This is a genomic window from Nonomuraea sp. NPDC050536 (assembly GCF_044457685.1).
Taxonomy (GTDB): domain Bacteria; phylum Actinomycetota; class Actinomycetes; order Streptosporangiales; family Streptosporangiaceae; genus Nonomuraea.
The window spans coordinates 170,550-282,589 of the sequence record NZ_JBITHD010000010.1 but is presented as its reverse complement, the minus strand read 5'-3'; the positions used below and the strand labels follow the sequence as shown (position 1 = coordinate 282,589).

The 112,040-nt window shown below is 71.4% G+C and carries 101 protein-coding genes (2 of these 101 cut by a window edge); 49 read left to right on the top strand and 52 right to left on the bottom strand.

Annotated elements, in window-relative coordinates; genetic code table 11:
- Together ACIBHX_RS27745 and ACIBHX_RS27740 are read right to left on the bottom strand one after the other, a co-directional pair.
- On the bottom strand, window positions 1-181 hold the start of the coding sequence (locus tag ACIBHX_RS27745) for a helix-turn-helix transcriptional regulator (RefSeq protein ID WP_397070195.1). Its footprint begins 239 nt before the window's first position; the window shows 181 of its 420 coding nt (coding positions 1-181); the start codon lies at window positions 179-181; its stop codon lies off the left edge, out of view.
- Window positions 178-1,041, bottom strand: a complete 864-nt coding sequence (locus tag ACIBHX_RS27740) for an NAD(P)H-binding protein (protein ID WP_397070193.1) — start codon at window positions 1,039-1,041, stop codon at window positions 178-180. The genes ACIBHX_RS27745 and ACIBHX_RS27740 overlap by 4 nt, the downstream gene beginning before the upstream one ends.
- An 86-nt stretch (window positions 1,042-1,127) precedes the next feature.
- On the opposite strand from ACIBHX_RS27740, the gene ACIBHX_RS27735 reads away from it, so the two are divergent.
- Entirely contained in the window at window positions 1,128-2,066 is a 939-nt protein-coding gene (locus ACIBHX_RS27735; protein ID WP_397070192.1) for an AsnC family transcriptional regulator, read from the top strand.
- On the opposite strand, the gene ACIBHX_RS27730 is transcribed toward ACIBHX_RS27735, so the two are convergent.
- Entirely contained in the window at window positions 2,055-2,456 is a 402-nt protein-coding gene (locus tag ACIBHX_RS27730) for a nuclear transport factor 2 family protein (RefSeq protein ID WP_397070191.1), read from the bottom strand. The two genes, ACIBHX_RS27735 and ACIBHX_RS27730, sit on opposite strands and share 12 nt — an antisense overlap.
- An 85-nt stretch (window positions 2,457-2,541) precedes the next feature.
- Here ACIBHX_RS27730 and ACIBHX_RS27725 point away from each other — a divergent pair, with 85 nt between their 5' ends.
- The 3 genes from ACIBHX_RS27725 to ACIBHX_RS27715 are packed head-to-tail and all read left to right on the top strand — an operon-like array spanning window position 2,542 to window position 3,931.
- On the top strand, window positions 2,542-2,886 hold the full coding sequence (locus ACIBHX_RS27725; protein ID WP_397070190.1) for an ArsR/SmtB family transcription factor: 345 nt from the start codon (window positions 2,542-2,544) through the stop codon (window positions 2,884-2,886).
- Window positions 2,883-3,332 (top strand): SRPBCC domain-containing protein, encoded by a 450-nt coding sequence (locus ACIBHX_RS27720; protein WP_397070189.1) that lies wholly within the window; start codon window positions 2,883-2,885, stop codon window positions 3,330-3,332. The genes ACIBHX_RS27725 and ACIBHX_RS27720 overlap by 4 nt, the downstream gene beginning before the upstream one ends.
- Window positions 3,329-3,931, top strand: coding sequence for a dihydrofolate reductase family protein (locus ACIBHX_RS27715; RefSeq protein ID WP_397070188.1), 603 nt, complete (start codon window positions 3,329-3,331; stop codon window positions 3,929-3,931). The genes ACIBHX_RS27720 and ACIBHX_RS27715 overlap by 4 nt, the downstream gene beginning before the upstream one ends.
- Here ACIBHX_RS27715 and ACIBHX_RS27710 read toward each other — a convergent pair.
- Window positions 3,898-4,779, bottom strand: coding sequence for an SMP-30/gluconolactonase/LRE family protein (locus tag ACIBHX_RS27710; protein ID WP_397070187.1), 882 nt, complete (start codon window positions 4,777-4,779; stop codon window positions 3,898-3,900). The genes ACIBHX_RS27715 and ACIBHX_RS27710 overlap by 34 nt on opposite strands.
- Window positions 4,780-4,834: 55 nt before the next feature.
- Here ACIBHX_RS27710 and ACIBHX_RS27705 point away from each other — a divergent pair, with 55 nt between their 5' ends.
- On the top strand, window positions 4,835-5,269 hold the full coding sequence (locus tag ACIBHX_RS27705; RefSeq protein WP_397070186.1) for an Lrp/AsnC family transcriptional regulator: 435 nt from the start codon (window positions 4,835-4,837) through the stop codon (window positions 5,267-5,269).
- A gap of 13 nt (window positions 5,270-5,282) precedes the next feature.
- Window positions 5,283-5,663 carry a VOC family protein gene (locus tag ACIBHX_RS27700; RefSeq protein WP_397070185.1) on the top strand — a complete coding sequence of 127 codons (381 nt, stop codon included), beginning with the start codon at window positions 5,283-5,285 and terminating at the stop codon, window positions 5,661-5,663.
- Between the two features lie 41 nt (window positions 5,664-5,704).
- Here the strand turns inward: ACIBHX_RS27700 and ACIBHX_RS27695 are convergent, their stop codons facing one another.
- Window positions 5,705-6,079 (bottom strand): DUF4267 domain-containing protein, encoded by a 375-nt coding sequence (locus ACIBHX_RS27695; protein ID WP_397070184.1) that lies wholly within the window; start codon window positions 6,077-6,079, stop codon window positions 5,705-5,707.
- Between the two features lie 92 nt (window positions 6,080-6,171).
- Between ACIBHX_RS27695 and ACIBHX_RS27690 the strand changes: the two genes are divergently transcribed.
- Window positions 6,172-6,741, top strand: coding sequence for a TetR/AcrR family transcriptional regulator (locus ACIBHX_RS27690; protein WP_397070183.1), 570 nt, complete (start codon window positions 6,172-6,174; stop codon window positions 6,739-6,741).
- Between the two features lie 7 nt (window positions 6,742-6,748).
- On the opposite strand, the gene ACIBHX_RS27685 is transcribed toward ACIBHX_RS27690, so the two are convergent.
- The gene (locus ACIBHX_RS27685) at window positions 6,749-7,312 is read right to left on the bottom strand and encodes a TetR/AcrR family transcriptional regulator (protein WP_397070182.1); all 564 of its coding nucleotides are present in this window, start codon (window positions 7,310-7,312) and stop codon (window positions 6,749-6,751) included.
- 132 nt (window positions 7,313-7,444) lie between these two features.
- On the opposite strand from ACIBHX_RS27685, the gene ACIBHX_RS27680 reads away from it, so the two are divergent.
- A complete protein-coding gene (locus ACIBHX_RS27680) occupies window positions 7,445-7,903 on the top strand; it encodes a VOC family protein (protein WP_397070181.1) in 459 nt (152 codons plus the stop codon).
- On the opposite strand, the gene ACIBHX_RS27675 is transcribed toward ACIBHX_RS27680, so the two are convergent.
- Both ACIBHX_RS27675 and ACIBHX_RS27670 read right to left on the bottom strand, forming a co-directional pair.
- Entirely contained in the window at window positions 7,904-9,166 is a 1,263-nt protein-coding gene (locus ACIBHX_RS27675) for a hydroxyacid-oxoacid transhydrogenase (RefSeq protein WP_397070180.1), read from the bottom strand.
- Window positions 9,167-9,201: 35 nt separating this feature from the next.
- Entirely contained in the window at window positions 9,202-11,022 is a 1,821-nt protein-coding gene (locus ACIBHX_RS27670) for a hypothetical protein (RefSeq protein ID WP_397070179.1), read from the bottom strand.
- Between the two features lie 202 nt (window positions 11,023-11,224).
- On the opposite strand from ACIBHX_RS27670, the gene ACIBHX_RS27665 reads away from it, so the two are divergent.
- A complete protein-coding gene (locus tag ACIBHX_RS27665) occupies window positions 11,225-12,535 on the top strand; it encodes a DUF4434 domain-containing protein (RefSeq protein ID WP_397070178.1) in 1,311 nt (436 codons plus the stop codon).
- Here the strand turns inward: ACIBHX_RS27665 and ACIBHX_RS27660 are convergent.
- On the bottom strand, window positions 12,510-13,391 hold the full coding sequence (locus ACIBHX_RS27660; protein WP_397070177.1) for an arginase family protein: 882 nt from the start codon (window positions 13,389-13,391) through the stop codon (window positions 12,510-12,512). The two genes, ACIBHX_RS27665 and ACIBHX_RS27660, sit on opposite strands and share 26 nt — an antisense overlap.
- A 29-nt stretch (window positions 13,392-13,420) precedes the next feature.
- Here ACIBHX_RS27660 and ACIBHX_RS27655 point away from each other — a divergent pair, with 29 nt between their 5' ends.
- Window positions 13,421-13,951, top strand: a complete 531-nt coding sequence (locus ACIBHX_RS27655; protein WP_397070176.1) for a CGNR zinc finger domain-containing protein — start codon at window positions 13,421-13,423, stop codon at window positions 13,949-13,951.
- On the opposite strand, the gene ACIBHX_RS27650 is transcribed toward ACIBHX_RS27655, so the two are convergent.
- The 3 genes from ACIBHX_RS27650 to ACIBHX_RS27640 are packed head-to-tail and all read right to left on the bottom strand — an operon-like array spanning window position 13,948 to window position 16,300.
- Window positions 13,948-15,141: an RNA polymerase sigma factor gene (locus ACIBHX_RS27650; protein ID WP_397070175.1), complete on the bottom strand. Its 1,194-nt coding sequence runs from the start codon at window positions 15,139-15,141 to the stop codon at window positions 13,948-13,950. The genes ACIBHX_RS27655 and ACIBHX_RS27650 overlap by 4 nt on opposite strands.
- Complete coding sequence (locus ACIBHX_RS27645; protein ID WP_397070268.1) at window positions 15,138-15,476, bottom strand: YciI family protein; 339 nt, start codon at window positions 15,474-15,476, stop codon at window positions 15,138-15,140. The genes ACIBHX_RS27650 and ACIBHX_RS27645 overlap by 4 nt, the downstream gene beginning before the upstream one ends.
- Window positions 15,477-15,520: 44 nt before the next feature.
- Window positions 15,521-16,300, bottom strand: a complete 780-nt coding sequence (locus ACIBHX_RS27640) for an SDR family oxidoreductase (protein WP_397070174.1) — start codon at window positions 16,298-16,300, stop codon at window positions 15,521-15,523.
- 83 nt (window positions 16,301-16,383) lie between these two features.
- On the opposite strand from ACIBHX_RS27640, the gene ACIBHX_RS27635 reads away from it, so the two are divergent.
- The 4 genes from ACIBHX_RS27635 (at window position 16,384) to ACIBHX_RS27620 (ending at window position 21,012) form a co-directional block, all read left to right on the top strand.
- A complete protein-coding gene (locus tag ACIBHX_RS27635; protein ID WP_397070173.1) occupies window positions 16,384-17,169 on the top strand; it encodes an alpha/beta fold hydrolase in 786 nt (261 codons plus the stop codon).
- 77 nt (window positions 17,170-17,246) lie between these two features.
- Entirely contained in the window at window positions 17,247-19,520 is a 2,274-nt protein-coding gene (locus tag ACIBHX_RS27630) for a CBM35 domain-containing protein (protein ID WP_397070172.1), read from the top strand.
- 64 nt (window positions 19,521-19,584) lie between these two features.
- On the top strand, window positions 19,585-20,352 hold the full coding sequence (locus ACIBHX_RS27625) for an SAM-dependent methyltransferase (RefSeq protein WP_397070171.1): 768 nt from the start codon (window positions 19,585-19,587) through the stop codon (window positions 20,350-20,352).
- Window positions 20,353-20,406: 54 nt separating this feature from the next.
- Window positions 20,407-21,012 (top strand): YitT family protein, encoded by a 606-nt coding sequence (locus ACIBHX_RS27620; RefSeq protein WP_397070170.1) that lies wholly within the window; start codon window positions 20,407-20,409, stop codon window positions 21,010-21,012.
- Here ACIBHX_RS27620 and ACIBHX_RS27615 read toward each other — a convergent pair.
- The 10 genes from ACIBHX_RS27615 to ACIBHX_RS27570 are packed head-to-tail and all read right to left on the bottom strand — an operon-like array spanning window position 21,009 to window position 32,161.
- Complete coding sequence (locus tag ACIBHX_RS27615; RefSeq protein ID WP_397070169.1) at window positions 21,009-22,205, bottom strand: amidohydrolase family protein; 1,197 nt, start codon at window positions 22,203-22,205, stop codon at window positions 21,009-21,011. The two genes, ACIBHX_RS27620 and ACIBHX_RS27615, sit on opposite strands and share 4 nt — an antisense overlap.
- The gene (locus tag ACIBHX_RS27610; protein ID WP_397070168.1) at window positions 22,202-23,011 is read right to left on the bottom strand and encodes a carbohydrate ABC transporter permease; all 810 of its coding nucleotides are present in this window, start codon (window positions 23,009-23,011) and stop codon (window positions 22,202-22,204) included. Before ACIBHX_RS27610 ends, ACIBHX_RS27615 begins: the two co-directional genes overlap by 4 nt.
- Entirely contained in the window at window positions 23,008-23,946 is a 939-nt protein-coding gene (locus ACIBHX_RS27605) for a carbohydrate ABC transporter permease (RefSeq protein ID WP_397070167.1), read from the bottom strand. The genes ACIBHX_RS27610 and ACIBHX_RS27605 overlap by 4 nt, the downstream gene beginning before the upstream one ends.
- 7 nt (window positions 23,947-23,953) lie before the next feature.
- Complete coding sequence (locus tag ACIBHX_RS27600) at window positions 23,954-25,204, bottom strand: ABC transporter substrate-binding protein (protein WP_397070166.1); 1,251 nt, start codon at window positions 25,202-25,204, stop codon at window positions 23,954-23,956.
- On the bottom strand, window positions 25,201-26,289 hold the full coding sequence (locus tag ACIBHX_RS27595; protein ID WP_397070165.1) for an amidohydrolase family protein: 1,089 nt from the start codon (window positions 26,287-26,289) through the stop codon (window positions 25,201-25,203). The genes ACIBHX_RS27600 and ACIBHX_RS27595 overlap by 4 nt, the downstream gene beginning before the upstream one ends.
- Window positions 26,290-26,312: 23 nt before the next feature.
- Window positions 26,313-27,413 (bottom strand): NAD/NADP octopine/nopaline dehydrogenase family protein, encoded by a 1,101-nt coding sequence (locus ACIBHX_RS27590; protein WP_397070164.1) that lies wholly within the window; start codon window positions 27,411-27,413, stop codon window positions 26,313-26,315.
- Window positions 27,410-28,384, bottom strand: a complete 975-nt coding sequence (locus ACIBHX_RS27585) for an LLM class flavin-dependent oxidoreductase (RefSeq protein WP_397070163.1) — start codon at window positions 28,382-28,384, stop codon at window positions 27,410-27,412. Before ACIBHX_RS27585 ends, ACIBHX_RS27590 begins: the two co-directional genes overlap by 4 nt.
- Window positions 28,381-29,301, bottom strand: coding sequence for an FAD binding domain-containing protein (locus ACIBHX_RS27580; RefSeq protein WP_397070162.1), 921 nt, complete (start codon window positions 29,299-29,301; stop codon window positions 28,381-28,383). The genes ACIBHX_RS27585 and ACIBHX_RS27580 overlap by 4 nt, the downstream gene beginning before the upstream one ends.
- Entirely contained in the window at window positions 29,301-29,912 is a 612-nt protein-coding gene (locus ACIBHX_RS27575) for a (2Fe-2S)-binding protein (RefSeq protein ID WP_397070161.1), read from the bottom strand. The genes ACIBHX_RS27580 and ACIBHX_RS27575 overlap by 1 nt, the downstream gene beginning before the upstream one ends.
- Window positions 29,909-32,161 (bottom strand): xanthine dehydrogenase family protein molybdopterin-binding subunit, encoded by a 2,253-nt coding sequence (locus ACIBHX_RS27570; RefSeq protein WP_397070160.1) that lies wholly within the window; start codon window positions 32,159-32,161, stop codon window positions 29,909-29,911. The genes ACIBHX_RS27575 and ACIBHX_RS27570 overlap by 4 nt, the downstream gene beginning before the upstream one ends.
- Window positions 32,162-32,260: 99 nt before the next feature.
- On the opposite strand from ACIBHX_RS27570, the gene ACIBHX_RS27565 reads away from it, so the two are divergent.
- Window positions 32,261-33,448: an enolase C-terminal domain-like protein gene (locus ACIBHX_RS27565; protein ID WP_397070159.1), complete on the top strand. Its 1,188-nt coding sequence runs from the start codon at window positions 32,261-32,263 to the stop codon at window positions 33,446-33,448.
- A 63-nt stretch (window positions 33,449-33,511) separates the two neighbouring features.
- Entirely contained in the window at window positions 33,512-34,414 is a 903-nt protein-coding gene (locus ACIBHX_RS27560) for an NAD(P)-dependent oxidoreductase (protein ID WP_397070158.1), read from the top strand.
- 47 nt (window positions 34,415-34,461) lie between these two features.
- Here the strand turns inward: ACIBHX_RS27560 and ACIBHX_RS27555 are convergent, their stop codons facing one another.
- A complete protein-coding gene (locus tag ACIBHX_RS27555; protein WP_397070157.1) occupies window positions 34,462-35,769 on the bottom strand; it encodes an MGH1-like glycoside hydrolase domain-containing protein in 1,308 nt (435 codons plus the stop codon).
- Window positions 35,770-35,900: 131 nt separating this feature from the next.
- On the opposite strand from ACIBHX_RS27555, the gene ACIBHX_RS27550 reads away from it, so the two are divergent.
- A complete protein-coding gene (locus ACIBHX_RS27550) occupies window positions 35,901-37,067 on the top strand; it encodes an ROK family protein (RefSeq protein ID WP_397070156.1) in 1,167 nt (388 codons plus the stop codon).
- Window positions 37,068-37,118: 51 nt separating this feature from the next.
- Window positions 37,119-38,801 (top strand): IlvD/Edd family dehydratase, encoded by a 1,683-nt coding sequence (locus ACIBHX_RS27545; RefSeq protein WP_397070155.1) that lies wholly within the window; start codon window positions 37,119-37,121, stop codon window positions 38,799-38,801.
- Here ACIBHX_RS27545 and ACIBHX_RS27540 read toward each other — a convergent pair.
- Window positions 38,798-39,745 carry an NADP-dependent oxidoreductase gene (locus ACIBHX_RS27540; RefSeq protein WP_397070154.1) on the bottom strand — a complete coding sequence of 316 codons (948 nt, stop codon included), beginning with the start codon at window positions 39,743-39,745 and terminating at the stop codon, window positions 38,798-38,800. The genes ACIBHX_RS27545 and ACIBHX_RS27540 overlap by 4 nt on opposite strands.
- Window positions 39,746-39,837: 92 nt before the next feature.
- Here ACIBHX_RS27540 and ACIBHX_RS27535 point away from each other — a divergent pair, with 92 nt between their 5' ends.
- Complete coding sequence (locus ACIBHX_RS27535) at window positions 39,838-40,518, top strand: helix-turn-helix domain-containing protein (protein ID WP_397070153.1); 681 nt, start codon at window positions 39,838-39,840, stop codon at window positions 40,516-40,518.
- On the opposite strand, the gene ACIBHX_RS27530 is transcribed toward ACIBHX_RS27535, so the two are convergent.
- On the bottom strand, window positions 40,519-41,904 hold the full coding sequence (locus ACIBHX_RS27530) for a hypothetical protein (protein ID WP_397070152.1): 1,386 nt from the start codon (window positions 41,902-41,904) through the stop codon (window positions 40,519-40,521).
- A 64-nt stretch (window positions 41,905-41,968) separates the two neighbouring features.
- On the opposite strand from ACIBHX_RS27530, the gene ACIBHX_RS27525 reads away from it, so the two are divergent.
- The 4 genes from ACIBHX_RS27525 to ACIBHX_RS27510 all read left to right on the top strand — a co-directional run bounded on the left by ACIBHX_RS27525 (window position 41,969) and on the right by ACIBHX_RS27510 (window position 46,069).
- Window positions 41,969-42,235: a YciI family protein gene (locus tag ACIBHX_RS27525; RefSeq protein WP_397070151.1), complete on the top strand. Its 267-nt coding sequence runs from the start codon at window positions 41,969-41,971 to the stop codon at window positions 42,233-42,235.
- Window positions 42,232-42,651 carry a DUF998 domain-containing protein gene (locus ACIBHX_RS27520; RefSeq protein WP_397070150.1) on the top strand — a complete coding sequence of 140 codons (420 nt, stop codon included), beginning with the start codon at window positions 42,232-42,234 and terminating at the stop codon, window positions 42,649-42,651. The genes ACIBHX_RS27525 and ACIBHX_RS27520 overlap by 4 nt, the downstream gene beginning before the upstream one ends.
- 61 nt (window positions 42,652-42,712) lie before the next feature.
- Complete coding sequence (locus ACIBHX_RS27515; RefSeq protein ID WP_397070149.1) at window positions 42,713-43,993, top strand: MFS transporter; 1,281 nt, start codon at window positions 42,713-42,715, stop codon at window positions 43,991-43,993.
- Window positions 43,994-44,059: 66 nt separating this feature from the next.
- Window positions 44,060-46,069, top strand: coding sequence for a M14 family zinc carboxypeptidase (locus ACIBHX_RS27510; RefSeq protein WP_397070148.1), 2,010 nt, complete (start codon window positions 44,060-44,062; stop codon window positions 46,067-46,069).
- Here the strand turns inward: ACIBHX_RS27510 and ACIBHX_RS27505 are convergent.
- Genes ACIBHX_RS27505 through ACIBHX_RS27490 form a run of 4 tightly spaced genes read right to left on the bottom strand, consistent with a single transcriptional unit; the run spans window position 46,032 to window position 48,506 of the window.
- Window positions 46,032-46,673, bottom strand: a complete 642-nt coding sequence (locus ACIBHX_RS27505; RefSeq protein WP_397070146.1) for an alpha-ketoglutarate-dependent dioxygenase AlkB family protein — start codon at window positions 46,671-46,673, stop codon at window positions 46,032-46,034. The genes ACIBHX_RS27510 and ACIBHX_RS27505 overlap by 38 nt on opposite strands.
- Window positions 46,670-47,341, bottom strand: coding sequence for an Ada metal-binding domain-containing protein (locus ACIBHX_RS27500; RefSeq protein ID WP_397070144.1), 672 nt, complete (start codon window positions 47,339-47,341; stop codon window positions 46,670-46,672). The genes ACIBHX_RS27505 and ACIBHX_RS27500 overlap by 4 nt, the downstream gene beginning before the upstream one ends.
- On the bottom strand, window positions 47,338-48,033 hold the full coding sequence (locus ACIBHX_RS27495; RefSeq protein WP_397070143.1) for a 2OG-Fe(II) oxygenase: 696 nt from the start codon (window positions 48,031-48,033) through the stop codon (window positions 47,338-47,340). Before ACIBHX_RS27495 ends, ACIBHX_RS27500 begins: the two co-directional genes overlap by 4 nt.
- Window positions 48,030-48,506, bottom strand: coding sequence for a methylated-DNA--[protein]-cysteine S-methyltransferase (locus ACIBHX_RS27490; protein ID WP_397070142.1), 477 nt, complete (start codon window positions 48,504-48,506; stop codon window positions 48,030-48,032). The genes ACIBHX_RS27495 and ACIBHX_RS27490 overlap by 4 nt, the downstream gene beginning before the upstream one ends.
- A gap of 104 nt (window positions 48,507-48,610) precedes the next feature.
- Here ACIBHX_RS27490 and ACIBHX_RS27485 point away from each other — a divergent pair, with 104 nt between their 5' ends.
- Window positions 48,611-51,919 carry a hypothetical protein gene (locus ACIBHX_RS27485; RefSeq protein WP_397070140.1) on the top strand — a complete coding sequence of 1,103 codons (3,309 nt, stop codon included), beginning with the start codon at window positions 48,611-48,613 and terminating at the stop codon, window positions 51,917-51,919.
- Here ACIBHX_RS27485 and ACIBHX_RS27480 read toward each other — a convergent pair.
- The gene (locus ACIBHX_RS27480; RefSeq protein WP_397070139.1) at window positions 51,916-52,914 is read right to left on the bottom strand and encodes a LacI family DNA-binding transcriptional regulator; all 999 of its coding nucleotides are present in this window, start codon (window positions 52,912-52,914) and stop codon (window positions 51,916-51,918) included. The two genes, ACIBHX_RS27485 and ACIBHX_RS27480, sit on opposite strands and share 4 nt — an antisense overlap.
- Before the next feature lie 178 nt (window positions 52,915-53,092).
- Between ACIBHX_RS27480 and ACIBHX_RS27475 the strand changes: the two genes are divergently transcribed.
- The 5 genes from ACIBHX_RS27475 to ACIBHX_RS27455 are packed head-to-tail and all read left to right on the top strand — an operon-like array spanning window position 53,093 to window position 59,604.
- The gene (locus tag ACIBHX_RS27475; RefSeq protein ID WP_397070138.1) at window positions 53,093-54,829 is read left to right on the top strand and encodes a glycoside hydrolase family 13 protein; all 1,737 of its coding nucleotides are present in this window, start codon (window positions 53,093-53,095) and stop codon (window positions 54,827-54,829) included.
- Window positions 54,826-56,202 carry an alpha/beta hydrolase-fold protein gene (locus tag ACIBHX_RS27470; RefSeq protein WP_397070137.1) on the top strand — a complete coding sequence of 459 codons (1,377 nt, stop codon included), beginning with the start codon at window positions 54,826-54,828 and terminating at the stop codon, window positions 56,200-56,202. The genes ACIBHX_RS27475 and ACIBHX_RS27470 overlap by 4 nt, the downstream gene beginning before the upstream one ends.
- A 1-nt stretch (window position 56,203) precedes the next feature.
- The gene (locus tag ACIBHX_RS27465; protein ID WP_397070136.1) at window positions 56,204-57,352 is read left to right on the top strand and encodes an extracellular solute-binding protein; all 1,149 of its coding nucleotides are present in this window, start codon (window positions 56,204-56,206) and stop codon (window positions 57,350-57,352) included.
- A 9-nt stretch (window positions 57,353-57,361) separates the two neighbouring features.
- Window positions 57,362-58,774 carry an ABC transporter permease subunit gene (locus ACIBHX_RS27460; RefSeq protein WP_397070134.1) on the top strand — a complete coding sequence of 471 codons (1,413 nt, stop codon included), beginning with the start codon at window positions 57,362-57,364 and terminating at the stop codon, window positions 58,772-58,774.
- Entirely contained in the window at window positions 58,771-59,604 is an 834-nt protein-coding gene (locus tag ACIBHX_RS27455) for a sugar ABC transporter permease (RefSeq protein WP_397070133.1), read from the top strand. The genes ACIBHX_RS27460 and ACIBHX_RS27455 overlap by 4 nt, the downstream gene beginning before the upstream one ends.
- Here the strand turns inward: ACIBHX_RS27455 and ACIBHX_RS27450 are convergent.
- Window positions 59,594-60,871 (bottom strand): DUF3488 domain-containing protein, encoded by a 1,278-nt coding sequence (locus tag ACIBHX_RS27450; RefSeq protein ID WP_397070132.1) that lies wholly within the window; start codon window positions 60,869-60,871, stop codon window positions 59,594-59,596. The two genes, ACIBHX_RS27455 and ACIBHX_RS27450, sit on opposite strands and share 11 nt — an antisense overlap.
- Before the next feature lie 81 nt (window positions 60,872-60,952).
- Between ACIBHX_RS27450 and ACIBHX_RS27445 the strand changes: the two genes are divergently transcribed.
- Genes ACIBHX_RS27445 through ACIBHX_RS27435 form a run of 3 tightly spaced genes read left to right on the top strand, consistent with a single transcriptional unit; the run spans window position 60,953 to window position 63,907 of the window.
- Window positions 60,953-61,831: a thiamine pyrophosphate-dependent dehydrogenase E1 component subunit alpha gene (locus ACIBHX_RS27445; protein ID WP_397070131.1), complete on the top strand. Its 879-nt coding sequence runs from the start codon at window positions 60,953-60,955 to the stop codon at window positions 61,829-61,831.
- Window positions 61,828-62,817: an alpha-ketoacid dehydrogenase subunit beta gene (locus ACIBHX_RS27440; RefSeq protein ID WP_397070130.1), complete on the top strand. Its 990-nt coding sequence runs from the start codon at window positions 61,828-61,830 to the stop codon at window positions 62,815-62,817. Before ACIBHX_RS27445 ends, ACIBHX_RS27440 begins: the two co-directional genes overlap by 4 nt.
- Window positions 62,810-63,907, top strand: a complete 1,098-nt coding sequence (locus tag ACIBHX_RS27435; protein ID WP_397070129.1) for a 2-oxo acid dehydrogenase subunit E2 — start codon at window positions 62,810-62,812, stop codon at window positions 63,905-63,907. The genes ACIBHX_RS27440 and ACIBHX_RS27435 overlap by 8 nt, the downstream gene beginning before the upstream one ends.
- Here ACIBHX_RS27435 and ACIBHX_RS27430 read toward each other — a convergent pair.
- From ACIBHX_RS27430 to ACIBHX_RS27415, 4 genes are read right to left on the bottom strand one after another with little or no spacing between them, the layout of a single operon-like run.
- Window positions 63,884-69,133, bottom strand: a complete 5,250-nt coding sequence (locus tag ACIBHX_RS27430) for an amino acid adenylation domain-containing protein (RefSeq protein ID WP_397070128.1) — start codon at window positions 69,131-69,133, stop codon at window positions 63,884-63,886. The two genes, ACIBHX_RS27435 and ACIBHX_RS27430, sit on opposite strands and share 24 nt — an antisense overlap.
- A gap of 45 nt (window positions 69,134-69,178) precedes the next feature.
- Window positions 69,179-75,136 (bottom strand): amino acid adenylation domain-containing protein, encoded by a 5,958-nt coding sequence (locus ACIBHX_RS27425; RefSeq protein ID WP_397070127.1) that lies wholly within the window; start codon window positions 75,134-75,136, stop codon window positions 69,179-69,181.
- Window positions 75,133-76,551, bottom strand: a complete 1,419-nt coding sequence (locus tag ACIBHX_RS27420; RefSeq protein ID WP_397070125.1) for a condensation domain-containing protein — start codon at window positions 76,549-76,551, stop codon at window positions 75,133-75,135. The genes ACIBHX_RS27425 and ACIBHX_RS27420 overlap by 4 nt, the downstream gene beginning before the upstream one ends.
- 2 nt (window positions 76,552-76,553) lie before the next feature.
- Window positions 76,554-77,930: a class I adenylate-forming enzyme family protein gene (locus ACIBHX_RS27415; RefSeq protein WP_397070124.1), complete on the bottom strand. Its 1,377-nt coding sequence runs from the start codon at window positions 77,928-77,930 to the stop codon at window positions 76,554-76,556.
- Window positions 77,931-78,074: 144 nt separating this feature from the next.
- Here ACIBHX_RS27415 and ACIBHX_RS27410 point away from each other — a divergent pair, with 144 nt between their 5' ends.
- The 3 genes from ACIBHX_RS27410 to ACIBHX_RS27400 are packed head-to-tail and all read left to right on the top strand — an operon-like array spanning window position 78,075 to window position 81,311.
- On the top strand, window positions 78,075-78,302 hold the full coding sequence (locus ACIBHX_RS27410) for an acyl carrier protein (RefSeq protein WP_397070122.1): 228 nt from the start codon (window positions 78,075-78,077) through the stop codon (window positions 78,300-78,302).
- Window positions 78,295-79,497 carry a condensation domain-containing protein gene (locus tag ACIBHX_RS27405; RefSeq protein WP_397070121.1) on the top strand — a complete coding sequence of 401 codons (1,203 nt, stop codon included), beginning with the start codon at window positions 78,295-78,297 and terminating at the stop codon, window positions 79,495-79,497. Before ACIBHX_RS27410 ends, ACIBHX_RS27405 begins: the two co-directional genes overlap by 8 nt.
- Complete coding sequence (locus ACIBHX_RS27400; RefSeq protein ID WP_397070120.1) at window positions 79,494-81,311, top strand: N,N-dimethylformamidase beta subunit family domain-containing protein; 1,818 nt, start codon at window positions 79,494-79,496, stop codon at window positions 81,309-81,311. The genes ACIBHX_RS27405 and ACIBHX_RS27400 overlap by 4 nt, the downstream gene beginning before the upstream one ends.
- Window positions 81,312-81,316: 5 nt before the next feature.
- On the opposite strand, the gene ACIBHX_RS27395 is transcribed toward ACIBHX_RS27400, so the two are convergent.
- Genes ACIBHX_RS27395 through ACIBHX_RS27380 form a run of 4 tightly spaced genes read right to left on the bottom strand, consistent with a single transcriptional unit; the run spans window position 81,317 to window position 85,488 of the window.
- Window positions 81,317-82,873, bottom strand: a complete 1,557-nt coding sequence (locus tag ACIBHX_RS27395) for an NAD-dependent epimerase/dehydratase family protein (protein WP_397070119.1) — start codon at window positions 82,871-82,873, stop codon at window positions 81,317-81,319.
- The gene (locus ACIBHX_RS27390; protein ID WP_397070118.1) at window positions 82,870-83,811 is read right to left on the bottom strand and encodes a methionyl-tRNA formyltransferase; all 942 of its coding nucleotides are present in this window, start codon (window positions 83,809-83,811) and stop codon (window positions 82,870-82,872) included. Before ACIBHX_RS27390 ends, ACIBHX_RS27395 begins: the two co-directional genes overlap by 4 nt.
- The gene (locus ACIBHX_RS27385; RefSeq protein WP_397070117.1) at window positions 83,808-84,497 is read right to left on the bottom strand and encodes a PIG-L deacetylase family protein; all 690 of its coding nucleotides are present in this window, start codon (window positions 84,495-84,497) and stop codon (window positions 83,808-83,810) included. Before ACIBHX_RS27385 ends, ACIBHX_RS27390 begins: the two co-directional genes overlap by 4 nt.
- On the bottom strand, window positions 84,484-85,488 hold the full coding sequence (locus ACIBHX_RS27380; protein ID WP_397070116.1) for an NAD-dependent epimerase/dehydratase family protein: 1,005 nt from the start codon (window positions 85,486-85,488) through the stop codon (window positions 84,484-84,486). Before ACIBHX_RS27380 ends, ACIBHX_RS27385 begins: the two co-directional genes overlap by 14 nt.
- A gap of 180 nt (window positions 85,489-85,668) precedes the next feature.
- Here ACIBHX_RS27380 and ACIBHX_RS27375 point away from each other — a divergent pair, with 180 nt between their 5' ends.
- Window positions 85,669-86,472, top strand: coding sequence for a lysophospholipase (locus ACIBHX_RS27375; protein ID WP_397070115.1), 804 nt, complete (start codon window positions 85,669-85,671; stop codon window positions 86,470-86,472).
- Here the strand turns inward: ACIBHX_RS27375 and ACIBHX_RS27370 are convergent.
- Window positions 86,458-86,754, bottom strand: a complete 297-nt coding sequence (locus ACIBHX_RS27370) for a hypothetical protein (RefSeq protein ID WP_397070114.1) — start codon at window positions 86,752-86,754, stop codon at window positions 86,458-86,460. The genes ACIBHX_RS27375 and ACIBHX_RS27370 overlap by 15 nt on opposite strands.
- 308 nt (window positions 86,755-87,062) lie before the next feature.
- The gene (locus ACIBHX_RS27365; protein ID WP_397070113.1) at window positions 87,063-87,971 is read right to left on the bottom strand and encodes a hypothetical protein; all 909 of its coding nucleotides are present in this window, start codon (window positions 87,969-87,971) and stop codon (window positions 87,063-87,065) included.
- Between the two features lie 158 nt (window positions 87,972-88,129).
- Between ACIBHX_RS27365 and ACIBHX_RS27360 the strand changes: the two genes are divergently transcribed.
- From ACIBHX_RS27360 to ACIBHX_RS27350, 3 genes are all read left to right on the top strand, one after another.
- Entirely contained in the window at window positions 88,130-88,684 is a 555-nt protein-coding gene (locus ACIBHX_RS27360) for a papain-like cysteine protease family protein (protein WP_397070112.1), read from the top strand.
- An 11-nt stretch (window positions 88,685-88,695) separates the two neighbouring features.
- Window positions 88,696-89,406, top strand: a complete 711-nt coding sequence (locus ACIBHX_RS27355) for a hypothetical protein (protein ID WP_397070111.1) — start codon at window positions 88,696-88,698, stop codon at window positions 89,404-89,406.
- A 150-nt stretch (window positions 89,407-89,556) separates the two neighbouring features.
- The gene (locus ACIBHX_RS27350) at window positions 89,557-90,171 is read left to right on the top strand and encodes a TIGR03086 family metal-binding protein (RefSeq protein ID WP_397070110.1); all 615 of its coding nucleotides are present in this window, start codon (window positions 89,557-89,559) and stop codon (window positions 90,169-90,171) included.
- Window positions 90,172-90,541: 370 nt separating this feature from the next.
- Here ACIBHX_RS27350 and ACIBHX_RS27345 read toward each other — a convergent pair whose 3' ends face one another.
- On the bottom strand, window positions 90,542-91,156 hold the full coding sequence (locus tag ACIBHX_RS27345) for a hypothetical protein (protein ID WP_397070109.1): 615 nt from the start codon (window positions 91,154-91,156) through the stop codon (window positions 90,542-90,544).
- A 630-nt stretch (window positions 91,157-91,786) separates the two neighbouring features.
- Window positions 91,787-92,533, bottom strand: a complete 747-nt coding sequence (locus tag ACIBHX_RS27340; protein ID WP_397070108.1) for a MerR family transcriptional regulator — start codon at window positions 92,531-92,533, stop codon at window positions 91,787-91,789.
- A 279-nt stretch (window positions 92,534-92,812) separates the two neighbouring features.
- On the opposite strand from ACIBHX_RS27340, the gene ACIBHX_RS27335 reads away from it, so the two are divergent.
- Window positions 92,813-93,634: an alpha/beta fold hydrolase gene (locus ACIBHX_RS27335; RefSeq protein WP_397070106.1), complete on the top strand. Its 822-nt coding sequence runs from the start codon at window positions 92,813-92,815 to the stop codon at window positions 93,632-93,634.
- 5 nt (window positions 93,635-93,639) lie between these two features.
- A complete protein-coding gene (locus ACIBHX_RS27330; RefSeq protein ID WP_397070104.1) occupies window positions 93,640-94,152 on the top strand; it encodes a MarR family winged helix-turn-helix transcriptional regulator in 513 nt (170 codons plus the stop codon).
- Between the two features lie 157 nt (window positions 94,153-94,309).
- Here ACIBHX_RS27330 and recQ read toward each other — a convergent pair whose 3' ends face one another.
- Window positions 94,310-96,130, bottom strand: coding sequence for a DNA helicase RecQ (gene recQ, locus ACIBHX_RS27325; RefSeq protein ID WP_397070103.1), 1,821 nt, complete (start codon window positions 96,128-96,130; stop codon window positions 94,310-94,312).
- A 9-nt stretch (window positions 96,131-96,139) separates the two neighbouring features.
- Entirely contained in the window at window positions 96,140-97,351 is a 1,212-nt protein-coding gene (locus tag ACIBHX_RS27320) for an MFS transporter (protein ID WP_397070102.1), read from the bottom strand.
- 50 nt (window positions 97,352-97,401) lie between these two features.
- Here ACIBHX_RS27320 and ACIBHX_RS27315 point away from each other — a divergent pair, with 50 nt between their 5' ends.
- A complete protein-coding gene (locus tag ACIBHX_RS27315) occupies window positions 97,402-98,133 on the top strand; it encodes an SDR family NAD(P)-dependent oxidoreductase (RefSeq protein ID WP_397070101.1) in 732 nt (243 codons plus the stop codon).
- Window positions 98,134-98,161: 28 nt separating this feature from the next.
- Complete coding sequence (locus ACIBHX_RS27310; protein WP_397070099.1) at window positions 98,162-98,407, top strand: type B 50S ribosomal protein L31; 246 nt, start codon at window positions 98,162-98,164, stop codon at window positions 98,405-98,407.
- Window positions 98,408-98,415: 8 nt separating this feature from the next.
- Here ACIBHX_RS27310 and ACIBHX_RS27305 read toward each other — a convergent pair whose 3' ends face one another.
- From ACIBHX_RS27305 to ACIBHX_RS27280, 6 genes are all read right to left on the bottom strand, one after another.
- Window positions 98,416-98,655, bottom strand: coding sequence for a DUF3040 domain-containing protein (locus ACIBHX_RS27305; RefSeq protein WP_397070098.1), 240 nt, complete (start codon window positions 98,653-98,655; stop codon window positions 98,416-98,418).
- A gap of 137 nt (window positions 98,656-98,792) precedes the next feature.
- On the bottom strand, window positions 98,793-99,041 hold the full coding sequence (locus tag ACIBHX_RS27300; RefSeq protein ID WP_397070097.1) for a DUF6343 family protein: 249 nt from the start codon (window positions 99,039-99,041) through the stop codon (window positions 98,793-98,795).
- Between the two features lie 39 nt (window positions 99,042-99,080).
- Entirely contained in the window at window positions 99,081-99,779 is a 699-nt protein-coding gene (locus ACIBHX_RS27295; RefSeq protein ID WP_397070096.1) for a maleylpyruvate isomerase N-terminal domain-containing protein, read from the bottom strand.
- A gap of 9 nt (window positions 99,780-99,788) precedes the next feature.
- The gene (acs, locus tag ACIBHX_RS27290) at window positions 99,789-101,672 is read right to left on the bottom strand and encodes an acetate--CoA ligase (protein WP_397070095.1); all 1,884 of its coding nucleotides are present in this window, start codon (window positions 101,670-101,672) and stop codon (window positions 99,789-99,791) included.
- A gap of 73 nt (window positions 101,673-101,745) precedes the next feature.
- Window positions 101,746-102,081, bottom strand: a complete 336-nt coding sequence (locus tag ACIBHX_RS27285) for a DUF4190 domain-containing protein (RefSeq protein WP_397070094.1) — start codon at window positions 102,079-102,081, stop codon at window positions 101,746-101,748.
- A gap of 138 nt (window positions 102,082-102,219) precedes the next feature.
- Window positions 102,220-102,948, bottom strand: coding sequence for a hypothetical protein (locus ACIBHX_RS27280; protein WP_397070093.1), 729 nt, complete (start codon window positions 102,946-102,948; stop codon window positions 102,220-102,222).
- Window positions 102,949-103,132: 184 nt separating this feature from the next.
- On the opposite strand from ACIBHX_RS27280, the gene ACIBHX_RS27275 reads away from it, so the two are divergent.
- The gene (locus ACIBHX_RS27275) at window positions 103,133-104,005 is read left to right on the top strand and encodes a sugar kinase (protein ID WP_397070092.1); all 873 of its coding nucleotides are present in this window, start codon (window positions 103,133-103,135) and stop codon (window positions 104,003-104,005) included.
- Window positions 104,006-104,052: 47 nt separating this feature from the next.
- Here ACIBHX_RS27275 and ACIBHX_RS27270 read toward each other — a convergent pair whose 3' ends face one another.
- Complete coding sequence (locus tag ACIBHX_RS27270; RefSeq protein ID WP_397070091.1) at window positions 104,053-106,971, bottom strand: discoidin domain-containing protein; 2,919 nt, start codon at window positions 106,969-106,971, stop codon at window positions 104,053-104,055.
- A 239-nt stretch (window positions 106,972-107,210) separates the two neighbouring features.
- Between ACIBHX_RS27270 and ACIBHX_RS27265 the strand changes: the two genes are divergently transcribed.
- From ACIBHX_RS27265 to ACIBHX_RS27245, 5 genes are all read left to right on the top strand, one after another.
- Complete coding sequence (locus tag ACIBHX_RS27265) at window positions 107,211-108,194, top strand: LacI family DNA-binding transcriptional regulator (RefSeq protein ID WP_397070090.1); 984 nt, start codon at window positions 107,211-107,213, stop codon at window positions 108,192-108,194.
- 94 nt (window positions 108,195-108,288) lie between these two features.
- Entirely contained in the window at window positions 108,289-109,623 is a 1,335-nt protein-coding gene (locus tag ACIBHX_RS27260; RefSeq protein WP_397070089.1) for an ABC transporter substrate-binding protein, read from the top strand.
- A 13-nt stretch (window positions 109,624-109,636) separates the two neighbouring features.
- Window positions 109,637-110,521, top strand: a complete 885-nt coding sequence (locus ACIBHX_RS27255) for a carbohydrate ABC transporter permease (protein WP_397070088.1) — start codon at window positions 109,637-109,639, stop codon at window positions 110,519-110,521.
- Complete coding sequence (locus ACIBHX_RS27250) at window positions 110,518-111,477, top strand: carbohydrate ABC transporter permease (RefSeq protein ID WP_397070087.1); 960 nt, start codon at window positions 110,518-110,520, stop codon at window positions 111,475-111,477. The genes ACIBHX_RS27255 and ACIBHX_RS27250 overlap by 4 nt, the downstream gene beginning before the upstream one ends.
- 2 nt (window positions 111,478-111,479) lie before the next feature.
- A protein-coding gene (locus ACIBHX_RS27245) for a glycoside hydrolase family 13 protein (RefSeq protein ID WP_397070086.1) crosses the window boundary here: on the top strand, window positions 111,480-112,040 show its start. Its footprint extends 948 nt past the window's final position; only the first 561 of its 1,509 coding nucleotides appear in the window; its start codon is at window positions 111,480-111,482; its stop codon lies off the right edge, out of view.

The following is a 112,040-nucleotide window of genomic DNA, read 5'->3' as shown; positions in this document are numbered from 1 at the left end:
TGCGCCGCGTCATCAGGTAGCTGTAGGGCGTCTCGTCGAAGGCGGCGCGGAAGCTGCGCGAGAAGTGGCCGGAGGACATGAGCGCGCCGCGCGCCAGCGCCGGCACGTCCAGCGGCTGGGCGTAGTCGCGGTCGATCTGGTCGCGGGCCTGCCGCAGCCTGACCAGATCATCGGGTGTCACCCGCCCAGCATCTCACGGGAGTGGTCGAGCACCCACTCGTGGAAGGTCCTCGCCGGCCTGCCGGTGACCCGCTCGACGGTGTCCGTGAGCTCGATGGGCGGCTCGTCCAGCATCTTCGCGTAGCCGTCGAGAAGCACGTCGACGAAGGAGCCGGGGAAGGAGTCGTCCGCAAGCAGCCGCTGCCTGGCTTCCTCGCGCGAGAGCTCCTGCCAGCGCAGCGGCCGCCCCAGCGCCTCGCCGATGACGCGCACCTGCTCGACCTGGGTCAGCACCTGCGGCCCTGTCAGCCGGTAGCGGGCCCGGTCGTGGCCTTCCTCGGTCAGCGCGCGCACGGCCACCGCGGCGATGTCCGCCTCGTGCAGCATCGCCATCGGCACCGCCCCGTACGGCCCGGCCACGGTGTCACCGGCGCGGATCTGGTCCGCCCACCACAGCGCGTTCGCGGCGAACGTGCTCGGCCGCAGCACGGTCCAGGCCAGGCCCGAGTCCCGCAGGAGCCGCTCGACCTCGGCGTGCGAGCGGCCCACGTGGTTGTCGTGCTGTGCCGGGGCCGGCCCGTCCTGGACGGCTCCCGACGACAGCAGCACCACCCGGCTGACGTGCTTCCGCAGTACTTCGCGGATCGCGGGCATCGGCTCGGCCGTGTGGAAGGGCCACATCAGGAAGACCGCGTCCATGCCGCGCGCGCAGTCCGCCAGGCTCTGCGGATCGGCCAGATCGCCGCGCACCACTTCGGCTCCGGCGGGGAAGTCCGCGGGCCCGCCCGTGCGGGTCATCGCGCGGGCGTGGATGCCGTCCTCCAGGAGCTGGGCCAGCACCTGGCCGCCGACGTTTCCGCTCGCACCCGTTACAAGAATCATGCGTCCGAGCCTCGCCGCTCAGGGCCGGGGCCCGCCAGCCAGAGCGGCACCGCTGGCGGATTCCTCCGCGGTTGTAGTCTCGCTTGATGGATTCCGTCGACCGTGGCATCGTGCACGCGCTGCAGCTGGACGGGCGGGCGTCCTTCAGCCGGATCGCCGCGGTGCTGGAGGTGTCGGAGCAGACCGTCGCGCGCCGCTACCGGAAGCTGCGCTCGGCCGGGGTCGTCAGGGTGGTGGGCGGCGTGGACGGGCTGCGCCTCGGTTACATCTCGTGGTCCATCCGGCTGCGCACGACGCCCGACGCCGCGCAGGCGCTCGGGCTCGCGCTGGCCCGCCGTACCGACACCTTCTACGTGCACTTGCTCTCCGGCGGCACCGAGATCTCCTGCTTCACCCAGGCCCGCCCCGACGACGGCGAGACGCCGCTGCTCGACCGGCTGCCGCGCACGGGCAAGGTGCTGGACCTGAGCGCGCACTCGCTGCTGCGCGGCTTCGCCGTCCCCGGCGGCTGGGCGGGGCTGGCGTGCCTGGAGGAGTCACGGGCCGCGGCGCTGCGCTTCACGCCGGTGCCCGAGGTCGAGATCACCACGGAGGCGGCCGACCGCGCGCTGCTCGACGCGCTGGCCACCGACGGGCGCACCGGCTACCCCGAGCTGGCCGCCTCCACCGGATGGTCGGAGTCGACGGTCAGGCGGCGGGTCGACCAGCTGCGACGCTCGGGCGCGCTGATGGTGCAGCTCGAGTTCGACCCGCGCGCGCTCGGTTTCCGCGCACAGGCCCGTCTGTGGATGTCGGTACGGCCGGCCCGGCTGACCGCCGTGGCGGCACGGCTGGCCACGCACCCGGAGGTGTCGTTCGTCGGCGTCACCACCGGAGCGACGAATCTCATGGCCGAGGTGATCTGCCGCGACACCGACGACCTCTACCGCTACCTCACCGAGCGGGTCGCCTCCCTCGAATCCGTCCAGACGATGGAGACCGCGCCGGTCATGCGCACGCTCAAGCGCATCGGGTCACTTCCCTAACGGCTTTCTGCGGGCCAGGATCTGGCGATGGGCGATGCGCCAGCCCTGGGAAAGGCGCACGACGGTGTCTTCGTAGATCACGCTTCCGCTCGAGCCGTCGGCCATGACGCCGATGCCCTTGGAACGGGCGCGCACCCGGTCTGCGGCGATGTCGGTGAGCACCACGTTCGTCACGTGGTGGCCGACAGGGTTCAGGTCGCCCAGCGCCCTGCCCGCCTCGGCCATGGCCGCCACGCCGTGCAGGGGCTCCTGCCCGAAATCGGAAATGTCGTAGACGACGTCGTCGGTGAATACCTCGTCCAGCCGGTCGAGCTCGCCGCTGTCGCACAGGTGCCCGTGCATCGAGATCACCTCGTGCACGGCGAAACGGTCCTCGATGGTGAATGCCACGCGCCACACGCTAACCGGCAGGACTGACAGAAAAAGCTCAACCGATCGGTTGACGATTCTCCCGAGTCGCGCAATGCTTAACCATATGGTTGAAGATGTGGCCATGGACGCGGTGTTCCACGCGCTGGCACACGGGGCGCGGCGGCAGATGGTGCACCGGCTCTCCTCCGGCGACCTGACCGTGGGGGAGCTGGCCGAGCCGCTGTCCATGTCATTGGCGGGCGCGTCCAAGCACCTGAAGGTGCTGGAGCGCGCGGGGCTGATCCAGCGGACCGTGACCGGCAGGCGGCACGTGTGTCGGCTGCTGCCCGCGCCGCTGGCCGCCGCCGAGGCATGGCTGCGGTTCTACGAGCGGTACTGGACCGAGCGCCTGGACGCTCTGGAGGCGTTCGTCGTGGCCGCGCCTACCCAGAATGAGGAGGAAACATGAGAAACGCGACAGTGGTCCGGCTCGAGCGCACGATCGCCGCGCCACCGGAGCGGGTGTACCGGGCCTGGCTCGACCCCGAGCTGGTGCGGCAGTGGCTGGCGCCCCAGGGGATGAGCGTCACGCGGGTGGAGATCGACCAGAGCCGCTACAGCATCTGGCACGGGGACGCGGGCGGGTTCGAGTGCGAGGTGCTCGAGCAGGAGCAGGATCGGCGGATCGTGTTCCGCTGGGGGTTCGTCGGGCCGGAGCGGGCCGAGGGGCCGGTCTTCGACTCGTTGCTGACGATCACGGTGAACCCGATGCCCGAGGGCGGCACCGAGCTCACCCTCGTCCACGAGCAGTTGGAGGAGCTGGCCGCCGCGATGCCCGAGATCGCGGCGAACGTCGGCGTCGGCTGGGCCGGCACGCTCGACAAGCTCGCGACGGTGGCGGAGGCGGGCGCATGACCACGATCACCGTGAGCGAGTGGATGAGCCTCGACGGCGTCATCCAGGGGCCCAGCTCTCCCGACGAGGATCCACGAGACGGCTTCACGGACGGCGGCTGGCACCCGCAGTACCTGGACGACCTCGTGCGCGAGCACACGGTCTCCGGTCTGAACCGCGCGAGCGGGTTCCTGTTCGGCCGGTGGACCTACGAGCTGTTCGCGGCGTACTGGCCGACGTCCGGGCCCGAGGTGCGCGACCTCTCCGAGCCGCTCAGCAGCAAGCCGAAGTACGTGGCCTCGCGCACGCTGACCGGGCCGCTGGAGTGGCAGAACTCCATGCTGCTCAAGGGGGACCTGGTCGAGGCCGTCACCGCGCTCAAGCGCGACGGCGACGGCGAGCTGTTCGTGATCGGCAGCACGGAGCTGGTGCGCCCGTTGCTCGCCCACGGGCTGGTCGACGAGCTGCGGCTGGTGATCGACCCGATCGTGCTCGGGCGCGGCAAGCGGCTCTTCGCCGATGCCGTGCCGGCCTCGCTGCGCCTGGTCGACAGCCAGGTGACAGGCACCGGCGCGATCCTGGCCACCTACGCGCCGGCGAACGTCACCCGGATCGAGTAGAGATCGCCGCCGGAGTTGGTGATGAACAGGTTGTTCCGCTTGGCGCCGCCGAAGGTCAGGTTGGACGCCGACTCCGGCAGCAGCAGCTTGGCGATCAGCGTGCCATCGGGGTCGTAGCAGTGCAGGCCGTCCAGCGCGGCGGCCCAGACCCGGCCGTAGCAGTCGAGCCTGATCCCGTCGAACCAGGCCTCGGCGAACACCTTCCCGCCGGACAGCGTGCCGTCGGCGGTCACGTCGAAGACCCGCAGGTGCCGGTTCCTGGTGTCGACGACGTACAGCTGCTTCTCGTCCCGTGAGAAGGCCAGCCCGTTGGGGCGGACGAAGTCGTCGGCGACGATCGCGAGCTCGCCCGTTGCGGGGTCGAACCGGTAGACGTGGTCGCCGCCGATCTCGCTCTCGGCCGGGCTGCCCTCGTAGTAGCCGGTGATCCCGTAACGCGGGTCGGTGAACCAGATCGTCCCGTCCGAGCGGACCACCACGTCATTGGGGCTGTTGAGCCGCTTGCCCTGGTAGTTGTCGGCCAGCACGGTGATGGAGCCGTCGTGCTCGGTCCGCGTCACCCGGCGGGCGCCCTGCTCGCAGGTGACCAGGCGGCCCTCGCGGTCTCGCGTGTTGCCGTTGGCGTTGCCGGACGGGCTGCGGAAGACGCCCACGGTGCCGGTCGTCTCGTCCCAGCGCAGCAACCGGTCGTTCGGGATGTCGCTCCAGACCAGGTAGCGGCCGGCGGGGAAGTAGACGGGCCCCTCGGTCTTACGGCTGCCGCGGTGCAGCACCTCCACGTAATCGTCGCCGCCGTCGTAGCCGAACCTGTCGTCCAGCACCTCGAACTCCGCCTTGAACCGATCCATGACTGAACCTCCTTCGGTATTATGTTAGCCGTGCCAAATGAGATTCGGTCAAATCATGGATGACATTGACAGGCTTCTGGTGGCCGAGCTGCAACGGGACGCCGCCCAGCCGTACGCCGCGCTCGGCCAGGCCGTGGGCCTGTCGGCCGGGGCGGCGCACGAGCGGGTCAGGAAGCTGCGCGAGCGCGGGGTCATCCGGGCCTCCACGGTAGACGTGGACCCCGCCCTGCTGGGCAAGGGGGTGCTGGCCTTCGTCCTGGTCAGCGCCGACTCGTGGATGGGGGACTCGGGGGCCGCCTTCTCGGGGATCCCGGAGATCATGGAGGCGCACGTCATCGCCGGGGCGGCCTCGGTGCTGGTCAAGGTGCGGACCTCGACCACGGAGCAGTTGCAGGACGTGTTGCGCCGGATCTACGACATCGCCGGGGTGACCGGGACCGAGGCCGTGGTGGTCCTCGAGACGTTCTTCGAGCGTCCCGTCCAACCTTGAGGGGATTTTCGGTATGCGCATCGATCGGCTCGACCACCTGGTCCTCACAGTCGCCGACCTGGAAGCCACGGTTGGCTTCTACACGCGGGTGCTGGGGATGACCGCGACGACCTTCCGTGGCGGGCGTACGGCGCTGGAGTTCGGCCACAGCAAGATCAATCTGCACGTGGCGGGCCACGAGTTCGATCCCAAGGCCCTGCGTCCCACGCCCGGCAGTGCCGACCTCTGTTTCATCGTCACCGAGCCCCTCGGTGACGTGATCGCCCAGCTGTCCCGCGTGGGCGTCCCGATCGAGGAGGGGCCGGTCGAGCGGACGGGCGCCACCGGCCCCATCACCAGCGTCTACATCCGGGACCCTGACGGCAACCTGATCGAGCTCAGTAGCTACACGTGAAGGCCCCGGCCGTGGATGGCCGGGGCCTCGAATTCGGGGTGTCAGACCAGGAAGAGCAGGGCGGCGCTGATCAGCACGGTCACGGCGGTGGCGAAGTGGATGCCGAAGGCGACGGCCTTGGCGCCGCCGTGGCGCAGCACGATGAAGGTGTCGAAGATCGGGTTCAGCGCCACGATCAGCATGAACCAGGCTGCGGCACTGGGGCCGGCGAAGGCGAGCAGCGCCAGGCCCAGCACGCCGTAGCTGGCGTCGCGCGACCCCTTGATCGTCAGGTACGCGCCGGCTTCCCCGTCCTTCTTGGCGGGCACACCGTACCCGGTGGCGGCGGCCTCGGGCGCCAGCAGGAAGCGCGCGCCGATGAACAGGACCAGGAGGTTCAGTACGACGGCGAGTCCATAGGCGATGACGGTCAACATGGCGGTCTCCTCAAGATTGCTAGCAGCGCTAGGAACGAGAACGACACTAACATAGCCGCGACAGGAGCACTAGCGGTGCTAGGATTTCAATCATGTCGATCCAGACGCGCAAGGAGCGCGAGCGAGCAGAGCGAGAGCGGTTGATCATCACGGCGGCCCGGGAGCTCGCCGAGGCCGAGGGGTGGGACGCCGTCACCACGCGCCGCCTCGCGGCCGAGATCGAGTACAGCCAGCCCGTCCTCTACAGCCATTTCTCGGGCAAGGACGCCATCATGGCCGCGGTCGCCCTCGAGGGCTTCGCCGACCTGGCGGACGCCCTGCGTACGGCACGTACCGCCGCGCCCGATCCGCGGCAGGCGCTGGCCGACGTGGGGGCGGCCTACGTCGAGTTCGCCGAGCGGCGGCCCGCGCTCTACGACGCCATGTTCATCCACGCCGTCGACCTGCCGTTCGCCAGCCCCGAGGCGCCGCCGGCGCTGCACGACGGGTTCGCCCAGCTGCGCGAGAGCCTGCGGCCGCTGGTGCGCGAGGAGCAGCTCGACCTGCTCACGGAGACGTACTGGGCGGGCCTGCACGGCCTGCTCGCCCTCACCCGCAGCGGCCGCCTGCGCCGCGAACACCACGACGACCGCGTCGCCCTCCTCGTCGAACGCTTTCTCTGACGCCCCTCTACGCGGTGGCGGCGTGGGTGACGGCTCGGGCCAGGGTGCGGGCGTAGGCGTCGTCGAGGGGGGCGTGCTCGAAGATCAGCCGGTACCACATGGGGCCGAAGACGAGGTCCGTGAGTGCGTCGTCGTCCACGTCCCGGGTGATCTCGCCGCGGCCGCGGGCGCGGGTGAGCAGATCGCGGACGAGGGCGCGGCGGTGAACGATGAGGCGGTCCCAGAGCTGCTTGGCGAAATCCGGGTCCTGCAGGGCCTCCGTCACCAGCGCCCGGTTCAGCATCCCTGTGACGTCGCGCTGGGCGGCGAAGGTGACCGTGAGCAGCTCCTCGAGGTCGCCCCGGAGCGTGCCCGTGTCGGGCACGGGCACGTGCCCGGCCGTGTCGATCAGGACGTCCAGGATGATCTCGCCCTTGGATCGGTAGCGCCGGTAGATGGCCTGCTTGGACACCCCGCTGCGGGCCGCGATGCCCTCCATCGACACGCCCCGGTAGCCGCATTCGCGGACCATCTCCAGCGCGGCCACCCGGATGGCCTCATCCACGGCCGGGTCTCGCGGGCGTCCCACCATGACCCGATCATACGCAACGGTGCGTCTCCAAATGCGAGCCCCGTACGGCAGAAAAATCTTGAAACTGGGTGTCGAACCGGTGTCGAGCCGTTCGACGCGTTAGCGAGACCACGATCCGACACGGAGGACGACATGCAGAAGATCACGACTTACCTGTGGTTCGACAACCAAGCCGAGGAGGCCGCCGCGCTCTACACCTCGCTGTTCGAGGACTCCAAGATCGTGGAGGTGCACCGGCAGGGCGAGGGCGGCCCCGCCATGATGGTCGCCTTCGAGCTGGCCGGGCAGCGCTACCTGGCGCTCAACGGCGGGCCCGGCCACGACTTCAGTGACGCGATCTCCCTCTTCGTGGACTGCGAGGACCAGGAGGAGGTCGACCGGCTCTGGGGAGCGCTGACCGCCGACGGAGGGAAGGAGGGCCCCTGCGGCTGGCTCACCGACAAGTACGGGGTGTCGTGGCAGATCATCCCGAAGGCGCTGCCCAGGCTGATGAGCGACCCCGACCCGGCCAGGGCACAGCGCGCGATGCAGGCCATGCACACCATGACCAAGATCGACGTGAAGGCGCTCGAGGACGCGGCGCGGGGCTGATCACCAGTTACGGAGGGAGCGGCGCAGGATGCCCGCCGCTTCCTCCTGGCCCACCGGCTTGGGCGCGGTGGCCAGCAGGCGCTGCTGCTTGAGCGTGCCCTCCACCAGGTCGGGGATGTCGGACTCGGTGTAGCCGACGCCGCCGATGCCGTTCGGCAGCCCGATGTCGCGCATCAGCCGGGTCAGCGCCGACGGCAGCCGCTCGGCCGGCTCGTCCTGCGCGGAGCCGGGATCCAGCAGTGCGGCCGCTCGCAGGTGCCGCTCGGGAGCGGCGTCGAAGGTGAAGCGGAACGACTCCGGCGCCGTGAGCGCCACCGCCATGCCGTGCGGCACCATCGGCTCGCCCGCCGGATAGCCGTCGGGATGGAAGTCGCGCACCCGCCCGGCGATCGGGTAGGCGTTCGCGTGCGGGATGTGCACGCCGGCGTTGCCGAAGCCGAGCCCGGCGAACGTGGCGGCCAGGGCCATGTTGCCGCGCGCCCGCACGTCGCTCCCGTCGCGCACCGCCTCCCTGAACGAGGTCGCCAGCAGTCCGAGCGCCCGCTCGGCCCACATGTCCGCGACCGGGTTGCTCCCGCAGTACGGCACGCGCTGCTCGGGCCGCTTGCGCTCGAACGCGGTGTACGGCTTGGCGGTGTAGCTCTCCAGCGCGTGGCACAGGATGTCCATCCCGGCGGCGGCCGTCACACCGGCGGGCTGGCTGAGTGTGAGGTCCGGGTCGACCACGGCCAGGACGGGGCGCAGCCGTACGTGGCTGATGCCCGACTTGACCTTGAGCGAGAGCACGTCGAGCACGCAGACCGTGGTGCTCTCGGCGCCGGTGCCCGTGGTGGTCGGGACCGCGACCAGCGGTTTGAGCGGCTCGGAAGGCGCGCGGCCGCCGCCGACGGGGACGTTGACGTAGTCGATCAGCTCGCCCGGGTTCGTGGTCAGCAGGTTCACGGCCTTGGCCGTGTCGATGCTGGACCCGCCGCCGACCGCCACGAAGGCGTCCCACGGGCTGGTGGCGCGGGCGTGCTCGATGGCCTCGCGCATGCTGTCGTCGGTGGGCTCGACGTGCACGCGGTCGAAGACGGCCGCCTCGATGCCGTACTCGGCCAGCTGACCGGCGATGCGCTGCGGGTGCCCGGTGGCGGCGACGCCGGGATCGGTGACGACGAGCGCGCGCCGCACGCCGTACTGGGACAGGTCGTAGCCCACCTCGGCCGAGGCGCCGGGGCCGAACTTGAGCGCAGGAGCCCCGTAGGTGAAGACGGATTCCACCTACACGGATCTATCACGTTGTACGGCGGCACGGGCTAGCCCGGGCCGTAGGAGCAGCGGACGCCGGTGTGGATCGTGGCGCGCAGGTGGTCGCCGATCGTCCGGTCGGCCGCGGCGATGCGGTCGACGGCACGCCTGATCGCCTTGCCGACCGCGATCCTGGCCCGCTCGTCGTTCCCGGCGAACTGCCTGTCCCGCCCGCCCAGCCCGGTCGCGGCGGCCAGCTCGGCGAGCAGCCAGTCGCGCTCCGCCTCCACCGCCTCCGAGCGCGGCAGCTCGTCCAGCTGCTCGAGCCGCCGCCGGTAGCTGCGCCGCGCCTCCTCGTCCAGCACGGGCTGCCGGGCCGGGTCCGCGTGCGGATTTCCCGCCAGCTCGGCCGCCGGGATCTCCTGTCCGGGGTTGGCAAGCAGCGTCGCCAGGTATCCCATGCCGACGCTGTGGTCGACCAGCGTGCCGCGCCCGTGCAGCTCGACCCGCCACTGGCGGCCGGCGCGCGCCATCGCCACCTGGCGGCTCGCGCACGGCAGCGTCATGCCGAGCGCGTCGGCGTCCCGCTCGGCCCTGGCCAGCTCGTGCCTGGCCCGGCCGTCGTGCGAGCCGTGCCGCAGCGCGTACGCCTCGGCCAGCCGGTAGCGCGACAGCACCACGGCGGGCCAGTGGCCGAACGCCAGGTTGTCGTGCACCGCGGCCTCCAGATGGCCGATGGCACGTTCCACGTCGCCCATCGTCAGCGCGGCCATGCCGAGGGTGTGCCAGGTCGAGCCGTAGCAGGCCGCGCCCAGGCTGGCGATGACCGGCATTCCCGCGTACGGCAGCAGCAGCCGGTACACCTGCTCCGCGGTCACCGCGTCGCCCAGCAGCGCGGCCGCCTCCGCGATCGCGTACATCGACATCAGCCAGCTGCTGGAGTGCGGCAGCTCCGCCAGGTCCCTGCCGCGTAACCGGGCCAGCATGCTCTCGGCGAGCCGCCGGTCGCCCGCCGTGGCCGCGGCCACCGCCAGCCCCGCGTACACCGAGTTGTCCACCGCGCTCAGCACCGGTGTGCCCGCCAGCTCGACCAGCGCCGGCGCCAGCTCGCCTATCCGTCCCTGGTACCAGCGGATCGTGGCGAGCTGCACCGCGTACCAGCCGGTCGCGTCGACGTCGCCGGCCGCGGTGCCGCGCTCGGCACAGTCGGCGGCCAGCGCCTCGGCCTCTTCGAAGCGGCCTGCCCTGATGCTGAGCATGACGTCGATCGCGCTCAGCACGAATCCGACCGCCAGGTGGTCGTGGCCCTTCAGCAGGCCGCGCAGCTCGCCCAGGCTCCGCTCGGCGTGCGGGTCGCCGACCAGGAAGAGGTCCACGGTGTTCCAGAGCAGGCCCATCAGCAGGTCGCTGCGCCGGCCGGTCCTGGACCCCTCCGCGATCAGCTCGGCGGCCAGCTCCAGCCTGAGCGCGCCGTGCTCGGGTCCGAGCACGCAGTGGTGCGCTAGGCTCAGCGCCTCGGCCAGCGCCACCGGGTCTCCGGCGTCTCGGGCCTTGCCGAGCAGGGCCAGCGACTGGTCGTACCCGCCCGTTCGGTAGTCGGCCTCGGCGGCCAGCCGTACCCGCAGCCTGAGAGCCAGCGGCGAGGCGGGATCGACGCGCGCCAAGGCCTCGCGCTGGCGCAGCCGGACCATGGCGGCCTCGGCCGCCGTGCGGTGCTCATGCACCCATAACCCGCCCAGCCCCAGCGCGGCCCGCGCCATCTCAGGCGCGTCACCGGAACGCTCCGCCTCGCGGTAGGCGCTGTCGAAGCAGCGCCTGCCGCTGTGTATGTCGCCGTCGACGTACAGCGCGCGTTCCCCGGACGCGATCGTGCTCGTGCTCGTGCTCACTCGGCATCTACCCCCGGCGGCCCCCGTTCGAGAATACGGATCTGTCCCCCTTACCGGTTCATTTCGTACGGCATGCGAAAAGACATCGGATGAGTCCCCGCCAACCTGACGCCCGGCGCCCTTTCCCGCCGTCGACGATCTCTACGCGGCCCGGCGCGAGCGGTTAGGGTGAGGGCAGTCACCAGACCTGGGGGGACACGGGTTGAAGGGCCTGCGGGTGGTCGCGGCTGCCGCGGCGTTGATCGTCGCCGCCGTTCCCGAGGCCGTGACGCGGCCCGCGGCGGGCGACGACGCTTGCGGACCCCGCGACACCCGGGTGGCCGTGCCGTACGCGATCACCGGCTACTGGCTGGTGCCGCGCTCCGACCGGTGCGTGACGCGGCGCACGGTCGAGGCGATCCACCGCATCGGCGGTGACACGCTCGTCACGTTCGGGGCGCGGCTGGCGCCCGGGCGCGATCCCGAGGTGGACTGCCCGGGGTGCTACCAGGTCGGGCGGAAGGTCCGGCGGGTCTACACCTACGTCACCAGCGAGCAGTTCGGGCCGGGGTTGCTGCGGTGCCCGGGGGAGCGGCGCTTCCAGACGGCCGGGCGGACCTACTACCAGTTGCTGCTCGGCCACTCGTGCACGAAGGGGCCTGTCGACCTGGTCCTGGTGGTCTCCGACGGCGACGGGCTCGGCAACCTGATGGCCGAGGCGGACGGCTACGGCATGAAGGTGTATCCGGGCCTGCCCGCGGCGCCGCAGGACCCGGCCAAGCCGTGGCTGCCCGATCCGCGCCACACCTCGGCCGTGGCGGCGTTCACCGGGCGGGTGCTGGCCGACTACCGGCAGCGCTTCGCCGGGGTGAAGGCGTTCGCGGGGGTGTACCAGTCCTTCGAGCTGACGGTGAAGGCGCGGCCGGCCAAGGACCCCACGATCGGGCTGTACCGGGCGCAGCACGCCCAGGTGGCCGCGGCGCTGCCCGGCACCAGGCTGCTGGTCAGCCCGTACATCGACGCGCGCAGGGGGCCCGGCTTCCCGCCCGAGCAGGTGGGCGAGGGGCTCGCCGAGCTCGCCGGCACCAGGGCCGGGCTGCCGATGGTCGTCGCGGTCCAGGACGGTCGCGGCACGGGCAAGGTCGGGGTGTACGGCCCCGCGGAAGCGGATGCCGGCGTCGATCCGCGCGTCGCCCCCATCGTGGGAAACGTCACGAACCGGCAGGCGTACTACGGCTCGACCGGTGACTACTACGCGGCCGCCGCCCGGGCGGTCCCGCCGGGAGTCGAGCTGTGGGCCAACATCGAGGCGTTCGAGCCCACCCCCGTGCCCGGCGACTGTGGCAGGGCCGACCCGTTGCCGCTGCGCGGGCGGCCGACGAAGGCGCGCCTGGACCGCCAGATCGAGGCGGCCAGGCCGTACGTCTCCAAGATCATCTCCTATGGCTGGGATCCGTTCATGACCTGCCAGCCGGGCGTCGGCAGGCCCTCGGTGGCCGACGACATCGTCAGCCGGTCAGCGCTGCCACGATGATGTCGGCGAGCACGGCCGCCTGGGAGCCGTCCTCATCCAGGTCCGGGTCGTAGATCGTCACCTCGATGCCGGCCGCGCCGGGCAGCGCCAGCAGGCCGCGCAGCACCTCGACCGCCTGTGCCCGGTCGAGGCCGCCCGGTGTGGGCGAGTCGACCGCGCTCAGCACGGAGGGGTCGAGGATGTCGGCGTCCATGTGGATCCAGAAGCCGTCGAGCCCGGCCATGACCTTCTCGGTGGCTTCCACCGCGCGGCCGATCTCGGCGCTGGTCACGTGGGTGAGCACGCCGTCGTGGTCGCCCAGGTCCTCCTCGTCGCGGACGCCGAGCAGGATCACGTCCTCGTCCTTGACGTACGGCTTGAGCCCGTCGATGTCCACCAGGTAGCCGTCGCCGCGCCCGGTGGCGAGCGCCACGTCCTCTCCGGCCGCCGAGCCGACGTGCGGCGAGTTGCCCAGGTGGCGGAAGTCGCTGTGCGCGTCCAGGTAGGCCAGCCCGAAGCGGCCCTGCTTGCGCAGCGCGAGCGCCGGGCCGAGCAGGATCGAGCAGTCGCCGCCGAGCAGCACGGGGAAGTCCCCCGCCGCCCTGAGCTCGGTCACCCGCTCCGCCAGCCTGCGCGCGTAGGCGGCGATCGCGGGACCGTTGCGCACCCCGTCACCCGGCTTCCAGGTGGCCACGTACCGCGGCGGCACCAGCGACCCCGCGTCCCTCGCGCCGAGCCTTTCGACCAGTCCCGCCTCCCGCAGCGCCCACGGCGCCTTGTAGCAGCCGGGCACCGTGTCGGGCGCGGGCGGCCGCAGGCCCAGGTTCGAGGGCGCGTCCAGGACCGCGTACTTCCTGTCAGGGGTTATAGTGCTCATAGTCGTGACGCTAGCAGGAGGGAGACGGGATGCGCCAATACGCGGACACGGGGTTGGTGGCGATCGACCTGGCCAACACCTGGGACCCGTTCCTGACCGAGCCCGAGCGGCTTGCCTCCCCGGAAGCGCTGCGCGCCTTCTGCGATGAGCTGGGGGAGCCGCCCGGCGGTCTCGATCTCGACGGCGTCAGGGAAGTGCGCTCGCGCCTGCGCGAGGTGCTCGCGTGCGCCCCTTCCGAGCGGACGGCGGCGCTGGCGTCCTGGACCGCCGCGCTGCCCGGGCAGGCGGCGGTGGTGGACGAGTCGGGCCTGCCCACGCTCCGCCTCGCCGCCCCCGCGGGGGCGGAGCTTCCGGTACGGCTGGCGGTCCGCGCCGTGGCCGAGCTGCTCGACCTGGCGGCGGCCGGCGACTGGGAACGCCTGCGCCTGTGCGCGGCCGACCCGTGCACGGACGCCTTCGTGGACCGCAGCCGCCCCGGCCTGCGCCAGTTCTGCTCGACCCGCTGCGCCAACCGCGCGCACGCCGCCGCCTCCCGCGCCCGCCACCGCACGGCCCACTAGGCGGTGAGCTCGGCTCTTCTGCGGCGCAGGAACGCCTGCTCGGCCGCGTTCTCCGTACGGGCCAGCGCCGCGTCGTAGGACCGGGCGGCCTCGGCATCCCTGCCCAGGCGGCGCAGCAGGTCGGCGCGGACGGCGTGGAAGAGGTGGTAGCGGTCGAGGTCGAGCCCGTCGACGAGCTCGAACGCCGCCGCCGGGCCGTCGACCTCCGCGACGGCGACCGCCCTGTTCAGCGCCACGATCGGGGTCGGGGTGAAGGCCATGAGCTGGTCGTAGAGCCGGACGATCTGCCGCCAGTCCGTCACGGGGTCGGTGTGCACCGCGTTGATCGCCGCCTGGATCTGGTACGGCCCGGGCGCGTCGCGCCGCAGGCACCGGCGCACCAGATCCCTGCCCTCGGCGACCAGAGCCGCGTCCCACAGCGCGCGGTCCTGGTCCGCCAGCAGCACCAGCTCGCCCCGGGCGTCCGTACGCGCGGCCCGGCGCGCCTCGACGAGCAGCATCAGCGCGAGCAGCCCCATGACCTCGGGCTCGTCTGGCATCAGCTCGGCGAGCAACCGGCCGAGCCTGACGGCCTCCACGCACAGGTTCTCGCGGGCCAGCCGGTCGCCCGAGCTGGCCGTGTAGCCCTCGTTGAAGATCAGGTAGACCACGGCCAGCACCGCCCGCAGGCGGTCGGGCAGGTCCGGCTCCCTCGGCACCCGGTACGGGATGCGCGCGTCGCGGATCTTGCCCTTGGCCCTGACCAGGCGCTGGGCCATGGTCGGCTCCGGCACCAGGAACGCCCGTGCGATCTCGGGCGTGCTCAGCCCGCCGAGCAGCCGCAGCGTCAGCGCGACCTGCGCGCTCATGGCCAGCGCCGGATGGCAGCAGGTGAAGATCAGGCGCAGCCGGTCGTCGCGCACGGGGCCCTCCTCGGGCGGGTCATCGGAGGCTTGCAGCAGGACGGCCTGGGCGTGCTTCTCCTCGCGCGCCGACTCGCGGCGCAGCCGGTCGATCCCGCGGTTCCTGGCCGTGGTGATGATCCAGCCCGCCGGGCTCGGCGGCATCCCGTCCTGCGGCCACTTCCTGACGGCCACGGCGAAGGCGTCCTGGACCGCCTCCTCGGCCACGTCGATGTCGCCGAAGTAGCGCACCAGGACCGCCACCGCCCTGCCGTACTCCTCGCGGAAGACCCGCTCGATGCCGGTCATGCGCAGGGACGCACCTCGACCGGCAGGCCGAGCAGCAGCGACAGGCGGCGGCCCCAGTCGAGCGCGGCGTCCAGATCCTCCACCCGGATGATCATGAAGCCGCCCAGGTGCTCCTTGCCCTCGGCGAACGGGCCGTCGGTGATCAGCACGTCACCGTCCTTCGGGCGCAGGAGGGTGGCCGTGCTGACGTCGTGCAGTCCGGCGCCGAACACCCACACGCCCCGGTCCCGCATCTCCTGGTTGAGCACCGCCAGGTCGCGCAGGATCGGGTCCAGTACCTCCGGCGGGGGCGGGTCGCCGTCGGGCTGGACGATGCTGAGCATGTAGTCCTTCATGTCCTTCACACGAACAGGATGCCCGCGGATCGACACTCAGCCCTTCATGACAGGCCTGCCACGAAGCGGGCCATGCCGGCCAGCCAGCGGTCGGGGTCCTCGGCCTTGCGCCGGGTGAACTCGGCCACCTCCGGGTGCGGGAAGATGTGGAAGCGCTCGGCGTCCAGGCCGTCGACCACGGCCTGCGCCACGGCCTCCGGCTCCAGGATCGCGCCCGACGCGCCCACCGCGCGGGCCGTCACGTGATCCTCCGCCAGGCCCTTGGCCAGCATGTTCGTGCGCACGCCCTGCGGGCACAGCACACTGACCTTGACGCCCTGGGGCGCGTAGTGGATCGAGAGCCACTCGGCGAAGGAGATGGCCGCCGCCTTGGTCACCGCGTACGGCGCGTCGCCGGGACAGCTGATCAGCCCGGCCGCCGAGCAGGTGTTGAGCAGGTAGCCGCCGCCGCGCGCGACCATGGAGGGCACGACCGCCCTGGCCGCGTACACGTGGGCCATCAGGTTGACGCCGAGGAGCCGGTCCCACTCCTCGGCGGGGGCGTCGAGCCCGTGCCCGCCGATCACCCCGGCGTTGGAGCAGAACAGGTCGACCGGCCCGAACGGCGTCTCGGCCAGCGCGGCGACCTCCTCCTCCCGCGACACGTCGGCCCGTACGGCTGCCGCGCGGTCACCGATCTCCTTGGCCACCGCCCTGGCGCCCGCCTCGTCCACGTCCGCGACGACCACCCCTGTGGCGCCCTCGGCGGCGAACCTGAGCGCCATGGCCCGCCCGATCCCGCCGGCCGCGCCCGTGACGACCACGACCTTGTCCCGCACCTGCATGCGACGCACCTCCAAATGTTCTAGAACGTCATTCTGTAGGGCCTCCGGCCGGGCAACAAGGTGCGTAAGGCAGCATTCTTGGCGTGCCACACGCCATCACCGCGGACTCGGTCGAGCTGTCCTACCAGGTCAAGGGCGCCGGGGAACCATTGCTTCTGCTGCCGGGCCAGGCCAACTCCCACCATTGGTGGGACGGGGTCAGGGACGAATTCGAGACCCGCTACCGGACGATCACCTTCGACTACCGGGGCACGGGCGACAGCGACAAGCCCGACGTGCCCTACAGCACCCGCGGGTTCGCCCAGGACGCGATCGCCGTGCTCGACGACCTGGGCGTGGAGCGGGCGCACGTCTACGGGACCTCCATGGGCGGCCGGGTCGCCCAGTGGCTGGCGGCCGACCATCCCGAGCGGGTCGGCGCCCTGGTCCTCGGCTGCACCTCGCCCGGCGGGCGGCACGGGGTCGAGCGGTCGCAGGAGATCAGGAAGGCTCTGGCGCAGCCGGACCGGGCCGCGGCGCAGCGGGTCCTGCTCGAGCTGATGTACACGCCGGACTGGCTGGCCACCCACCCCGGACCGCACAACACGGTCGGGGACCCCGGCATGCCGGCCTACGCCCGGGGGCGGCACCTGGCCGCCAGCGCCGGGCACGACAGCTGGGACGCGCTGCTCGGGATCAAGGCCCGGACGCTGGTCATCCACGGCGGTGACGACGTCTTCAACCCGGCGGCCAACGCGCCGCTGCTGGCCGAGCGGATCCAGAACGCCTCGCTGCGGCTCATCCCCGGGGCTCGGCACGCCTACTTCGAGGAGTTCCGTGCGGTCGCGGGGCCTGCCGTACTGGAATTCCTGAACCTCGGAGGTCTGTAGCGGGACCTGCGACTGCAACCGATATTAGCTGGTATTTGGGCCTTCTAACATCGGATCTCTCGGCTTAGCTTGAGTTCATGAGCGCCTTACGGAAGGCAGCCGCGTGCTTCGCTGCCGCCACACTGGTCGCCTTGTCCATGGCCGCGCCTCCAGCCGGCGCGGCGGCGACCTTCAACGTCAAGGACTACGGTGCGACCGGCAACGGGTCCTCCAACGACACAGCGGCGATCAACTCGGCGATCACCGCCGCCGCCAACGCGGGCGGCGGGATCGTGGAGTTCCCCGCGGGGACCTACAAGTCGGCCAACTCCATCCACATGAAGAGCAACGTCACCATCCAGCTCGACGCCGGCTCCACGATCATGGGCGCCTCCGGCAGCGGTTACGACGCTCCCGAGTCCAACCCCAACGACAACTACCAGGACTACGGCCACAGCCACTTCCACAACGCGATGATCTGGGGTGACCGGCTCACCAACATCGGCTTCGTCGGCTCGGGCACCATCGACGGCGGCGGGCACCTCATCACAGGCAACCCCAGCTCGGGACAGGCCGACAAGATCATCTCGCTGACGCGGTGCGACGGGCTCACGCTGAGCGGCATCACGCTGCGGCGCGGCGGCCACTTCGCCGCGCTGACCAACGCGTGCGACAACATCACCTCCGACCATCTGCGGATCGACACCGCCTCCGACCGCGACGGCTGGAACGTGATCAGCGCGCAGAACGTGACCGTCACCAACGCCGACATCGCCGGCAACGACGACGCGCTGGTGTTCAAGAGCGACTGGGCGCTCGGCCAGACCTACGGCAACGGCCACGTCAGGGTCTCGGACTCGCACCTGTCGGCGGGCTGCTGCAACGCTCTGATGTTCGGCTCGGAGACCTGCGGCAACTTCACCGACTACCAGTTCGACCGCATCACGATCACCGGGGCGAACAAGTCGGGGCTCGGCATGGTGTCCATGGACGGGTCGGTCATCACCGACATCCACTACCGCGACATCACGATGTCCAACGTGCGCAGCGCGATCATGGAGAAGATCGGCACCAGGCGAAGGTGCGGCAACAGCCCGGGCATCGGCCGGATCGAGAACATCACCTACGACAACGTCACCTCGACCGGCCAGAGCAGCGCCAACTTCACCGCCACGCTGTGGGGCGAGAGCGGCACCACCAACCGGATCCGCAACGTCACCTTCACCAACGTGGACCTGACCGTGCCCGGCGGCGGCGCCTGCATGGGCACCGGCGTGCCGAGCAACAACTCCACCGACTACAACCCCAACAGCATCGGCACCCGCCCGTCCTACGGCTGGTACCTCCACAACGCGCACGACGTGAAGTTCACCGGCAGCTCCGTGCGGTTCAACGCCAACGACTGCCGGCCCGCGGTGATCGCCAACACGGGCAGCACGGTCACCTTCGACCACTTCACCGCCGAGCGCGGCAGCAACAGCCCCAGCGACATGGTCTTCCAGTCGATCACCGGCTACTGCGTGGCCAACAGCCAGAACACCGCCGGCGGGGCCCTGCGGGTCAGCGCCACCGGCTCCACCCAGAGCTGCGGCGGCACCCCGTCGACGTTCCTGGAAGCGGAGGACGCCACCATCACCCAGGGCGTCGTCGAGTCCAACCACACCGGCTTCAGCGGCACCGGGTTCGTCAACGGCGACAACGTGGCCGGCTCCGGCGTGGAGTGGAACGCCAATCAGACCGCGGCCGGCAGCTACAAGCTGACCATCCGCTACGCCAACGGCACCACCGCCAACCGCCCGATGGCGCTGACCGTCAACGGGACCGCGGTCGGCGAACTCCCGTTCCCGCCCACGGCCAACTGGGACACCTGGGCAGGCGTCGACGTCACCGTGCCGCTCAACGCCGGGGCGAACTCGGTCAAGCTCGTCTCCACCACCGCGAACGGCGGGCCCAACCTGGACTACCTCGACGTCCAGCCGGCCGGTCCCGCGCCCGTCGACTACCAGGCGGAGAACGCCACGATCTCCCAGGGCGTCGTCGAGTCCAACCACACGGGCTTCACGGGCACCGGCTTCGTCAACTACGACAACGTGGCCGGCGGCTACGTGGAGTTCAACGTGACCGCGGCCCAGGCGGGCAACGCGTCGCTGACCCTGCGCTACGCCAACGGCACCACCACCGACAGGCCGATGGACATCGCGGTCAACGGCACGGTCGTCTCGGCCGGCCGCTCGTTCCCGCCGACGGCCAACTGGGACACCTGGGCCACCTCTACCCTGACGGTCCCGCTCAACGCCGGAACCAACACAATCCGGGCCACGGCCACCACCGCTAACGGGGGTCCCAACCTGGACCGGATCACTATCGGTTAACACTCATGTACGCGGCCTGCCGTACCTCTATCTGAGCCGGTACGGCAGGCCGTATCGTGCGCGCATGCACGGCGTCGACCCGAGCGTTCCGAGCGTGGCCCGTATCTACGACTACTTCCTGGGCGGGAAGGACAACTACGCGGCGGACCGGGTCGCGGCCGCCCGGATCCTCGAGGTGATCCCGAACGCGCCGGAGATGGCGCGCGCCAACAGGGCCTTCCTGGGCCGGGTGGTCCGCCACCTGACCGCGGCCGGGATCGACCAGTTCCTCGACCTCGGGACCGGGCTGCCGACACGGGAGAACGTGCACGAGGTCGCCACCGAGGCGCGGGTCGTCTATGTGGACAACGACCCGGTCGTGCTCGTGCACGGCAGGGCGCTGCTGGCCGACAGCCCGCGCACCGAGGTCGTCGAGGGGGATCTGCACGATCCCGAGCGGATCCTGGCCGACGCGGCGCAGTACCTGGACTTCGGGCGGCCCGTCGCGGTGCTGCTGATGGCGATCCTGCACTTCTTCCCCGACGACGCCGAGGTCGCCGGGATCGTGGCGGCGCTGCGGCGGCCGCTGGTGCCGGGGAGTTGCCTGGCGGTCTCGCACGGGAACGCGGGGGAGTTGGCCCCCGACGGGCGGCGGCGCGGGCGGGCGGTGTACGCCGGGACGTACGCGGGCGGGGCCGTGGGGCGGAGCGCGGAGCATCTGGCCGGATGGTTCGGCGGGCTCGAACTGGTGTCGCCGGGAATCGTGCCCGTACAGCGGTGGCATTCCACGGAGGAAATTCCCGACCCGGCAGCGGTCGGCGTTCTCGGCGCCGTGGGAACCGTCCCCCACTAAAACCGGATTTATGGTAATTTTTCCGGGAGCGTCCGGCTATGTGTGAGGTGTTTGATGGCGCGCCTGGAAATCGTCACCCGGCTTTCCACGGTCGTCGGCGGGCTGGCGTTGAACGGCGTGGGAATCGGCATGCTCATCCAGTCCGGCCTGGGATTAGGGGCCTGGGACGTGCTGCATCAGGGAATCGCCGACCACACGGGCCTGAGTTTCGGCGCCGTCGTCATTCTGGTGACCATTGTGGCGTTGATTCCGTGGTGGCCGCTCCGAGTGCGGCCCAATATCGGGACGATTCTCAATGTATTCGTCGCCGGAATTGTCATCGACTGGGTGCTCGCGCTCTCCTCTCCCGCGCACGAATGGTGGGCGCGCGGCCTTTTGATGGTCGGCGGAATTGTGATATTCGCGTTCGGGCAGGGGCTTTATCTCGCGCCGGATCTGGGGGCCGGGGCCCGTGAGGGGCTGATGACCGGGATCTCCGCCCGCTTCGGCATCTCGATCCGGCTGAGCAGGTTCCTCATCGAGGCCACCGTGCTGGTGCTCGGGATCCTGCTCGGCGGGTCGATCGGGCTGGGGACCGTGGTGTTCACCGTCGCGATCGGGCCGCTGGTGCAGGTGGCGATGCGCGTGTGCGCCCGGCGCCCGGCCCCGGTGCCGGACTAGATCGCGGTTTCACCTGACACCTCCGTGCGGGCGACGACGCGGCCCCGCCGCCAGACGATGCGATCCGCGCTCGCTGTGGCGATCGTGTCGTGCGGGCCGTCGGCGCGGATCGCCACGAGATCGGCCACCATGCCGGGCGCCAGGCCCGCAGGAGGGAGGCCGAGCAGGGCCCTGGCCTCGGCCGACACCATGGCCAGCGCGGTGGAAGGCTCCTGATGTCCGGCCGTGACCAGCAGCGAGGCGGTCTCCAGCGGGTCGCAGCGGCCCGTCGGGTTGAACGGGTCCTGGACGTTGTCCGAGCCCGCGGCGACCGTGACGCCTGCCTCGCGCAGCACGTCGATCACGGTCAGGCCGCGCCGCCGGTCCTCGCGGCCCTGCAGGTAGAGGTTGGTGGCGGGCAGCGTCACGACGCTGACCTCGGCCGCCGCGATGTCCCCGGCGATCTCCCTGGCGCGCTCGATCGGCTGGCTGCCCAGCGACACGCAGTGCGCGGCCGTGACGGGCCAGGGGTGCTCGCGGGCGTATTTCGCCACGTCGGGCAGGGTGAGCACGGACGGGTCCGTGGTCTCGTCCACGTGCAGGTCCACGCCCACGCCCAGGTCGGCGGCGACCTCGAAGCACGCCTCCAGAGCCGCCTCGGGCGACGCCTCCAGGAAGGGGTTCCCGCCGATCAGATCGGCCCCCGCGGTTACGGCCCGCCGCAGCAGTGCCCGGTGCGCTCGATCGTCCCCGCCCGCCCTTCCCGCACCCGATGGCGGGACCGCGGCGTGGGCCACGATCTGCAGGTCGACGACCCCGGCCACCTTCTCCCGGACCTCCACGAGCGCTTCGATCGCGGTGATCCCGGACAGCGGACCGCATCCGACCTGGCAGCGCACCGCCGTGGCGCCCGCGGACAGCAGCAGCCGGAGGGCGGCCAGCGCCCGGGTCCTGATGTCCTCCGGTGACGGGCTGGCCGCCACCCGGGAGTAGCCGGACATGGCGCCTGCCAGGTCGCCGCCGAGGTTGGCGGTGCGCGCCCAGGTGAAGGCCTTGTCCAGGTGGATGTGCGGCTCGGCGAAGGCGGGCAGCAGGAGCCGCCCGCCGAGATCCTCGACGGGCTCGCCCGGCCTCGCCGTGAGGGAGCCGACCTCGGTGACGATGCCGTCGACCACGCGCACGTCGCCGGTCACCGTACCGCGCAGCAGCGTCATCCCTTCACCCCGCCGCCCGCGATCTGGGTGAGGTAGCGCTGCAGGAAGGCGAAGATGAGCACCACGGGCAGCGTCATCAGCACGCCGCCCGCCAGCAGCTGGCCCCAGTCGGTGGTGTACTCGCCGATCAGCGAGTCGAGCCCCACCGACAGCGTGCGCCGCTCGTCGCTGTTGACGAACGTGTTGGCGTACAGGAACTCGTCCCAGACCAGGATGATGCTGAAGGCGCCCGCCGCGGTGACCCCGGGCAGCGCCGGCGGCAGCAGCACCCGCCACAGCGCCGTGAAGTGCCCGCACCCGTCGATGAGCGCCGCCTCCTCGATCTCCACAGGCACGGAGAGGAAGTAGTTGCGCATCATCCAGATGCAGAACGGCAGCGCGAACGTCACGTAGACGAGGATCAGCCCGCTACGGGCGTCCAGCATGCCCAGCGTCCGCAGGATCTTGTAGAGCGGGATCGCCATCAGCACCGCCGGGAACATCTGCATGGCCACCACCGCGAGCAGTAGCAGCCGCCGCCCGGCGAAGGAGAAGCGGGCCAGCGCGTATCCGGCCAGGATCGCCACGAACAGGGCCAGCAGCGTGGTCACCAGCGCCACGATCGCGCTGTTCAGGAAGTACAGCGGGAAGTTCCCCGAGCCGAACAGGTTGGTGTAGTTGCCGATGTGGGCCGACTGCGGCAGGAAGTCGTTGACCACGCCGTTCAGCTCCTGCGGCTGCTTGAACGACGAGATCACCATGAACAGGAACGGCCCGGCGAACAGCACCAGCGCCAGCAGCGCCCCCACGTAGCGGACTGTCCTCATCGCTTGCGCCCCTCCACGACGTAGAAGTAGACGGTGCTGAGCACCAGCAGGAACGCGAAGAGGATCATCGCGACCGCCGCCGCCCTGCCGAAGTCGAACTCGGTGAAGGCGAACTGGTAGGCCAGCGTGGTCAGCGTCTGCGTGGCCCCGGCCGGGCCGCCCCTGGTGAACATCCAGATGCCGTTGAAGTTGTTGACCGAGTAGCCCACTGTCAGCAGCGACGCCAGCGCGATCGAGGTCCTGATCCCGGGGATCACCACGTACCTCAGGCGCTGCACCCGGCCCGCGCCGTCCAGCATGGCCGCCTCGTGCAGCTCGCGCGGCACCGTCTGCAGCCCGGCCAGCAGGATGACCGCCACCAGCGGCGTCCACTTCCACGTGCTGAGCAGGATCAGCGTCGGCATCGCCAGCTTCTCGTCCGACAGCCACTGCGGCGACTGGTCGAACAGCCCGACCTTGATCAGCAGCTGGTTCAGCGGGCCTGACGTGGGATCCAGCAGGTACCGCCAGACCAGCGCCACCACGATCGACGGCACCACCCACGGGATGATCACCACGCTGCGGAACAAGGCGCGCCCGCGCAGCTTCTGGTGCATCAACAGCGCCAGCGCGAACCCGAGCACGAGCTGCAGCACCAGGTTGGCGGCACCCCAGAGCGCGGTGTGCCCGAGGGCCGTCAGCAGCTCGGGATCCGACAGCACCGCCCGGTAGTTGTCCAGGCCGGTGAACTCGTCCGCGCCCGGCTGCGTCATCACGCTGTGGTTGAAGCTGGTCCACAGCCCGTCGAGCACCGGGTAGCCGAGCACCCCCGCCAGCAGCACGAGGGCGGGGGTGAGGTAGGCCCACGGCCGCCACCCCCGCCGCGGCCCGCGCGGGGCGGGCCGGGCGGGAGCGGGGGCGGCGGTCGTGGGCTCCTTCGCGTGGGTGGTTGCCATGGGGCCTCTATCCCCGCGACAGCGCCTGGGTCGCGGCGGTCGCGGCATCGTTGAGTGCCTGCTGAGGGGACTTCTTCTTCTGGATCACGGTGTCCCAGGCGTCGGCCATCACCTGCCACTCGATGTCACCCCACGCGGTGACCGCGGGGCGCGGCCTGGCCTCCGCAGCCTGCTGGACGTAGATCTGGTGAGCCTCGTCCAGCCCGGTCAGCGCGGTGACGTCGGTACGGGCGGGGATGCGCTTGTAGCCGTCGACGAGGACCTTCTCCTGGTCCTTGCCGGTCAGCCAGGACACGAATCCCCAGGCGGCGTCCACGTTCTTGCACGCGTTGGTGACGCCGACCGCGTTGCCGCCCAGGACCGTCGCCGCCTGCTTGCCCTTGGGCAGGGCGGCCACGCCGTACTGCAGACCTGGATTGCCCTTGGCGATCGGGGCCAGGCCCCAGTCGCCGATGGCCAGCATCGCCACCTTCTCGGTGAGGAGCGGCTGGATGTACTGGTCCCAGGCCTGGGTGACGCCGAGGAACGTGGGTGGGACGACGCCGTGGGTCAGGTGCAGTCCGGCGTAGAAGTTCCACGCCTCCTGGCCCTCCGGGCTGTTGAACAGCGCCTTGGTGCCCGCGTCGTCGAGGATCTGGCCGCCGTTCTGCCACAGCCACGGCCAGAACAGGAACGAGCCGTAGCCCTTGGCGCCGAGCATGTAGCCGTACTGGCCGCCGCCGGTCAGCTCCTTGGCCGTCGACAGCAGCTCGTCCCAGGTGCCCGGCGCCTGCTTGATGCCCGCCTTGTCGAACAGCTTCTTGTTCCACAGCAGCGCGACGTTGGAGGTGTCGAGCGGCACCGCGTGGGTCGCACCCTTGAAGGTGGCGGCCGCGACGTTGCCGGGGAAGAACTCCGCCGCCGTCGGCTTGAGCCTGCTCGTCACGTCGACCAGCATCTTGGCCGCGCCCAGCTGCGGGATCGACGAGACGTCCGCGATGATCAGGTCGGGTCCGCCGCCGCCGGCCAGCGCCGTCATGATCTTCTTGGTCAGGTCGTTGGCGGGGAAGCCCTGGACGTTGATGGCGACGTTGTTCTTGCCGCCGTACTCGGTGGCCGCCTTGCGCAGCGCGTCGGTGGCGAACGTGGTGGACGACCACAGCGTCAGTGCGCTCTGGCCGGTCTTGGGGGCGCTGTTGTCACCGCAGGCGGTGAGTACGGCTGCCGCCGCCAAACCGCCGGTGGCCTTGAGCATCCCGCGACGGCTGATTGCGTTCATGGGAACCGCCTTCCTGTTCTCGTGGCCAGATCGCGTGTGACCTGCCACGCCCGTTCCCCGAGCTCCTCCTCGTCGGCGCGGGCGAGCCGTCCGCCGCGCACCACGAACTCCCCGTCGATCCGTACGTCCACCACCTGCGTGCCGTGCGCCCTGTGCACGACCGCCTGCAGCGGATCCACCAGCGGGCGCATCGCCACGCTCGGCCGCAGCGTCACCATGTCCGCGCGCGTGTCGGCCTGGACGGCGGCGGCCCCCTCCTCAGTCGCCATCAGGAACGCCTCCTCCGACGTCAGCGCGCCCGGCCTGCCCGCCGCCTGGCCCTGCGCGTACACCGCCTGGCGCATCTCGGTGAACAGGTCGGTCATCCCGTCGATCCCCAGCCCGACCCGCACCCCCGCCGCGCGCAGCTTCGTGATCGGGGCGAACCCCTTGGCCAGCTTGAGGTGGTTGGTCGGGCAGTAGGCCACCGCCGTGCCCGTCTCGGCGAGCAGCTCGATCTCCCGCTCCGACAGGTACACGCAGTGCACCAGCACGGTCCCCGGCCGCAGGAAGCCCAGGTCGTGCAGCAGCTCGACCGGCCGCTTCCCGTGCTCGGCCGCGCAGTTTCGCACCTCGTCCGCCGTCTCCGCGACGTGCGTGTACAGGCACAGGCCCGTCCTGTCGGCAGCCTGTACGGCGGCGCGGTACCCCTCCACGCCGGTCTGCCTGATGGAGACCGGGGCGAGGTAGATGTTCTTGATGTCCTGGGCGGCCGCCTCGGCACGGGCCACGTCTTCGGTCCTGACGATTCCGTAGGCGAGGCGGGCTCGGATGCCGACGTCCGCGTGCCCGGCCGCGACGGCGGCCAGCATGTCCGGGTCGTGCAGCGGATAGACGTGGTCGACGACCGTGGTGACGCCCGACAGGGCCATCCGGGCCGCCGCCAGCGCGGTCAGCGCCCGGTAGTCCGCCGCCGTGGCCGCCGCGCCCGCCTCCTGACCCGCTTTGATCATCTCCGCCAGCCCCGCCGTGTCGGCGCGCCTGGTCATCGGGAGCAGCGAGCGAAGGTGATCGTGGGTGTTGACCAGACCGGGAAGGGTGATCATCCCGGTGCTTCTGTCGTGATTTATCACCATCGGCCCTCCGCAGCGGCTGCGAGCAGCCCCTCGCGGCCGACCCCGGCGAGGTCGAGGTCGGCGAGCGTGCGACCCTGGGCGGCGAAGTCGGTGTCGGCCGCGATCGAGGCCAGATGGATCAGGCTGTCGATGGTCGGGGTCGGCACGCCCAGCTCGTCGCCGATCGAGGCCATCAGCACCAGCGCGTACGGCACGTCCTCGGTCAAGTAGCGGCTCTCCAGCGCCTTCGGCCCGCAGGCGAACGTGCTGGCGGCGAAGCTGGACGACTGCAGCGTCTCGTGCAGCGTCGGCTTCCGCTCCGGCGCGAAACCCTGGGCCACCAGGTAGTCGGCGTACCCCGCCGTGTTGGCCAGGCCCAGCTCCCCGCGCAGCGCGAGCAGCTCGCCGTCCACCCGCTCGATCATCCGCGACACGGCCGGGCTCGCGCCCTCGCCCCACAGCAGGAACGAGCCGGTACGGCCCTCGATCGCGCCCAGGTTGCACAGGATCGGCGGCACGTGGTCGATCGCGTTGAAGTTGAGCAGCGTGGTCTCCCACACGTTCTCGGCGGGGGAGAGCCACGGCCACACCTGGCAGGCCACCTCGACCAACCCGTTGCCCGCCGGGAGCCCGGCGACCAGCGTGCCGCCCGCCTTCCGTGAGGCCGTGATGAGCGCCGGGCCCCGGACCCGCGCGCCGTACGGGAGGCTGTTGGTCTCGGCGATGTCGACCTTGACGTCCCGGTGGCGGAGCGCCGCGGCCAGCGTGAGGGCGCCGCCGCCCTCGCCGACCCAGAGCACCTGCTGGCCGTCCTCCACGTTGTCGGCCAGCAGCCGGGCGAACGTGTCGTGGCCGAAGGCCGGCACCGACACCACGATCAGTCGCTCGCCCTTGATCGCCGTGGCCGGGTCCGTGCTGGTGGCGGCCACGGGGGCGCGGGTCTCGCCGTGCCACGGGCACTTGAGGCTGATCGCGCCCGCCGCGGCGACGGCCTCCACGTTGGCCGCGAAGCGCGGCAGGTCGGCCAGCGTCACGCGCCGCCCGGCCAGCGACAGCTCCACCGCGCAGGACAGCGCGCCCGCTCCGGAGCCGAGCACGAGGACGGAGTCGTTCATCGGATCACCGCTTTCGCCAGGTCGATCAGGTCTTCCTCGCCTCCGGCGACGGAGAGGATCACCTCGTCCACGCCCGCCTCGGCGAACTCCTCGAGCCGCTCGGCCACGTGCTCAGGGGGCCCTGCCAGGCAGAAGGCGTCCACCATCTGGTCGGTCACCAGCTCGGGCCTTCTGTCTTGTTGCCTCAGCGCCTGCCTCAGGAGGCCCACGTCGTCCGGGTCGAGGCCGTAGACCTCGATCAGCTCGTCGGCGTAGGCGCCGCCGGCCATGGCCATGCAGCGGGGTCGGAGGGCGTCCCTCGCCTTTTCCGGATTTGTGTCGATTTGGACGTCAAGCATGAGAACCACAGCCGGACCCTCGACGCGCTCCTGAGCAGGCCCGCTGGCCTGCCCCTCGGGGTGGCTCCTGACGTGATCTTTGACGTAGCGGATGTGGTCCCTGCTCAGGCCGTGGGTGATCACGCCGTCGGCGATCTCGCCCGCCAGCGCCAGCATCTTCGGGCCGCGCCCGGCCAGGTAGATCGGGCTCCTGCCTGCCGCGAAGCGGAGCGCGCCCCTGGTGGTGAAGGTCTCGCCCTCGACCTCGGCCCTGCCGTCCTGCAGGCCGCGGACGATCTCGACCGCCTCCCTGGTCAGGCCCAGCGGGCTGCGCGGGCGGATGGCCAGTTCGCTGGCGAACTCGTAGCCGCCCGCGCCCAGGCCCAGCACGAACCGGCCGCCCGAGACCTCGTTGAGCGTGGCCGTCGAGCTGGCCAGCAGGGCCGGATGGCGCAGCAGCGGGCTGACCACGGCGGTGCCCAGCGTGACGCGCTCCGTGGCGGCCGCCATCAGGGCCAGCGCCGGGGTGGCGTCGCGGTGGAAGTAGTGGTCGGCCACCCAGACGCCGTCGAAGCCCAGGTCCTCGGCGGTCTTCGCCAGGGTCGCCGCTGCTGTGATGGGGCGGTCCAGCCTTACGGTGGCTGTCCGTTTCACGGGTTCCTCCTCATGAGTGCCTCGCACAGGGCCCCGGCGAGCGCCGCCCGCCGGTAGGCCGCCGAGGCGCGCAGGTCGTCGATGGGTGCGATGTCTTCCTGGATCGCCTCGGCCAGGTCGGGGGTGGGGACGCGGCCCTCGAGGGCCCGCTCGGCGTTGCGGCACCGGATCACGGTCGGGGCGACGGCTCCGGCGGCCAGCCGTACATCCGACAGAGTCCCGTCGCTGTCAGCTGTCCACTGCCAGGCCAAACTCACCACAGAGATCGCCAACGCCCGCCGCCCGGCCACCTTCCTGAACCCACTCACCACCCTCAGCCCGCCACACACCTCATCGCCGCCGCCCGATCTACCGGGCGTCTCGCTTGGGCTGGGTGGGGGGCTCGCGGTGCTCAGGGTGTCGGTTGGCTCGATGGTGAGGGTTGGGATGTCGACCGTTTCGATCCATTCGGCTGGCTTCAGGACGGTACGGCCCGGGGCCGTCGCGAAGCGGTCCACGGGCACGACCCTCGATCCGTCGGGACCCCGCAGCCTGAGCATGGCGCTGGCGGCGACGAGCGGAGGAACGCAGTCGGCGGCGGGGGAGGCGTTCGCCAGGTTCCCGCCCAGCGTGGCCCGATTCCGGATCTGACCCGACGCGAACACCCGCATGGCCGCCCGTAACCCCGCCATGAGTGCGGCTGACCCGTCCAGCACGGCGAGGTGGTCCTCCAGGACGGACAGCGGAGCAACGGCCGAGAGGCGGATGAGGCCGTCCAGCACCTGGACCGGCGGGGGAGCGTCGCTCAGCCCCGAGATGTCGGCGATCGGCCCTCGCCGGGTGCCCGCACGACGCTGCACCAGCAGATCCGTGCCACCCGCCAGCAACGCGACCCCCGGATCCCTGCCATCCACGTCGCCCCTCGTCCGCAACCGCATCACGCCTCCTCCCACTCAGCCGCCCCGGACCCCGCCACCCCGGACCCCGCCGCACGCGAACCACCCGGCCCTTGCCTCGCCGCCTCCTGTCGTGCGCGTGCCTGTCCCCCTGCTGCCTGATGCGTGTCTGCATGCCTCGCCGGTCCCTGGGGGGTGGTTGGCTGGGTTGCTGGGTTGGGGTGGGTGGGTTGGCTTGCCGTACGGACTGCGCGGAGGATTGAGCTGTAGCCGGTGCAGCGGCAGAGGTTGCCCTCGAGGGCGGCGTGGATCTGGTCGTCGGTGGGGTCGGGGTGCCGGTCCAGGAGTGCGCACGCCGAGACGACCATGCCCGCGATGCAGAACCCGCACTGCACGGCCTGCCCGTCGACGAACGCGTCCTGGACGGGCGACGGTGGCAGCCCCTCGACGGTCGTCACCTCGGCGTCCTCCGCCTGGCACACCAGCACCAGGCACGAGCACACCGGGACGCCGTCGAGCAGTACGGTGCAACTGCCGCACTCACCCATGCCGCAGCCCTCCTTGGCCCCGGTCAGGCCGAGGTCGTCGCGGAGGTAGTCGAGCAGCCGCGCCTGCCCATCCGGCGGCGTGACAGGCGTCCCATTGACCTTCATCGCCCACCTCCGTTTCCCGTGCTTGAGGGCGGGGGCTTCTGTGGGGTGGTGCCGCGTGGACCCTGCGAGGAGCGGTTGGCGAGGTGGTGGAGGAGGCGTTCGGGAGTGATGGGGAGGCGGTCGGGGCGGACGCCGGTCGCGTCCGCTACGGCTGCCGCCACGGCGGGGCCCGTGGGGACGATCACGACCTCGGCCATGCCCTTGGCGCCCATCGGGCCGGTCGGCTCGTCGCCTGAGACCAGGTGGGTGCGGATCTCGGGGACGTCCCTGACGGTCGGGATCAGGTACGTCTCCAGGCTGCGCGTCACGGGCACGCCCTGGTCCAGCCGGTACTCCTCCATCAGCGCCAGCCCGAGCCCCTGCGCCACCCCGCCCTCGGCCTGCCCGATCACGGCGCCGGGGTTGATCGCGGTGCCGCAGTCGACGGCGCACACGACACCCTCGACGCGGATCTCGCCGGTCAGCTCGTTCACCTCGAGGCGGACGACCTGGGCCGAGCACCCGTACACCAGGTGCGGTGCGTACGTCCCCAGCCGCTCGGCCTCGATCATCCCCGGGTCGGCCACGTCGGGCAGTACGAACGTCGCTTCGAACTCCGCCTCCCCCCGAGCGACCAGCGCCGCCGCCCCCACACCGCCGTCCGCGGCGACGGCTTCCAGGTACTGGCGGCAGACGGCGGCTACCGCGGCTCCTCCGGCGTACATGCTGCGAGAAGCCGCCGTGGCGCCCGATTCGGGGACCAGTTGGGTGTCGCCGACCGTGACGGTGACGCGCGAGGGCGGGAGGCCGAGGATGTCGGCGGCGATCTGCTGGTAGGCGACGTCGATGGCCTGGCCCGTGTGGTTGGGGCCCGCCCAGATCCGGATATTTCCGTGAATGTCGACGATCAGGCGGGCGCGGGCCGCGTCTCCACGGCCGCTGCCGAGGCCGACGCCCTTGATCGCCAGGGCGATGCCTGTCCCGCGCCGCCATGGCCACCTCGCGCCGCGCTTCCACTCCTCGCGCGAGGTCCACCACTCGTCCGACGCGGCCGCCTCCAGCGTCTCGACCGCCCGCAGCCCGGCCGTCACCGCGTGGCCGTACAACCCGTGCCTGTCCCCGCCGCGCAGCAGGTTGCGCCGCCGTACCTCCACCGGGTCAAGGCCCAGTACGGCTGCCGCCTCGTCGATGGCCGTCTCGAGGGCGAAGGCGACCTGGGGCACGCCGTACCCGCGGAAAGCGCCGGCGTTGGCGTTGTTGGTGTAGACGACCTGGCCGTCGAAGCGGGCGACCGGCATCCGGTACGGGCCCACGGACATCTCGGCGGAGGTCTTGAGCACGTTGGGCCCGGAGGTGATGTACGGCCCGGTGTCCGCGAGCGCGCGCATGTCGCTGGCCGCGAAGGTGCCGTCGCGGTTGACGCCGAGCCGGATCCGCGTGTGGAACGGATGCCGCTTGGCGCCCGCGACCATCACCTCCTCGCGGGTCATGCGCAAGTGGACGGGTGCTCCGGCCGCCCTGGCGAGCAGGGCGAGGAACACCGGCATCGGGTCGTCGTTGCGCGCGCCGAACGCGCCCCCGACCGGGCCGGGGATCAGCCGCACGTCGTCGAGCTCGACGGCCAGGGCCCTGGCGACCTTGCGCCGGTGCAGGCCGGGGTTCTGCGAGCCGCACCAGATGGTCACCTGGCCGGACTCCCACCGGGCGACCCCGCCGGGCGGCTCGATCGCGACGTGCTCCTGGGCGCCGGTGCCGACGGCGCGCTCCACGACCAGGCCGGCGGCCCCGAGCGCCCGCTCGACGTCACCCGAGGCGAACCCGATGCTGCCCGCCACGTTGCCGCCGTCGTGCAGGCGGGGTGACCGCTCGTCCAAGGCCGCGTGCGGGTCGGCGACGAGGGGGAGCGGCTCGATGGTGACCTCGATGGCCTCGGCGGCGCGCTTGGCGGTGCCCGCGTCGACGGCCGCGACCAGCGCGATCGCCTCGCCGACCTGCCTGACCCGCTCGTCGGCCAGCACCGGGCCGTCGGCCTCCGTGGGGCCAAGCTGGTTGAACGGCACATCGGCGCCGGTGATCACGGCTCGGACGCCGGGCATCCGGGCGGCCGCACTGGTGTCGATGGCGACGATCCGCCCGTGCGGAACCGTCGAGCGGAGTACCGCACCCTGGAGCATGCCAGGAAGCCGCAGGTCGGTGACGTATTCGAGCTTTCCGGAGACGATCTCGCGTGCCTGGCCGCCCGGCACGGACCTGCCGACCTGCTTCTCCACGGGGCTCGAGGGGGGATTGGGCAGGCGCGGTGATGTTCGATACGGTGCAGCCTCACCCGGGTTTCGTCCAGTTGCCTGACAAATCTGCAGGGATGAACGATGAAGATCACCGATGTCCGCTGTGTCGAGTACACCGGCTCCATGCCGCACGACGGACCGCTGTGGGATGACAGACTCCGTCGTCCGACTGACGTCTATCAGGAGCTGTCCGCTGCCGGACCGACTCAGGTTCCCGTCCGGGACGACGGCGGGCTCGAGGTACGGACGATCTTCCTGCACGTCGACACCGACGAGAGCATCACGGGCAGCACGGCGGTCCTGTCCGCCGAGCAGGCCCACACCGTGCTCACCGTGCTCCGCCCGCAGCTGCTCGGCGCCGACCCGCTGGCGACCGAACGGATCTGGGACGTGGGCTACCGCTCCATGATCCACGGGCGCGCCGGGGTGGGCATGATGGCGCTGTCGGCCGTCGACTGCGCGCTGTGGGACATCCGTGGACAGCGCTTCGGCGTGCCGGTCCACGTGCTGCTCGGCGGGCCCACGCGTGACGACGTGCCCGCCTACGCGTCCACGTTGGGCGACTCGCTGGCGGCCGACGACGTGGCCCGCCGTACCGGAGAGCTGGTCGGGGCGGGATTCGGTGGCATCAAGTGGTTCCCGCGCTGGGGTCCCGACTCGGGACACGCGGGCGTGGATCGGGTGGTCGAGTTGGTCGCCACGGTACGGCAGGCCGCCGGGCCCCACGTGGAGATCATGCTCGACGCGTGGAGCTCGTGGGACATCCCTTTCACCGTCGCCGTGGCACGCGAGACCGAGGCGCTGCGGGTGCGCTGGATCGAGGAGCCGCTGCCCGCCGACGACACCGCCGGGTACGCCGCCCTGCGACGGCGGCTCGGCGGGATCGTGCAGATCGCCGGGGGTGAGCACGAGTACACCCGGTGGGGGATCGGCCGGCTGCTGCGCGAGGACCTGCTCGACGTCTACCAGGCCGACCCGCACTGGGGCGGCGGGATCAGCGAGATGGTGCGCGTCGGGGCGCTCGTCTCGGCCGGCGGGCGGCAGTTCGTCCCGCACGGGCAGTCGCTGCAGTGCAACGCGGCGCTGACGTTCGCTGCCAGTCCCGGGCTGGTGCCCGAGATGGAGTACCTGCGCCGGCTCGGGCCGCTCTACCAGCACTTCCTCGCCGACCCCATCGCCCCGGTCGACGGCCGCATCGCCGCCCCGACTGCCCCCGGCCTCGGCATGACCCCGGCCACCGACCGCATCCTCGACACCCGCCCCCTCTAACCCCCGCCCACCAGGGGTTGGGTGCTGGGGGTTCATGGCTGTGCTCGCTGGAATGGGAGAGAAATGATCATCGCTTGCCTGTCCGCCTACGACGCCGACCTGGTCCGTGAGCTCGCCGGGACCGACGAGGTCCAGGTGCGCACCGCCCCCGAGTCCGGCGATGGGGTGATCCCCCTGGTCGAGGACGCGGACATCGTGATCGCCGACGCCGCCCGCCGCTTCCCGATGGACGCGGAGGTCATCGACGCCATGGCGCGCTGCCGGTTCATCCAGTTGCCCGCCGCCGGCTACGACACCGTCGATGTCGCCAGGGCCGCCGAGCGCGGGATCCCGGTGGCCAACGCGCCCGGATACAACGCCGACGCCGTCGCCGACTGGGTGGTGATGGGCGCGTTGAACGTCCTGCGCGCCCCGGAGCCCCTCGGGCGCGAGCTGGGCGCGCTCACCGTGGGGCTGGTGGGCATGGGCGCCGTGGCCCGCGCCGTGGTGGCCAGGCTGCGCGGCTTCGGATCCGGCATCGTCTTCAGCGCGCGCAGCCCGAGGGACGTCCCGGGCGGCCGTCAGGTGGAGCTCGCCGAGCTGCTCGAGGTGTCCGACGTGGTCAGCCTGCACCTGGCGCTGACTCCCGAGACCCGGGGCGTGATCGGTAGAGCCGAGCTGGCCGGGATGCGGGACGGCGCGATCCTGGTCAACTCCGCCAGGGGCGCACTCGTCGATCAGGACGCCCTGGTCGAGGGGCTGCGCGCGGGGAAGCCCGCGGGTGCCGCGCTCGACGTGTTCGACCCCGAGCCCTTGCCCGCCGACTCCCCGCTGCGCGGCCTGCCGAACGTCTACCTCTCGCCGCACATCGGCGCCGGCACCTGGCAGGCCCGGCACCGCGTCCGCGGCATGGTCGCCGACAACCTCCGCCGCGTCCTCGCGGGTGAGCCGCCGCTCCACGTGGTCAACGACGTCCGGCCCGTTTAGCCAGGACTCGCCCAACGCGCAAGAGCGGGGTCCGGAGCGTGGGCGCGTCATGGCGTACTCACCCAGTCCAGCGCGACGGCGGCGGTCCAGGACTGGGCGGGGCTGCCCAGCGGCTCCCCGGACAGCGGGTCGTAGTACTCGGCGAAGCGCAGGTCGGCCAGCTGTCGCAGCGACTCCTCGCGCAGCCGCCCGGCGAGCTCCTCGTCGCCGTGCCACCGGGCGGCCCAGCCGAACAGCCAGGTCATCACCGGCCACTGCGGCCCGCGCCAGTACCGCCTGCGCTGGAACTGCGGCGCCGACGGCGACGTGCTCGGCGGTACGGCGTAGCGGAGCCCGGCGTGGCCGCACCAGTCGGGTCCGAGCAGCGCCTCCCGCTGCCTCCCGAGCGGGTCACCGTACCCGCTGATCAGGGAGGCGAAGGCGCCGAGGGTGAGCGTGGGCAGCCACTGGTCGGCGCGCAGGTCCTTGTCCCTGGTCAGGCCGGTGTCGGGGCAGATCGTGGCGGCGACGCCGGCGCGGAAGCGGCCGGCGAGCGCCCGCATCTCGGCGGCGTCGGCGGGGCGGCCGAAGCCGGTGGCCAGCTCGGCCAGGATGTCGCTGGACAGCGCCAGCAGCGCCGAGGTGAACACGTCGGCGACGCGGAAGTCGATCGTCTTCCTGATCGCGTCCTCGTCGTAGCGGGTTGCGACCATCTGGTCGACCAGCCAGATGTAGCGGCGGTACTCGGCGTCGGTGGGGCGCTCGGCGGCGTCGGTCACGTGGGCGGTGTCGGTGCGCTCGAACGGCTCCATGCGGCCCGGCCGTACGTGCGCGTAGGGGACGTCCCAGCGCGGCGAGTTGTCCATGCCGGACTCCCAGCTGTGGTGGATCGCCACCAGGCCGGTGCCGTCGGGGTCGCGGGCGGCCGCCAGCCAGCGGTGCCAGGCCAGCCAGCGGTCGAGGGTGGCCGTGACGAACTCCTCGGCCTCCCTGCGGTCGGATCCGCCGCGCCGGCGCGCCTCCAGGAGGATGCAGGACAGCGCCACGCTATGTACGGGCGGCTGACAAATTCCCGACGTGGTCACCGGCGGCGGGTCGAGCGCCAGGTCGGAGCGCCAGCGGGCGGGGCCGGGAAAGTAGCCGGAGGGGCGGTCGAAGACGATGTGCGGGATCATCCCGTTCGGCCACTGGGCGGCCAGCAGCGAGGCCATCTCGGCGATGGCCCGCGTGATCGAGAGCCGGGAGATACCGATGGCGATGAACGCGGTGTCCCAGCTCCACTGGTGCGGATAGAGCTCAGGGGAGGCGACGGTCAGGTGTCCCAGGTCATTGCGGCGCAGCACGTCGGCTGCCGCGTCCGCCAGCCGTTGCGTCATTCCGATCGAGGAGGGGTGGGGGGCACGAATTCTCCCTTTTGAATCAGAATTCTGTACAGTGGTCGAACATAATGAGCTTGATCCCGCCGGTCAAGGGCGCGACAGCGCGTGGGGGAGGAGAATGCGGGTCTGTGACCGTCTCAGGGCACCCTGATTCCCCGACCGGACCGGCCTCGCCCGGTCACCTGCTTGAGCTCATCCGTGGCCGGCCCGGATGGACCCGGCAGCAGCTCCTGGCCGCCACCGGCATGTCGCGGACGACCCTGTTCGAGCGGCTCGACCAGCTCTTCCGCGCCGGGCTCGTGTACGAGTCGGGCGCGACGGGCACCGCTGTCGGGCGTCCCGCGCAGCGGCTGCGCTTCGACGACAGGAACCGGGTCGCGCTCGTCTTCGACCTCGGGCAGGCGCACGGGCGGATCGCGATCGCCGACCTGTTCGGGCGGACGCTGCGGATGGAGACGCTGCGCCTGGACATCTCCCGGCCGCCCTCGCAGCTGCTGCCCCGCCTGCTCGGACGGGCCGACAAGCTGCTGCGCGTGGACGAGGACGCCCAGGTCGTGGGCGTGGGGATGGGCATTCCCGGACCGGTCGACGTGGCCACGGGGCGGCTCGGCGCCTCGACCACGATGCCCGGCTGGGAGGGGTACGCCATCGAGGAGGCCATCAGGTCACGCTGGGACGTGCCGCTGCTCATCGAGAACGACGCCAGGGCCTTCGCGCTCGGCGAGGCCTCCGCGGGGGGCGAGCGCGGAGTGCTGCTCGCGGTCAAGTACTCCACTGGGATCGGGGCGGGCATCGTCGTCGACGACCGGGTCATCGGCGGCGCGGACGGCGCGGCGGGGGACATCGGGCACATCCGGGTCGCCGACGACGGGCCCATGTGCCGGTGCGGGCGCCGCGGCTGCCTGGCGGCCTGGGCTTCCGGGCGGGCGCTGCTCGAGCAGCTGGCAGGGCACGGCATGCACACCCTGGAGGACATCGTGCACAGTGCCCACGACCCCGAGGTCGTGACCGCGCTGCGCACCGCGGCCGCCCGCCTCGGCCGTGTGCTGGCGGCGCTCGTCGCCTCGGTCAACCCCAGCACGCTGGTGCTCGGCGGGATACTCGGGCAACTGCCGATCGTCGCCGACGAGGTCGAGCGCCGGGTGCGCGCCGACGCGGTGGAGCGCGCGACCCAGCGGCTGCGCGTCGTGCCCGCCCGCGCCGGCGACGACAGCGCCACGCTCGGCCTCACCCTGATGGTGGTCCGCCACGTCTACTCCGCCGCCGCCGTCGACGCGGCTCTCGGTCTCTCCTGACCCGGCTGGGGGTGCTGGGCAGGGGGCGGAGGAGAACGTAGGGTCGCGTCGGTGAGAAGTGCGCACTGGTATGCGGGAAACGACAGGAACTCCTACATTCATCGCGCCTGGATGCGGCGCGGCCTGCCCGGGGACGCGTTCGGGCGCCCCCAGATCGCCATCGCCAACACCGCCTCCGACCTGACCCCCTGCAACGCCCACCTGGACGAGGTGGCCGAGGCCGTGAAGGCGGGCGTCTGGGAGGCCGGCGGCGTGCCGCTGAACCTGCCCGTGGTCTCGCTCGGCGAGACGAACGTCCGCCCGACCGCGATGCTGTGGCGCAACCTGGCCGCGATGGCCACCGAGGAGATGCTGCGCGCCAACCCGATCGACGGCGTCGTGCTGCTCGGCGGCTGCGACAAGACGATCCCGTCGCTGCTGATGGCCGCCGCGTCGGTGGACCTGCCCGCGCTGGTCGTGCCCGGCGGCCCGATGCTGACCGGCCACTTCCGCGGCCGCCCGCTGGGCTGCGGCACCGACGTGTGGCGGCTGAGCGAGGAGGTCCGCGCGGGCACGCTGGACAACGCGGCGTTCCTGGAGTCGGAGTCGTCGATGATCCGCAGCCGCGGCCACTGCAACACGATGGGCACCGCCTCGACGATGGCCTGCATGGCCGAGGCGCTCGGCATGACCCTCCCGGGTACGGCGGGCATCCCCGCACCCGACAGCCGCCTCCTCCAGCAGGCCCACGAGGCGGGAAGGCTGGCCGTACGGATCACCGAGGAGGGGCGGCGGCCGAGCACGGTGATGACCAGGGCGTCCTTCCGCAACGCGATCGTGACGCTGGCCGCGATCGGCGGTTCCACGAACGCGGTCGTGCACCTGCTGGCCATCGCCGGGCGGCTCGGGGTGGAGCTGGAGCTGGACGACTTCGACCGGATCGGGTCGGGGGTGCCGCTCCTGGTCGACCTCCAGCCGGCGGGCAGGCACCTGATGGACGACCTGTACAGGGCGGGTGGGCTGCTCGCCGTACTCACCGAAGTGGCAGACCTCCTGGACGAGAGCGCACTGACAGTGACAGGTCAGCCTTTGTCGCAATATTTCGGGCAGATCTGGGACGAGGACGTCATCAGGCGGCGGGACGACCCGCTGCTGCCGGAGGCGGGGATCGCCGTGCTCAGGGGCAACCTCGCCCCGCGCGGAGCGGTCATCAAGCCCGCGGCGGCCTCTCCGGAGCTGCTGAGGCACCGGGGCAGGGCGGTCGTGTTCGACAGCATCGAGGACATGAACGCGCGCCTGGACACGGTCGAGGTGGACGAGACCTCGGTGCTGGTGCTGCGCGGATGCGGGCCACGCGGCTACCCGGGCATGCCGGAGGTGGGCAACCTGCCGCTGCCCGCCAGGCTGCTGGCCAAGGGGGTGCGCGACATGGTGCGCATCAGTGACGCGCGGATGAGCGGCACCGCCTACGGCACGGTCGTCCTGCACACGGCGCCCGAGGCGGCGGCCGGCGGGCCGCTGGCCAGGGTCAGGACCGGCGACCCGATCGTGCTTGACGTGCCTGCGCGGCGGCTCGACGTGGACCTGCCCGACGCCGAACTGGCCGCCCGTGAGCCGGTGACCACCGGGTTCGCGCGGCCGGTGCGCGGCTGGGAGCGGCTCTACGTCGACCACGTGCTCCAGGCGGACCAAGGCGCCGACCTGGACTTCCTGGTCGGTTCAAGCGGCGACCACGTCAGCAGGGAGTCACACTAGATCTCGATCGCGGTCTTGCCGCGGGCTCCGCCGGCCTTGTTGCGGGCCAGCGCCTGGGGCGCGTCCTCCAGCGGCACCTGCGCCTCGACCCTGACACGGATCTTGCCGGCGTCGATCAGGTCCGCGATCAGGGCCAGCAGTTCGGGGCTCGCCGGGTTGTTCAGGTTGACGCCGACGATCTCGCGGGACGCCAGCTCCGTCGGATCGGCCGTGAACTGCGTCGTCACCACGTGCCCGCCGGGGCGCACGATGCGCGAGAGCCGGTTCAGCGCCGCGGGGTCGGCGCAGATCGTGTCGAGGACCACGTCGATACCCTCCGGGTGCAGCGCGAGCACCTGGTCGGCGACCGGGGCCGTCTTGTAGTCGACGATCTCGGCCGCGCCCAGCTCGCGCAGGTACTCGGCGATGTCCGCGGTCGCGGTGGCGATGACCCTGGCGCCCTGGAGGACGGCGAACTGTACGGCCTGCTGCCCCACCCCGCCGCTCGCGCCGGAGACCAGCACGGTCTGCCCCTGGTCCACCTTGGTCGTCTCGACCAGGTTGTATCCGGTCATCGTGGCCACCGGCACGGCCGCGGCCTGCGTGAACGTCATGCCCCTCGGCATCCGCGCGACCGGCGCGCCCTGGACGAAAAGCCCGTACTCGGCGTAGCTGCCGAGCCCCCGCCCGACGTCCTGGAACTGGCCGTAGACCTCGTCGCCCGGCCGGAACGCGGTCACCGCCGGCCCCACCGCATCCACCACTCCGGCCCCGTCGGTGCCCAGGACCAGCGGGAAGTGGTGGCGGACGCCGTCGCTCAGCATGCCCTCGGCGATCTTCCAGTCGACCGGGTTGAGCCCGGCCGCGTACAACCTCACGAGCACCTCGTCGGCCCCCGGCTGCGGCCTGGGCAGGTCCATGAGCTGAGGCGTGAGCATGAAGTCGGTAATGGCGATGGCCCGCATGAATATCCCCCCGAAATGCGATCGCGGAGATATCTTCCCCTTTGTCGGATTAGCCAACCGCCTACCCGGATGAGGGGTAGGCTCCGGCTTCTATGGACAGTGCGGAACTTCTGCAGCGGGTGCGCGAGCTGCGCGGCCAGGGCAGGTCGCCGAAGCAGATCGCCCGCGAGCTGGGCGTCTCTCCCTCCGCGGTCGCCCCTCTGGTACGCGCTATCGCCGCCGAGGCCCCCTCGGGCCCCGGCGAGATCGTCGGCGCCTGGGTCAGCGACGGCTGGAGCGTGGGCCTCACGGTCGACCCGTCGCGCGGCTGGACCGACGCCGAGCCGTCCCCGCAGGGGGCCGGCCTGGTGAGCGTGCTGGCGGCGCGGCGCCACGGCTGGGACAAGGTGTCCGTGGCCGGCTTCCTGGTGGACGTCTACTGCCTGGGGGTCAAGAACACCATCGGCCCCGACGTCATGGACGAGCTGGAGCTGCGCCGCTTCCGCGACTACTTCTTCAGCGACTACCCGGGCTGGCAGGAAGCCCCGGTGGAGCTGGCCCGCAACCTGGTCTTCGGTTCGGAGGAGTATGCGGGGGACCTGGGCTTCGAAACCCTGGAGTCCTTCGCGGCCGTCGCCGAACACCTCGGCCCGTGGGAGGGTCCGGCGGCCATCACCTTCGGCCGCGACGGCAAGCCGTACTACGTGGCCGGGCCCAACGACGAGTCACGCAAGGTCCTGCGGATACTCGAGCACTCGGTGGGCGCGCCGCCGAACTACGACTACCAGCGATGATCAGTCTCTGAACAGGACGCGCGCGACGCCGGTGGCGACCGACAGCGTGAGCAGCCAGCCCAGCATCAGCAGCGCGTAGGCGACCGCCTGGGCCGGCCCATGCGGGTTCCACGCCGGCGTCTGGCCCAGGTCGACCATCGGCAGCAGCAGGTCGAGCGTGTAGGCGAAGGCGTTGAAGTCCGGGTGCTCGCCGGGTTTGAGCGGCGCCGGGGGCGACAGCTGGAAGTAGGCGGTGCCCGCCGCCAGGAAGGCCGCCAGCCACAGCCCGGCCCACCAGGAGCGGTAGCCGTACCCCGCGGTGACGTCCTGGAGGAGGCCGAGCAGCCGGCCCCGCCACTGCAGCATCCGCCGCCGGTGCCGCTGCTTGGCCAGCAGCACGGTGCGCGCGTCCACCTCGTGGCCGTCGCGCTTGTACATGGCCGCCAGCTGCTCGTACGGCTGCGAGCGGTAGCGGTGCGAGCCGAGCCTGATCCACTCCAGCCGCTCGCCGGTCCTGGCCGACGGCTCGATGGCGTCGTAGGTCAGGCCGTTGATCGACAGCTGCCGCGGGTACGGCCTGGCCACGCCCCGCAGCACGCCCACCCGCGCGCTGTCCAGGTCCAGCCGGGTCACCCCGGCGGGCAGGTGCAGGACGCCCGCCTGGACCTCCTCGCAGCCCAGCTCGGACACCTCGATCAGCTCCAGGTCGACGCGTCCTGCCGCGATCGCGCCTGTCATGGCCAGCCTGCCCGTGCACTTCGACGGCCTGGCCACGAACAGGTCGGTGTCGAAGCGGGCCCGGTGCATCTCCACCGGGCCGAGCGTGGTCTCGGTGATCCTGGCCTGCCCGCCGACGGTGGCGTAGTTGAGCAGGGTGGTGCCCTCGATCGTCAGGCCCGGCCCCAGGATGAGGTGCCGGTGGACCTGGACGGTGGTGGCGTCGAGCTCCTTCAGCGTGCCGCCTTCGATGATCAGGTCGTCGCTGACGGTCGTGCCGTGCAGGTCCAGCTCGGGCAGCGCGCAGTCGTGGATGGTCAGGCTGCCGTCGATCCGCGACATCGCGGCCCTCATCTCGGGCAGAACGCACCCGGTCAGCGCGATCGAGCGGGTCCGCGCCTCGCTGATCAGCAGCGGCTCGTCGAGTACGCAGCCGACCAGCTGGAGCCGGTGGCTCAGCTCGGCGCCGTCCAGGTCGAGCTGCCCGGTGATGCGCGCCCCCGCCAGCCGGAGCATCGCGACCTGGCCCGGCTCCGCCTGGGCCCCGCCGAGCAGCAACGCCGTCATGGACGCGGCGCTGACCTGCCGCGACTCCGGCCAGGTCGCGGCCTGGCGAGGATCGTCGTCGCCGCCGGAGCGCAGATCGAGCAGGTTTCCTCTGACGAAGGCCGCACGTAACCGATCTTCCACCCGCACATCGTGTCAGAAACGCCGGCGTGGCTCCGACGTCTCCCGCGAGAGAGAGGAGAGCCCCGTGCAATTCATGCTCATGACGTACGGCGAGGCCGACACCGAGCCGTTCGACCGGTGGCTGGCCGAGTCCGGCGAGCTGCTGGACAAGCGCGTCCTGGCAGATCCGGTCGACACCCGCAGGTTCGGACCCGGAGACCCCACGGCCGAGGAGTCCGTCGCCGCCTGCTGGGTCGTCGACTGCGACAGCTTCGACCGGGCCACCGAGATCGCCGCCCGCCTGCTCGCGAGCCCGGTGCCGGGCCACGTGGACGTCAGGCCGATCCAGTGACGCGCCGGCTGCTGGCCTGCGGCCTGGTCGCGGGCCCGCTGTTCCTGACCGTCTACCTGGTCCAGGCGCTCACCAGGGAGGGCTTCGACCCGACCTACCATCCGCTCAGCCTGCTGAGCCTGGGCGGGCTCGGCTGGATCCAGATCGCGAACTTCGTCGTCACGGGCCTGCTGTACGTGGGCTTCGCGGCCGGGATGCGCCGGGTGATCGACCATGGGCGCGGCGGGACGTGGGGCACGCTGCTGTTCGGGACCGTCGGGGTCGGACTGGTGATGGCCGGCGTGTTCACCACCGACGCGGGCGCCGGGTTCCCGCCCGGGGCGCCGGCCGGGGCGCCGGAGATGAGCTGGCACGGGATGCTGCACGAGGTGGGCTTCGTGCTGGCCTCCCTGCCCTGCCCGGCTGAAACTTATTGACATGACCTAGGCAGTCAATGACGCTTGTCGTCATTCGCAAGACGCCAGGAGGTCCCCCCACATGACCGCACTCGACCAACAGAACACGCAGCGGTCGCGCCGCGCTCTGCTCGCCGGTTCGGTAGGAAATTTCATCGAATGGTATGAGTTCGGGGTTTACGGATTCTTCGCCACGATCATCGCGGCGAACTTCTTCAGCCCCGGCGCGACGGGGGACCTCGAGGCGCTGATCAAGACGTACGCCTCGTTCGCGCTGGCCTTCTTCTTCCGCCCGCTCGGGGCGGCGATCTTCGGCCGGCTGGGGGACCGGATCGGGCGCCGCCCGCTGCTCATCCTGGTGGTCGTGCTGATGTCGGTGGCCACGGCGCTGATCGGCGTGCTGCCGACCTACGCCGCCGTCGGGGCCGCCGCGCCGTGGCTGCTGACGCTGGTCCGGATCCTGCAGGGGTTGTCGGCGGGCGGTGAGTTCGGCGGGGCGGTGTCGCTGATGACCGAGTTCGCCCCGCCGGGCAGGCGCGGCCTGTACGGCTCGTGGCAGTCGTTCACCGTGGCGCTCGGGCTGCTGGGCGGCGCGGGGGCGGCGGCGATCATGGCGGGCCTGACCTCCGAGGCCGACCTCAAGAGCTGGGGCTGGCGGATCCCGTTCCTGCTGGCCGTACCGCTCGGCGGGGTGGCGCTCTGGCTGCGGCTGCGGCTGGAGGAGACGCCGAGCTTCCAGCGGGCCGCGGCGGAACCGGTCCGCAAGCCCGCCGGCGGCGAGGTGGCCAGGGCGATCCTGATCGGCATCGCGCGGCTCATGGGCTGGTCGGCGGCCGGGTACACGTTCCTGGTCGTCATGCCCGCCTACCTGCAGACGGCGCTGCACGCCACCTTCCAGCAGGGCCTGCTCGCGGCGGTGCTGTCCAACCTGGGCTTCGCGCTGGCGATCATCCCGGCCGGGATCCTGAGCGACAGGATCGGCCGCCGCCCGGTCATGCTGACGGGCGCCGTGTTGATCGTCGTGCTCGCTCTCCCGCTGATCAACGTCCTGCAGGACCCGGCCGGCTCGGCCGCGACGAAGGGCGTGGCGGTGTTCGTCGCGGGCGTGGTGGTCGGCCTGCTGGCGGGACCCGGCCCGGCGATGCTGGCCGAGATGTTTCCGACCACGGTCCGGTACACGGGCCTCGGGCTGGCCTACTCGCTCTCGAACGCGGTGTTCTCCGGCTGCGCCGGGCTGATCATCACGCAGCTGATCAAGAGCACCGGGGACATCGACATTCCCGCATATTTCGTGATCGCTACCTGCTTGGTCAGTGCGGTCGCGCTGCTGTCCTTGCGCAACCGGGGCGATTTGCCCGATTAATCGGGTCTTGTAGGGCTTGCCGTACTCGCCTTGAATGATCGGCAGAGGCCGATCAAGGAGGAGCCGATGCGTGGCTTACGGGCGTCCGCTGTTGTCCTCGCGATAGGCGTCACGACCTACCTGGTCACGGCGCCGGTGCCGGCGGCCGAGCCGCCGCCGACGACGCCGGAGCCCGCCTCGGTGGTCACCGTCACGGTGGCGGACCGGGCGGCCTTCGAGAGGCTGGTGGACTCCGGGGCCGACCTGACCGAGCGGATCAGGCCGCAGGCCGACGGCAGCATCCAGGTGGACGCCGTGGTCACGCCCAGCCAACTGGCCGCGATCCAGGCGGAGGGCGCCAGGACCCAGAAGGCGCCCACCAACACACCCAAGGCCACGCAGCAGGACCGCATCGTGATCGAGCGCGCGGTCTGGATGAAGACCCGCGACGGCTACTTCCTGTCGGTCGAGGCGACCAGCGGCGCGGGCGCCGCCGCCACGCTCAGCGCCGCCTGGCGCGGCGTGGGCGGCTCCTCGGGCACGGTGGCGATGGTGCCGTTCGTGGACGACGACGTCTACCTGGGCCACCAGTTCGAGACGCCTGCCCCGGCGCCGCAGCGCCCGATCTGGGTGACGGTCACCTCCGCCACCGGCGGCCGGGCCGACGCGCTGGTCAGGGAGTGGCCCGGCGGCAAGGCGCCCGACCGGCACACCCCCGGCTACCAGAAGGACTTCGTCACCCAGTACATGCCGCCCGGCCAGCTCAACGACCGGATCAAGGCGCTGCACGAGCAGTTCCCGCGCCTGACCGACATCATCAAGCTGCCCTACCTCACCAACGGCTACCGCCGCCACGCCCAGGCCCAGTTCGGCACCGTGGTGGTCACCTCGAAGGCCTACGGGTCCGAGGGCGGCAACGACGTGTCCATCGAGGCCGTCAACCCCGGCGCGCCGAGCAGCCCGCTGCGGGTGACGGTGAACGGCACGCGGATCACGGTCAGCCTGGCCACCGACGCCTCCGGCACCCCCGTCAGCACCGCCGCCCAGGTCATCGCCGCGATCAACGCGGGCGCGGGCACGCTGGTCGAGGCCACGCCGTACCGCAACGACCCGGGCACGGGCGTCGTGGCGCCCGCGCCGCCGACCCCGCTGAGCGACTTCCTCAAGGCCCCGGCGAGCGTGCCGCGGACCCCGTGGCAGGTGCTGGCACTGCGGGTCGGCGTGCACCGCGACGGTTCCAGGACCGGCGTGCTGGCCTACGCGCAGGAGCACGCCCGCGAGTGGGTGGCGCCGCTGGTCACGATCGAGTCGGCCGAGCGGCTGCTGCGCAACTACCAGCGCGACCCGGCCACGCGCCGGCTGCTGGAGCGCACGGACATCTTCATCATCCCCACGGTGAACCCGGACGGCGCGAACTACAGCTTCTACGACTACAACTTCCAGCGGAAGAACATGGTCAACTACTGCCCCGCCCAGCAGTCGGACCCGGCGCAGCGCAACACCTGGGGCGTCGACGTCAACCGCAACTACGCGGTCGGCTCGCTGTCCGACGGCTACTTCGGCGCCTCCACGAACTGCCAGAGCGGCACGTACGCGGGCCCCGCCGAGCACTCCGAGGCGGAGAGCAAGAACGTGATCTGGATGGCGCAGACCTTCCACAACATCAAGTTCGCGATGAACGTCCACTCCTACGGCGGGTACTTCATGTGGCCGCCCGGCGCCTACAAGCTCGACGGCCGCGTCACCCTGCCCAGGCCGACCGACCAGCAGCTGGACTTCTTCCTCCGCTCCGCCAAGACGATCGAGTCAGGCATCGCCGCCGAGCGCGGCACCGTGACCTGGCCGCAGCAAACGGGCCCGGTGACCGACGTGCTCTACTCGGCGGCCGGCAACTCCGCCGACGAGCTCTGGTACGACCACGGCGTCTACGGCTGGGACTTCGAGGTCGGCAACGACCTGTGGAACCCGCAGACCCAGGCGTGGGAGGGCGTGGGCTTCCAGCCGGACTTCGCCGAGGGGCACCAGGAAGCGCTGGAGTACGCCGCCGGCCTGATCTCCCTCATCGGGGTGGCGGCTGACCATCGCGAAGACCGCTGACCCGCATCGTGATGTTGAGCCGTCCCGACGCCAGCCCGGTGGCCGGGTCACCGGTCCCCGGGTAGACCTTCGGCACGCCGTGGTAGGCGTACCGGGACGGCCCGCCGAACACGAACAGGTCGCCCGAGGCCAGCTCGACATCGGTGTACGGCCTGCCGCGCGTCTCGGTGTTGCCGAAGCGGAACACGCAGCCGTCGCCGATGCTGAGCGAGACCACCGGGTCGTCGGAGCGCTCGTCCTTGTCCTGGTGCATGCCCATCTTGGCGTGCTCGTCATAGAAGTTGATCAGCGCGATGTCGGGCGTGTACCCGTCGCCGGGCATCCCGGCGGCGGCCAGCGCCCGGCGGCCGAGCTCGGCCAGCCAGCCGGGGAACTCGGCCACCCGCACCCCGTCCACGGTCCTGACGTACTCGTACGGCCGCCAGTGCCAGCCCAGGCACACGGTCTGCACCGACATCACCCCGCCCCTGGGCAGCACGGTGTGCCGCATCGGGACGGGACCCGACGCCCAGGCCCGGCACTCGGTGACCAGGTGGCGCTGCTCGTCGGGGGACAGCCAGCCGGGCACGTGCACGGCTCCCGGGGCGATCTGCAGGGGCATCATGGGAGGCTCTCGATCAGGTTGCGGCCGATGCGCCATGCGGTGCCGTCCGCGGCGGCCCCGCGCAGCCCTTCCAGTGTCCCCGGTCCCGCGGGCACGACGGCCGCGGCGATCGAGGCGAAGCCGAACGTCCTGCCCGGCTCCCAGCCGGTGCTCATCCGCAGCCGCCTGGCCATCGACGCCCAGCCGGGCGGCGTGCCCGCCACCACCCACGCGTCCGGCTCCTGGGCGGTGAACCTGGTCGCGGGCCGCAGCCAGGAGGCGGCGTCCTCAGGCCAGTCGACGACCGCGAGCACCTCGCCGTCCCAGGCCCGCGCGAACGCCTCGACGGCGGCCGTGGAGGCCTGATCGCGCCCGTGCCCGAGCACGACCGCGGCGGCGCCGCCCACCAGGTCGAGCACCCGGGCCAGCTCGGCCTCGGTGTGCCCGCCCTTCCACGCGCGGTACGCCTCCGGCAGGCACACGGCGCACGGCCGGTATCCGGCCGCCACGGCCGTGGCCTCGTCGGCGAAGAACACCCGGTGCCCGGCGTAGCCGCCGCGCCTGATGGCCCGCAACGCCGACGGGCAGTCGAGCCGGCCGTACAGCCGCGCGCGACGGTGCCCGCCGAGCGTCCCGGGCGTCTGACTCTCGTACGGCAGGCCGTCCCGCCCGATCAGCGTGTAGCTCATGTCGCGTCGTGGAAGACCAGGCCCAGCGTGTGCCGCAGGCCGCTCTTGACCGTGCTGACCCCGTGCCGGACCGGCGAGGCCGACCAGCCGCGCGACGACCTGACGGGCCGGTCGCGGGTGGTGAAGATCAACCCGTGACCCTGCTCCAGCATCGTCACCGTGCCCCGCGACTGGGCGCGCGGACGCTGCTCCACCAGCAGGAACTCGCCGCCGGTGTAGTCCTTGCGCGGCCTGTCGAGCCCGATCACGACCTGCAGCGGGAACACCAGGTCCCCGTACAGGTCGCGGTGCAGGGCGTTCCAGTCGCCCTCCCGGTAGCGCAGCAGGATCGGCGTCGGCTTGGTCTGCCCGGCCTCGTGACACATGTCCAGCCATTCGGCCAGCGTGTCAGGCCACGGCGCGGGCTGGCCGAGCCGGTCCGCCCAGTCGCGCGCGATCGGCAGCAGCTGCGGGTAGAACGCCTCCCGCAGCCGCTGGACCAGGTCGGGGAAGGGCTTCCTGAAATAGCGGTACTGCCCCTTGCCGAACCGGTGCCGTTCCATGTCGACCGTCGAGCGGAACAGCCCCGGCTCGCCGTACAGCTGGGAGATCTCCGCGCACTGGGCGGGCGTGAGGATGCGCGGGGTCAGCGCGCAGCCGTAGGCGTCGACCTCGGCGCCCAGCGCCTTCCAGTCCATCTCGTCCGGCTTCATACCAGCTCCAGCTGCGGCTGGAGGGCGCCCTCGAGCGTGAGCAGCGCGTGCTTGCGCTCCAGGCCGCCGGCGTAGCCGGTCAGCGACCCGTTCGCGCCCACGACCCGGTGGCAGGGCCGCACGATCAGCAGCGGGTTCGCGCCGATCGCCGCGCCCACCGCGCGGATCCTGTCGCGCGGCGCGCCGATCTCCGCGGCCACCTCGCCGTAGGTCCTGGTCCGGCCGTACGGCACGGCCGCCACGGCCGCCCAGACCCGCTCCTGGAACGGCGTGCCCGCCGAGGCGAACTCCAGGTCGAACTCCGTCCGCTCACCCGCGAAGTACTCGGCGAACTGCCGCCGCGTCTCCGCGAACGCCTCGTCGTCGCCGCCCGGCCGTACCTCGGACACGAACGACACCCTGCTGATCGCCGAGCCGTCCCCCTCGATCAGGATCCGGCCCAGCGGGCTGTCGATGGTGGTGTGAATGTTCATACTCTCTACAACACCGAGGCAGCAGAATCGGTTGGCGGATTTCGGACCTCGTGGCAATCGGCGCGACCGGCTGACAGCGCCGGGATTTCGGGTTAAGACGGTGCATGACCGTCTTCGTGCCCACCCTCCCGGACGAGGTTCGCACCCAGGCGAAAACCCTTCTGGAGCGCGGCGAGTACCGCAGGGCGGCCGAGCAGTGCGACGCCCACCTGGCCTCCCTCCCGGAACCCGCCGGACTCGAGGCCTGCCTGGACCTGGCCAGGCTCTGGCTGGAGTCCGCGGAACCGCACCTGGCCCTGCGCTACGCGGATTCGGCGGTCGCGCGCGGACCCGCGGACGCCAGGGCGCTGGCCGTACGCGTGGAGTGCCTGACGGGCGGGCACCGCACCTACGAGGCGATCGCGGCCGCCAGGCAGGCCGTCGAGCGCTGCCCGGACGACCCGGCGCTGTGGCTCGCGCTGGCCGGCCGCCTGAGCGAGGCCAAGCTGCGCAAGGAGGCGCTGGAGGCCGCCGACCGGGGGCTCGCGCACAGCCCCGGGCACACCGAGCTCAGGTTCGCCCGCGGGAACGCGCTGCTCGGGCTCCATCGTCACGCCGAGGCGGAGGCCGAGTTCGAGCACCTCGACGCGTGCCGCGTCGCCGGCCTCCACCGTGCTCACGGCCGGTACGCCGAGGCGATCGCCCACCTGGACGAGCACGATCCCGCGCACCTGGAGACGTTGCTCGGCTGCCTGATCGACGCCAAGCGCCGAGCCGAGGCCGGCGACGCCGCCAGGACGGCAGCCGCTCGCTGGCCGGACGACCCGGACGTGCACCTCGTGCTGGCCGGATTCCATCACGAGCAGGACAGGCCGCACGAGGCGCTCCAGGCGGCGGACCGGGCGGTGGAGCTCAGGCCCGGCGACCGTGCGGCGCGGCTGCGGCGGGTGACGTCCCTGTTCGGCCTGGATCTCGACCATGACGCCCGCGCGGCATGCGAGGACCTGATGCGCTCGCCGGATCCGGACGAGCAACTGGAGGTCGTGACGCTCTGCCACACCGGGGGGCGCCTCCACGACGCGCTCCGATACGTGGACTCGCTGCTGGAACTGCATCCGTGGCACCGGGAGGCGCTGCGGTCTCGTCCCGCCATCTTCGACGCGCTCGGGAACCACAGGGCGGCCGAGTCCGCCGCCAGACAGGCCGTCGGCCGAAGGCCCCAGGACTCCGTCATGCACGGCGACCTGGCCACGTGGTACGGCGCGTTCGGCGAACGCGGGTGGCTGCGCAGGCTGACCGGCTTCCGTCTGGTCAGGCGGGCGCTGCGGGTGGATCCCGGCGACCCGGACCGCCAGGCCGAACACATCCAAGCCCTGTGCGAGCTCGGCAGGCTGCGTCGCGCGGAATCCGCCGCGGCAGAGCAGCTCGCCTGCCATCCTGACGCGTTCGCCTGGCTGTGCGACATCGCGAAGGAGCACGCCATACGCGGCGCGCACGGTCGGGCGATGCGGATTTTCGGCCGGCTGCCTCCGCGGCGCGACCTGGCGCTGCGTACCGCGGAGATCCTGATCGAGCTGGGCGCCTTCCCGCAGGCCCATGCGGCGGTGGCCGCCTTGGTCGAATCGAGCGACGGGGACCCGCAGACGCCTGCGGACATCGCCGAGCTGTTCTACTTCACCGCTCACGCGGATCACGCGCTGCCCTACCTGGACAGGGCGGTGGAGATGGCCCCGGGGTTCGTCGCGGCGCTGGCCAGGCGGACCGACTGCTACAACTACATGGATCGGTATGCCGAATCCGCGCAGGCCGCTCGCGACGCGCTCACGGTGGCGCCCGACGACCCCGGACTCTGGGGCCGCCTGGTCGCGGTGACCTTGCTCGGTTACGAGGCGGAGGCCGCCGAGGAGGTGGTCGCCGCGATTCCCGAGGCGCGCAGGGCCGTGGCACTCGAGGCGCTGGCCGACGTTCTGTATGAGCGGTACATGCCTGAGGAAGCGGTCGCCTTCCGCGCCAGGAGCATCCACCTCGCTCCGCGGGCCGACCTCGTCGTGACGCAGGCGAGCGCGTTACGGGAGCTCGGCTGGTACGGCGCCGCCCTGCGGCTGCTGCGCGCCCATACCTCGCTGGTCGAGGCCGCCCGCGACCTCAACAGGGACCTGGGCCTGCACGCCCTGGTCACCGACGGGTACGGCGAGCTCGATCGCGTGCACGATCGCAGGAGGTGGTTCGCGAGCTGGTGGCGCAGCGGCGGCCCCTTCGCCGCGCTGCGCAATGCCCGCCGTGCGCACGAGCTCGCGGTGTTGAGCCGGTGGGAGGTCTGGTCGCACAACCTGTTCCAGCTGGAGTCGCTCGACGGCCTGGGCGAGCCGGAGACCGAGGCGGTCAGGGCGGAGAATGAGACCTTCGTGCTGGCGTGGACCCGGCTGTCGATAAGCGCGGAAGCCGCGGTGTCCTTCGCCACGGAATTCGGGGCCGTGACCGGCATCTGGGTCTCGGAGCTGGCGGCGATCATGACTCGGGCATGGATCTGGCCTGACGGCGAGATCCTGGCGATCACCGGATGCGTCGCACCGGCGGTGCTCGCCATTGCCCCGCTGTCCGGGCGGATCGGCCAGCTGCTTGACCCGCCGCTCCGCTCGGCGGCGCTGAGCGCCGGACTGCTGGCCTCCGGTGGGCTGGTCCTGTGGGCGAGGCTTCCCGGGGCAGGGATATTCCTGGGCACGCTCGGCCTGATGGTCGGCCTGCGTGCGGCGTGCGGTTGGGCGGCCCCGATTCCCTTCTCGCTCAAACTGCGCCTGGTCCGCCGGCGCCAAGCCCGGGCGAGCATACTGAACGACCTGCTCGAACTCCTCATGCTGATCAGGCGAGGACGACACCGCAACACCATCGACGACCGGACGCACTGGGCCTACCTGCTGGAGCGCGCCGCCGGGCAACTGACCGACGCTCTTCCGCGCCGGCTGGAGGCTGGGGATGCCGCCATACGGCGCTGGGTGGAGACCAACGCCAGGGCCGCGGCGTGCGCGTTGCGCAGGCTCAAAAGGCAGGCACTCGCTCCCGGCGAGGACTCCCTCGACCTGCTGTCGGCCGAGGTGCACCGCGCCGCGAGCGCCGTGGCCAGTGGGAACTTCGCGCGGCTGCGGCTGGTGCGCGAGCCGGAGAAGCCACGCCGCGGCTGGCTGCACTACGCCAAGCTGATCGCCAGGACCGTGGTCGTCATGGGTCTGCCGGTCCTCGGCGTGCTCGCCTTCAAAACCCTGCTGGGCGCGGGCTACCAGACGGCCCTGCTGGCCAGCGCCGTCTGGGCCGGCCTCTACCTGCTCCTCGCCCTCGACCCCGGACTCCGCGACAAGATCGACACCGCGCGCAGCCTCCTGAGCGCCTCATCCGCGGTGGGCAAGCCAGAAAGCCCCCGCCCGGACCGCCAGCCCTAGGCTCGCGGGCCGGTGGAGGCGCGGGCGATCAGCGAGGGCGGGAAGACGTGGTCGACGTGGGGCGTGTGATAGCCCTGCAGCCGCTCCCACAGGGCCGAGGCGACCGCCGCGGCCATCTGCTCGACCGGCTGCCTGACCGTGGTGAGCGGCGGGTTGCTGTGGTATGCCAGGTAGGAGTCGTCGTAGCCGATCACGGACACGTCCTCGGGCACCGAAAGCCCGGCCTCACGGACGGCCCCCAGCGCGCCGAGCGCCATCAGGTCGCTGCCCGCGACGATCGCGGTCGCCCCGGCCGCCAGCAGCGCGCGGGCGGCCGCGTGGCCGCCGGTCAGCGAGTAGTCCGTCTCCACGTAGAGCGAGTCGTCGACGTGGCCGAACCACCGGCGCATCTCCCGCCGGTACCCGCGCAGCCGGTTCTGCGACGGCCGCAGGTACCCCTGACCGCCCGCCAGCCCGATCCGGGTGTGCCCGAGCGAGCGCAGGTGCGCGACGGCCATCGCCGCCCCGGCCGCCTCGTCCGTCGTCACCGTCGAGACCGGCAGGTCCTTGACGTGCCCGCCCACCAGCACCATCGGCAGGTGCCGTTGGTGCAGCTGCCAGTAGAACCCGTGGTCGGCCGACGGGTTGGCGTGCCGTCCCGAGATCAGCACCAGGCCGTGGATGCGCTGCCTGGCCAGCGAGGCGAGGTAGTCAAGCTCGGTCGGCCCGCGCCTGGTCGAGCTGCCGATCATCGCGGTCACGCCGTGCGCGCCGAGCTTGGCCTCGATCGCCCCTGCCAGCAGGGGGAAGACCGGGTTGTCCAGCTCCGGGACGATGATGCCGACGAACGGTTCCGTGGCCGGCGCGGGCGCCACCATGCCCTGCTCGCGGATGGCCCGCAGCACCCGGTCCCTGGTCTCCTCCGCCACCCCGGGCCGGTCGTTCAGCACGCGGCTCACGGTGGCCGCGCTCACCCCGACGCGCTTGGCGATCGTCCGGACGGACAGGCGTGCCATCGACCCTCCAGAAACCCCTGAAGAAACCACTGAAACATGTTGCCGTCCGTTGCGGCCGTCGCGAGCGCCGACCTAGGCTCCATCAGCATAAATCCAGGTAAAAGCCGTGTTTTGGAGTGTTCACGCTATGGGTCACCTTTGCAACACGGCGGCGCATCACGATGGTTCGCCGCTGTATGTGACCGATCCCGCGCCGGAGCTCGGGCAGCGGGTCGAGGTGTTCCTGCGGACCTCGAACGCGCTCGGCGTGCGCCGCGTCCACGTGCGGACGGCGCCCGACGGGGAGCCACGGTTCGGTGAGGCGATGGTCGATCGGGTCACGCCGGACGAGACGTGGTGGCGGGCGGCCGTCACCGTCGTCAATCCCGAGTGCGGATACCGCTTCCTGCTGCAGACCGGCAGCGGGCCGCGCTGGCTCACGGCCGCCGGGCTGTCCAGGCTGGAGGTCACCGACGCCACCGACTTCGTGCTCACGGCCTACCCGCCGCCGCCCTCCTGGGCCGCCGACTCGGTGATCTATCAGATCTTCCCCGACAGGTTCGCCCGCTCAGGACGGGTCACCGCGCCGCTGCCCTCCTGGGCCACGCCCGCGACCTGGGACGACCCCATCCCGTACGGCGAGCCGTACGCGCTCCAGCAGCTCTACGGTGGCGACCTGCGGGGCGTGGCCGAGCACCTGGACCACATCGCGGACCTGGGGGCGAACCTGATCTACCTGACCCCCTTCTTCCCTTCGAGGTCGAACCACCGCTACGACGACACCACCTTCGACCACGTCGACCCGCTGCTCGGTGGCGACGAGGCACTCATGGCGCTGACCGCGGCCGCGCACGACCGCGGCATCCGGGTAATCGGCGACATCACGCTCAACCACTCCGGCGACGGCCACGACTGGTTCCTGACGGGACGGGCCGATCCGGCGAGCCCCGAGCACGGCTTCTACTACTTCGACGGCGACGACTACGCCACCTTCGCCGGCGTGAAGACGCTGCCCAAGTTCGACCACCGCTCGCCCGAGCTGCGCAGGCGCCTGGCCGCGGTGATCGCACGGTATCCGGACGCGTTCGGCCTGGACGGCTGGCGGGTGGACGTCGCGCAGTCCGCGGGCAGGCACGGCGCGGTCGAGCTCAACGCCGAGGTGGCCCGCTCGGCCAGGGCCGCGCTCGGCGAGGGCCGCCTGCTACTGGCGGAGCACCAGTTCGACGCCTCGGCCTCGCTGCGAGGCGACGGCTGGCACGGCACGATGGCCTACGCGGGCTTCGCCCGCCCGATCTGGTCGTGGCTGGCCCGGGAACGTTCCACCGAGTTCTGGGGCACTCCCGGCCCCATCCCCCTGTACGGCGGGCAGGACGTCGCCGAGGTGATGACCCGGCACGCGGCCCGCCTGCCGTGGCGGTCGTACGCGCACAACCTCACGCTGCTCGACTCGCACGACACCGCCCGCTTCCGGTCGATCGCGGGCAGGGAGCGGCAGCACCTCGGGGCCGCGCTGCTGTTCACGCTTCCGGGCCTGCCGATGGTGTTCGCCGGGGACGAGGTGGGAGTCGAGGGCGTCCACCTGGAGGACGGCCGCCGCCCCTTCCCCTGGGACGGACCCCAGGATTCCGCCACTTACCGGATATTTCAGGATCTGATCCGTCTGCGCCGTGACCACGACGCGCTCCGGCACGGCGGGCTCAGGTGGCTGCACGCCGGCGAGGACGTGCTGGTGTACGAGCGCGCCCTGCCCGGCGAGACGCTGGTCGTCCAGGTGAGCCGGGCCGGTCACGAGCCCGTCCCGTTCCCCAGAGCCCTGACCGGTCGCGCCGCCGCGCCCGGCACCCTCGTCAGCCTCACCGGCGGGCCCGACCTGCGGCCCGGCGAGTTCATGCCCTCCGATGGGCCCGCCTTCCATGTCTGGGAGCTCTCCGAATGATCGACATCCTGTCCGGCGTACACTCCGAGGCGCTCGGCAACGCCAGGGACGTCTTCGTCTACCTGCCTCCCGGCCACGACGCCGCGGCCGGGCCGTACCCGGTGGTGGTGCTGCACGACGGGCAGCACGTGTTCGCGGCCGCGGGGCTGGAGCCGAGCTGGCGGCTCGACGAGACGCTCGACGATCTGATCGGGCGCGGCCTGCTGCCGCCGCTGGTGGCGGTCGGCGTGTCCAACGCCGGCGACCAGCGCGGCGCCGAATACTCGCACGAGGTGGCCTACCCGCGCGACCCCGGCGCCGAGCCGCGCGGCACGCTGTACGAACGCTTCCTGGTGGAGGAGCTGCTGCCGCTGATCCGCGGGCGGTACGCGGTGACGGCCGACCCGGCGGCGACCGCGGTCATGGGGTCGTCCATGGGCGGGCTGGTCAGCTACCACCTGGCGTTCCGCAGGCCGGACGTGTTCGGGCTGGCCGCGATCATGTCGCCGTTCCTCGCCTACGTAGATCCGGAGACGCTCGCCGAGACGCCTGTTCACCGCCGCTTCGAGGCGCGCGGGCCGCGCAAGATCTGGCTGGACATCGGCGGCATGGAGGGCCTGATCATGGTCCGCCCCGCCCGCGAGCTCGCCGAGCAGCTGCTCGGCCTCGGCTACGCGCCCGACGACGAGCTGCGCTACCTGCACGAGCCGTCCGCGCCGCATCACGAGGACGCCTGGGCTCGCCGCGCCTCCAGCGCCCTGCTGCATCTCTTCGGTACGGCAGGCCCGCCCGTCCGCCTGACCGGCACGGGCGGCCGGACCACGGTCGGCCAGGTCGTGGACGTGGCTCCGGTGGGGGAGCGGGCCGACGGCTGCGTGTACTCGGTGCTGAGCGCCTCGGTCACCTGGCAGCCCGCCGAGGTGCTGGAGCCCGCCGGGCACGCGCTGCTCGCCGGGGCCACGCCCGGGACCGCGGAGGTCGTCGCGTCTGCGGCGGGGTTGTCGGCCGCCTCGGACGTGACGGTCGTGGCAGGCGACCCCGACGCGCTCCTCGAGGTGACCGTGGTCGTCCCGGCCGACCCAGCCGAAGGCGGCGCCGGCACCTCGGAGGGCCACGCGGACGCCCCGGGAGGCCGGGCGGAAGGCGGCCCTCCGGTCTACTTCTCCGGGCTGGCCACCACCGAGGTGGCGCCCGGAATCCACCACGGCCTCTGGCGGCTGCCGCTCGGGGTCGGGCTGAACGGCACGATCGGGCGCGGCTGGCGCCGCGACGGGCTCGACGCCGGCGGGCGCCTCATCCGCGACCCGCTGCGCCACGACGGCGACCGGCGCGTCTGGGTGCGCGTCGAGGGCTGGACCGACCCGTTCCAGGACGACCCGCACAAGGGAGCATGAGATGCGCAACCCCCTCGCCCTGCTGTCGCTCGCGCTGCTCCTGGCCGGATGCGGCGCCACCGAGCCCGGGAAGGCGCCCGCCACGCTCACGGTCTGGGCCGACGACAGCCGGGCGCCCACGCTCCAGACGATCGCAGCCGGGTTCGAGCGCGACAGGCACGTCAAGGTGAAGATCGTGCAGAAGCCGATGGGCTCCCTGCGCGACGACTTCGTCTCCCAGGCGCCCTCCGGCCAGGGACCCGATGTGATCGTCGGGCCCCACGACTGGCTCGGCAAGCTCGTGCAGAACGGCGTCGTCGCCCCCGTCGACCTGTCGGCCAAGGCCGCGCAGTTCCCGAAGGTGGCGCTCGACGCGATGACCTACGACGGGCAGACCTACGGCCTGCCGTACGCGATCGAGAGCGTCGCGCTGGTGCGCAACACCAAGCTGGCCCCGGCGGCGCCGCGGACCTTCGACGAGCTGGTCAAGCTGGGGCGCAAGGCGAAGTACCCGGTCGCGCTGCCGGTCGATCCCAAGGCGGGCTCGCCGTTCCATCTCTATCCGCTGATGACGTCGTTCGGTTCGGCGGTCTTCGGGCCGGGCAAGCGGCTGGAGCTCGACGATCCCGGCGGGCTGAGGTTCGCCGCGTACCTGCGCGGGCTGGCGGCGCGGAAGGTGGTGTCCACCTCGATGAGCGGTGACGTCGCGACCAACGCGTTCGTCACCGGCCAGACGCCGTTCCTGGTCACCGGGCCGTGGGACCAGCCCGTGCTGGCCAAGTCCGGCGTGCCGTTCGCCGTCGCGCCCGTGCCGCCCGCGGGGAAGGCCGAGGCGCGGCCGTTCACCGGGGTCCAGGGGTTCTACGTGAGCTCCAAGAGCGCGAACCCCATCCTGGCGAACGACTTCCTGATCAACTACCTCGCCACGGCACCCGCGCAGACGGCGCTCGCCGAGGCAGGCGGCCGGCCCGCGGCCATGACGTCGGTGCGGGTCGACGACGGATGGGCCAGGGCGGCGCTGGGCGGGGTGCCGACGCCGAACATTCCGGAAATGGACGCCGTCTGGGCCGACTGGGGCCTGTCGCAGCTCGCGATCATCAACGGACAAGGGGATCCGGCGGCCCTGACCCGCCAGGCGGCCGCAAAGATCCGCGCGAAGATCGGCCAGTGACCCATGCGGATGGTGAAGTTCCTCATCCTCGGGGTCGTGGACGCGCTGGCGGTCTACGGGCTCGTGGGGCTGGCCGGGCAGCGGGCCTGGTGGATGTTCGGCGTCCTGCTGGCCGGGGTGGTGGCGGTCAACGCCGTCTACCTCGGCAGGCGGGCCGTCCCCGCCAAATACCTGGCGCCGGGCGTCGCGCTGCTGCTCGTCTACCAGGTGTACGTGGTGTTCTACACCGGTTACGCGGCCTTCACGAACTACGGCGACGGGCACAACGGTACGAAGGCGGACGCGGTGGCCGCGATCCTGGCCGGGAGCGAGATCCGGGTGCCCGGCCCCTCGCTGGCGATCCGGGTGGCCTCGCGTGACGGCGAGCTCGGGTTCCTGGTGGACGGCGCACGGGTGGGTACCCGCGCCGGGTTGGTGCCGGTCACGCCCGGATGGCGGGCCCTGCCGTACGACCAGATCGTGGCGCGGCAGGCGGAGATCGCGGCGCTGCGGGTGCCGTCGGGCGATGGCGGATTGCGGACCGCGGACGGGATCACGGCGGCGCGGTACCGGCCGACGATGACCTACCGCGACGGAACCATGGTCGACGCGCACGGCGTGATCTACCGCGACGACGGGCGCGGCGTGTTCGCGGCGGCGGACGGGCGGCGGCTGAGCCCCGGCTGGAAGGTGTTCGTCGGGCCGGAGAACTTCACCTCGGTGCTGACCAACGCCGAGATCCGCGGGCCCTTCCTGGGTGTGCTGGGGTGGACGTTCGCCTTCGCGGGGCTGTCGGTGGCGCTCAGCTTCGGCTTCGGCCTCGTGCTCGCGCTGGTGCTCGACGGGTTCCGGTTCTATCGGACGCTGCTGGTGCTGCCGTACGCGTTCCCCGCGTTCATGGCGGCGCTGCTGTGGCAGGGGCTGCTCAACCCCGACCACGGGTTCGTCAACCAGGTGCTGCTCGGCGGCGCGCACGTGCCGTGGCTCGGCGATCCGTGGCTGGCCAAGCTCAGCGTGCTGGCGGTCAACGTGTGGATCGGATTCCCGTACATGTTCCTCATCTGCACAGGGGCGCTGCAGGCGATCCCCGCCCCGCTGTCGGAGGCCGCGCGGGTGGACGGCGCGGGGCCGTGGCGGGTGCTGCGGAGCGTGAAGCTGCCGCTGCTGCTGGCCTCGACCGCCCCGGTGCTGGTCGCCACGTTCGCGTTCAACTTCAACAACTTCAACGTGATCTACATGCTGACCGGGGGCGGGCCGCGGGACGCGCGGGCGCCCGTCGACGTGGGCGCGACGGACCTGCTGATCTCCCTGGTCTACAAGCTGGCCTTCGGCGGGTCGGCGCGGAACTATGGGCTGGCGTGCGCGGTGTCGATCCTGATCTTCGTGGTGATCGCGGTGGTGTCCCTCGCCGGGTTCCGGCGGGCTGGGCGGGTGGCGGCATGAGGGCTCTCCGGCACGTGATCGGGGTGGTGGCCGTGGCCGTGGCGGTGTTCCCGCTGGTGTTCGTGGTGTCCGCCTCGGTGAATCCGCAAGGGACGCTGACCGGGTCGAATTCGCTCTTCTCGGAGATCTCCGTCGATCACTACGTCACGCTCTTCCGCGACTCGCTGCATCCCTTTCCGCTCTGGTTCCTGAACTCGCTGGTGATCGGGCTGACGACCTCGGCCGGGTCGGTGTTCCTCGGGGCGTGCGCGGCGTACGCGTTCTCGCGGTTCCGCTTCCGCGGGCGGCGGGCGGGGCTCGTGGGACTGGTCTTCGTGCAGCTGTTTCCCCAGGTCCTCGCCTACGTCGCGCTCTTTCTGCTGCTGTCCGCCGTCAAGGAGGTGTTTCCGCCGCTCGGACTGGGGAGCCGGCTGGGGCTGGTCATGGTCTACCTCGGCGGAGCGCTCGGGGTGAACACGTATCTGATGAAGGGCTTCCTCGACTCGATCCCCCGCGAGCTCGACGAGTCCGCCCAGATCGACGGTGCCTCGCACGCCCGGATCTTCTTCCGGGTCCTGCTGCCGCTGGCGGCGCCCATCCTCGTCGTGGTGGCGCTGTTCTCCTTCGTGGCCACCATGAACGACTTCGTCATCGCCGGTCTCGTCCTCACCGACCCGGACCAGCAGACGCTCGCCGTGGGCCTCTACCAGCTCATCTCCTATCAGTTCGGGCAGAACTGGGGTGTGTTCGCCGCCGGTGCGCTGCTCGGCTCGCTGCCGGTGCTCGTCCTCTTCCAGTTCCTCCAGCGCTACATCGTCGGCGGGCTCACCTCCGGCGCGGTCAAGTCCTGAAGACCATGATCAGCAGGCGCTGGTAGCCCGCCGGGAGGGCGTTCTCGACGTGGACCCTGATCCGGTAGCGGCCCTTGCCCGCGTAGGCCAGGTCGGGGAGCTCCTCGCCACCCATGAGGCTGCCGAAGACCAGGTGACCGGTGGGGCTCCGGTAGTCCAGTTCGACGACCCGGTCCCACCCCTTGCGCTCCATGGGCGGGCGGCGGGTGTACGTCTCGACGGTCGCGCAGGTCGTGGCGTCGGCGAACACCAGGATGATCGCATGCCCGGGCACGGCGGCGGCCAGGCGGTTGCGCTGGGCTCGGTCCAGCACGTCGTCGGACGGCTCCCCGTCACCCTCGTACGCCTCGATGATCCCGTAGTCGGGCCACATCGTCCTGCGGACGACGGAGTGTGGCTTCACCAGGGGACGATGGGGCCGGGTGGCGCCGCACGCGCGCTCCTCGGACGCCTTCCACTCCCGGTACTCGCGGTCCTTCGCGGCCTGCGCCCCGTCGATCTTCTTCTGAACCTCGGGGCAGATGGCCGACAGGCCGTAGCCCATCCCCATGACGTCCGGGTCGTCGCGCATGTATCTCCCGCAGAGCTCGGTCCCGTAGGCGAGCAGGGAGGCGTCGTTCTTGCGGGTGAATGCGGCTCTGTCCAGGGATCGGGCCCAGCACAGGTAGGCGGCCTGTCCTGCTTCCCTCGCGCATTCGGTGTCGCGGATGGGCTTGCGGCCCCTGGCCAGGTCGGCGCTGGTCAGCGCGGCCACGAGGACGACGGGCGTCAGGAACACCGCGAGCCTGCGCGGCCACGCCGGGCGGGCCTGCCGTACGGCCAGCAGCATGAAGACCGCCGCCAGCGTGGGCGCCAAGGCGGGCAGCACGAAGAAGCTCACGCCGGGACCCCACATCCCCAGGCAGTCGCGGTCGACCACCAGGTCGACGGCGAACCCGAGCGGCTGGCGGCCGAAGCACAGCAGCAGCGCGACGGCCAGCACGCGAGCCGCCACCCGCCCCCAGCGGGGCCGCCCCAGCCTGGCGGAGAGCCAGACGGCGAGCAGGCCCGCGACGACCACCGGCAGGCCCCCGTAGTACAGCGGGAAGAGCCACGGGTAGACGGGGTAGGCGAGCAGGTCCACCTGCTCGTTGAGCTCACGGCCGGGGCACTGCGCGAAGGCCGAGAACCACGCGAATCCGCCCTCGCCCTGCAGGTAGTCGTAGGCCAGGCCAGCCGCGGCAGCGGCGAGGGATAAGCCCCACCAGATCCATGATCTTCTGGTCATGTCGGGCAAGGTGCAGGTATGGCGTGGGATATCTGAGTTAGGTAGCCTTTCTGGAGGTTTTCCTGGGCACTCGAGAGGCCAATGGAACGACTTGCTGACGACGACCTGTCACGGCTGCTCCTGATCCGGTGCTTCGAGCGGAAGCTGCTCGACCTGTTCGGCCAGGGCGTGCTCAACGGCACCACGCACACCTGCCTCGGCCAGGAGTACGTCCCCGTCGCGCTGCGGCCCCTGCTCGGCCACGACGACTGGGTGTTCAGCAACCACCGCGGGCACGGCCACTACCTGGCCAGGTTCGACGACCCCGAGGGGCTGCTGGCCGAGATCATGGGGCGCAAGGGCGCCGTGTGCGACGGCGTGGGCGGCAGCCAGCACCTGCGGCGCGACCGGTACCTGTCGACCGGCGTGCAGGGCGAGAGCCTGGCCGTGGCGGCGGGCGTGGCGTTACGCCTCAAGCGCCGTGAACCCGGACGGATCGCCTGCGTCCACATCGGCGACGGCACCTGGGGCGAGGGCGCCGTCTACGAGGCGCTCAACCTGATCGCGCTGTGGCGGCTGCCGGTCCTGGTGGTCGTCGAGAACAACGGCATCGCCCAGTCCACCCCCACGACGGCGCAGCTGGCGGGCACGATCGCGGCCAGGGCGGCGGCCTTCGGGATCCTGCACCAGCGCCTGGACACACCCGATATCTCAGAGATCAGGGGTAGTGCGGGGCCGCTGATCGAGGGCGTGCGCCACTCGCAGCCCCTCGTGCTGGAGTTCGTCACCCACCGGGTCGGCCCGCACAGCAAGGGCGACGACACGAGAACGCCCGAGACGCTGGCCCAGGTGCGCGACTGGCACGCCGAATATCCCGACCGCGACCAGCTGGCCCGCCTGGAGGCCCTGGCCCAGGAGCGGGTGGACGCCCTCGCCGCCGAGGTGGCGGCCCGCCCGATGGCGACCTGGACGGCCGCGTGAGAGTCGGCGAGAACCTCAACGCCGCACTGCACGGCCTGCTGTCCGACGACCTGTCCGTGTACGTCATGGGCGAGGACCTGCTCGACCCGTACGGCGGCGCCTTCAAGATCACCAAGGGCCTCTCGACCCGCTTCCCCGACCGGGTCCTGGCCACCCCGCTCAGCGAGGGAGCCATCGTCGGCGCCGCCTCGGGGCTCGCGCTGGCGGGCGACAAGGCGATCGTGGAGATCATGTTCGGCGACTTCGCCGCGCTGGCCTTCGACCAGATCGTGAACTTCGCCGCCAAGTCGGTCACCATGTACGGCTCGCGCGTCCCCATCCCGCTCGTCATCCGCTGCCCGTCCGGCGGCAACCGCGGCTACGGCCCCACCCACAGCCAGACGCTGCAGAAGCACTTCATCGGCGTCCCCGGCCTGTCGCTGTACGAGATGTCGCCCTTCCACGACAACCGCGCCCTGCTCGGCCGCATGCTCGCCACCGCCGCGCCCTGCCTGCTCTTCGAGGACAAGGTCCTCTACACCCGCCAGATGTACGGCGAGCCGGACGTGGACGACCTGTTCAGCTGGGACCTCGTCGGAGACGTGGCCCGCGTCTCGCTGGACGGCTCCGCCGACTACGCCCTGATCGTCCCCGGCGGCGTGGCGCACCGCGCGATCTCCGCGATGCGCATGCTGCTGCTCGACCACGATCTCGCCGGGACCCTGCTCGTGCCCTCCCGCCTTTACCCCTTCGACGTGGAGCCGCTGGTGCCGCTGCTGCGGGAGGCCGGGCTGGTGTGCGTCGCGGAGGAGGGCACCGCGGGCGGCACCTGGGGCTCCTATCTGGCCGCCGAGCTCCATCCCAGGCTGTGGGGCTCGCTGGCCCGCCCGATCAGCCTGGTCAGCTCGGCCGCCAGCGTCATCCCCACGGCCGCCCACCTCGAACGCGACGTGCTGGTCCAGGCCGAGACGATCCGCGACGCCGTACTGGAGGGCCTGCGTGGGTGAGATCCGGATGCCCAAGCTCAACACCAACGACGCCGAGTACACGCTGCTGGAGTGGCTGGCCGAGGACGGCGCCCGGGTGGAGCGCGACGACCTGGTAGCCACGGTGGAGACGTCCAAGACGGTGGAGGAGCTGGCCAGTCCCGAGCAGGGGATCCTGTCGCACGCCCTCGCCGCGGGGAAGACCTGCGCCCCCGGTCAGGTGATCGCCCGGGTAGGGGAGAGGAGCGCGCCCCGGCAGGACACGCAGGTCACGGCCGATGGGCCCGTCATCACGGCGCCCGCCAGGGAACTGCTCGACGAGCTGGGCATCGACCCGGCGCGGGTGCGGGAGCTCGGGGTCAAGGTGGTGCGCCGGGCGGACGTGGAACGGCTGGCCGCGGGGAAGGCGGAGCCGGAGACGCCCAAGGAGCCCGGCGGCCAGGAAACGCCCGAGAAGCCGAGCGGCCAGGTCAGGTCGCTGCCGAAGCACCAGCAGGCCGTGGCACGGACGGTCAGCCTGTCGCATCGGACCGTCCCCGCCGGATATACCGCGATAAAGGTGGATGTGGGGGCGGCGCTCCAGCGAGCCCGCGAGGTGACCAAGCAGGTCAGGAAACTGGTCGGCCTGCCGGACCTGCTCGTCAAGGCCGTGGCGCACCTCCACGACGACTTCCCGCTGTTCTTCGCCCACCTGGTCGACGACACCACCGCCGAGCTCGCAGAAGAAGCGCACGTGGGCGTGACCGTGGACCTGGGCCAGGGGCTCTACATCCCGGTCATCAGGGACACGGCGGGCAAGACCGTGGAGGAGATCGCCGAGGAGTTGGCCGGGTTCCGGCGGCTGGCGCAGCACGGCGGGTTCCGCGAGGAACACCTGTCCGGTGGCACCATCACCGTCACGCTGCACCACGACGCCGACATCGTGATGGCCATCCCGATCGTCTTCCCAGGCCAGGCGTGCGCGCTCGCGCTCACCTCGCCGCAGCGCGACGGCGACCGTACCGTGGCCGCGATCGGACTGGCCTACGACCACCGGCTGCTCAACGGCAGGGATGTGGTGCTGTTCCTGCAGGCGCTGAAGGAGCGGCTAGAGGCGCCCGAGAGCCTGTAGCCCGACCAGGTCGTCGGGCAGCGCGTCCGGGCTGCCGTCGAGCAGCCTGGGCAGCCGCGAGCGCAGCGCGACGATCGCGAGCACGGCCATCGCCACGGCGAACAGCACGTACATGAACCCGATCCCGCGCCCCGCGCCGGTGCCGATGACCGAACCCACCGTGGAGGCCAGCGGCCCGCCGGGAGTCAGCAGCGGGTCGAGGACGGCCGCGCCGTACGGGGCGACGAGCCCGAACCCGATCGGCAGCGTGGACCAGGCGATCAGCGTGTTGAGCGCGAACACCCGCCCGTGGAACCGCTGCGGCACCTTGACCTGCACGATCGTGGCGTAGACGCCGTTCAGCAGCGTCACCCACAGCGACATGCCGAACGCCCCGACCCCGATCGTCACCAGGTCGGCCCGCAGCCCGGTCACCAGCGAGAACGCGGCCAGCGCCAGCGTGCACCACAGCACGGCCCGCATCCGCCCGCCGCCGGGCCCACCCCAGGCCGCCATGGTCAGGCCGCCGAGGAACACCCCGAGCCCGGAGGCGAAGGAGATCCGCCCCACGTCCGGCAGCGACGCGAACGACAGCACCAGCGGCGAGATCATCAGGAACAGCGGCGACAGGAAGACGTTGAGCACCGCGAAGAAGACCAGCATCTGCCGGAACCCCTGGTCGCCCCATGTGTAGCGGAAGCCGGCCGCCATCTCGGCCAGCACCGGCTCCTTGCGCCGCCACGCCATCGCCGCGGGGAACCTGACCAGCGCCGTCACCGTGATGGCGAAGGCGTAGCTGACCACGTCGAGCACCAGGATCCCCCCGAGCCCGATCACCGCCATCAGCCCGACGGCCGCCAGCGGCACGATCAGTTGCGTCATCCCGGTGGCCATCTGCACCACACCGTTGGCGTGCCCCAGGTACCGCTTGGGCACCAGCTGCGGTACGGCCGAGCCGTACGCGAGCCGCTGGAAGGTGAGCGCGACGGACAGCAGCCCGAGCAGCGGATAGATCTCCCAGGTGTGCAGGTTGCCCGTCCACAGCAGCAGGCCGAGGCCGAGCTGGGTGGCGACGGCCGCGGCGTCCCCGGCGAGCATGACCGTGCGGCGGCTGGCCCTGTCGACGACCGCGCCCGCCAGCGGCGCCGTCACCAGGCCGGGCACGAGGGCGACCACGGCCAGCAGGGCGAACTGGGCGAGCGAGCCGGTGGTCAGGTAGATCCAGATCGGGATCGCGAACTCGGTGAGCGCGGAACCCAGGATCGACACCAGCTGCCCGGAGGCCACGGCGAGGAAGCGGCGCATGCTGGGTTGCGGTCCGCCTGACACGGGCCTGTCAGTGCGCGAGACTCCGTGCAACCGCCAGGTGTCCCCGCCCGGCTTGGAGTCCAGGGCCAGATGGGTCGTGGTGACGATCTCGGCCAGCTCGGTCGCCCGATATTTCAGGAAGAAGTGCCCGGCCTCGTCCAGCTCCACCATGGCGGCCGTCGGGCTGAGGAAGTGCCACTCGCGGTAGCGCTCCTGGAAGTAGTCGGTGGCCGGGTCGCGCTCGCCCGCGATGCCGATGACCGGGGCGCGCAGGCGTTCGACGCCGTTCTGGAAGAGCCCGGTGAAGTACTCCTCGGCCGCCTGGCTGTCGCGGCGCATGTTGCGGATGATCTGCCGGGCCTGTCCGGGTTCGATGTCGGCCATGTCGACGCCCATCGAGGTCAGCCAGTTGGCGTAGCCGCGATCCCCGCGCAGCCGCTCGCTCAGCCGGGACAGCAGCGCGCCCCGCGGCCGGGCGAACGGGAAGATCGCCCCGATGTAGACCGCGTCCAGCTCGCGCCCCGCGGCCTCGAGCCGCCGGGCGATCTCCACGGTGAGCGCTGAGCCGACGCCGCAGTGCCCGTACAGCGCCAGCGGCCCCTCGACCTTGGTCAGGATCTCCTCGACGCACCTGGCGGCCACCTCGTCCAGCGGCAGGTGCTCCTCGTCCAGCCCCACGTCGTGCCCGGGGATCGCCACCGCCCACAGCGCGTGCGTCTCGGCCAGCGCGTCGGCCAGCGGCTGGTAGACGATCGCGCTGCCGCCGCCGTACGGCACGCACACGTAGGTGAGCTCGGGTGCCCTGGTACGGCGGGCCGTCAGCTCGTGGACCAGCCCCCGGTCGGCCGTCGCCGTGCCGTCCAGGAGGGCGGCCTGCCCGCGGATCGTGGGGTGCTTGAACAGGTCGATGACCGCGATGGGCCCGAGCTTGCGGAGCTTGGCCACGACCTTGATGGCCAGCAGCGAGTGGCCGCCGGCGGCGAAGAAGTCGTCGTCGATCCCGCACGCCCGGCCGAGCACCTCCTGCCAGGCGGCGGCCACGAACCGCTGGGCCTCGGTCTCGGGCTCCGCCTCGATCGTCCCGGCGGCGGCCTCGGGCGCGGGCAGGCGGAGGCGGTCGACCTTGCCGTTGGCGGACAGCGGGAGCCGGTCCAGGGCGACGAACAGGGCGGGGACCATGTAGGCGGGCAGGGTCCCAGCCAGGTGGGCGCGCAGGTCGGCGGGGTCCGCGTCGCCGACGACGTAGGCGACCAGCGCGTCCTCGTGCTTGGTGACCACGGCCTCGGTGATTTGGGGGTGGCGGGTCAGGTGGGCCTCGATCTCGCCCAGCTCGATGCGGTAGCCGCGGATCTTCACCTGGAAGTCGGCGCGGCCGAGGATGTCCAGCGAGCCGTCGGGGCGGTAGCGGCCCAGGTCGCCGGTCTTGTAGAGGCGCTCGCCGTGGCGCGTGACGAACGACTGCGCGGTCCTGTCCGGGTCGCGCCAGTAGCCGTCGGTCACGCAGATCCCGCCCGCGTAGAGCTCGCCTGGCACGCCCACCGGCACGTCGCACAGGCCCGCGTCCAGGACGTGCGCGCTCTGGTTGGCCAGCGGCCTGCCGTACGGGATGGACTGCCAGGACGGGTCGACCTCGCCGATCGGGTGGTGGATGGACCAGATCGAGGTCTCGGTGGGGCCGCCCAGCGAGATCACCTCGGCGTCCGGGGCCAGGGCGCGGATGCGGTCGGGGAGCGTCAGCGGGATCCAGTCGCCCGACAGCATGACCAGGCGGAGCGAGGTGAGGTCGGCGCCCTCCGACTCGGCGTGGTCGACCAGCAGCTCCATCAGGGCGGGGACCGAGTTCCACACCGTGATGCGGTGCTCCTCGACGGCCCTGGCCCAGGCGGCGGGGTCCTTGTCGGCGGCCGGGTCGTTCATGACCAGGGTGGCCCCGGCGGCCAGCGAGCCGAACACGTCGTAGACGGACAGGTCGAAGCTCAGCGCGGCCAGGGCGAGGAAGCGGTCTCCTGGACCGACGCGGAAGCGGCGGTTGCAGTCGCGGATCGTGTTCAGCACCGCCCGGTGCGGCACCATCACCCCCTTCGGGGTGCCGGTGGATCCCGAGGTGAACAGCACATACGCCAGATCCTCGGGACGCGACATGCCGGAAATGTCGCCCGAGGCATCGTCCTGGTCGGTGACGGCGATGCGGGTGAGGCCGTCTGGCCAGTCGAGCTCGCCGTCCAGCCGGGGCTGGGTGAGGACGATGCGGCACTCGCCCAGCGCGAGCAGCTCGTCCCTGCGCTGCGCGGGCAGCCCGGCGTCGATCGGCAGGTACGCCGCTCCCGCCTTGTGGACCGCCAGCGCGGCCACGATCTGCTCCCACCCGCGCTCCATGACGATCGCGACCAGCTCGCCCGGGTCGTCGCCGAGCCGGGCCGCCACGGCGCTCGCCAGCCGGTCGAGCTCGCCGTACGACAGCTCGCCGCCCGGGTGGACGACGGCGGGGGAGCCGGGCGAGGCGGCGGCCCGCTCCTCGAACGGCTCGTGCAGGCACAGCGGCGGGCCCAGGTCGAGCGCGGTGTCGTTCCAGCGCTCGCGCTCGGCCCGCTCCTCCGGGGTGAGGATCTCGATCCGCGACACCGGCGCGTCCGGATCGGCCACCACGCCCGCGAGCAGCGTCGCCAGGTGCCCGCCCAGCCGCTCGATCCGCTCCCTGTCGAACAGCGCGGTGTTGTAGACGACCAGGAACGAGCCGTCGCCCCCGGTGTACAGCTCCAGGTCGAAGCGCGTGGCCCAGTTGCGCAGCTCGAAGGCCGCCACGCCGTCGGGCTCGCCCGCGTAGTTCTGCATCGCGAACAGCACCTGGAACAGCGGCGACCGCGACACATCGCGCGGCACGTTCAGCTCCGACACCAGGCGCTCGAACGGCAGCTCCTGGTGCGCGTAGGCGTCCATCGCCGTCTCGCGCACCCGCCCGAGCAGCCGCGCGAACGACGGGTCGCCCGACAGGTCCACCCGCATCGCCAGCATGTTGACGAAGCACCCGACCAGCCCGTCCAGCTCGGCCGGCCCCCGCCCGGCCACCGGCGTCCCCACGGCCACGTCGTCCTGCCCCGCGTAGCGGCCGAGCAGCGCCGCGACGCCCGCGAGCAGCACCATGTACGGCGTGGCCGCATGCGCTTCCGCCAGCCGCGCCAGCCCCTCGGTCACGTGGCCGGGCAGCGTGAAGGAGCAGGCGGCGCCGCGATGCGTCTGCTCCGGCGGGCGCGGCCGGTCGGCGGGCAGGTCCAGCGGCGCCAGCCCGGCCAGCCGTTCCCGCCAGTACGCAACGTCGCCGGCCGCCTCCGGGCGGGCGCGCTGCCAGGCGGCGAAGTCGCCGTACGACACCGGCAGGGCGGGCAGCTCCTGGCCCGCGCAGGTGGCCAGCACCTCGCGCATCAGCACGCCGGTCGACCAGCCGTCGGCGGCGATGTGGTGGACGGCGAGCGCCAGCACCGGGTCCGCGCCGGCCTGCCGTACCAGCAGCGCCTTGAGCGGCGGGCCGACGGCCAGGTCGAACGGCTCGGCCAGGAAGGCGTCGACGAGGTCGCTCGCCTCGTCCTCGTCCTCCGCGTCCGCCGTGGTCAGGGGTACCTCGGCGGTGTCCGCGAGCTCCATGGCGGGGCGGCCGTCGTCCGTCGCGGGGAAGCGGGCGCGCAGCGGCTCGTGGCGGTTCGCCACGGTGTTCAGCGCGACGGCGAGGGCGTCCTCGGTCACGGGGGTGCTCAGGCGGCGGACGTACGGGATCGTGTAGGCGGCGTTGCCGGGGGTGTACTGCTCCATGAACCACAGCCGCTCCTGCGCGAACGACAGCGGCGGCGGCTCACCCTCGGGCAGCCGGGGGATCGTGGGACCGCTCCGCCGCTTGCGCAGCCGGCGGCTCAGCAGCTCGCGCTGGGCCTGGCTCAGCTCGGTCACGCCGGATCCTCCAGATTCATCCAGGTCACGAGAGGCTCGTCCGGGTCACGAAGGATCCTCCTGGTTCAGCAGCGCCTGGGCCTCCTCGTCCGAGAGGGAGGACAGCTCGGCGACCAGGGCCTCCTCGACGGCCGTCGCCAGGTCGGCCACGGTACGGCGGGCGAACAGGGTTCGGATCGGCAGGTCGATCCCGGCGATCGCGCGCAGCCGGGCGGCGACCCTGACCGCCAGCAGGGAGTGGCCGCCGAGCGCGAAGAAGTCGTCGAACGCCCCGACCTTCTCGGCGCCCAGCACCTCCTCCCACACCTCGGCCACCAGCTCCTCGGCCTCCGTGCGCGGCGGGGTGTCGCCGGCGCCCTCCTGCCGTCCAGGCTCGGGGAGCGCCGCCCGGTCCACCTTGCCGTTGGGGGTGAGGGGGAGGGCGTCGAGCGTGACCCAGTGGGTGGGGATCAGATGGGGCGGGAGCCGTTCGGTCAGGTAGGCGGGCAGGTCGTCGGCCTCGCCGACGGTGTAGGCGATCAGCTCGCCGTCCCCGGCCTTGACCGCGGCCTGCCGTACCTCGGGATGGGTGAGCAGGCAGTGCTCGATCTCGCCCGGCTCCACGCGGAAGCCGCGCACCTTCACCTGCTCGTCCACGCGGCCCAGGAACTCCAGCTGCCCGTCGGGCAGGAGCCGGACCCGGTCTCCGGTCCTGAAATATCCGTCGATGAAGCGCTCCGCGGTCAGATCCGGCCGCCCCAGATACCCGCGGGCGACTCCCGCCCCGCCGATGTACAGCTCACCCGGCACCCCCGGCGGGACAGCAAGCCCGCGAGCGTCGAGCAGCCGCACGGTCGTGGCGTCGATCGGCCACCCGATCGGCGGATCAATCCCCGGGCCGGGCGGGGTGCCCGGCGTCGTGGGCCAGTGGGTGAGGTCGCAGGCCGTGGCGACGATCGTCGTCTCCGTGGGGCCGTAGGTGTTGATCACGCGGACCCGGTCGCCGAAGCGCTCCTGCCAGCGGGCCAGAGCGGAGGCGCGCAGCTGCTCGCCGCCCAGGATCACCAGGCGGAGCGCCTGCGGCCAGGCGACGTCCTCTATCAGGTCGGCGAGCTGGTGGAAGTAGGCCGTCGGCAGGTCGAGCACGGTGATCGCCGGGTCGGCCGCCAGCAGGTCGGGCAGCGTGGCGCCCCCGTCAGGCAGCAGCACCACGCTCGCCCCCGCCGCCAGCGCCGGGTACAGCTCCTCGGCGTGGGTGTCGAAGCTCAGCGACGCCAGCTGCACGATCCGGTCGCCGGGCCGCAGGCCGTACTCCCGCCGCATCCACCGCACCCGCGCGGCCAGCCCGCGCTGCTCGACCTCGACGCCCTTGGGCGTCCCGGTCGAGCCGGAGGTGTAGATCACGTACGCGAGCCCGTCGCCCGCGCGCGGGGCCTGCCCGGTGAGCTCCACGGCGAGACCCTCGCCGACCACGACCTCGGCTCCCGAGTCGGCCACCATGTGGTCGAGCCGCCCCGCCGGGTACGCGGGATCGAGCGGCAGATACCCGGCGCCCACCCGCCAGGCGGCGAGCATCGCCACGACGGCCTCGACGGACCGCCCGGCGCGCACCCCCACGAGCCGGGCGCCGGGCAGCTCGGCGGCCAGCGCCTCGACGCGCCGCTCCAGGTCGGCGTAGGTGACCTCCTCATCGCCGCAGACCAGGGCCACCCGATCGGGGTGGGCGGCCGCGGCCTCGGCGATCCAACGAGCCACAGACCCCGAAATTTCTGGAGATATCGCCCCAGCCGACCCTGCGACCAGCGCCGAGTCCTCCGCCGTCAGTACCGGCAGCGAGGAGATGCGGGCCTGACCCCGCGCGGGATCCGCCATGGCCTCGAGCAGAACCCGGTACCGCTCCGCCAGCCGTACGACGGTGTCGTGGTCGAAGAGCCCCGCGTCGTAGCCGAAGGCCAGCCGGAGCCTGCCGGGCGCCCGCCAACCCTCCAGGATCAGGTCGAACTTCGCCTGGAGGTATCCGTCGTCGAAGTAGGACATCTCCAGATCGCCCAGCGAGTCCTGGTCGCCTTCCGCGCCCTGGCTGTTCAGCGTGAGCATGGTCTGGAACATCGGCCTGCGGCTGATGTCCCGCTCGGTCCCCAGCAGCTCCTCGAACGGCACGTCCTGGTGCGCCATCGCCCCCAGCACGACCCCGCGCGTCCGCAGCAGCAGCTCGTCCACCGTCGGATCCCCCGACAGGTCACCGCGCAGCACGATCGTGTTGCTCAGATAGCCGACCACCGGCTCGAGCTCCACCCTGTCGCGCCCGGCGGTGGGCGAGCCGACCAGCAGGTCGTCCTGCCCGGTGTGCCGGGCGAGCAGCACCTGATAGGCGGCGAGCAGCACCATGAACAGCGTCACCCGCTGCCGCCTGGCCGCCTTGTCCAGCGCGGCGGCCAGGTCCGCGGGCACCTCGAGCACGTGCGAGCCGCCCCGCGTGGGCCCAGGCCGGTGCGGCCTGTCGGTGTGCAGCCGCAGCGTCGGCGGATCGGCCAGCCGGTCCCGCCAGTACTCCAGGTCCTTCGGCCTGCCCCGCTGCCACCTTGCGATGTCACCGTGCTGTACGGCCGGCGGCGGCAGCTCGTGGCCCTGATAGAGAGCGGCGAGGTCGTCGAGGAAGACGGTGATCGACCACCCGTCGGCCACGATGTGGTGCAGCACCACGCACAGCACGTGGTCGTCGTCGCCCAGCCGCACCACCGCGACCCGAACCGGCGGCGCCACCCCCAGCTCGAACGGCGCGTTCGTGCGCGCGGCCACCAGCCGCCGCGCCTCCTCCTCGCTGTCCGCCTCGAGCCACTCGATGCCGCCCCCGGCGAACCCGGAAGGTCCCGAGGGCGGCTCGACGACGGCGATGGGGCGGCCGTCGACCTCGGGGAAGCGGGTGCGCAGGGACTCGTGCCTGGCCTGCAGGCCCGTCAGAGCGGCCGTGAGCGTCCGCCGGGACAGCGGTCCCCGCAGGCGGCGGACGATGTACATGTTGTACGAGGCGTCCCCGGGGTCCAGCCGGTGCAGGAACCAGAGGCGCTCCTGCGCGGGCGACAGCGGCGGGTTCGTGCCGGGCGGGCGCGGCGTGGGCCCGCCGGGCGAGACGCCGGGCAGGGCCGACACGGCCGAGGCGAGCCCCGCCACGGTCGGATGCATGAACAGCGTCCTGAGCGGCACGGCCTTGCCCAGCGCGGCCAGCCGGGCGATCACCTGGGTGGCCAGCAGCGAGTGGCCGCCGAGGGCGAAGAAGTCGTCGTCCGCGCTCACCCGGTCCACCTTGAGGGTGGCGGCGAAGATCTCGGCGATCCGGCGTTCCTCCTCGGTCGCGGGCGGGCGGCCACGGCCGGGGGCGGGCCGGTCGGGCTCGGGGAGCGCGGCCCGGTCGAGCTTGCCGTTCGGCGTCATGGGCAGCGCCTCGACGGGGACGACCACGGTGGGCAGCATGTAGCCGGGCAGCTGCGCGGCGGCGCGCTCCAGCAGGTCGGGCGGATCGCCCACGACGTAGGCGACCAGGTCGTCGCCGCGCGCCAGCACGGCGGCGGCGGACACGGCCGGATGCTCCTGCAGCACGGCCTCGATCTCGCCCAGCTCGATCCGGTGCCCGCGCAGCTTGATCTGCCCGTCGGTGCGCCCGAGGAACTCCAGCGTCCCGTCCGCCAGCCACCGCACCCGGTCGCCCGTCCGGTACCAGCCGTCCACGAACCGTTCGGCCGTCAGCTCAGGCCGTCCCAGGTACCCGCGGGCCACCCCCGCCCCGCCGATGACCAGCTCCCCGGCCACCCCGATGGGCGAGGAAAGCCGGATCAGGGTGTTGGGCAGGGGGCGGCCGATGCGGACGCGCTCGGGGTCGGCGGGGACCTCCCAGGCGGTCGACCAGATCGTCGTCTCGGTGGGCCCGTACATGTTGAACAGCCGCGAGACCCGCGCCCGCAGCCGCCGGGCCAGCGGCAACGGCAGCGCCTCGCCCCCGGCCAGCGCGACCAGCCCGGCCGGGTCGAGCCCGCCGTCCAGCAGCATGGTCCAGCCCGACGGCGTGGCCTGCACGTGCGTCACCCCGCTGCGCGCGACGAGCCCCGCCAGGGCGGTCCCGTCACGGACCGTCTCGTCGTCGGCCAGGACCAGCCGCCCGCCCGTGACCAGCGGCAGGTAGAGCTCCAGCGCCGCGATGTCGAACGACAGCGACGTGCTCCCCAGCCACGCGTCGTCGGGCCCGGCCCCGAGCAGCTCGCCCACCCCGCACACCAGGTTCGTCAGCGCGGAGTGCGGCACGACGACGCCCTTCGGCTTGCCGGTCGAGCCCGAGGTGTACAGCACGTACGCCGCCCGCACGCCCGGCGGTTCCCCCCGCCGCTCCACGCCCGACGCGGACACCACCAGGTCCGCGCCGGAGTCCGCGAGCACGAACGACACCCGCTCGGGCGGCAGGGCCGGATCGATCGGCAGGTAGGCCGCACCGGTCAGCATCACCCCGAGCAGGAACCCGGGCAGCTCCACCGACCTGGGCAGCCGCAGCGCCACCAGCGAGCCGGGCCCCGCGCCCTCCGCCGACAGCTCCGCGGCCACCTGCCTGGCCTGCTCGGCCAGCTCGCCGTACGACAGCCACTCCTCGCCGCAGCGCACCGCGACCACGGCGGGGTGCTGCTCGGCCTGCCCCAGCACCAGCTCGGCCACGCTCGCGTCCGGCACGGCCGGCGACGTGCCATGCCAGCCGCCCATCAGCTCCCGCTCCGCGGCGGGCAGCAGGTCGAGCCGCGACACGGGCGTCTCGGGGTCCGCCACGACCGCGTCCAGCAGGGTCTGGAAGCGGGCCGCCAGCCGGGCGATCGAGTCGTGGTCGAAGAGCTCGGCGGCGTAGTAGAACGCGCCGAGCAGCCCTTCGTCGCGCGGCCACAGGTCGAGCCGCAGGTCCACCATGGCCGGCGGCACGCCGTGCGGGAACGGCTCGCTGGCCAGCCCCGCGAACGTGGCGGCCTCGCCGTACCCGGCCGCGGAGGTGTGCAGCGCCAGCATCGCCTGGTAGAGCGGCGTGCGGCTGAGGTCGCGCTCGATGTCGAGCGCCGACAGCACCCGCTCGATCGGCACCTCGCCGTGCGACAGCCCCGCCATGACGACCTTGCGCGTACGGCGCAGCAGCTCCGTGAACGTGGGATCGCCGGAAAGGTCCCCGCGCAGCGCCAGCGTGGAGGCGAACAGCCCGACCATCGGCTCGAGTTCAAGCCGGTCGCGGCCCGCGGTGGGCACGCCCACCACCACGTCGTCCTGCCCGCTGTGCCGGGCCAGCAGCACCTGGTAGGCGGCGAGCAGCACCATGAACGGCGTGCACCGCTCCGCCCTGGCCAGCGCCGACAGCCGCTCGACCAGCGGCGCGTCCAGGCGGAAGCCCACCTCCCCGCCCGCGCTGCCGCGCCTGGCAGGCCGCGGCCTGTCGGTGGGCAGCTCCAGCGTGGCCGCGCCCGCCAGCGCCGTCACCCACGGCGACACGTCGGCCTCGACCGCGCGCTGCCGGCCGGCGTACTCGGCGTAGGTCAGCGGCAGCGGGGCGAGCTCGCCCCGCCGGCCTTCGTAGCTGCGGGCCAGATCGTCCATGATCACGTTCAGTGACCAGCCGTCGGCGATGATGTGGTGCAGCACCAGGCAGAGCACGTGATCGTCGTCGTCCAGCCTGACCAGCGTGACCCGCAGCGGCGGCGCCTCGGCCAGGTCGAAGGGCGTGTGCGTGCGCACGGCCAGCAGCCGCTCGGCCTCCTCCGGCGAGGCGTCGACCCGCTCGACCGGCACGGGGCCCGGCGGGTCGACCACGGCCGCGGGCAGGCCGTCCACGTCGGGGAAGCGGGTGCGCAGTTGCTCGTGCCTGGCCACCACGTCGGCCAGCGCCCGCGTGAGCGCGGGGACGTCGAGCGGCCCGCGCAGCCGGCGCACCACCGCGACCCGGTAGGCGGGATCGGCCGGGTCCAGCCGGTGCAGGAACCAGAGCCGCTCCTGGCCGTAGGAGATCATGCGCGCAGCTCGCTGACGGCCGCGGCCACGCCGGTGACCGTCGGGTCGTCGAGGAACACGTCGAACGGCACCTCCACGCCCAGCCGCTTGCGGATCCTGGCGCCGATCTGGGTGATGGTGAGCGAGTGGCCGCCCAGGTCGTACAGGTCCTCCTCCAGTCCGAGTTCGTCGAGCCGGAGCACCTCCATCCAGATCTGCCGCACCTGCTCGACCACCTCCGGGTCCACCCCGTCCCTTGCGCCCGCCTGGGCGACCGCCGGCGCCTCGGTAGCGACGGCCACCGCGGCGTGCGGCACCTGGTCGGGGTCGGCCGCCAGCACCTCGCGCAGGTCGGCGGCCACGCGCTCGACCGTCGCGCGGTCGACGACCTCGGGGTTGTGCTGGATGCTCAGCCGGAATCCGTCGGGGGAGTCCACGGCGAGCAGGTTGAGCACGCTGCGGACCGTGCCGCCCGCGAGCTGCCAGTCCGCGCGGAAGGCCAGTCCGGGGAACTCGGGGTCGGGCGCGCGCCGCCGGTAGCTCACCGACACGGGCGTCAGCGACGTCCGCGGCCTGATCCCGCCGACCGCCCGCGCCACCGGCACGTTGCGGAAGGCGTTCACCTCCCGCACCTGCGCGCGCAGCTCGGTGGCCAGCTCCCTGAGCGTCCGCCCAGGGGCGGAGTAGAAGGGCAGCTCGGTGGCGAACATGCCGATGTCGTCGCGGGTCCGCTCGTCCCTGGTGGACATGGCCACCGCCACGGCCGCCTCGGCGTTGCCGTACCGGTGGAGCAGCGCGTGCACCGCCGCCAGGAAGACCTCGAACCTCGAGAGCCCGGCGAGGTCGGGCAGGTCGAGTGCGACGTCCACGGTCTCGGGGCTGCCGGACCGCGGCGCCACCGGCCGCCCGGCGATCACCACGGTGGGGCTCTCCCGCCAGTGCTCCTTCCAGTAGTCGACGGCCTCGGGCGGGATCGGGACGGCCTGGCCGTACGGCATGGGCCGCGGCGTGAGCGTGGCACCCGCGTAGGCCCGGGCGAGGTCGGCGACCAGCACGTCCTTGGAGACCCCGTCGAAGACCAGGTGGTGGGCGACGAACAGCAGCACGTGCCTGGTGGGGGAGACGGCGGTGAGCGTGAAGCGGGCGAGCGGCCCGCGCGCCAGATCGAAGGGCCGGGCGAGCTCCTCGGCCACGAGCGTGGAGCGGACCTCTACGGCCGGCGGTGCGGGGGCGGGGACGATGTGCAGGTCGCCGTCGCGCTCCTCGAAGGCGGAGCCCAGGATCGGGTGCCGGGCCAGGACCGCCTCGCAGGCCGCCGCCATCGCCCGATCGTCGAGCGGGCCGTCGAACCACAGGGCGAAGGGCATGTGGTAGCCGGTGCCGTGCATCACCTCGGTGATCCACATCCCGTGCTGCGCCTGCGACGCCAGGACCATGCTCACTCCTCTGCCATTCGGCGCAGTTCCGTTTTCAGGACTTTTCCTGAGGTGTTCCGCGGCAGTGCGTCCACGGTGAGCAGCCGGGTGGGCAGCTCGTGCTGCGCCAGCCGTTCACCGAGGAAGGCCCGCACGTCAGGCAGGCTCAGCGGCGAGCGAGCCACCACGGCCGCGGCGACGGCCATGCCCATGACCGGGTGCGGGATCCCGAAGACCGACGCCTCGGCGACCGCGGGGTGCTCGTGCAGCGCCGCCTCCACCTGCAGCGTGGACACCTTGAAGGCGCCCGACTTGATCACGTCGCTCTCCCTGTCGAGCAGGTAGAGGTAGCCCTCGTCGTCGAGGTAGCCGAGGTCGCCCATACGTACCCAGCCGTCGCGGAAGGTGTCGCGATCCCCGCCCAGGTAGGCGCGGGGATGGGTGGCGGCCTTGAGCCAGACCTCGCCGTCCTCGTCGACCTTCAGCCGGCTGCCTCCTGCCGGGCGGCCCAGGGCTCCGGGGCGCTCGGGGTCGTAGATCATGATGGTCTGGGCGGGGGACGCCTCGGTCGAGGTGTAGTAGTTGGCCACGGTTGCGTTCGGGAAGGCCGCGGTCAGCTCGGCGGCCACGCTGGGCGGCAGCGCCGCCGCCGCGGAACCGAGCAGCAGCACGCTCGACAGGTCGAACCGTTCGTGCACCCGGGCGCCGAGCAGCTCGATGGCCATGGCGGGCACGACGAACACGGTGCCCGCGGCGTAGCTCTGGATGAGCCCGGCGAACCTGGCGGGAGTGAACAGCGGCGGGGTGACCACCGTCGGGGCGGCGGTCAGCGCGTGCATGAGCATGACCTGCCCGGCGTTCGTCCCGATCGGGAACGCGTGCACGAGGTGCCGGGAATGGGCGAAGGGGCGGCGCTTGGGGTGGACCGGGGGCGAGGTGAGGTTCGCGTGACTCGCGGTCACGCCCTTGGGCCGGCCGGTCGTGCCGGAGGTGTAGAGGATCTGCGCGGGAGCCAGCGGATCGAGGTCAACCCCGACCGGTCCCGGCGGGCCGTCGACCGCCTCCCGCAGGGTCATCGTGGCCCCGCAGTCCCGCACGAGCGCGTCCAGCTCCGGCTCGGCCAGCCGGTCCGACATCGGCACCGCGACCGCGCCCGCCTTGAGCACCGCCATCCAGGTCACCGCGTAGCCGACCCAGTCGCGGGCGCCGAACACCAGCGCCACCCGGTCGCCCCGGCGTAAGCCCCGTTCGAGGAGGCCGCGGGCGGCGGCGTCGGAGCGGTTGTCCCACTCGGCGAGGGTCAGGCTGCCCGCTCCCGCGACGACGAGCGCCTCGTGGCCGGGGTCGGCGGCGGCTCGTTCCGTGAGGAGAGTGGGGACGGGAAGGGCCGAAGGAACCACCCCCAGAATTAATTTTCGGACTGCCGCAAGACGCTAGAAAAAATGCACAAATGCGTCAACCCCTTACCACGAGCCGCTTGCCGCAGTCAGGCCCCACGTGACACACTCGGCCCGAAATTCCCTGATTAGGGAGGGTATGACCTGGTGGAACTCCGCGAACGGCTCGCAAACATGATCGCCAAGGCCACGGACGGCGAGGTGGAGCCCGCCGACGTGCTGGCGGGGCAGGCCAGGCTGGCCGACCTCGGGGTCACCTCGCTCGCCTTCCTCAGGCTGATCGACCTGGTCGAGGCGGAGTTCGGGGTGGAGCTCGACCCGGCCGCGCTGGGCAGCCTGGACGAGCTCGCGGCCTACCTCCGGCAGCATGCTTGACGCGCCGCTCACCTGGGGGCAGCAGGACATCTGGCGTGCGGTCGAGGGGGCGCGCCCGCAGGAGCAGTACCTCAACATCGCCCGGGTCTTCGACGCGCCCAAGCGGCCCGTCACCGTGGAGCGGGCCAGGCAGGCCATCGGGCGGTTGGTCGCCCGGCACGAGTCCCTGCGCACGCGCATGGGGCGCGATCCGCGGCAGGTCGTGCACGAGAGCGCGGACCCGTGGATCGAGGTGGTCACGGAACCCGCCCAGCGGGCCGCCGACCGGCTCGCCGCGACCCCGTTCCGCTATTTCGAGGAATGGCCGATAAAGGTCGCCTTGACTGTAGATGGGGGATATGTCCGTCAATTTGCGATTGTGCTGTGCCATCTGGCGGCCGACGGGCACGCGGCCGACCTCATCGTGCGGGACCTGCGGCTGCTGCTGATCCGCGACTCCTTGCCGGAGGCGACCTCGGCCACGCCCAGGGAGCTGGCCGCCTGGCAGCACTCGGAGGAAGGCCTGCGGGTCTCGCGGGCCGCGCTCGACTTCTGGTCGTCCGAATACCGGCGCATCGACCCCATCGGTCCCCTCGGGGGCTCGGTCGGCGAACCGCGCTTCCGTGAGGCGACCATGCGCTCCACGGCGCTGGCCGTCGCCTCCCAGTCGGTGGCCGCCCGCGCGGGGGTGAGCTCCTCGACCGTGCTGCTCGCGGCCGTCATGCGGCTCGTGGGCGGGCTCACCGGGCAGCGCCACTGCGGCATGCGGGTCATCGTCAACAACCGCCACACGCTGCCCGACGTGGTCTCCACGGTCTCGCAGGAGGCCCTGGTCGTGCTCGACCTCAAGGACCCAGAGCCGTACCGGCACGCCTGGAGTACGGCGGTGCGCGCCTACCGCCAGGCCCGCTACGACCCGTATGCGATGGAGGCCATGGTCGCCCCGATGGGTCCGGAGGTCAGGTCCTTCGGGTGCTTCAACGACCAACGTCTGGTGCACCGCGACGCCCCGCTCGACGTGCCCGCCCGGCCCACCGAGCTGGCCTGGACCGACGCCATGGACCGCAACGTCTGCGACTTCCGCCTGCACGTCGGCGGCGAGCCCGACCGGATGGAGGTCTCCCTCTACGCCGACACCGCCCTGCTCGCGCCGCCGGACATCGAGGCCTACCTGCTCAACCTGGAATCGCTGCTGGTCGAGGAGGCCGCCCGATGAGTCTCCACTCCGTCCTCCAGGGGGACTCGCTGCACCTGCCGGTCCCTCCCGGTACGGCACGCGTCACCGTGACCGACGTCCCGTCCGGGCGGGTCGTACACGAGGAGGACGTGCGGGGCGGCGCGTGGACGCTCAAGGTCGGCCGCGACTGGCCGAGCTCCCTCTACCGGGCGGGCGACGCCTACGTCGTGGTGCGGCCCGTGGTGCCCACGTCGCCGATCGTGGTGTCGGTGCCGTTCCCGACCTGGGAGGCCTACAACCGGCCAGGGATCCCGGGGGAGGGGCTCTACCAGTCCGAGCAGCCGGACCGGGCGGTCAAGGTCAGCCTCGACCGGACCGGCGCCGGGCCGCAGATCGAGGAGTGGGAGCTCGGACTACTGCGCTGGCTCGGCCCCGCCGGGTACGACGTGGACTACTGCTCGGGGCTCGACCTGCACCGTGACGGGCTCGCGGCGCTGAGCGGCTACCGGCTGCTGGTGATCAACGGGCACGACGAGTACTGGTCGTGGGAGATGCGCGACGCGGCCGAGGCCTTCGCCCGCCAGGGCGGGAACATCGCCATCTTCTCCGGCAACACCTGCTGGTGGCAGGTCCGCTTCGAGGACGACCTGCGCACCATGGTCTGCTACCGCGACGCCGCCGCAGACCCGGTCGAGGACCGCTCAAGGACCACGGTCGAGTGGCCGTCGGAACCCGTCAACCGCCCGGAGAACACGCTCACCGGCACGAGCTTCCGCAACGGCGCCGGATGCTGGGTCGACTCCCGCGTCATGGCCACCGAGTCCTACACCGCGCACTTCAGCGATCACTGGGTGTTCGAGGGCACCGGCCTGCGGGACGGCGAAACCTTCGGCCGGGGCGCCCTCGGCTATGAGACGGACGCCGCGGACCTGGAGTGGGTCTCGGGCGTGCCACAGGCCACCGGCCGCGACGGCACCCCGCCGTCGTTCGTGGTGCTCGCCGCCGCGGACCTGTCGCACTGGCGCCGGTATGGCAAGGGCGGCGCGGCCACCATGGGCATCCACCGCCTCGGCGCGGGCACGGTCTTCAACGCGGCCACCATCAACTGGGGCAACACCCTGCACGACCCGGTCGTGGCCCGCGTCACCCGCAATGTCCTCGACCGCCTCTCCCGGGCGCGGACCCCCACCTGGGACGCCATCGGCCGCACCCCCGGCGCCCCGCTCTCGGGCCCCATCGGGGACCGCGGGACGGCTCCTCGGGCGATGGTGGTCTGCGAGGGGCGGATCTACGCCTCGTGCGCGGACGGCACGCTGCGGGTGCGCGACCTGTGCGGGCAGAACCTGCGCTGGCGCACCGTCGACGAGACCGACGCGGTGGCCCTCGCCGTCCCGCGCGAGGCCCACGGCGGCCCACCCGCCGGGCTGTACGGCGTGGCGCCCGACGGCACGATCCGCTACCGAGACCCGGCCGACGCCAGGACCGGCTGGCAGGACGTGAGCCGCGCCCCGGAAGGAACGGCCGGGCTGGCCGCCGCCGACGAGAGCCTGTTCGCCCTCGCCGAGGACGACCTGTGGCACCTGCCCATCCGCGACCTGTCACACCCCACCTGGACCCGCGTCGAGGGGGCCGCGATCCCGCGGGCGACGAGCCTGACGGCCATGAACGGGCGCCTGTACGCCATCGTTGGCGACAGCGTGCTCTCCAGGCCCGTCGCCCGCGACAGGCCTGGAGAGCACGCCTCCTGGCAGGAGATCGCCCCCGCCGGGGGATGCACCGTCCTGGCCGCCTCCCACGGCCACCTCGTCGGCGCCCACCCGGGCGGCCTCCTCCGCTGGCGCCCGCTCGCCTGAGCCGGTCAGGGGAGGTCGCTCTGGTAGGCCAGCCACTGGGCGTAGTGGTGGATCCCGTAATCCAGGTCCACCTCGGGCCGCCACCCCAGGTGCTCGGCGGCGGGCTCCACGTCCATGACCCGGGCGGGCTCATCGGTGGGGGTCACCTCCGAGGCCACGGGCCGCACCGCCCGCCGTACCGCCTCCGCGAGGTCGGGCAGCGACACGGGCGCGGCGCCGGCGACGTCGAACGTGCCCCGCACCCCCGACTCCAGGGCCGCGATCACGGCTCGCGCGACATCACGGACGTGCACGAGCTGTACGGCAGGCCCCCGAGCCCGCAGCGGACGGTTGAGCGACGACTGGAGCACGAGCTCGGCCAGGGGCCCGCGCTGCGGCATCCCCGGCCCGTACACCTCGCCGAGCCGCAGCACCACGGCGTCGTTCACGACGATCTCCGACGCGCCGACCCGGACCCGCGCAGAACCGGCCTCGGCCACCGGGTGGCCCCGGTCGGTCAGCGCGCGGACGAGGTGGCCCCGGTCAGTGAGCGCGTGGACGAGGTGGCCCCGGTCGGTCAGCGCGTGGACGAGGTGGTCCCGCAGGAACCCCGGCTCGGCGGTGACCGTCACGGACCCGCGAGACGCCGGGCGGGGCGTCGCCGCGAGCCCGGCCTCCAGCCCGTCGCGCGCCTCGGCCTGCCACGCCTCCGACCTGCGGCCCAGCTCTCTGGACCCCATCGCGTGGCAGTACCCGCCCGGCCCCATCGTGGCCAGCGCTCTGTCCACGAGGTCGCCCTCGGCGAGGTCGCCCGCGTGCGCGACGCCCATGGTGAACGCCGTGATCCACAGTTGTGACTTCCCCCGCACCGAGAGCCCGAGCCCGTCGAGGTAGTCCTCGCACAGCACGTCCCGCCCGTTGATCGCACACTGGGCCACCCCGCGCTTGAGAAAGGGGATCACCGGCAGATCGGGCAGCACGTCCTCGCTCGTAGCCGGGTCGTCGGCCACGAAGCACGGCGAGCGGCGCAGCCCCTGGAAGTCGTTGTCCACCAGGCTCGCCAGGTCCTCGTGCTCGGCCAGGCTGGGCACCGCCACGTACACGGGCACCCCCGCCTGGCGCAGGTAGCGGCCCATCAGCACGTCGTCGGGCCAGGTGTCGCCCCGTTCGCGGGCCCACGCGACGTACCCGGCCGCCACCTCGCGTGGCAGCAGCAGCGCGGCCACCGGCGTGTACTCGCTCGCCCCCGGCACCCACCGCGCGCCCGCCAGCGCGCCCATCCGCACGGCCGCGCCGTTCCTGGAGTTCCAGAAGGCGAACAGGGCGAGCGCCGCGTACGGCAGGGCCGCGGCGGCCCGCTCCGCCCGCTCGAAGAACCCCGACGACAGCACCATGTCGTCGTGCAGCAGCACGTGGTGCGTGGCCTCCTCCGGGACGCTCGACCAGGCCAGCAGCGAAGTCCTGAAGGCCGACGGCCGCCCGCCCGGGTCGGGATCGGTCACCACGTCCAGCACGTCACCGGCCAGCCGTGCGGCCGCCTCCCGCCGCTTCGGGTGCGCCATCACGGCGCCGGTGAGTCTCACGTTCCCAGGCATGCGCCTGCCGGAAGCTCGCCCGACTCCAGCATCGCCAGCGCGTCGCGCCGGTCCTCGCCCTCCCACTGGACCGCCCGCACCACCAGCAGCCCTTCGCCGCAGGCGACCAGGACCCCGGCCGTCCCCGTGGACCACACGGGCGCCAGGATCGTGCCCGCGGGCGCCTTGCTCTCGCCCCACTCGACCAGGTCGGCCGTGTGCACCCACAGCCGCCGTCCGCCGAACGAGGTGAAAGCCCCCGGGTACGGGTCGGCCAGCGCGCGCACCCAGTCGTAGATCTCGCTCGCGGGCCTGGACCAGTCGATCAGCCCGTCCTCGGGCCTGCGCCGCTCCCACCACGACCCGCCGGCCGGCTGCGGCCTGGCCACCACCTGTCCGGCCAGCAGCAGCGGGATGTACTTGGCGAGCAGCTCGATGTTGATCTCGGTGACCTTGCGGTAGACCTCGGTCACGTCGTCGCGGCGGCTGACCGAGAACTCGCGCTGCGCGATGATCTCGCCCGTGTCCGCCCCCGAGTCCAGGTAGAACAGGCTGACCGCGCTGGTGTCGAGCCCCTTGATGATCGTCCACGGCAGCGGCGCCCGCCCGCGCCCCTCGGGCAGCCGGGTCGGGTGCAGCCCGATCGCGCCCAGCGGCGGCAGCGACAGCAGCGGCTCCCGCACGAGCTGCGACCAGCCGGCCACCACCAGCAGGTCGATCCCGCGGCCCATGACCTCGTCGTAGGTATGGCCGTCGTTGATGTCGGCGGTCTCCAGCAGGGGGATGCCGTGCCGTTCCGAGGCCTCCTGGAGCGGGGCGTAGCCGGAGCGGTGCTGCAGCGACGGCGGATACCCGATGAGCAGCGCCGGGGGAGTGCCCTGTTTGGCCAGCACGTCCACGGCCGGCGCCGCGAACTCCATCCCGGTGGCGAACGCGAACGACTTCACAGGACCTCCCTGAGGACGCCGAATGCCTCGGCGTGGGTCACTCCGATCTCCGCCCCGCGCAGCGTGGCCAGAGCCGTCACCGATTCCTCGCTTCTGATGTGGGGGGATGGCCGGTACTGCGACTTGTACCCCCGCAACGCCACCAACTTAGTCTCGATAAATCGGCTTATGTCGCAATAAGCGGTTGAGCGGGGCATCGGCTCCGATGCCCATTGAATTTTTGACATCTCATACATGAAGACGTTCGGCACCAGCCATTTGCCGAACTGCGGCGCGATCGGGCGGGCCGCGGCGAAGGCGGCGTCGAACACCGCACGGTGATCCTGGTCGTAGTCGGCGAAGCTGGGCACCAGCAGCAGATCCGGGCGCCGCTGGTTGAGCGCGCGCTCGAACAGGTCGACCAGCTCCCGCCTCGGCAGCGTGTCCAGCCGCTCGGTCAGGTCCCGGTCACCGTACGCGATCTCATAGGTGAAGCCCAGCGTCTGGCGGACGTTCTCGATCTCGTCGAGGCGCTGCTCGTAGGTGGTGGCGCCGTCGAGGCCGTAGTGGTGCATGCCGTCCACGGCCAGATAGAGGATGTGGACGTCGGCGCCCGCGGCGGACTGGGCGGCCAGCAGGCCGCCACAGCCCAGAACCTCGTCGTCGGCGTGCGGAGAGATGACTAGTACGCGGTCATAGCGGCGCATTCACTGCCCTTCGGTCCTCGCGCGCGCGGTAGTAGTCGGCCGTACTCATGATCAGCTCGTCCAGCGGCACGCTCGGCCGCCAGCCGAGTCCGGTCGCCGCCCGGAGCGCCGGGATCTTGTGGAACGACTCGGCCTCGAAGTAGTGCGGGCCGTGCACGCTGCGACCGTCGACGCCGACGATCGGCGACGGGCTGTCCAGCAGGCTCTTCACCCGCTCGGCCAGATCCATGATGGTGATCGCGTTGGCCGGGTTGCCGACGTTGATGATGATGTCGTCGGTGTCGAGCGCGGCGTCCATGTGCTCGACCAGGAACCTGGTCAGGTCGTCCGCCGCGATGAACGCCCTGACCTGCTCGCCGCCGGCGAAGACGGTGATCGGCTTGCCCGCCAGGGCCTGCTGGACGAAGGTCGGCATGACGAACCCGCCCGCCCGCGACTGCCGCGCCCCCGCCACGTTGAACGGGCGGATCACGATGCCGCGTAAGCCGTGCTGTCTGCTGTTGGAGACCATGGCCTCGGCCAGGGTCTTGGCGATGGCGTACTCGATGCGGGTGTTGTACTGGGTGGGGACGACGATGTCGTCCTTCTCGTCCAGCACGCCGCTGCGTCCGTAGACCTCGGCCGAGCTGAACATGCACAGCGGCACTCCGGCCGCGATGCACGCCTCGATGACCGGGGCCGTGCTGCCGATGATGTCGTGGCCGAGCCTGCCCGCCCTGGACAGGATGCTGGCGGGTCCGACGTACGAGGCGGCGTGGACGACGCGGTCGGCGCCGTCGAAGTCGCCGCCTCGCGCGAGGTAGTCCTCTACGCGCTGCCTGATGACCGTGCAGCGCGGGTCCGCGTCGTAGTCCTCGCCGTCGATGACCGCGCCCGCGTTCGAGTCGATGATCCGGACCTGGTGGCCGGCCGCCAGATAGGCGTCCACCAGGTGTGAGCCGATAAATCCGAGACCGCCCGTGACGACTACTTCGCCACTTGGAGCTCCCACGGGGCCGCCTTTCCAGACTCACGGAAATTCGGTCATACGGGGCTTGCGCCACCTAGCGTCGGATTAAAACAGTTTTCGCATCTCTTGTCACCAGTGCCACAACATTTTCATACAAGCCGTGTCATATCTGGACTCGTCCGGGTTTGGCGGCGTACGCTCCCGCTGATCCACGGAGGTCGCATGGCACGCGAGCACACCTTCACCGGCACCCGCGGCGACCTCGCCGCCCGCGAGTGGCCCCACGACCATCCCCGCTACGTCGTCGTCCTCATCCACGGGTACGGCGAGCACCTCGGCCGCTACGAGCACGTCGCGGACGCCCTGGTACGGCACGGCGCCGCCGTGTACGGCGTGGACCACATGGGGCACGGCAGGTCGGCGGGCGACCGGGTGCTCATCGAGGACTTCGAGGACGTGGTCGGCGACGTCCACCTGGTCGAGGAGCGCGCCCGCGCGGACCACCCGGGCGTGCCCGTCGTGGTGATCGGCCACTCGATGGGCGGCATGATCGCCGCCCGCTACGCCCAGCGGTACGGCTCGGGCCTGGCGGCGCTCGTGCTCTCGGGCCCGGTGATCGGCCAGTGGGACGTCATCCCCGGGCTCCTGGCCCTGGACGAGATCCCCGACATCCCGATCGACCCGGCCACGCTGTCCCGAGACCTCGCGGTCGGCGCGGCCTACGCCGCCGATCCGCTGGTCTGGCACGGGCCCTTCAAGCGGCCCACCCTGGAGGCCTTCGCCGCGACGATCGAGGCCATCGCCAAGGGCGGCTCCCTCGGCGACCTGCCCACCCTGTGGGTCCACGGCTCGGACGACGCGCTGGTGCCGCTTGCGGCCAGCCGTACCGGAGTCGAGGCGATCCGCGGCACGGCGCTGACCGAGCGCATCTATGCCGGGGCGCGGCACGAGGTCTTCAACGAGACCAACAAGGACGAGGTCCTCGCGGACGTCACGGCCTTCATTGACCGCTCACTTCACCCTTAGGTGGACATATCCCGATCCCATAGTCCTCGTCAGCTGCACCCGCCAGCATCCCGCCTTGGGGAAGACGAACCCGGTGCCCCACTCCTGGCCCGGCTTGTGCCAGCTCGACCCGTCGTGCTCCTCGGGGCCCCAGGCCAGGCCGGCCCGGGTCCCGTCGGGTAGCGACGCGCTCGCCCGCAGCGGGCCGTCGCCGGTCATGCGCCAGACGAGCTTGATCTCCTTGCCATGCTGGAACGGTGGATTCGCGAACAACAACCCCCACAACTCGGCCCCCTCCGCCACCCCCCGCACCTCGGGAAGCCCGCCCGTACTGACGACCTGACTCCCTGAACATCCACCGACCACCGGCTTCGCCGCCGCACTCGCGGTCGCGGCCTGCGACGCCTGAGTGGTCCCTGGAGCCGCTTGGGTCGCACTTCCTGTCGCACCCCCCGTCGGGCCCCCTGTCGTGCCACCCGCGCACCCAGCCGCCACCAGTACCGCCGCCGCCCCGATCACCATCCGTCTCATGCCACCCATACCCTCCGGTGTGCCCAGAAGGTTCCCGCGAGACGGCCTCCAACGCGGCCAGGCCGTACCGCCCCGGAGGGCTATGGCCAGGACCAGCGGATGCCGATCAGGCCGGGTTGGAGGGAGGCGGCCGTCAGGTGGACGGCGTGGTGGGCGTTGAGCGTGAGGTCCGTCGTGATGTGGTCGCCTGCGCCCGGGCCGCGCTGGGCGAAGCGGTGGATGCGGACCGGGAGCGCCGCGGGGTCGAAGGCGACGCGCAGGACGTACTGACCGGCGGGGAAGCGGAAGCCGCGCTCGTAGTCGGTCGACTCGGCGCCGCTCGCGTCGCGGGTGCGGTACCGCAGCACGTGGGTGTCCCCGACGCCGAGCGCCCGGTCGAAGAGCAGTTCGGCCACGAACAGCGCGGTCGGCCCGTCCCTGCGCACCCGCCCGAGGCGGCAGTCCTCCAGGGCGTCCACCGTCACCCGGTCGACGTCGCAGCCAGGATCGCCCCGGTAGATCATGATGTAGCGGTCGGCGGCGCGCTCGTGCGCCTGGACCACCTGCAGGGTCTCGCGCGAGACCGTGCTGTGGTCGGCGCCGATGCGCAGCGACTCGTACATGCCCGCGATGTGCAGCCGACGGTCGTCCGCCACCGCGTCGAGTTCGTCGAGCAGCGCGGCGATCACCCGGGCGTGCCGCAGGATCGTCGAGTACGACACTCCGGGCCCGCGGCCGCGTGGGCGAGGCGGGCCGAGCAGCTCGATGAGCGAGCGGGGCGGCAGCTCGAGGATCTCCTCCAGGGCGCGTACGGCGCGTAACGACTCCTCGCGCTCGGGCCGTCGGGTGCCCTGCTGCCAGTAGCTGAGACTGCTCACCCCCACCTGGAGCCCCCGCTGGGCGAGCCGGTGGCGCAGCCGTTCCAGGGTCAGGCCCCGCGCCTCGACCGCGGCCCGCAGCGCGACGTGGAACGGGCCGGACCGGAGTGCCGCGTGGAGCTCATCGGCCACACGTGAATGTTCACAGATTTCCACAGTTACGTCATCAGTCAGATCAGGCCACGAAATGTCGGCTTTCACAGGGATCTGTCAGGCGCAGTTGCGACACCTTGTACGGCGGGACGGGCGCGGCGACCATCCGATGCACACCCCCCATCGAAGGAGCGCCTATGTTCCGCCTGGCTGTGGCCCTAGCGTTAGCGGCGGCCACGTGGCTGGCCACCTCCGCGCCCGCCCACGCCTACACCTCGTACCGCCTCGACTTCACCCAGCAGGCCCAGGAGTACTCCAACTGGTGCTGGGCCGCCACCGGCAACTCCGTCGCGGCCTACTACGGCCACTCCTACAGCCAGAACCAGTTCTGCAACCTGGCCTTCAACAGGAACGTCAACTCCAGCTGCCCGAACAACCAGGCCACCCTCGGCAACGACCAGACCGCCTTCAGGCAGATGGGCGTCAGTCCCGGCAACTACGTCTACGACTACCTGACGTACGCGGCCATCGTCCGGGAGATCGACGCCGAGCGGCCGATCATGGCGCGCATCCAGTGGACCAGCGGCGGCGGGCACATGGAGGTCATCTACGGGTACGACAAGAGCCAGTCGTGGGTGTACTGGGGCAATCCGTGGCCGTCGAGCACGCGCTACAACTGGGCCACCTACAACTACTACGTCTCGAACAACTCGTGGTTCTGGACGCATTCACTCGACTACATCGGCGCGTGAAGGAGGCCGTCGTGAAACTCCTGCCCTTACTCGCAGCGGTCCTCTTCCTGTTCGTGCCCGCCTCTGCCGCCTGGGCCGATCCGTCCGACCCCACGCCTTCCGACGTCGCCCAGGCCAGAGCGGCGGCGGCCGGCGCACGTGACACGGTCGGGAAGTTCTTCGCCACCCGCGGCCAATCCGCTCGTGTGGCTCCGGTGGCGGCTCAGGTCGACGGCCCCACGGTCACGGTCAACGACCTCAACCCCGCCTTCGTCTCCGGCCAGTCGCAGCAGATAGCTCGCTTCGCCTTCCTCGCCACCCAGGCCACCGCCGCCGACGGCCAGACGGCCTCCATCTGGACGACCCGCACCAAGGCGGGCACCTGGGTGGTCAGCAACATCGCGAGCGGCAGCGACGAGCAGCAGTACGCCGCCCAACCGGGCACGGTCTTCCGCGAGCCCCAGCTCAACGCCTGGTACGCCCTCAGAGACGGGCAGATCCACCCGCTCAACCAGGAAGCCATCCAGTCCACCGGCTCCGACCCCATCCCCGTCGCGGCCTACCAGCGCCTGGTCCAGCAGCGCTACGGAGACAAGCTCCCCGGCTCCTCCTACGCCCACGACGGCTACGCCGGCGGCTACGCGCCGCCGACCTCCGCCAACCCGCTGCTCCCTTGGGTCCTCGGGGTCCTCGCCCTCGCGGCGGCCACCTGCGCCATCCACCTGCTGCGCCGCCGCGCCTGACCCCCTCCACAGCAGCCCGGGCCACCCCCGCCCGGGCTGTTTCCTTCCCCGCCGATGATTTTGCGCCTTTCGCGGAGTCTGTATGAGCGAGGAGGCTGACATGGTGCAGACAGTACGGCGGGCCCCCACGCCCGCGGCGGGGGACGATTCATGACCGGCGACCCCGCGGCCGCGGCGCTGGCCGGTGGAGTGGCGCTGCTTGAGCGTGCCATCGGCTACACGCTCGGCAGCCTGAATCTGGTCACCTCCGAGGCGCTCACCCGCCCCACCCCCTGCGCGGGTTGGGACCTGGCGACCCTGCTCGACCACATGGACGACTCCCTGGCGGCCCTTTCGGAGAGCGCCATCCCCGGCCACGTTTCCCTGACTCCTCCGGCTCCCCCTGACGCCGGCCCAGCTCCAGCCACTCTCCAGGTGGTGCCCGCGGTGGTCGGCTCGTTGCGAACGCGGGCGTGCGGGCTGCTCGGCGCCTGGGCAGCGGCTCAGCAGGGGCATGCAGTCTCGATCGGCGACTGCTCGCTGGACGCAGTCATCGTGGCCAGCGTCGGTGCGATCGAGGTCGCAGTGCACGGCTGGGACATCGCCCGGGCCTGCGGCCAGCTACGCCCGATCCCACCCCGGATAGCCGAAGAGCTCCTCGACCTGGCCCCACTCTTCATAACAAGCGCAGACCGCCCCCACCGCTTCGCCTCCCCACCCCCACTCCCACCCCACCCAACCCCAAGCGACCACCTCCTGACCTACCTCGGCCGCACCCCCCATTAACCCCACCCCCCGATCCGCCGGCGCCGCGTCGGCGAGGCGGTGCACGGCGAACCCGGCGCCCTGCACAGCGCCCGGCCACTGCCGCTTCGGCACCGCCGCCGCTGGCGTCTCTGGCTTTGTTGGTCCCGCCTCAGCCCGATCCGCCGGTTTTTTGGTCCCTGGTCCCCGGCTCAGCCGCCCGTTCCCGCTGTTGGTAATTCCGGCGGGTCCCTGCAGGCGCTGGATCGGTGGGGTGGTGTGCGGCGGAGGTCGGCGCCCTGTACGGCGGTCTGTCACGGCTGCGGTCTATCAAGTGGCGAGGCGTTCCTCCGGGGAAAGCCCTGCTGTCAGGCCAAGTTCGTGTCGTGGCCCATCGGGGTCTGGCCACGGGTCAGTGGGTGGGGGTGGGGGCTCGGAGGGCGGTCAGGGCGGCTTTGGGGTCGTCGGTGAAGAAGCGGATCCTGGTGACCTGGGCCCGGCCACCGAGGGGACGGGTCACGGTGATGGGTTCCGTGAGGTCGACGGCGATGTTGGTCTGCGACGAGATGGCCACCACGAGGCGACCGTCGGCCACGGACACCATGCTCTGCTCGTTGTAGTTACGCGCCAGCCGTACAGCCGAGATCTGCTCGCGCGGCACCCGCAGATCGAGGTACGCCCCAACCCGGATCCGCAGCTCCGTAGGCGTGACCACGTGCGGCCGGGTCGCGCAGGCCGCCGCGAACATGGCCGCGAACAGGACTCCGTACACGTCCAGCACCAGCACCGGCCCGCGCACCGCCATCGGCACGCCGACCGCGTTGAGAAACAGATCCACGGCCACGGTCTCCACGACCATCACGAACGTCAGCACCATCAGCAGAGCCGCCTGCTCCTTGACGTACGGCAGGGCCGTCGCCCCCGCAGGAACCCCGTCGAGCCGCCGCCGCACCCACATCCCCAAGCTGGCAAGCCCATCCACCTCGAACCGCAGAACCCGCCACCCCACCCCCACCCACCTGACCACGAATCCCTCCACCCCACCGGACCCGGCTCCCACGTCGACCGCCCCCTCCCCACTCAACTCGAACCCACCCCGAAGAACCCTCTCAACCCACCCCAGAACCCACCTCCCGCCCTGAGCCGGATCCCGATCCGTGCCCAGTCCCGTATCTCAATCTGGGCCGGGTCTCGTGCCTCGATCCGTGCCGGGTCTCGTGTCCCGGCCTGGGCCCCGCCCCGCCTAGATCCGTGCCGGGTCCCGTGTCCCGGCCTGGGCTGGGCCCCGCGCCTCGATCGGTGCCGGGTCCCGTGTCGGTCCCGGGTCCGGCGTCCTTGCCTGTGCCTCGATCTACGTCAGGTCTCGCATCCCGGTCTGAGCCGAGTTCGGCGTCCTGACCTGGGGCGGAACCTGTGTCCTGATCCGGGCCGGGTCTCGTGTCCTGGTGTGAGGTGGGTTCCGTGCGCTGGTCCGGGCTGGACGCTGTCTTCCGCCTTGCGGGACTGGATCCCTGATCTGGGCTGGAACCTGCCTTGCGGATCGAAGGGGAAGCCACGGGGAAAGAGCCTGGCCATCCCGGAGTCGTCTCGGGGGAGGGCGTCGCGCTCGGCTTGTCGGCGGGAGGATGCGTGATCGAGCAAGGTGGGTCCGGGGAGGTCATGGGTGGGCCTTCAGCTTGATGAGGATCAACCTGAACACTTCCGCCTGAGCAGGCGAGATCTCCGCGAACATCGCGGAAAGCCACCGATCATCCACCCCGTGGGCCGCGACCATCATCGACGCCATCTCGGCCGGAAGATGATCCGCGAGGTCGGACGCGAGCTCCGCCACCCGAGGATCTCCGGGATCCGCCTCGGCGAGCTCGTCCAGCCGCTGGTAGAGATCGTGGCCCCTGGATATGGCCCCGGGCTCCGTGAGGGGACGCATCAGGTCGAGGATCCTCGCCTGGTCCGCCGGATCGGCCACGGTGCCGACCAGGGTCAGCAGCTCGCGGTCGATCTCCGCGACGCGCGAGCCTTCCGCCGCGAGGTCGTGCAGGGCCGCCGCCAGGTCGGGCGTCAGCATCGTGCCCGGCTCGGGATCCGTCTGGGCCAGCAGCGCGGCGAGCCGTACGCGCCTGGCGGCCAGCGCCTCCTGCTCCCTGGCCAGGTCGGCGTCGAGCTCGAGGAGCATCTCGCGCAGGTCCTTGCCCGCGTCCTCGGCCAGGGCGTCACGCAGCTCGTCCAGCGAGAGCCCCAGCTCGGCCAGCCGCCGAATCCGGGCCAGCGCCACGGCATCGCGCAGCTGGTACTCGCGGTACCCGTTGGCCAGCCGTACAGGCTCGGGGAGAAGGCCGAGGTGGTGGTAGTAGCGCACCGTCCGGGTGGACACCCCGACCAGCGTCGCCAGCTCTCCGATCCGCATGCCCACATTCAACACATTGACCTCGCGTCAAGGTCAATGCGGTCGGAAAGGGCTAGGGCTGAGGGATGCCGGTGTACGCGGGGGCGAAGAACACCAGCACCACCAGGTCCTCGGTGACGTCGTGGAAGCGGTGCGCCTCGCGGGCCGGGACGAAGAGCATCGTGCCGGGGCCGACGTCGATCGTCTGGCCGCCGGAGGTGAAGCCTCGAGATCCATCAAATTTGATGTATCAGGTTTGATGGATTAGGCTTTGGAGGCATACCGAGAAAGGGAGTCCTCATGAACCTGCGTGTCCCCGGCGCGACCCTCCACTACGACGTGCGCGGCACCGGCCCGATGCTGCTGATCTCGCAGAGCGGCGAGGGCGACGCCGACCGGAGCGTGGATCTGGTCGACCGGCTCGTCGATCGATACACGGTGATCACTTATGACCGGCGCGGGCTTTCCCGCAGCGTCATGGACGACCCCGAAGGCGGCGTGACCATGCGCGACCACGCTGACGACGTGCACCGCCTGCTGGCCGCCGTGACCGACGAGCCGGTGGCGATGCTGGGCTGCAGCCTCGGCGCGGTGATCGGCCTGCACCTGAGCGTGGCCCACCCCGAGCAGATCCACACGCTCGTCGCCCACGAGCCCGTCGCACCGTGGCTACTCCCCGCCGACGAGGCCGACCACCACCGGCGCGAGCTGGCCGAACTGCAGGAGATCCACCGCCGCGACGGCTGGACGGCCGCCATCAAGGAAGTCGCCCGGGTCCTCGGCATCGACCCGGCGAGCCAGGACAGGGAGCCCGGCCTCACCCCGCAGCCGATGACGCCGGAGCGCGGCGCCAACTTCGACTTCTTCCTCGCCCACGACTTCACCGCCGTGATCACGGACGCGCTGGATCCCGCCTCGCTGGGTGGTGTCCGGATCATCCCTGCGGCCGGCCGTACCACTCCTCGCGAGGTCTTCGACTACCGGTGCGCGCAGGAGCTGGCTCGGGTCGTGGGGGCGGACATCGCGGAGTTCCCCGGCGGGCACAACGGCAACCTCACGCACCCCCGCGCCTACGCCGCCCGGCTCGTCGAGTGCCTTTCCTCGGCCGGCCGTACTATATGAAACTCATGGGATCGGGAGCCAAGCGGCGGCTGACCGCGCAGATCAAGGACTCGCTGCGAGAGCTGAGCACGCAGCTCTCGCTGCTCAACCAGCAGGTCGGCGCGCGGGTGGAGCTCAGGCCGGTCGACTTCGAGTGCCTCGACCTCATCAATCGGTACGGCCCGCTCAGCCCCACCGCGCTCGCGCGGCGCGCCGGCCTGCATCCCGCCACCCTCACGGGCATCCTCGACCGCCTGCAGCGCGGCGGCTGGATCACCCGTGAACGCGACCCCGACGCCTCGGACCGCCGCGCCATCACCCTCCGCGCCCGCCGAGACCGCAACGCCGAGATCTACCGGCTCTACGGCCCCATGAACGCCTCCCTGGACGAGATCTGCGACACCTACACGGAGGCGGAACTCCAGGTCCTCGCCGACTTCCTCTCCCGCACCCACACCGCCGCCCACACCGCCACCACTCCCCAAGACCCCTCGCCACCCGACCCAGCCGCCCCACGCGAGTCCGACACCCCCGACTGAGCCGAGCCCTACGGCGGGACTCCAATACGCGGTCGGCCAAGTCGTGGTGCGGCGGAGGTCAGTGCAATGTGTACGGCGAGCATTGCGGGGCCCGGTGGTGAGGCGCTGCGCGGGGCATGTGGGGCGCGCGACGCGGCCAGCCAGAAGTGGGAGGGGGCTAGGCGGGGTCGGTAGTTAGGAGGGTTAGGACTTGGGGGCCGTATTTGGTGAGTTTGTTCTGGCCGATGCCGTTGATGGAGCCGAGGGCCTCGAGGGTGGTGGGGGACTGGGTGGCGATCTCGCGGAGCGTCGAGTCGTGGAAGATGACGTAGGCCGGGACGCCCTGTTCCTTGGCCGTGGCGGCGCGCCAGGTGCGGAGGCGCTCGAAGGTGGTGGTCGCCTCCGGCGTGAGGGTGGTGTCCGCGGCAGGGCGGCCCGACGTGCGGGCGAGCTTGGTGCGGGACGGCGGACGGGAGAGGTCGCGGCGCATGGGGACCTGACGCTGGCCGCGCAGGACGTCGGAGCTCAGGTCGGTGAGGACGAGGGTGCTGTGGGCGGGCTCGACCGAGAGCAGCCCCTGGGCGAGGAGCTGGCGGACGACCGCGTGCCACTCCGGCTGCCCGAGGTCCGTGCCCACGCCGAAGACGGTGAGCGTGTCGTGGCCGTGCTGTTGCACCTTGGGCGTCTGCTTGCCCAGCAGGATGTCGACGAGGTGCCCGACCCCGAAGCGCTGGTGGCGCTCGCTCCACAGCCGGTAGACGGCCGACAGCACCTTCTGGGCGGGGATCGTGCCGTCCCAGGACTCGGGCGGTGACAGGCAGGTGTCGCAGTTGCCGCACGGCTCGGACCGCTCCTGCCCGAAGTAGTCGAGCAGCATCACGCGCCGGCAGGTGACGGTCTCGCAGAGCGCGAGCATGGCGTCGAGGTGGAGCGCCTGCCGCCGCCGGTGCGCCTCGTCGCCCTCGCTGATCAGCTTGCGCTGCTGGACCACGTCCTGCAGCCCGTAGGCCATCCAGGCGGTGGCCGGCTGCCCGTCGCGCCCGGCCCGCCCGGTCTCCTGGTAATAGCCCTCCACCGACTTGGGCAGGTCGAGGTGGGCCACGAAGCGCACGTCCGGCTTGTCGATGCCCATGCCGAAGGCGATCGTGGCGACCACGACCAGCCCGTCCTCCCGCAGGAAGCGCGCCTGGTGGGCGGCCCGGGTCGCGGCGTCGAGGCCCGCGTGGTACGGCACGGCGGCGATGCCGTTGTCGGCGAGGAACTCGGCGATCTTCTCCACCGACGAACGCGACATGCAGTAGACGATGCCCGCGTCGCCGTCGTGCTCGGTGCGCAGGAAGTCGAGCAGCTGCCGCTTGGGCTCGGACTTGGGCGTGATCCGGTACTGGATGTTAGGGCGGTCGAAGCTCGCGACGTGGTGGTGTGCCTGCGAAAGGCCCAGCCGCGAGGCGATCTCCGTGTGGGTGGCGGGCGTGGCGGTGGCCGTCAGCGCGATCCGCGGCACGGACGGCCAGCGCTCGTGCAGGTCGGACAGCATCAGGTAGTCGGGGCGGAAGTCGTGGCCCCACTGGGACACGCAGTGCGCCTCGTCGATGGCGAACAGCGCGATGTCGCCTTTCTCGAGCAGCCGCACCGTGGCGTCGACCCGGAGCCGCTCGGGCGCGAGATAGAGCAGGTCGAGCTCGCCCGCCAGGAACTCCGCCTCGACCAGCTGCCGCTCGTCGAAGCCCTGGGTGGAGTTGAGGAACCCCGCGCGGACGCCGAGCGCGCGCAGCGCGTCGACCTGGTCCTGCATGAGCGCGATCAGCGGCGAGATCACCACGCCCACCCCTGAGCGCACCAGCGCCGGGATCTGGTAGCACAGCGACTTGCCGCCACCGGTCGGCATCAGGACCAGCGCGTCACCCCCGCCGACCACATGGTCGATGATCTCCTGCTGGCCGGGACGGAAGGCGTCGTAGCCGAAGACCCGGCGGAGGACCTCGATGGGGGTATCCATGCGGCTACCTTACGTGGTCGGCTCGCGCGGGTCGCGGTGTTCGCCCACGGCGATCGCGGTTGTGGAAAGCCAGTAGAAGACCAGCGAGAGCGCACCCAGCCCGCACGCCACCGCCACCGCCACCATGACCGCCGGATACCCCACCACCTGCGCGAACGCCGCCGCGGCCAGCGGTGCCAGTGCCCGCGCCGCGGTGATGGGCAGGGCGGCGGCCCCGCTCAGGGTGGCATACGCGGCCGTGCCGTACCGCTCGACGAGCAGCGCGGGACGGGCGATCGTGCCGACGCCGAAGCCCAGCCCGAACAGCACGACCGACGCGATCGCCCCGAGCGGGCTGCGGCCGACCAGGGGGAGCAGCAGAGCGGCCACCCCCTGCAGGGTGAACACGCCCGCGGTGATCAGCGCGACGGGCCAGCGGCCCTGCAGTCCCGTGGTCACGACCCGGCCGGTCACCGACAGCACGCCGAGCAGCCCCGCCACGGCCGCGGCGAAGATCGGCGCGTGCCCCAGCGCGATCAGGTACGTCACGACCAGCATCGCGATCACCCCGACCGCCCCCGTCTGGGTCAGGAACGCCGCCGCCAGCAGCCAGAACGGCCGCTCGCGCAGCGCCGCCCCGACGATCTCAGGGTCGCCGGTACGGCGTGCCGCCCCCCGCCCGCGCAGCAGCAACCCGTGTAACGGCACCGCGACCAGCGCGTACCCGGCGGCCAGCACGACCAGCGCCTGGCGCCAGCCGTACCGATCGACCAGGAAGCCGGTCAGCGGCAGGAAGATGCTGGAGGCGAAGCCCGCCACCACCGTGACGGCGAGCAGCGCACGGGCCCGCCGCGCCGCGTCGAGCCAGGCGACGATCACCGCGAACGCCGCCTCATAGAGCACCATCCCCGAGGAGATGCCCAGCGCGACGCACACCAGGTAGAGCTGGGCGACCGACTGCACCTGCGACCAGGCCAGGACCGTGGCCGCGCCCAGCACTGAGCCGAGCGTCATCAGCCCGCGCCCGCCGTGCCGGTCGAGCCAGCGCCCGATCGGCGGCGCGACCAGCGCGGACACCAGCACCGACAGCGTGGCGGCGCCGGTGAGCTGGGCGAGGGCGGCGTGCAGGTCGCGGGCCATCGGGGTGATGAAGACGGAGAAGGCGTAGTAGAGCACGCCGTATCCAGCGGTCTGGGTGATCGCCAGGGCACCGATCACCGGGGCTGGAGATTTGACGATCACATAGAGACCGTTCCCGTTCACTCCCCGGAAATACGGTGATACTCATCACCATGGGGCGTTCGTATGTGGTGACAGGAGGGGCGCAGGGGATCGGCCGGGCCATCGTCGACCGGCTCCGCGAGCACGGCACGGTCGTCGTCATAGATCCCGAAATGTCGCCACAGAAGGGCGTCATCCCGTTAATCGGCGACGCGTCGGAGGAGAAGGCCACCGCCGAGGCCGCCATCCTGGCCCAGCAGGCGGGAACGCTCTGCGGCTGGGTCAACAACGCCGCGATCTTCCGCGACGCCTCGATCGACACCACCCCGCCCGCCGAGATCGGCCGCCTCATCTCGGCCAACCTCGACCTGGCCGTCGTGGGCTGCTCGACCGCCGTCCGCCACTTCCTGCGCCACGGTACGGCCGGCGCCATCGTGAACGTGACCTCGCACCAGGCCCGCAGGCCGGTCCCCGGCAGCCTGCCGTACTCCACCGCGAAGGCCGCCATCGAGGGGCTCACCCGGGCACTGGCCGTCGAGTACGGCAGGCAAGGCATCCGGGTCAACGCCGTCGCCCCCGGATCCGTGGCCACCGAACGCTACGAGTCGTACAAATCCAGTCATGAGGGAATCGAGGGGGAGATGGCCAGGTTGCACCCGCTCGGGCGGGTCGCCAGGCCGGACGAGGTCGCCGACGCGGTGGAGTACCTGCTGTCGGACAGAGCCTCGTTCATCTCCGGGGTGACGCTTCCGGTGGACGGGGGCCGATCGGTGCTCGGAATCGATCCGGAGATGCGGGAATGAAAACCGTTTCCAGGCGGTTGCACGGGCCATGAAGAAGAACCTGCACCCCGAGTACCGGCCCGTGGTCTTCCGCGACCCCAGCGTGGACTTCGCGTTCCTCACGCGTTCCACGATGATCAGCGACAAGACGATCGAGTGGACCGATGGTAGGACGTACCCCGTCGTCGACGTGGACGTCTCCGCCCAGAGCCACCCCTTCTACACCGGCCGGGGACGCGTTCTCGACACCGAGGGGCGCGTCGAGCGCTTCAACCAGCGCTACGGCAGGAAGTGAGCGGCCGGTCAGGCCGTGGCGATCGCGAGCACCAGCAAGGTGATCGCGATGACCACGGCCAGGCCGATAACCCACGCCCTATGGCGGGCCCACGTCAGCAGGCGCTCGCCGCTGGCCTTCAGAGGCGGCGCACCACCGGACTCGATCATGTTGATCGCCGCGATCCGTCTGGCGAAATCGGGGTCCTCCATCGCCAGGCCGACCTCGATGTCCGCGAGTGTGCGGCGCTCCTTCCCAGAGAGACTCATATCTGATCACCACCGCTTCCACACCGGTGTGGAGCATGTACCCACCAGTAACCCCAGACATGCCAATTTCACGGTACCCCTGGTAAAGGCGCCCTTCAAAGGGCCAAAAAAGCCACGGCCGACCAGCATGCGTGTCTTCACCGCCGTGACGGCGGAGTACGCCGCCGGCTGAGGACGGCCAGATCGATCGCCGCGATGACGGCCACCGCCGCGGCGATGGCCGCCTCCCAGCCCCACACCTCCAGCCCGGTCGCCGACAGGCGGTTGACGCAGAACACGGTCGCGGCCACGGCGGCTACGAGCGCGATCACGGACAGGATCCGCCGGGCGCGCACCGGGCTGCGCGCGCTCAGTGGCTCCGTGCCCTCGCGGTTGCGCAGCCACACGATCGGCCCCCTCTCCGGCCCGCCCTGTCTTCGCCGGGCTCAGGCCAGGCACCTCAGCGCGGAGGCGATGCGCGGGTCGAGCCCCGGCCTGGGCCGGCCCACGGTGGCCGCCACGAACTCCGGATAGGAGAGCTCGGCCTCCACCCCGTCGGCGTCCACCCAGAGCGAGTCCGCCAGGTCCTCCACCTGCGCCTTGCTGTCGGACTCCATCAGCGCGAAGCGGCCCAGGGCCACCCGCCACGCGGTGCGGGCGTCGGCCTCCCCGTCGCTGACCGGCGCGCCCACGTCGTCGGCGTGGGTGGCGTACTCGGAGTCGTAGTGGAAGGTCTGCAATCCCACCGGGTACGGCCCCACCATGGTGTCGAGCGTGCCATCCCTGCCGAGCTCGCGCATCCGGGCCCGCGTCTCGGCGTTCTTGGCGCGCCACTCCTCGAACACCTCGGGCACGGGGACGTCGCGGCGCTGCCGTACGGTCCACTCGTTGAAGTCGTTGAACCCGGTGATGCCCTCGTCGCGGGCGACGCGTTCCATCACGTCCTGGACGTCGCCGTCCAGGCAGGCGTGGTTGTACAGCTCCTCGCCGGCCAGATGGCCGAGCACGTCGCGCACCGACCATCCGGCGCACCGCGAGGGCCGGTTCCACCCCTCCTCGTCCAGGGACGAGAAGAAGGCTTCCAGCCGGGCCGCCTCGGCATCGAAGATGTCGAAGGGGTCGTACTGTCGTAGCAGCTCATCCATACTGTGGAGCTACCCACGTAGACCTTTGCTAATGAGGTCCATCACCGTCGAATCGGTCAGCGTGGTCACGTCACCCAGCGCCCGCTCCTCCGCCACGTCCTTCAGCAGGCGCCGCATGATCTTCCCCGAGCGCGTCTTGGGCAGCTCAGGCACGACCAGCACCTGCCTGGGCCTGGCGATCGCGCCCAGCGCCCGCGCCACGTGCGCGCGCAGCTCCTGCTCCTCGGGTACGGCGTCGCCGCGCGGGATGACGAAGGCCACAATGGCCTGCCCGGTGACCGGGTCCGCGGCGCCGACCACCGCGGCCTCGGCCACCTCCGGGTGCGAGACCAGCGCGGACTCGACCTCGGTGGTGGAGATGTTGTGCCCGGACACCAGCATCACGTCGTCCACCCGGCCGAGCAGCCACAGGTAGCCGTCCTCGTCGCGGCGGGCGCCGTCGCCGGCGAAGTAGCGGCCGGGGAAGCGCGACCAGTAGGTCTCGTGGAAGCGCTCCATGTCGCCCCAGATGCCGCGCGCCATGGACGGCCACGGCCTGGTCAGCACCAGGTAGCCGGACTCGGTGACGTCCGCGGCGATGCCGGGCAGCGGGCGGGTGGCCGAGCCCGGCTTGGTCGCGGTGACGCCGGGCAGCGGGCTGACCATGATGGCGCCTGTCTCGGTCTGCCACCAGGTGTCCACGATCGGGCAGCGGTCGCCGCCGATCGTGCCGCGGTACCACATCCAGGCCTCGGGGTTGATCGGCTCGCCCACCGAGCCCAGCAGCCGCAGGCTGGACAGGTCATACTTTTTCGGGATGTCGTCGCCCCACTTCATGAACATCCGGATCGCCGTCGGGGCGGCGTACAGGATGGTCACGCCGTACCTCTCGATGATCTCCCACCAGCGGCCCCGGTGCGGCGCGTCGGGCGTGCCCTCGTACATGACCTGGGTGGCGCCGTTGGCCAGCGGGCCGTAGACGAGGTAGGAGTGGCCCGTCACCCAGCCGACGTCGGCCGTGCACCAGAACACGTCGCCGTCCTTCAGGTCGAACACGGCGTCGTGGGTGTAGGCCGTCTGCGTCAGGTAGCCGCCTGTCGTGTGCAGGATGCCCTTCGGCTTCCCCGTCGTGCCGCTGGTGTACAGGATGAACAGCGGGTGCTCGGCGTCGAACGCCTCGGGCTCGTGCTCGGCGCTCTGGGCGTCCACCACCTCGTCCCACCACAGGTCGCGCTCGGTCCAGGCGATCTCCTGGCCGGTGCGCCGTACCACCAGCACGTGGCGCACCTCGGGCAGCCCCGCGACGGCCGCGTCCACGGCGGGCTTGAGCGCGTGCGCCGCGCCCTTGCGGTAGCCGCCGTCGGCGGTGATCACCACCTGTGCTCCGGCGTCCTGGATCCGGCCCGCCAGCGCCTCGGCGGAGAAGCCGCCGAACACCACCGTGTGCGGCGCGCCGATCCTGGCGCAGGCCAGCATCGCGATCACCGCCTCGGGGATCATCGGCAGGTAGATCGCGACCCGGTCGCCCTTGCCCACCCCCAGCCCGATGAGCGCGTTCGCCGCCCTGCTCACCTGGACCTGCAGGTCGCGATAGGTGATGGTACGGCTGTCGCCGGGCTCGCCGACCCAGTGGATCGCCACCCGGTCGCCGTTGCCCGCCGCGACGTGCCGGTCCACGCAGTTCACCGCGGCGTTGAGGCGGCCGCCGTCGAACCAGCGGGCCACCGGGGCGCCGTTCCAGTCCAGGACCCTGGTCCACGGGGTCTCCCAGTCCAGGCGGGCGGCCTGCTCGGCCCAGAACGCCACCGGGTCGGCCTCCGCCCTGGCGTAGGCGTCCTCCTTGACGTTGGCGTGCGCGGCGAACTCGGGCGCCGGGGCGAAGCGGCGGTCCTCGTGCAGCAGGTTGGCGAGCATGGTCCCCCCAGGATCGGAAATATCGCTGCATCCACCCTGGGCGGGAGAGATTGACGGTTGATGGACGGGCGGTCTACCGGCCGTCGAGGAAGATCGCGGTGCCGCTGAGCAGCCACACCAGCGCCGTCGCGGCCAGCACGCAGACGGCGACGACCAGCCAGCTGAGCAGGATCGCGCCGAGGGCCATGCCCCTGCCGTCGCCGCTGAGCCGCTTGCCGCGGGATCTCGCGACGTGCCCGGTGACGATGCCCGCGATGGCGCTCAGGACGGCCAGGCCGACGAAGACCGGCGGGTTCATCCACGCGATGCCCGTGAAGAAGCAGCCGAGCGCGGCCACGCCGAATCCCGCGAAGCCCAGGGCCAGCTTGGCCGGGGTGTTCTTGCTCGGCGCGTTCCGGACGGTCGTCATCTTCGCCCCCTCGGGTCGTCCGGAGGTGAATCCTACAGATAACGGGACGATTAAGCCCCAATTACACAAGGTCGCCGCTGGAACGCCGGAGAGCCCGGCCCCAGGGGTGGGACCGGGCTCTCCTTCGTGTTCAGCGATTTACCACCAGTGGCGGTACACCTTGACGTAGTCCGTGCGGCTCTCGGAGCCGCTCAGCTCGTCGTTGCCATCGAACACGGCCTTGAACTGGCCGCTCTTCCAGGCGCGGGTCTGGGCGTCGAACTTGCCGCCCCAGCGCGTGTTGCTCGCGGCGACCCACTTCCAGCCACTCGAGCCGTTGGCCTGGTAGTAGATGTTGACCTTCTCGCCGCGGACACCCTCCCAGCCGTCGTCGTTCGTCTGAAGACGGCCGGAGAAGTGGATGGTGCGACCCTTGCGGACGCGGTCGGGGTCGGCGCTGAACCGCACGATGCGGGTGTCGGCCTTGCCCTGCTTGACCTCGACGGAGAAGTACGAGGTGTCGCTGGCTACCTGCTTGCCGTCCTTGTCGAACGCCGCAGCGGTGGCCTTCCACTTGCCGGCCGGGTCGTTGGCGTTGAAGGGGACGGAGAAGCGCCAGTTCTGCAGCTCCTGGACGTCCTTGGCGCGCAGGGTGCGCGCGCCCTCGGGCTGCACGCTCAGCGTGATCTTCTGGACGTCCGAGCTGGCGCCGACCTTGAAGTAGGCCGTCGTCTCCTCGTCGCCCCCGACCACGACCGGGTTGGGCGAGATGTCCCTGATCTCGACGGTCGAGGCCCTCTTGGCCTGAGCGGAGGCAGCGCCTCCACCAGCTACCAGCATGGCCCCGCCCACCAGGGCAGAGATGATTCCTACAGCGATTTTCTTCATGAGGGTGCTGATTCCTCTCCCCGTGTCAGAGTCGGCTCGGGATAGCCGACTTCCTCTACTACTTAGAGGCACCTATTGGGGAAAAGGTTGGCTAAAGTTACGAGAAAAATTTGATCACGCTATCGACCAGGGGTGTTCCGGATAAATCCGCTTTGGGATGTCGTGACCCACTACAGTCTGGCTCATGACCGACGTCTACACGCTCGGTGAGGCGCTGGGCGTGGTGTCCAGCGGCCGGGTCCGGCACGAGTGCGAGGCTCGCCTGGACGTGTGCGGGCCCGAGTTCACGCTGGCCGTGGGCCTGGCGCGATTCGGGCACCGGGTGGCGTATCTGGGCAAGGTAGGCGCCGACGAGCTGGGTGCGCGGGTGCTCACCACCCTGCGGGGCGAGGGCGTCGACACCCTGGACATGCGGGTGACCGAGGGCGCCCGGACCGGGTTGCTGCTGCGCGAATCGCGGCTGGGCCGTCCGGAAAGGCTGACTCACTACCGGACCGGATCGGCCGGATCCCGCCTCAGTCCAGGGAACGTTCCCATCGACAGGATCGGCGCCGCCAAGATCCTGCACGTGTCGGGTATCACCGCGGCGCTCGGCAGGGACGCGCTCGAGGCCGTCCGCGCGGCCGTCTCGGCGGCCAGGACGGCCGACGTGGTCGTCTCCTTCGCCGTGGACTACCAGCCCGAACTGTGGGACTCGGTCAGGGAGGCCGAGGAGGTGCTCGGCGAGCTGGCCTGCGCCTCCCATCTGCTCTTCCTCGGGCAGGACGAGCTCGACCTGGTCAAGCCCGCGCTCACGGCCGAGCGCGAGGTGGTCGTCAACCGCGGCCAGAAGGGGACCAGCGTCCGGGCTGACCGGGTGCGCTACGACCAGCCCTCATTCCAGGTCCCCGTCGTCGACACGGCGGGCGGCTCGGACGCCTTCGTGGCCGGGTACGTCAGCGCCGCGCTCGACGGCCTGACGCCCCAGGAACGCCTCCACCGCGGCGCCCTCCTCAGCGCGGCCGCCGTCTCCAGCGCCAGCGACTGGCAGGGCCTGCCCACCCGCGCCGACCTCTGACCCCGCCGGGTTCCGCCGGCCGGGCGCCACCGGCGGAAGGGCTCGGGTCACGGGTTGACGGTGATGGTGAAGGTCGAGGTCGTGTTGCGGATGTCGGTCGCGTTGCCGGCCAGTTTGAGCGTGTTGAACGTGGCCGAGCCGACCGCCGGGCCCTGGCCGGGCTCGGGCAGCTCGTTGGCCCAGATGGCGAAGCCCGACTTGGCGTCGAAGGCGTCACCGCTGCGCTGGGCTCCCGAGATCGACACGTTCGTCAGGACCGTGTCCTTGACCGGGTTCTGCGGTTGGCCGCCGACGTAGTTGGTCTGGAACATGATGCCGTGGTAGGTCGGGTCGACGATGTCCAGATTGTTGACCCGGATGCCCTGGAACACCTTGGAAGCGGAGAAGAGCCACATCGCGGGGAAGGTCTGCTGTCCCCAGAAGTGGCCGCCGTCCCTGACCAGCGTGATGCCGTCGAACGTGGTCGGCGGGGAGGCGCCGAAGCCGTTCATCGGGATCCCGAAGTCCAGCGAGCTGATCGTGACCCCGGAGTACACCAGCGTGTCGGCCACGTAGATGTTGCGGAAGGTGTTGCCGTAGCCGCCGTAGACGGCCACGCCCGCGGCCCGCCAGGTCAGCAGCGAGGTCAGGTTCTCGAAGACGTTGTCGTGCTGCTCGCCGGGGTTGTTGTCGATGGCGGAGAACAGCGCGAAGCTGTCGTCGCCGGTGGAGCGCGCCTCGACGTTGGTGACGAGGTTGCCGGTGCTGCCGTTGGTCATGTTGATGCCGTCGGCGAACGTGTCGCGGATCCGCGAGTTCTTGATCGTGGTGTTGTCCGTGTTGGTGCCCCAGAACATGCAGACGAAGTGCTCGATCCACACGTTGTCGATCACCGTGTTCGCCACGTTGGAGAAGTCGAAGACCTTCCCCGGCCCGTCGATGCGGGAGGTGTAGTTGCCGAACACCGCGAACCCGGCGTAGGTCGAACCGTTCGCCGACGCCTCCGTGCGGAAGCCGACGTCGGTGTTCTCCTGCCCGGACGGCGCGAAGAAGCGGGTGTACCACGGCCCGGCGCCCACGATCTTGACCGCCCTGCCGTACACCTGGAGCTTGCTCGACAGCTGGTAGTCGCCGGTGGGCAGGTAGACGCCGGCCAGGGACGAGTCCTGGCGGGCCTTGTCGAGCGCGTTCTGCACGTCCTGCTGGCTGAATCCGGCGGGTACGGCATAGCGCGACGGATCCGGGTTCGCCGCGGCCGTCGCCTGCTCCAGGTCGACGAAGTCGATCGTGTACGTGGCGCCGTTGGCCGGGTCCTTCTGCAGGCGGATCCTGCTGCCCTTCGGGACAGTGGTGCCCAGCAGCACGCTCGCCTCGTCGTAGATGTGCCGCGGCGGGCCCGAGCCGGGGGAGTTGTTCGGGCTCGCCTCGGGTCCGTAGAGCCAGGCGTAGCGAGAGGTCAGGTTGATCGGCTTGAGGAAGGTGCCGTCGACGTAGATGTTCAGCGAGGTCGAGTCGTTGCCGTCGGGCACCGAGAACCTGGTGACCAGCGTGTTCGTGCTGGCCCTGGTGGTGAACTCGACGTAGGAGCCGGTCGTGCCGAGCGTCACCGCCCTGCGCCCGGAGGCCTCGCCGCCGAGGTCGCCGATGGTCCTGTTCGGGCCGACGCGGGTGGCGCCGCCGCCGATCGTGGCGTCCTCCGCCTCGTACATGTCGTACGGCAGGTGCGCGCCGCGGCCCACGAACAGCGGCTGGGTGGCGGTGTTGTTGGCGCGCTGGGCGGGCAGCTCGGCCGGGTCGTCGGCCAGCACGGTCTTGAGGGTGTAGTCGCCGTTGGCCGCGGTCCACGTGCCCAGGTTGACCGCCGCGGACGTGGCGCCGGGGGCGAGCGCGCCGCTCACGGACCCGGTCGCCGTTTTCACGACATTTCCGGAAGAGTCGGTGAGGGTGAGCGTGATCCCGTGCGCGCCGCCGGACGTGGCGATCGTGCCCTGGTTCCTGATGGCGACCGAGAACGTCACGGTGTCGCCCTGGGCCGGGTTCCCCGGCGTCCACGAGGTCGCGGGCACCACGTCGGCCGTCTGGGGCGGGGGCACTGGCTTGCCGTACACCTCGAACTCGGCGACCTGCCCGCCGGGCGCGCCGGAGTTGGCGGTGATGCGCAGTTGCACGTCGGATACCCGTGCGTTGACCGGGATCGTCACCGTGTTCCCCGCGGCGGGGTCGAAGGTGTAGGTGGTGGCGGCGACCAGGCCGGTGAAGGCGGAGGCGCTCTCCTCCCGCCCGAGCACCTCGAGGGTCTGCGTGCGCCGCGCCCAGACCGGGTCGGGGTTGAGCTTGAGCACGATCGACGTGAGGTCGGCGTTCCCGCCGAGCCGCACGGTCAGCGTGTTCGGGTACGCCCCGCCCTCCCAGTAGGTCTGGACGTTCCCGTCGTCGGCGTTGGCCGCCACGTAGGTCTGATTGTGCGAGGACTCGGCCATCGTCTTGCCGAGCGCCAGGTTCGTGCCCGGGGTGGGGCCGGCCGTGCCGTACACCTCGAACTCGGACAGCTGACCCGCGGGCCAGCCGGTGTTGGCGGTGATCCGCAGGCGGAGGAAGCGCGCGTCGCCGGTGAGGGTGATCGTCGCGGCCGGGTTGAAGGTGTAGGTCGCCGGCGCCACCAGCGTCGCGAAGCTCGCCCCGTCCGTGCTGCCCTGGACCGTCAGGGTCTGCGTACGGCCGGGCCACCCGGAGGGCAGCTTGAGCACGAGCCGGTTCACGGCGGCCACCGAGCCCAGGTCCACCTGGACCCACTGGGGCAGCGCGTCGTTGGCCGACTCCCAGTAGGTCGACTGGTCGCCGTCGGTGACGTTGGCGGCCCGGTAGACGTCGGTGAAGCTGCTGGCGGAGGCGGCCTTCCCGGCCGCGAGGTTGGGCGCGTCGGCCGCCATGGCCGGAGTGGCGATCAATCCGAGTACCAACGCAAGGGCGGCTAAGACAGCTCTCATGAGGGGAGGCCCTTCGAGTGAGGCGGATGGCCGAACCATAAGTTGCCGAGCAGATCACAGCAATATGCCGACGAGATTTCGCAAATAATCGACGGTCGCCTGAGAGCAGGTGCAAAGCCTTCCTCGCAGGTCACGCAGCCGGATAAGCGCTGTCAGACGTCAATCGCCCGCGCAAGCCGCCACGTCGGATCGGCGTAAGCGCTTGCAAGCGCTTGCGTGCCCGGCCATATAGTTTGCGCATGACGCGACGACTCGCAGAGGTGGCCAAGAAGGTCGGGGTAAGCGAGGCGACCGTGAGCCGCGTGCTCAACGGCAAGCCCGGGGTGTCGGAGGCCACCCGCGAGGCGGTGCTCACCGCTCTCGACGTGCTCGGCTACGAGCGCCCCACCCAGCTGCGCGGCGACAGGGCCCGGCTGGTGGGGCTGGTCCTGCCCGAGCTGCAGAACCCGATCTTCCCGGCGTTCGCTGAGGTGGTGGGTGGAGCGCTGGCTCAGCAGGGGTTCACCAGCGTGCTGTGCACCAGGACCGTGGGCGGCGTCTCGGAGGCCGACTACGTCGACCTGCTCCTGCAGCAGCAGGTCAGCGGCGTGGTCTTCGCCGGCGGGCTGTACGCGCAGGCCGACGCCTCGCACGGGCACTACGAGCTGCTGCACGAGCGCAAGCTGCCGGCCGTACTGGTCAACGCGGCCGTCGACCACCTGGACTTCCCTCAGGTCTCCTGCGACGACTCGGTCGCCGCCGAGATCGCGCTGGCCCATCTCAAGGCCCTGGGCCACGAGCGGATCGGCATGGTTCTCGGCCCCAGGGACCACATGCCGTCGCGCCGCAAGCTGGAGTGCTTCCTCGGCCGGGACGGCGACCCCGCGCTGGTCGAGCACACCATGTTCTCGCTGGAGGGCGGGCACGCGGCGGCCTCGCGCCTGCTCAGGCGGGGCGTGACCGGCGTGATCTGCGCCAGCGACCTGCTCGCGCTGGGCACGATCAGGGCCGCGAAGCGGGCCGGGCTCGGCGTCCCCGCGGACGTCTCCGTCATCGGCTTCGACGACTCCGCGCTGATGAACTGCACCGAGCCGCCGCTGACCACGGTCCGCCAGCCGATCGACGCGATGGGCAGGGCCGCCGTGGACCTGCTCGTCGCCCAGATCGACAAGGCCGTGGTGCCGGCCGACGAGCTGCTCTTCGAGCCGGAGCTGGTGGTGAGGGCCTCGACGGCTCGGGCTTAACGCAGTCGTTATCTTGCAATGCTCCGTCGAAATATTGCGTGATCTCGTTGACGATCCTATGGTGTGGGCACCTCGCATCAGAAGGGTCAGACCCATGCAGAGATCGACGGGGCTCCTCTTAGTGGCCGCTCTAGGCCTGTCCGCCTGCGCGTCCACCAAGGAACCCAGCACCACCTCGGCGAGCGTCACCATCACGGTCGCCTGCCAGCCGGCCAAGTCCGCGCCCAAGGAGCGCCAGGCCTGGGACGACGACGTGGCGACCTTCATGAAGGCGCACCCCGGCGTGACCGTCAGGAGCACCGACCAGCAGCCGTGCTTCGACCCCAAGACGTTCGGCCCCAAGCTGGCGGGCGGCCAGATGGAGACCGTCTTCGTGGTCCCCGTCACCAACTACACCGACGTCATCGGCCAGGGCCAGGCCCTGGACGTCACCTCGTACACCGGCGAGATCAAGAACTGGAACGACCTGCGCCAGGACGTCCGTGCCCTGGTCACCAAGGACGGCAAGGTGTACGGCGTGCCGAACGTGCACTACGGCGTCGGCCTGGTCTACAACCGCAAGCTGTTCACCCAGGCGGGCCTCGACCCGAACAACCCGCCCAGGACCTGGACCGAGATCCGCGAGGCCGCCAAGAAGATCGCCGGCCTGGGCCCCGGCTACGTGGGCTACGGCGAGTACTCCGGCGGCAACACCGGCGGCTGGCACTTCACCCAGGCCATCTACGGCCGCGGCGGCAGCATCCTGACGCCCGACAACAAGAAGGCCGCGTTCAACTCGCCCGAGGGCAAGGCCGTGCTGCAGAACCTGCACGACATGCGCTGGGTGGACAACAGCATGGGCAACAAGCTGCTGGTCGGCTGGGAGTCGCTGATGATGGCGATGGGCGGCGGCAAGGTCGGCATGATGCTCGGCGCGCCCGACGTGGTGACCGACGTGGTCAACAAGTTCAAGGGCGACGTCGCCGACTACGGCATCACCGGCTTCCCCGAGGCCAAGGCCTCGCTCAGCGGCGGCGAAGCCTTCATGATCAACCCCAAGGCCACCCCCGCGGAGGCCAAGGCCGGCATGCAGTGGATCGACTTCCGCTTCAACACCGTCGGCAAGGGCCGCTTCGACTTCGCCCGCGGCAAGGCGCTCGGCAACCCGGTCGGCGTGCCCGACAACGACGTCTACGGCGACTCGCCCACCGGCAAGGCCATCCAGGCCGACCGCAAGGCCAACGCCACCCTGCCGGTCGACAACTACGAGCCGTACGTGCAGGCCGCGGCCACCATCCCGCCCAAGGCCGAGCCGGTCCACGCCCAGGAGCTGTACGCGATCCTCGACGTGGCCATGTCGGGGGTGCTGAGCCGGCAGAACGCCGACCCCGGCCAGCTGCTCTCCGACGCGGAGACCAAGGCCGACGCGATGCTGGCCGCCAAGGGCTGACCGTATGCACTCGATGAGCACGAGACGCCTGCCCGGCGTGCGGCGCAACCTGACGGCCTATGGATTCCTGTGCGCGGCGCTGTTCTGCTTCGCGGTGTTCGCCTGGTATCCGATGATCCGTGAGTTCATCCTGAGCTTCCAGAAGACGAACCTGATCGGATCGCCGCAGTGGGTCGGGCTGGACAACTTCACCGCGGTCGTCCAGGATCCGGCCTTCGGACAGGCGTGGCTGAACACGGTGGAGTTCACGGTGCTCGCGCTGCTGTGCGGGTACGCCGTGCCGTTCGTCGTCGCGCTCGTGCTCAACGAGCTGCGCCACGCCCGGGCCTACCTGCGGTTCGTGGTCTACCTGCCGGTCATGCTGCCGCCGATCGTGGCGGTGCTGCTGTTCAAGTGGTTCTTCGATCCCGGGCCCGGGCTGTTCAACCAGATACTGGACCTCTTCCACATCCCCGGCCTGGCCTGGCTGGACTCCTCCACGACCGCGCTGATCTCGCTGGTCCTCGTCTCCACCTGGATGAACATGGGCAGCGCGACGCTGATCTACCTCGCGGCGCTGCAGAACATCCCGCCGGAGCTGTACGAGGCGGCCGAGCTGGACGGCGCCGGGATCTTCAAGCGGATCAGGCACGTCACGATCCCGCAGACCCGGCTGATCCTGCTGCTCATGCTGATGCTGCAGATCGTGGCCACGATGCAGGTCTTCATCGAGCCGTACATGCTCACCGGCGGCGGCCCGGAGAACGCCACGGTCACGGTCGCCTACCTGATGTACCAGTACGCCTTCGTCTACGGGCAGAACTACGGCGCCGGGGGAGCGCTCGGCATGATGCTGATGATCGTCCTGCTTGCCTTCGCCGCCTTCCAGCTCCGCCTCACAAGAGAGGAAAAATCGTGATTTCGGTACGGCAAGGCCTTGCCGTACACGCGGAGCCCGCCGCGCCGGAGCCCGCGCGTCGGCGCCGAGAACCGCGCAGGCCGAAACCCATCGAGGTCCAGTTCCGCACGATCGTCTCGCCGCACCAGCTCAACAGCCGGTGGGGGCGGCGGATCTACTGGGCGGTCCTGATCACGGTCGTAGTCTCCTTCACGCTGATCTTCGTCTTCCCGCTGTACTGGATGATCACCGGGGCGATGAAGACGGGCGAGGAGATCGCCCAGATGCCGCCCACGCTCTTGCCCGCGCACCCGTCGCTGGATGCGTTCCTGGAGGCGTGGGACCTGTTCGACATCGGGACGCTGCTCCGCAACACCGCCTACTACGCCATCGGCGGCTGGCTGTTCTCCATGGCCGTCGACGTGGCCGCCGCCTACGCGCTGTCCAAACTGCGGCCGGCCCTCGGCCCCGTGGTGCTCGGCGCGATGCTGGCCACGCTGATGATCCCGCCGATGGTGGTGCTGATCCCGACCTACGTCACGATCGTGGATCTGGACCTGCTGAACAACCCGTGGGGCCTGTGGTTCCCCGCGGCGGCCAACGGCTTCAACATCTTCCTGCTCAAGCGCTTCTTCGACTCCATACCGCGAGAGCTGATCGAGGCCGCGCAGATCGACGGCGCGGGCGCGCTGCGGGTGCTGTGGTCCGTGGTGCTGCCGGTGTCCCGGCCGATCCTCGGCGTGGTCTCCATCTTCACGATCGTCAACGCCTTCCGCGACTTCGTGCTGCCGCTGCTGGTCATGTCCGACAGCGAGAAGATGACCATCAGCGTGGGCCTGTCGCAGACCGCGGGCGCGGTGTCGCAGAACCAGATCATGGGCGGCCTGGTGATCGCGAGCATTCCGACGATCATCGTCTTCTTCGTCTTCCAACGGCACATCATGGCGGGCCTCACCGCCGGATCGATCAAGGGGTGAGCATGTCGCGAACGTGGTGGCGGGGGGCCGCGATCTACCAGGTCTACCTGCGCAGCTTCGCCGACGGCAACGGTGACGGCGTCGGCGACCTGGCCGGGCTCCGGGGGCGCCTGCCGTACCTGAAAGAGCTCGGCATCGGGGCGATCTGGCTGAACCCGTGGTACCCGTCGCCGATGGCCGACGGCGGGTACGACGTGGCCGACTACCGGGACATCGAGCCGGTGTTCGGGACGCTGGCCGAGGCGGAGAAGTTCATCGCCGAGGCGCACGAGCTGGACATCAAGGTGATCATCGACGTCGTGCCCAACCACAGCTCGACGGAGAGCGCGTGGTTCGAGCAGGCGTTGTCCGACAGGTCGGTCAGGGAGCGGTTCTGGTTCCGCGACGAGCCGAACGACTGGAAGTCGATCTTCGGTGGGTCCGCGTGGACGCAGGTGGCCGACGGGCAGTGGTACCTGCACCTGTTCGCCCCGGAACAGCCGGACTTCAACTGGGAGAACCCGGAGGTGCACCAGGAGTTCGAGGACGTGCTGCGGTTCTGGTTCGACCGGGGCGTGGACGGC

Excerpts from the sequence above, each read along its gene's own strand:
- ACIBHX_RS27740 (WP_397070193.1), bottom strand. The coding sequence starts at position 1,041 with ATGATTCTTGTAACGGGTGCGAGCGGAAACGTCGGCGGCCAGGTGCTG.
- ACIBHX_RS27735 (WP_397070192.1), top strand. The coding sequence starts at position 1,128 with ATGGATTCCGTCGACCGTGGCATCGTGCACGCGCTGCAGCTGGACGGG.
- ACIBHX_RS27725 (WP_397070190.1), top strand. The coding sequence starts at position 2,542 with ATGGTTGAAGATGTGGCCATGGACGCGGTGTTCCACGCGCTGGCACAC.
- ACIBHX_RS27720 (WP_397070189.1), top strand. The coding sequence starts at position 2,883 with ATGAGAAACGCGACAGTGGTCCGGCTCGAGCGCACGATCGCCGCGCCA.
- ACIBHX_RS27715 (WP_397070188.1), top strand. The coding sequence starts at position 3,329 with ATGACCACGATCACCGTGAGCGAGTGGATGAGCCTCGACGGCGTCATC.
- ACIBHX_RS27710 (WP_397070187.1), bottom strand. The coding sequence starts at position 4,779 with ATGGATCGGTTCAAGGCGGAGTTCGAGGTGCTGGACGACAGGTTCGGC.
- ACIBHX_RS27705 (WP_397070186.1), top strand. The coding sequence starts at position 4,835 with ATGGATGACATTGACAGGCTTCTGGTGGCCGAGCTGCAACGGGACGCC.
- ACIBHX_RS27700 (WP_397070185.1), top strand. The coding sequence starts at position 5,283 with ATGCGCATCGATCGGCTCGACCACCTGGTCCTCACAGTCGCCGACCTG.
- ACIBHX_RS27695 (WP_397070184.1), bottom strand. The coding sequence starts at position 6,079 with ATGTTGACCGTCATCGCCTATGGACTCGCCGTCGTACTGAACCTCCTG.
- ACIBHX_RS27690 (WP_397070183.1), top strand. The coding sequence starts at position 6,172 with ATGTCGATCCAGACGCGCAAGGAGCGCGAGCGAGCAGAGCGAGAGCGG.
- ACIBHX_RS27685 (WP_397070182.1), bottom strand. The coding sequence starts at position 7,312 with ATGGTGGGACGCCCGCGAGACCCGGCCGTGGATGAGGCCATCCGGGTG.
- ACIBHX_RS27680 (WP_397070181.1), top strand. The coding sequence starts at position 7,445 with ATGCAGAAGATCACGACTTACCTGTGGTTCGACAACCAAGCCGAGGAG.
- ACIBHX_RS27660 (WP_397070177.1), bottom strand. The coding sequence starts at position 13,391 with ATGAGCACTATAACCCCTGACAGGAAGTACGCGGTCCTGGACGCGCCC.
- ACIBHX_RS27655 (WP_397070176.1), top strand. The coding sequence starts at position 13,421 with ATGCGCCAATACGCGGACACGGGGTTGGTGGCGATCGACCTGGCCAAC.
- ACIBHX_RS27650 (WP_397070175.1), bottom strand. The coding sequence starts at position 15,141 with ATGACCGGCATCGAGCGGGTCTTCCGCGAGGAGTACGGCAGGGCGGTG.
- ACIBHX_RS27645 (WP_397070268.1), bottom strand. The coding sequence starts at position 15,476 with ATGAAGGACTACATGCTCAGCATCGTCCAGCCCGACGGCGACCCGCCC.
- ACIBHX_RS27640 (WP_397070174.1), bottom strand. The coding sequence starts at position 16,300 with ATGCAGGTGCGGGACAAGGTCGTGGTCGTCACGGGCGCGGCCGGCGGG.
- ACIBHX_RS27630 (WP_397070172.1), top strand. The coding sequence starts at position 17,247 with ATGAGCGCCTTACGGAAGGCAGCCGCGTGCTTCGCTGCCGCCACACTG.
- ACIBHX_RS27625 (WP_397070171.1), top strand. The coding sequence starts at position 19,585 with ATGCACGGCGTCGACCCGAGCGTTCCGAGCGTGGCCCGTATCTACGAC.
- ACIBHX_RS27620 (WP_397070170.1), top strand. The coding sequence starts at position 20,407 with ATGGCGCGCCTGGAAATCGTCACCCGGCTTTCCACGGTCGTCGGCGGG.
- ACIBHX_RS27615 (WP_397070169.1), bottom strand. The coding sequence starts at position 22,205 with ATGACGCTGCTGCGCGGTACGGTGACCGGCGACGTGCGCGTGGTCGAC.
- ACIBHX_RS27610 (WP_397070168.1), bottom strand. The coding sequence starts at position 23,011 with ATGAGGACAGTCCGCTACGTGGGGGCGCTGCTGGCGCTGGTGCTGTTC.
- ACIBHX_RS27605 (WP_397070167.1), bottom strand. The coding sequence starts at position 23,946 with ATGGCAACCACCCACGCGAAGGAGCCCACGACCGCCGCCCCCGCTCCC.
- ACIBHX_RS27600 (WP_397070166.1), bottom strand. The coding sequence starts at position 25,204 with ATGAACGCAATCAGCCGTCGCGGGATGCTCAAGGCCACCGGCGGTTTG.
- ACIBHX_RS27595 (WP_397070165.1), bottom strand. The coding sequence starts at position 26,289 with ATGATCACCCTTCCCGGTCTGGTCAACACCCACGATCACCTTCGCTCG.
- ACIBHX_RS27590 (WP_397070164.1), bottom strand. The coding sequence starts at position 27,413 with ATGAACGACTCCGTCCTCGTGCTCGGCTCCGGAGCGGGCGCGCTGTCC.
- ACIBHX_RS27580 (WP_397070162.1), bottom strand. The coding sequence starts at position 29,301 with ATGCGGTTGCGGACGAGGGGCGACGTGGATGGCAGGGATCCGGGGGTC.
- ACIBHX_RS27575 (WP_397070161.1), bottom strand. The coding sequence starts at position 29,912 with ATGAAGGTCAATGGGACGCCTGTCACGCCGCCGGATGGGCAGGCGCGG.
- ACIBHX_RS27565 (WP_397070159.1), top strand. The coding sequence starts at position 32,261 with ATGAAGATCACCGATGTCCGCTGTGTCGAGTACACCGGCTCCATGCCG.
- ACIBHX_RS27560 (WP_397070158.1), top strand. The coding sequence starts at position 33,512 with ATGATCATCGCTTGCCTGTCCGCCTACGACGCCGACCTGGTCCGTGAG.
- ACIBHX_RS27555 (WP_397070157.1), bottom strand. The coding sequence starts at position 35,769 with ATGACGCAACGGCTGGCGGACGCGGCAGCCGACGTGCTGCGCCGCAAT.
- ACIBHX_RS27540 (WP_397070154.1), bottom strand. The coding sequence starts at position 39,745 with ATGCGGGCCATCGCCATTACCGACTTCATGCTCACGCCTCAGCTCATG.
- ACIBHX_RS27535 (WP_397070153.1), top strand. The coding sequence starts at position 39,838 with ATGGACAGTGCGGAACTTCTGCAGCGGGTGCGCGAGCTGCGCGGCCAG.
- ACIBHX_RS27515 (WP_397070149.1), top strand. The coding sequence starts at position 42,713 with ATGACCGCACTCGACCAACAGAACACGCAGCGGTCGCGCCGCGCTCTG.
- ACIBHX_RS27510 (WP_397070148.1), top strand. The coding sequence starts at position 44,060 with ATGCGTGGCTTACGGGCGTCCGCTGTTGTCCTCGCGATAGGCGTCACG.
- ACIBHX_RS27505 (WP_397070146.1), bottom strand. The coding sequence starts at position 46,673 with ATGATGCCCCTGCAGATCGCCCCGGGAGCCGTGCACGTGCCCGGCTGG.
- ACIBHX_RS27500 (WP_397070144.1), bottom strand. The coding sequence starts at position 47,341 with ATGAGCTACACGCTGATCGGGCGGGACGGCCTGCCGTACGAGAGTCAG.
- ACIBHX_RS27495 (WP_397070143.1), bottom strand. The coding sequence starts at position 48,033 with ATGAAGCCGGACGAGATGGACTGGAAGGCGCTGGGCGCCGAGGTCGAC.
- ACIBHX_RS27490 (WP_397070142.1), bottom strand. The coding sequence starts at position 48,506 with ATGAACATTCACACCACCATCGACAGCCCGCTGGGCCGGATCCTGATC.
- ACIBHX_RS27485 (WP_397070140.1), top strand. The coding sequence starts at position 48,611 with ATGACCGTCTTCGTGCCCACCCTCCCGGACGAGGTTCGCACCCAGGCG.
- ACIBHX_RS27480 (WP_397070139.1), bottom strand. The coding sequence starts at position 52,914 with ATGGCACGCCTGTCCGTCCGGACGATCGCCAAGCGCGTCGGGGTGAGC.
- ACIBHX_RS27470 (WP_397070137.1), top strand. The coding sequence starts at position 54,826 with ATGATCGACATCCTGTCCGGCGTACACTCCGAGGCGCTCGGCAACGCC.
- ACIBHX_RS27465 (WP_397070136.1), top strand. The coding sequence starts at position 56,204 with ATGCGCAACCCCCTCGCCCTGCTGTCGCTCGCGCTGCTCCTGGCCGGA.
- ACIBHX_RS27460 (WP_397070134.1), top strand. The coding sequence starts at position 57,362 with ATGGTGAAGTTCCTCATCCTCGGGGTCGTGGACGCGCTGGCGGTCTAC.
- ACIBHX_RS27455 (WP_397070133.1), top strand. The coding sequence starts at position 58,771 with ATGAGGGCTCTCCGGCACGTGATCGGGGTGGTGGCCGTGGCCGTGGCG.
- ACIBHX_RS27450 (WP_397070132.1), bottom strand. The coding sequence starts at position 60,871 with ATGACCAGAAGATCATGGATCTGGTGGGGCTTATCCCTCGCCGCTGCC.
- ACIBHX_RS27445 (WP_397070131.1), top strand. The coding sequence starts at position 60,953 with ATGGAACGACTTGCTGACGACGACCTGTCACGGCTGCTCCTGATCCGG.
- ACIBHX_RS27425 (WP_397070127.1), bottom strand. The coding sequence starts at position 75,136 with ATGATCTCCTACGGCCAGGAGCGGCTCTGGTTCCTGCACCGGCTGGAC.
- ACIBHX_RS27420 (WP_397070125.1), bottom strand. The coding sequence starts at position 76,551 with ATGGTCCTGGCGTCGCAGGCGCAGCACGGGATGTGGATCACCGAGGTG.
- ACIBHX_RS27405 (WP_397070121.1), top strand. The coding sequence starts at position 78,295 with ATGCTTGACGCGCCGCTCACCTGGGGGCAGCAGGACATCTGGCGTGCG.
- ACIBHX_RS27400 (WP_397070120.1), top strand. The coding sequence starts at position 79,494 with ATGAGTCTCCACTCCGTCCTCCAGGGGGACTCGCTGCACCTGCCGGTC.
- ACIBHX_RS27385 (WP_397070117.1), bottom strand. The coding sequence starts at position 84,497 with ATGCGCCGCTATGACCGCGTACTAGTCATCTCTCCGCACGCCGACGAC.
- ACIBHX_RS27375 (WP_397070115.1), top strand. The coding sequence starts at position 85,669 with ATGGCACGCGAGCACACCTTCACCGGCACCCGCGGCGACCTCGCCGCC.
- ACIBHX_RS27360 (WP_397070112.1), top strand. The coding sequence starts at position 88,130 with ATGTTCCGCCTGGCTGTGGCCCTAGCGTTAGCGGCGGCCACGTGGCTG.
- ACIBHX_RS27350 (WP_397070110.1), top strand. The coding sequence starts at position 89,557 with ATGACCGGCGACCCCGCGGCCGCGGCGCTGGCCGGTGGAGTGGCGCTG.
- ACIBHX_RS27340 (WP_397070108.1), bottom strand. The coding sequence starts at position 92,533 with ATGCGGATCGGAGAGCTGGCGACGCTGGTCGGGGTGTCCACCCGGACG.
- ACIBHX_RS27335 (WP_397070106.1), top strand. The coding sequence starts at position 92,813 with ATGAACCTGCGTGTCCCCGGCGCGACCCTCCACTACGACGTGCGCGGC.
- ACIBHX_RS27330 (WP_397070104.1), top strand. The coding sequence starts at position 93,640 with ATGGGATCGGGAGCCAAGCGGCGGCTGACCGCGCAGATCAAGGACTCG.
- recQ (WP_397070103.1), bottom strand. The coding sequence starts at position 96,130 with ATGGATACCCCCATCGAGGTCCTCCGCCGGGTCTTCGGCTACGACGCC.
- ACIBHX_RS27315 (WP_397070101.1), top strand. The coding sequence starts at position 97,402 with ATGGGGCGTTCGTATGTGGTGACAGGAGGGGCGCAGGGGATCGGCCGG.
- ACIBHX_RS27310 (WP_397070099.1), top strand. The coding sequence starts at position 98,162 with ATGAAGAAGAACCTGCACCCCGAGTACCGGCCCGTGGTCTTCCGCGAC.
- ACIBHX_RS27305 (WP_397070098.1), bottom strand. The coding sequence starts at position 98,655 with ATGAGTCTCTCTGGGAAGGAGCGCCGCACACTCGCGGACATCGAGGTC.
- ACIBHX_RS27295 (WP_397070096.1), bottom strand. The coding sequence starts at position 99,779 with ATGGATGAGCTGCTACGACAGTACGACCCCTTCGACATCTTCGATGCC.
- acs (WP_397070095.1), bottom strand. The coding sequence starts at position 101,672 with ATGCTCGCCAACCTGCTGCACGAGGACCGCCGCTTCGCCCCGGCGCCC.
- ACIBHX_RS27285 (WP_397070094.1), bottom strand. The coding sequence starts at position 102,081 with ATGACGACCGTCCGGAACGCGCCGAGCAAGAACACCCCGGCCAAGCTG.
- ACIBHX_RS27280 (WP_397070093.1), bottom strand. The coding sequence starts at position 102,948 with ATGAAGAAAATCGCTGTAGGAATCATCTCTGCCCTGGTGGGCGGGGCC.
- ACIBHX_RS27275 (WP_397070092.1), top strand. The coding sequence starts at position 103,133 with ATGACCGACGTCTACACGCTCGGTGAGGCGCTGGGCGTGGTGTCCAGC.
- ACIBHX_RS27270 (WP_397070091.1), bottom strand. The coding sequence starts at position 106,971 with ATGAGAGCTGTCTTAGCCGCCCTTGCGTTGGTACTCGGATTGATCGCC.
- ACIBHX_RS27265 (WP_397070090.1), top strand. The coding sequence starts at position 107,211 with ATGACGCGACGACTCGCAGAGGTGGCCAAGAAGGTCGGGGTAAGCGAG.
- ACIBHX_RS27260 (WP_397070089.1), top strand. The coding sequence starts at position 108,289 with ATGCAGAGATCGACGGGGCTCCTCTTAGTGGCCGCTCTAGGCCTGTCC.
- ACIBHX_RS27255 (WP_397070088.1), top strand. The coding sequence starts at position 109,637 with ATGAGCACGAGACGCCTGCCCGGCGTGCGGCGCAACCTGACGGCCTAT.